The following is a 115,343-nucleotide window of genomic DNA, read 5'->3' as shown; positions in this document are numbered from 1 at the left end:
ATTAATGCATATGATTTTGGCGAGACCGGACGTCTCTTGTACAATTTCATTTGGGACGATCTCTGCGACTGGTATATCGAGTTCGCGAAGCTGTCGCTGTATGGCTCGGACGAGGCTGCCAAACGCAGTACGCAATCCGTACTGGCTTATGTGCTTGACCGCACGATGCGCCTGATTCATCCGTTCATGCCGTATATATCGGAGGAGATCTGGCAGCATCTGCCGCACCAAGGCGAGACGATTACGCTGGCTGCATGGCCGGAATACGACGCCGCGCTTGAGAATCCGGATGCGGTGGCGGAAATGAATCTCTTGATGGACATGATCCGCGCTGTTCGGAATATCCGGGCCGAAGTGAATGTGCCAATGAGCAAAAAAGTCGAGCTGATCGTCAAGGCGGGCAGCCAGGAGACGCTGGCCATCATTGAGCGGAACAATGCTTACATCAGCCGTTTTGCCAATACCTCCTCTTTCGAGGCGGGCCTGAATCCGGTGGCTCCAGAGAAGGTGATGTCCGCCGTGGTTACGGGCGCCGAATTGCTGCTTCCGTTGTCTGGCTTGATTGATATTGAGCAGGAAATCGCCCGTCTTGAAAAAGAGGTGCAGATCCTGAACAGCGAAGTGGAGCGCGTGGATAAAAAACTCGGCAACCCCGGTTTCGTGAACAAGGCGCCGGCTAAAGTCATCGAAGAGGAACGGGCCAAGCAGGCCGACTACTCGGCCAAACGCGAGAAGGTGCTGGCCCGTATTGCGGAGCTGAGAGGATAACAGATATGGAAGAAATAAATGGGGCCGGCGCAGCCGCCCCTTTACACACATATAACGAAGCGGTTGAGTGGATCAACAGCCTCATTCCATTCGGCATCCGTCCGGGACTTGAGCGGATCGAGCGGATGATGGAGATACTGGGGCAACCCCACCGCCGGCTGAAATTTATTCATGTCGCGGGAACGAACGGCAAGGGCTCAACCTGTGCCTTTCTAACATCAGTGCTAAGACAAAGCGGATATTCCGTCGGTACGTTTACTTCGCCTTATATCACGAAGTTCACGAACCGGTTTCAGTACAATGGCGAGGACATTCCCGAAGAAACGCTGACGGCGCTTGCGAATCGGCTGCATCCGCTGGTGGAGGAAATTGCGGCAACGCCTCTCGGTTCCCCCACCATGTTCGAAGTGGCGACGGCGCTTGCCATTCTGTACTATGCGGAAGTCTGTTATCCCGATGTGGTCGTATGGGAGACAGGCCTCGGGGGAAGGATGGATGTAACGAACATCGTTACTCCGATCGTCTCGGTCATTACGAATGTAGGTTATGACCATACCGATGTTCTAGGCGACACACTGGAGAAGATAACTTTCGAGAAAGCGGGCATCATCAAGCCCGGCGTTCCCGTCATCAGCTGCGTCTCCCAGCCGGAAGCCGTCTCCGTGCTTAAAGATAAGGCCTCGTCCTGCAGGGCGACGCTCTATCTGGCTGGAGAGCAATTTGCGTATGTGAGCAAAGGAATCGAAGAAGGCGTGCAGACCTTTACTTTTAAAGGCCCTTTCCGTTCACTGGAAATCGCTATTGCGATGAAAGGAGAGCATCAGCTCGCCAATGCGGCCGGGGCCATGATGGCTCTGGAAGTGCTGCGTCAATACATGGCGTTCATTCTTAGCGACGAGGATGTGCTCGCCGGATTTCGCCGTACATTCTGGGCCGGAAGGCTGGAAGAAATCCCGGGAAGCCCACGGATTGTACTTGACGGCGCGCATAACCCCGAGGGAGCAGAAAGTCTGGCGGCGAGCCTTCCGAAGTTCTATCAATACCGGAAATTAAATTTACTAATGGGTATGCTGTCGAACAAGCATCATAAATCCTACTTTAAGCATATACTTCCTATAGTGGATACGCTTATCCTAACCGAACCGGATTTCCGGAAGAAAATGGACGCGGAACACCTTCAGCTCATAGCAGAGAGTCTGCGGAAGAATTATGCCAGGGAGCATTTGCAAATCATTGTTGAGCATGATTGGGGCAAAGCGCTGCAGCTTCTGAAGTCGATTACGGGCGGCGACGATTTGGCGGTTGTGTCCGGTACGCTGTATTTGATCGCAGATGTGCGGAGCGCACTTTTGAGGCAACCCGATTCTGAAAAAGGCTGGTGACAAACTGTTGGATACTACAGAACGAGTTCATTTTATAGGAATCGGCGGTTACGGGATGAGCGCTATTGCCCGTGTCATGTTGGAGATGGGGTATACGGTAACGGGCTCTGATGTGGCCGCTCAGGAACTGACGGAGAAATTGATTGCCAAAGGCGCGAAAGTATATATCGGCCATACGGCGGAGCAGGTGAAGGGCGCCGATCTGGTCGTCTACTCCACGGCTTTGTCGAAGGATAATGTAGAGCGGGTGGAAGCGGAGCGGCTGAATATTCCGATTCTGCACCGGTCGCAGATGCTGGCCCGGCTGCTTAACCAGCGCAAGGGCGTCGCCGTTGCCGGAGCGCACGGCAAGACGACGACCTCTTCAATGATCGCCCTCGTTATGGAAGAATGCGGGGTTGACCCTACTTATATTATCGGCGGGGAAATTATGAATGTCGGTACGAACGCCAAGGCGGGACAAGGGGAGTTCGTTGTGGCTGAAGCGGACGAGAGCGACGGCTCCTTCCTTCAGTATCATCCGTGGCTTGCAATCGTTACGAATATCGAAGCCGATCATCTGGAGAATTACGGCGGCGATTTCGAGCGTCTGAAGAGCGCCTACATGCAGTTCATGAATCAGCTGCGTGAGGATGGTACGGCCATTGTATGCGCGGATGACGAGACGGTTGTCTCGCTGCTGCCCCGGGTCAAGGCTGATGTGACGACCTACGGCATCCGCTCGGAGTCGGCAGACTATACCGCGACGGACATTTCGCTGGGCGACCGGCAGGTATCGTTTACAATGAAGCATCAGGGAGAGGTTCTGGGAAGAATCGAGCTGTCGGTTCCCGGCCAGCATAATCTCTACAACGCAATGGCTACGGTTATAGCTTGTCTTAAAGCGGGTATACCGTTCGCGGCCATTGCATCGGCTATCGTGAAATTCCACGGGGCCAAACGGCGTTTCCAGGTGCTCGGGGAAGCGGACGACATTCTGATTATCGATGATTATGCCCACCATCCGACAGAGATTCAGGCGACGATCAGCGCGGCCAAAACGACCGGTAAACGGATTATCGCCGTCTTCCAGCCGCAGCGCTATACACGGACCTTTTTTCTGCTTGACGCCTTCAGCCGCGCTTTCGGCGAGGCCGATGAGGTGATCATCACCGACATCTACTCTCCAGCGGGCGAGAAGCAGATTGAGGGCGTGACTTCGGCCAAGCTGGTGGAACTGATCACACAGAACAGTAATTCAGGAGCACGCTATCTCCCGGCCAAGGAAGATGTGCTGGAAGATCTTCGGGACCGGCTTACGCCCGGCGATCTCGTAATCACCATGGGCGCGGGCGATATTTACAAGGTCGGCTATGCGCTTGCGGATAACCTGCGAAAGCGCGGGGCCTCGAAATAAAAATCGAGCTGTGCTGCGGACCATGCCGCCGCATTCGAAACGGTTATGCCATGGTAATGCAGAGTAATAGACGCATTCTCACCACGATTTCTGGAAGAGATGCGTCTTTTTTTCACAAAATATTCGGTTATCTCCCATAATTCGACAGAACTCGGTCATTATGGTGTGCTACTATTTTACTAGTATTAATTTTGAAATAATTGCAGCTATCCTGTGCTAAACACCATCAGTAACCGGAATGGACGAAACGGTCTTGGGCACATATTGGTGGTGAACGTGTGGATTATCAGTTAGACATACAAACGTTGTTAATAATGCTTATACTCGGAAATGTGTTTATGGTGCTGCTCATTACCGCATATCGTTACCGTTCTCCCCGCGATACAGCAAGCTCTTTGTTTATTATTTCAAAGTGGCTGCAGGCCGCCTGCTGGTTGTTAGTGATGATACGATTCAGCCTTTCCGGGCCGCAGGTTGTTCTGCTGAGCAATGTGCTAATGCTTGGAGGCGGAGGGCTTGAGATTGTCGCCCTGCTGTTGATGGCGGGAGCATTCAACGACAAGGTGAAACGTTACTATGCCGTCGTCACACTACTAAGCGTATTGAGCTATGGGCTCATTTATTTTTTTTACAATTCGGACAATCTCCGCATCGCTTCAGCTTCCCTGGGGGCAGTGCTGTTTATTGCTTTCCCGGCTTACCGCTTTATAGCGAATAAGGGAGATTCGCTGCTTCAGACGGTTATGGGATTGTTTTACGCTGCGGTGGCATCCATCATGCTCGTCCGGGCTTTCGCAGCGCTTTTCTCGGAACGCGAAATGAATATATTCTCACCGGGGCTTGTCCAGCAGCTCTACTATATCGGCATTTTTTTGTCTATGATTCTGGGGATGGCGGGTTTTGTTCTGCTCTCAAGGGAACGGTCGTATGAAGCGCTCCAAAAGATGGCGAATATTGATGAGCTGACCGGAATTCTAAACCGCAGGGCATTTATTGATAAGGCTCAGCTTGCCGCTACAGCCGCAGCCGAGCGGGGAGAGCCGATCTCCTTTCTCTTACTCGACATTGATCATTTCAAGCAGGTTAATGATAATTACGGGCATGTCACCGGAGACTGGGCTCTGCAGAATTTCGCCTCCACCGTGGAGTTTTACTTAGGTCCGGAGGACTTGTTCGGCAGGTACGGAGGCGAAGAATTCGCCGTCCTGCTTCCGGGTGCGGGTGAGGAGGAGAGCGACCGGAAAGCGGAGCAGTTCAGATTAGCGATTATGAGCTCGCGGATTGAAGGCCATCCCCTTAAATATACGGTCAGCATCGGAGTTATTACTGTCATCCCGGACAAGAGCACGCAGCTGGATCAGCTGTATAAGCTCAGTGACGCGGCGCTCTATAAGGCGAAGCAGGGTGGAAGAAACCGGGTAGTACGAAGCCATTGACCGGATTAAAGCGGAGCTGGGCTGCTACGATATTAATCCATAGGTTCCCCGTTTGCCTTAGGCAGGCGAGGGAGCTTTTTTTGCGTCGGCTATTGAAATCTGTTAATTTTGTTAAAATTATTTGAAATATCTTTGAGGTTTTTCTGAAAACATGTCCGTTTTCCTGGCTTTTTATGGAAATAGTGCTATAGTGAATAATGGCAAAATTACTAATCGTTTGCCGTGCTATCTGAATCTTATAAATTATACGTACAAAGGAGATGCACGAAAATGGGTAGAGTTGACGGGAAAGTAGCACTGGTGACAGGCGGAGGACAAGGTATTGGCCGCGCTATTGCGCTTCGGCTCAGTCAAGACGGGTTTGCTGTTGCGGTTGTAGATTTGAATGAGGATAACGCGAAGAAAGTTGCAGGGGAAATTGAATCGGCCGGCGGGCGCTCCCTGGCGCTGAAAGCCGATGTCTCGAATCGGGATCAGGTATTCGCCGCAGTCGATGAAACGGCCGCGAAGCTGGGAGGCTTCGACGTTATTGTCAATAATGCAGGTATTGCGCCTGTAAAAATGCTTGAAGAAGTGACGGTTGAGGATTTGGACAAAGTATTCCACATTAATGTAGCCAGCGTCATCTGGGGAATTCAGGCTGCGACTGCCAAACTGAAGGAACTGGGACATGGCGGCAAAATCGTAAATGCCTCCTCTCAGGCCGGCCATGTCGGCAATGCCAGCCTCAGCGTCTACTCCGCTTCGAAATTTGCGGTTCGTTCGCTGACGCAGACCGCCGCTCAAGAACTTGCGAAATACGGAATCACCGTAAACGCTTATTGCCCCGGCATCGTCCAAACTCCGATGTGGGGTTCCATCGATAAACAAATTACAAGCTCCAAGGGAGAAGCCGAAGGCGAAGCAACCAAGGAGTTCGGCAGCAAAATCACGCTTGGACGCCTGTCGACTCCGGAAGATGTTGCCGCCTTTGTTTCTTTCCTGGCGGGTCCTGATTCCGACTATATGACCGGTCAATCGCCGCTGATTGACGGCGGTATGGTCTTCCTGTAAGAGAGCCATTATACAAATCGAATGAAATTCAATCTTTAGATATTGAGGCTGTCCCGGAAATTCCATTTACGGGGCGGCTTTTCTTTTGGGCGGCTCTTTCAAACTGACGAATACTTTCCTACTGTCTATCATATCTTGTCTTATAGACTTGACAAGGTGAGGTGGACGGATTGAGTAACGGGAGAATGACGTTCCGGTTCGATGCCGGAAAGGACAAGCCGAAGGAGCTTCAGCCGGAACCCGGGCCCGAAGAGACGAAGCAGGAGCAGCGCGCGGAAATATACAGCTTGGACGAGGCTCGGCGAACGGCGGGTGGAGGCCGGCAGGGCAGCGCCGTTGGCCCTACTCCTGCTCAGGCATGGGGCAGAGTGCAGGACCGGGAATATCGGCTGGAGGAGCTGGAACAGGCTTACAATCATAAAAAGAAAATTTCCGGTTCCAGCGCTAATCCGGATAGAAGGATTGACGAAGTCAATTGGGGTGAACAGGGAAGCAGCGTTTCTGGCGATAGATCGAACATTACTGCCATCCGGGACAGAGAGGACATCGAGGGCGTTCCGTACGGGCCGGATGCCGACCCGCTTCCAGAATGGACACCCGGATTGTTAGCCGGGAAAGAACGGGAGACTGACACGGAGCTTTTGCGGGATGCGTTTCTCCGTTCCCAGCCAAGAGAAGACTTGCGGACAGAGCAGACGGAAGAAGAAGAGAGCTATGCCGGCTTCGATTACGGCTCTCCTGCATACACCACAGGCGGCGGCCCGGCTTCTGGCGGCCCCCGCCGGGAATGGCTGGAAGAGCCGGAAGACGCGGGCGGCGGTTACTACACAACACGGCGTACTTCGTCCTGGTGGAAATTCCCGGCTTCAATTGCCGGAGCCATCGGCATCGGTCTGCTGCTGGGCTATGCCGCACTGACTTTTTTCGGCGGGTTAAATGACGGCGGTTCTACGGGCACGGCTTCGCCAGGCGCTGCCTCGCAGCAGAACGCCGCGGGCAATTCGGTGAGCGCTCCGGCGGTTTCGGTACAGGTAGCGCCGCAGAGCTATTACCTGCTCCAATACGGAGTGTTCAGCACGCCGGAAGGAGCGGCTCAGGCGCAGCAGGAGCTGGAGAGCGCCGGGCTTGCCGCAGGGCTGGACTCTGAGGATGGGAACCGGGTGTACGCCGGACTGTCATCCGACCGGGAGCAGGCAAAGCTTCTCGGCAACAGACTGAAGGAGCAGGGCATCGATTTATATGTGAAGGAAGTCTCTCTTCCTTCCGAGAGCCAGCTTGTATTTGGCGGGAATGGCGAGACGGTTACCCGTTATTTTAATACGAGCGGAGAATTGCTGAGCGAGCTCAGCTCCCTCTCCGCCTCGCTGCTCGGCGGCGATACGGCTGCGGATACCGCGAAGGTAAGCGACCTGCATCTGCAGTGGACGGAAGCGGTAAAGGCGCTGGAGGCGGGACTGCCGTCTGAGCCGCAAGCCGCCGCCAAGGAACTGGAGAAATCCGTAAGCCGGGGGGTATCGGCTATGAACGAGTATAGCAAGAGCAAGGCGGACGGCTTGCTGTGGCAAGTACAGGCGGCGATGCTCGATATGCTCAGCGGCCAGAAACGGCTGCTTGCGTCAATGGAACAAGGGTAGCAAGGGTCTGTTGCTATATGAGCGTTGACTCAGGTCCGGCGCGGGGGCGACTCCTCCCGCGCCGGATTTTGCATTGTACTCACCTTATTTTCACCGTATAATGATGGGGATGTCATAGGCGGCGGAGGGAAGATAGTTGATGAAGAAGAGAAATATTGGCATGCTTTTGCTTTACTTGATTCTGGGCTGGCTGGTCGGCGCCTGGGCAGCGAAGCTTCTACAGCCGGTTAAAGCACTGTCCTTCCTGACAAAGTCGACCTTGATCAAATGGTCGCCGCAAGCCGATCTGGACATCATTTCTTATGACGTTACGATTCAACTGAAATTGTGCATGCTAAGCCTGATCGGTATTATTATCGCCGTGTGGCTGTACCGCAGGAATTAAGCATTTAACCATATGGAAAGGAACATTTACAACATGAATGATAACCGCATAACTCCGATTATTCTTGCTTCCGGTTCGCCTCGCCGCCGGGAGCTTTTATCTTTACTGGGACTGCCCTTTGACGTTATCCCAAGCGAGGCCGATGAGAGCTTTCCGGCGGAGTGGGAGCCCGAACAAATTGTAAGCGCGCTTGCCCTGCGCAAAGCGGAAGCCGTTCTTCCGCTTGCTGGTGAACGAAGCAGCGTCATCCTCGGAAGCGATACGATTGTTGTCCTGGAGGGGCGTATTCTCGGCAAACCGGCGGATGAGGAAGAGAGCAGGGAGATGCTAACCGCCCTTCAGGGGCGAAGCCATAAAGTGTATACGGGCGTTGCCTGCATCAAGCTCGGGGATGGCGTGAACGGCGGCATGCTCCGGGAGGGGGAATCGGCAGAAGCGGCTTTGTTGAAAATGGCGGCTTCTGCCTTTAGCGGTACGTGTAAGCCGAGAAGCAGTGAAAATACCAACAGCGATTCGGTGCGGCTCGGCGGCATTGGACGATACATTGTGCTTTCGGAATCGCCAAACGGAGAACCTGCGGTTATGGCCGGCTATACGGAGAGCCGTGTAACCTTCCGGCCGATGTCGGCCCAAGAAATCGACGGCTATATCAAGACAGGTGAACCCATGGATAAAGCTGGAAGCTACGGGATTCAGGGAATAGGTTCGCTTTTTATTGAAAAGATTGAGGGTGACTTTTACAGTATTATGGGACTTCCCTTAAATCTTCTTTACCGGATGTTGTTGGAATTTGGCATCAATCCGTTAAAGGCATAATTGAGAGGGACGTGTAAGCCTTTACAACAACCCGGTTTTTCACAGCATCATAGAAATTTCAAACATCTTTATTCCCCAAAAAAACATTCAACAAAATAGGTTGAAAGATGTGACTGATATACTTTAAGGTTTGGCAGTAAGCTGATTTCATTAATGCCCGTCGCCTTTTATGCTGTGACCAGCACGCCAACCTCCAAAAAGAAACGGAGTTTTTGTGCTGGAGCTTGCGGCGAAAGTGCATCACAGCGGTTCCTTCCACGGTCCGATTTATATTTGTATTGAGCTGGCTTTACCCGTATAATGATTTAGGGTGTAAAATAACTGCGGCGCCTGAAAGGATTTTCGGACGCGTACGCACAACTAATCGATAACTATAACTGTTATACAGCCATATCGCTTATGCGGAGGCTGAAAGGAAGAGATCAGGGATGGAATCGTCAACGTTTATGCTGCGAGACCTTCCCCATGAAGAACGACCAAGAGAGCGCATGATGCAATATGGGGCGGAATCACTCAGCCAGGCTGAACTGCTGGCTATACTGCTGCGAACGGGAACCCGCCAGGAATCGGCGATTCATGTGGCGCAGCGCATATTGGGACAGGTTGGCGGTCTTCGCCGTCTGGCCGACCTTAGCATTGAAGAAATGATGGATATCAAGGGGATCGGTCCCGCCAAAGCGGTGCAGTTAAAGGCCGGGATTGAGCTGGGACGCAGGATGTCGAACTCGCGGCTGGACCAGCCGGTTACGATTCGCAGCCCGCATGATGCGGCGGATATCCTGACCGAGCAGCTTCGCTATTTGCAGAAGGAGCATTTTGTCTGCCTGTTTCTTAATACGAAAAATCACGTGATTGCGCAGGAAACGCTTTCGATGGGCAGCCTTAATGCATCCATCGTTCATCCAAGAGAGGTGTTTCGGGCGGCCATTAAGTGCAGCAGCGCTTCCATTATATGTGCACATAACCATCCCAGCGGGGACCCGACACCGAGTCCGGAGGATATTACCCTGACCCGAAGACTGCTTGAGGCAGGCGAGATTGTCGGAATTGATGTGCTGGACCATTTGATTATCGGCGATGACGGATTTGTAAGCATGAAGGAACAAGGACTTATGTAACATTAAACGACGCACATTGACAGGGAAAGGGAGTTTACAGAATGTTAGGTGGCTTTACAAAAGATTTGGGAATTGACTTAGGAACGGCAAATACACTGGTTTACGTCCGCGGAAAAGGCATTGTGGTAAGAGAGCCTTCCGTCGTCGCGATCCGTACCGATACAAAGACGATTGAAGCTGTAGGCGAATCCGCTAAAAAAATGATCGGCCGTACGCCGGGAAATATCCGGGCTATCCGTCCCATGAAGGATGGGGTTATCGCCGACTTCGATACAACCGCTACAATGATTAAATACTTTATCCGCCAGGCTCAGAAGCAGCGCTCCATGTTCCAGCGCCATCCGAACGTAATGGTATGCGTGCCTTCGGGAATTACCGCCGTGGAGCAGCGGGCCGTCGAGGATGCGACGAAGCAAGCCGGAGCCCGCGAGGCATATATTATCGAGGAACCGTTCGCGGCTGCGATCGGCGCCGACCTGCCGGTATGGGAACCGACGGGCAGCATGGTCGTTGATATCGGCGGCGGCACAACGGAGGTTGCCGTCATTTCGCTGGGCGGCATTGTGACAAGCCGGTCCGTGCGCGTGGCAGGAGACGAAATGGACGAGTCGATTATCCAATACATTAAGCGTCAGTACAACCTCATGATCGGGGAACGCACTGCTGAACAATTGAAGATGGATATTGGCTCCGCACTGCCGCTGGAGAAGGCGGAGACGATGGAAATCCGAGGACGGGATCTTGTAACCGGACTTCCAAAGACACTCAGCATCACATCGGGCGAGATTTCCGAGGCGCTGGCCGATACGGTCAATGCGATTACCGAAGCGGTAAAAGTAACGCTGGAGAAATGTCCGCCTGAGCTTGCTGCCGACATCATGGACCGCGGGATTGTTCTGACCGGCGGTGGGGCGCTGCTTCGTAATTTGGATAAGCTGCTGGCGCGCGAGACCGGAATGCCTGTTATCGTAGCGGAGAATCCGCTCGACTGCGTGGCGATCGGAACCGGTAAAGCGCTGGAAAATATCCATCTGTTCAAGACCCGCAGCAACGCATCCTTTCGGACGAAACGGTAAGTTAATGGGGAGAGACAAGGACTATCGGGAGCTTCTGGAGCGGGAGAGAAAACGGTTGTTAGAGGGTGTTGAAACTGTTTAAGCTGTTAAGCAATAAGCGGCTGTTCATACTGTTGATTACGCTGGTGCTTTTTATTGTGGTCATGGGCTTCTCTCTCGGAACAAGAAAGTCGCTGTCGTGGCCCGAAAATTTCGTTAGAGATACGACCGGTTTTGTGCAGAACGTGTTCTACAAGCCCGCTGGATTCATAGCGGGCTTCTTTGAAGATATCGGCAACCTGAAGGGTTTGGCCGAGGAGAACGAGCGGCTGAAGATCACCGTCGCTCAGTATACCCGGGAAAAAGCGGAGTATAATGCTATCGCGGCCGACAATGAGAAGTATAAGAGGTTGTGGCATTTAACGCAGGCGCAGAGAAATAAATACAATTACGAGTATCATTACGCCCAGGTCGTCAGCCTGACAACGGAGCCGAGTAACAATTCGCTGGTTATTGATTTAGGGGCGCGTGACGGCGTCAAGCCGAATATGTCCGTTATTTCCGAGAAAGGTATGGTCGGCATCATCAGCAAGGTGAGCAACTTTACGTCCACTGTGAAGCTGCTGACTATGATGGACAGCAGCGATCCGAATTCACAGCCGCCCATCGCCGCCACGGCCATCGGCAAAATCGACCAGACGTTTGGCATGGTCGAACGTTACGACCAGCAGACCGGCAGGCTCATTATGACCCGGATTGACGAGAAAGACCCGATCGCCAAATATGACACCGTTATAACGTCCGGACTCGGCGGTCTCTATCCTCGAGGGCTTACAATCGGCACCGTCGAAAGCGTCGCGGATGGGGAGTTCGGGTTAACCAAAACCGCTGTCATTAAGCCTGCGGCCGAATTCGAGGACTGGAAGAACCTGCTAGTCGTTTTCACTCCCCAGGAGGAGCAGTAGTGAACGCGCGCAGGTCGACTCTTATTCTGTTGCTGTTTCTGCTGTTTATTCTTCAGGGGACCGTACTGCCCTGGGTTATACCGGATTCGTGGGAAATGCGGATCGTTCCTAATCTTGTCTTTATTGTTATTTTAATTGTGACCGTTTATCGTCACCGGCATACGGGGCTGGTATTGGGCCTAAGCTTCGGCATGCTGCAAGATATCATATTTTACGGAAGAATTATCGGAGCCCATTCCTTTGCTATGGGGGTGTCAGCCTATTTGATCGGCTTGATCTTCCAGACACCGCGGGCTCCGCTGCCGCTTATGATGACGATTGTGCTTCTGGGAAGCTGGCTCGAAGACAGCATCTTGTTCGGCATTTACAGCATATTCAAGCTGAACCGCGATCCATACAATTGGGCGCTGCTTAACTATATGCTGCCCACCATGCTTATTCATTTTGTCCTTGGACTTCTGCTGTACATTCCCGTTCGGCGTCAGCTTGAGAAGCTGGAGAACGTGACGCGCAAGGAAGAGAAGGAGTAGGGCTTGGCTCAATTTCTATCGAATCAAGCAGGAACTTCAGGGCCTTGGCACGAATGAATGAGAATGGGGGGAGGGGCAAATGACAGTAATATCCAAGCATGTACGGATAAAAGGCATCAAGGACGGCCTGGTCTTCCTGCTAGATGACAAATGTCCCTTTGAAGAGCTGCTTGACGAGCTTCGCTACAAGCTGGAGCACAGCCATCAAAATATTTTGACCGGACCGATCGTGCATGTGGATGTCAAGCTTGGCAGCCGTTCGGTAACAGAGGAAGAAAAGGAAGCGGTGCTGGAGATATTGCGCAAACCGGGCAATCTGCTGATCCGTTCGATCGAGGCGCAGAATGCCCCGAAACCGGAGAGCGGAAGTTCGATGTTCGTGATGAGCGGCATCCTTAGGTCCGGCCAGGTGCTGCATCATAAGGGAGATCTGCTCTTTCTCGGAGACGTGAATCCCGGCGGCACGATTACCTGCACCGGAGATATTTTTATTCTCGGGGCGCTGAGAGGCATGGCTCACGCGGGAGTGGAGGGCAATGAAGAAGCGGTTATCGCGGCTTCCGTAATGGCTCCAACCCAGCTTCGCATAGCCGAGATCATCAGCCGGCCCCCGGACGAATGGGAAACCCGGGAGAGCAGCATGGAATTTGCTTTTTTGTCGGAAGGTGCTATGAAAATCGACAAAATCCACAACCTCGTCAAGCTGCGTCGGGATTTAAATGTGTTTAAAGGGGTGTAGCCTCATGGGAGAAGCGATTGTTGTTACCTCCGGCAAAGGCGGCGTGGGCAAGACGACCACAACGGCCAATATTGGAACCGCGCTTGCGCTGCAGGGGAAAAAAGTATGTCTCGTTGATACCGATATCGGGCTGCGAAATCTGGACGTGGTTATGGGTCTTGAGAACCGAATCATATATGATTTGGTGGATGTCGCCGAAGGACGCTGCAGGCTTGGCCAGGCATTGGTCAAAGACAAGCGGTTTGAAGAGCTGTATATGCTCCCGGCCGCGCAGACAAAGGACAAAACTTCAGTTACCCCCGAGCAGGTCAGAGATATCGTATTGGAACTGAAGAAGGAATATGAATATATTCTGATCGATTGTCCGGCAGGAATTGAGCACGGCTTCCGCAACGCGGTAGCCGGCGCGGATAAGGCGATTGTCGTAACAACGCCTGAACATGCAGCCGTGCGCGACGCCGACCGGGTGATCGGGCTGCTCGAGCAGTCCGATGTGGAATCGCCCAAGCTGGTCATTAACCGCATCCGGCCTGGACTCATCAAATCCGGCGATATGCTGGATGTCGAGGATATTCTGCAGGTGCTCAATATCGACCTGATCGGGATTGTACCGGATGACGAACTCGTGATTAAGGCAGCTAATATGGGAGAGCCAACGGTCATGAATCCGGATTCGGATGCCGCCATCGCCTACCGCAATATTGCCCGCCGCATCTTGGGCGACGCTGTGCCTCTGATGCAGCTTGACCGCAAGCCGGGCGCATTCAAAAAGTTGAAGAAATTTTTCGGTATCGGTTAAAGGCATACACCTGAGGCTGCCGAAAAAACAAGCCCCGGACACCACGTTCATTAGTGGTTGTCCGGGGCTGTTTGTTCTGCCCAGGCGTGGAAGAAGCACTTCGCGCATGCTGGAGTGGAACCGCCAACAGTATGATTCCCCCGGGCCCCCGAGCCCCCGAGCCCCCGAGCAGAAGGGCTGCCATCCGCACCGCGCCGAAGGCAGCAGCGAGGCGCTGCCTGGAGCCTAGCGTCGGTAGTCACCGCCCTGAACGAATTGTCTGGTCTGTTGCGTCGTTTCCCATAAGATAGCCGCTCCGTTCCTCCTCGGAAGGCTTGTTCTAAAATCGCTGTATTCCTTCATAGGATGATACTAAACAAGCCCGCCGGAGGGATCGATATGGGTCACAAAACAATCGCAGGGAATCACCGCAAGCAGCCTATCCGCAATCTGCTGGAAGAAAAACCGGATTTCGCCAAACCGCCGCGATTCAGCAAGCCGGGTGACGGCAGTGCGGAAGATTGGCATAAATACCTGAATGGGAACGACGCCGAGCCCGACCCGGAAAAACTGTGGAAAGAGCGGCACCGCAACTGGGACGGGGAAGGAGAACGGGAACGGCAGAAGCCGCGATTCCTGTCAGGCTTTATTCGGCGCACAATGATCAGCGGGCTTCTGTTCGGAGCGGTATGGGGAATCTTTACGGTGCAGCAGCCATGGGCTTATCGCGCGCAAAATTTCATAACCGGCGTATTAAGCAAAGATATGGACTTTACTGCTGCCCGTGTGTGGTATGAACGGTATTTTGACGGAGCTCCTGCATTTATCCCGATTTTCGGGGATGGTGAGGAGACAACGCGGAAAGTCTCGGCGCTTCATAAGCTGTCTTCCCCTATAGCAGGAAGCATTGTAAGGCCATTTGCCTCTACGCTAAAAGGCGTAGAAATTATGCCTGCGGTTGATGAAGCCGGAAGTGCGGTGGTAAAAAGCATAGATATGGGAAGGGTGCTCTCCGTTTCACGTGAAGCGGAAGGAGGCATCCGTGTAACCGTTCAGCATAGCGGAGGAATTACCGCCGAATACGGACATTTATACGGCACGAAGCTGAAAGCGGACGACTGGGTGCAGAGCGGCGATACCGTCGGATGGATGGAGGAAACGAACGCATCTTCTCCGAAGCTGCTCTATTTTGCGGTGATGCGTGACAAGGCTTATATCGATCCGGCGGAAGAGATCGGTTTTGATTAGGGTCTGGGGCATTTCCTTTTTCATGCACCCGCTGTTTGTCATCATTATGCTGCTTTCCGTGCTTACCGGACAATTTCTCGAATTGCTGACGCTCTTTGCCATTGTCCTCGTTCACGAGCTGGGACATGTCTGGGCGGCACTCCTGGCCGGGGCCACCGTCAAATCGGTGCAGCTGCTCCCGTTCGGAGGAGTCGCAGTCATTGAGGACAATGGAAAGCTGACCGCATACCGCGAAATCGGAATTGCGCTAGCGGGACCGCTGCAGAACGTTCTGATGATTGCGTTCGCGGCCGCTTTTAAAGAAGCAGGCTGGGGTGGCGAAGCCTATATGACTTATCTCATCCAAGCCAATCTCATTATCGCCCTATTTAATATGCTGCCTATTTTACCGCTTGATGGAGGGAGAATCGTACAAGCTGCCCTAAGCCTTCAGGCGCCGTATTACTCGACTCTGCTGTGGTGCGGAAGAATCAGCATTGCGGCAAGCGCCTTGACCGCTGTGTATGCTCTGTTGCCGCTGGGAAGCGGCGGCGGACTTCGGCTTAATTTGCTGATGATCGCCGCATTTCTGCTGTATTCCAATATAACGGATCATCGAAATCTTCCTTACCGGTTTTTGGCTTTTCTTATGAACCGGGGGGCTATATATGAACAACATATGGACAAAGGCACACCTGCACTCCCAATTGTTGCGCCTCTTGCGAAACCTTTGGATGACATTCTGCGTCTATTTAAACGGCACCAGTATCATTTGATCTATGTGCTTGACGCCGAAGGAGGCGTGATGGCGGTCGTACCGGAGCAGCGCTTGCTCTCGTCCTATTTTGGGATTTGAAGCAAGTGTTTTCGGCGCTCTCCGCCAATCCGCCCTAGGGAAATCGGGATATTTTTGAAATATGGAATAGAGAAAGCTTCGCGCTTATCCATAGTTTCACATTTTTACGAGAAACGGTTGCAGTCCTTAAATGGACAGCGGAGCCGTTCTTCTTATGTAACTAGAGGTGACGCCATGAAACAAATGATCGTTCACTGCTCGCAGCATATGACCAGGATGGCCCTTCTGGAGAAGGGAAGGCTGGTGGAATATGCGGCTGAGCGGGAGGAGCAGCAGGGACTGGTCGGCAGCTATTACAAGGGACGGGTAATGAATGTGCTGCCTGGAATGCAGGCCGCTTTTGTCGATATCGGGCAGAAAAAAAATGCCTTTCTATATGTAGATGATGTACTGCATCCGCATCTGGAGAAACAGCCTAAAGTAAAGCCATCGATTGATACGCTGCTAAAGCCCGGACAGGAAATTATTGTTCAGGTTAGAAGAGAACCTAGAGGAAACAAGGGAGCGCGGGTTACGACACACTACACGCTCCCCGGACGCTGGATGGTATATATGCCGTTTGCGGAATACGTCGGGGTTTCCAAAAAGATCGGGCGCGAATCCGAGCGGAACCGGCTGAAGGCGCTGGCCGAACGCCTGCGGAAGAATGAAGAAGGTCTGATTATGCGCACCGTGTCCGAGGACGAGCTCTCCGTAGCGGTGGAAGGAGATTTGGCTCTTCTGCGGGCACAGTGGGAGAGGATCATGCGCCGCGCCCAAAAGGCGGAGGCGCCGGCGCTGCTGCACCGCGATCTCAGCATCGTACAAAGATTCATCCGTGACACGTTCGATCCCCGGCTGGACGAGCTTCGGATAGATTCTCCGCAGGCCGTCAAAGAGGCCGAGGCATTCTTAAGTGAGATGGCTCCGGAAGGATACAAGCCGGTGGAGCTGTATACCGGAATCGAGCCGATTTTTGCCGCATACGGGGTGGTAGAGCAGCTCGTGCGCGGATTCAGCCGCAAAATCACGCTCGAAGGTGGAGGAACGCTTATCTGGGATGAGGCGGAAGCGCTCACCGTAATTGATGTCAACACGGCTCAATATACGGGCGGCGCGTCGCTGGAGGAGACGGTTACGCGCACTAATCTTCTCGCTGCGGAAGAGATCGGGCGTCTGATCCGGCTTCGGGATACCGGCGGCATTATCATCATCGATTTCATTGACATGGAACGGGAAGAGCATCGCAAAATGGTGGTGGCCCGGCTTGAAAGCATCGTCAGCGGCGACCGGACGAAGACTTATATTTTGGGCTGGACCCGGCTGGGACTGCTTGAGATGACGCGAAAAAAAGTGAGGCATGACGTCATGGAATTCTCCACACGTTCATGTGAATGCTGCGGAGGCACCGGTCGAACGCCGATTTGGAATCAGGAATGGGAATAACCGGTATCGCATTCTTGGAAAATATTTATATGCAGCATTAGCGTTGACTATTACAAGTCTCCATGCTATCATCTATAAGTATGTGTCTGGTTTATTCAATTGCCTGCACATGCTGTAACCGCTCCGATCGGGTAATCAAGCGCGATTCCATAAGGGAGAGCCACCTGGACCAGGCGAGTCTGAGACATGAGGAGGTGCAAAACCAATGTATGCAATTATCGAAACTGGCGGCAAGCAATACAAAGTTCAAGAGGGCGACGTATTGTTCATCGAGAAGCTGAACGCGGAAGACGGAGCAAGCGTAACGTTTGACCGTGTCCTGGCTGTATCGAACGAAGGCGGTCTGACGGCGGGAACTCCGCTCGTAAGCGGCGCTTCCGTAACGGCGAAGGTTGAGAAGCATGGTAAAGGTCAGAAGGTTGTCGTTTACAAATACAAACCGAAGAAGAACTACCATAAGAAGCAAGGCCATCGTCAACCTTACACGAAAGTAACGATCGAGAAGATTCAAGCGTAAGAAGGTGCGTTAATGATTAACGTGCGGATTACGAGGTCTTCCTCTCAGGGCGTCATCGTCGGTTTTGCCGTAAAAGGCCATGCCGAGTATGACAAAAGGGGCAGAGATATCGTATGTGCCGGTGTTTCGACTGTAACGGTCGGTACTGTCAACGCGATTGAAGCCTTAACCGGAGTCGTGCTGGATTCGTCCATGAAGGACGGGTTTCTCAGCGGGACGCTGTTGCCGATTGAAGACCCCGAAACTGCTGCCAAAGTGCAGCTGCTTCTGGAATCCATGGTCGTTATGCTCAATACGATTGCAGAGTCGTACGGTAAGTATATTCAGATACAGGAAGTCATTATTTGAAGAAGGAGGTAGACAGCATGTTGAAATTGGATCTTCAATTGTTCGCATCGAAAAAAGGTGTAGGTTCCACAAAGAACGGACGCGATAGCCACGCGAAACGTCTTGGTGTGAAACGCGCCGATGGCCAAGCCGTAACAGGCGGAAGCATTCTGGTGCGTCAACGCGGAACGAAAATCCACCCGGGCACGAACGTAGGCATCGGCAAAGACGATACTTTGTTCGCCAAAGTGGACGGCGTTGTGAAGTTCGAACGTCTGGGCCGCGATCGCAAGAAAGTGAGCGTCTACCCGGTAGACGTCGCTCCGGTAGCGGCGGCTCTGGAAGCGTAAGCTTACGGACTATAATTGCTAGTAAAGCCTCCGGCATGAACGCCGGGGGTTTTTTTGCTGGAGAGGAAAATTCTTGCCGCGTCTTAATGAATCCGGGGGAATTCCTATGGTATACTTGGTAAACAAGAACGGGTCTGATTGCGGTAGAGCGCTAAGAATTCGCGAACGTAAGGGACGGGGAAGATCGTATGAAATCCTGGAAAAGCGCAGTAGGAGTGTCGGTCTTATCGATAGCGTTTCCCTTGGGGGCCGCATGCGTATGGCCGACGCTTTGGACATGCCTTCTGCTTGGCTTGTGGGCCGCAGCGGCAGCTTTATTCAGCGTCCTGGCGGTCCGCCGCCATTATGAACGGGAACTGCGGAAGCAAGAACGGATCCTGCAGCAGACGGCGATCCGGACGCTTAATCATCACCGCCATGACTGGATGAATGATCTCCAGGTATTGTACGGCTATATTCAACTGGGCAAGCCTGATAAATCGGTACAGTGTGTGGAAAGAATAAAAGGGCGCATCGAGCTGGACAGCCGGATATCCAAGCTTGGTATACCTTCGCTGGTCTTCTATCTTCAATCCTTCCGCACCGTGGGCGGCAGCCTGCAATTGGATATTGAAGTGGAAGAAGGATTGCATCTCGGAGATAGGCTGACACCCGAGGCTGGAGATGAGCTGACCTCGGTGATTATGCAGACGGTCAGAGCCTGCCAATTTGGAGGGTTCGCTGCCCAGGGCGAGACCCGTTCGCTGATCCTTTCCTTTAAGAAGGATAAGGGGGACGTTGTCATTGCATTCGGCGGCAACAGCGATGGCTTGCGCGGAGGAACGGAGTTGTTCCGGGAACAGATATTCAATATCGTGCAGGGCAAAATTGTAACAGCGGAGCAGCTGACGCCCCATAAGGCGGATTTCCAGCTGCGCCTGCCGATGGGAATGTGAAGGAAGGTGAGACATCCATGTTTGTAGATAAAGCGAAAATATTTGTAAAAGGCGGCGACGGCGGTGACGGTCTGGTGGCGTTCCGCCGCGAGAAATATGTGCCGGAGGGCGGTCCGGCCGGCGGCGACGGCGGCAAGGGCGGCGACGTCATTTTCCGCGTGGACGAAGGGCTGCGTACCCTGATGGATTTCCGGTATCAGCGGCATTTCAAGGCCCAGCGCGGGGAAAAGGGACGCAATAAGAGCCAGCACGGCGCGGGAGCCGACGATATGATCGTTCGTATTCCGCCGGGAACGGTGCTCATTGACGATGACAGCGGCGAGATCATCGCCGACATGACGCGTCACGGCCAGGAAGTAATTGTGGCCCGGGGCGGCCGGGGTGGCCGGGGCAACATTCGCTTCGCAACGCCGAATAACCCTGCTCCCGAGCTTGCCGAGAATGGGGAGGAAGGTCAGGAACGCTACGTTGTGCTTGAGCTTAAAGTAATGGCGGATGTAGGGCTTGTCGGCTTTCCGAGCGTTGGCAAATCCACTTTGCTGTCCGTCGTTTCGGCTGCCAAGCCTAAGATCGGAGCGTACCATTTTACTACCATTACACCGAATCTCGGCGTCGTGGACGTAGGTGACGGCCGCAGCTTTGTTATGGCCGACCTTCCCGGACTGATCGAGGGCGCTCATGAGGGCATTGGGCTAGGGCATGAATTTCTGCGCCACATCGAACGCACGCGCATCATCATTCACGTTGTCGATATGGCCGGCTCCGAAGGCCGTGACCCGTTCGAGGACTGGGTGAAGATCAACGAAGAGCTGAAGCAATACAACACAGACCTTGCCGGTCGTCCGCAGATTGTGGCTGCCAATAAGATGGACATGGAGGAAGCGGAGGCGAACCTGGCTTCTTTCCGGGAGCGCGCCGGCAGTCTTCAGCCCGATCTGGAGATCCTGCCCATCTCGTCGCTGACCCGCAAAGGCGTTCAAGAGCTGCTTTACCGCGCCGCAGATTTGCTCGATTCCATTCCGCAGGCTCCGGCCGTGGAGGAAGTGGCAGAGAGCGGTGAGCATAAAGTATATAAGCTTGAGGCAAAGGATGATGACTCGTTTACGATTACCCGTGATAACGAAGCTTTTGTCGTCAGCAGTCCGAAGATTGAGCGGATGCTCAAACGGATGCAGCTTAATTCGCATGATGCGATTCTGAAGCTGGCGCGGACGCTGCGGCATATGGGTGTAGATGAGGAACTCCGCAAGCGCGGCGCGGTGGAAGGTACTATCGTTCGAATCGCTGATTTCGAATTCGAGTTTGTCGAGAGCAGCAGCTACTATTGAACAAGTGAATAACGGGCCGAAAGCAGGCGCAGGCATGGTTTCTTCGTACAAGGAGAACCGTGACGGCGCCTTTTTTCTTGCACTTTTTTCAATAGGTGAGTCGTATATGGAAGTTGTTCCTATGCTGCTGCTGAATCGGAAGTTGAATTTCAGAGTACAACGGTTTTGTGAAAAGTATTGCAATTCTTTCTGAATAACTTTATAATGTCCACTATGTAAAAACAAAAGTCTTTGAGGAGAGGACGTTTGTGAAAGAACGTTATTATTTGGTTCGTGAAGATATTTTGCCCGAGGCGGTACTGAAGACGATGCAGGTCAAGCAGTTGCTGGAAGCCGGCGATGCCAAGACGGTTCATGAGGGCGTGGAGCAGGTGGGGCTGAGCCGGAGCGCTTTTTACAAATACAAGGACGGCATCCATCTGATCCATCAGCTGGAAAGGGAGCGCATCGTAACGATATCGATGGATCTTGAACACGAGTCGGGCATGCTGTCCAAAGTGCTCGGAGCCGTAGCGGGGCATGGAGCCAATGTGCTGACCATTCATCAGAGCATTCCGCTTCAAGGGTGGGCGAACGTTGTCCTTTCCATTGAGATCACCCACATAAACGATGAACTGGGAGATATGCTGGATAGCCTGAAAGGGATGCCCGGCGTCAAGCGCGCTTTAATTGTGGGGCAAGGTTAGAAAAGGAATATAAGTTAAGGGGGATTCAGATTCAGATGAAACCGGTGAAAGTAGGATTGCTCGGGCTGGGAACTGTCGGTACGGGCGTAGTGCGCATCGTCCAGGGGAACCAGGAGGATTTGAGCAGTCAGGTCGGTTCGCAGATACATATTGAACGTATTGCTGTCAAGAACTGTGATAAGCCCCGTTCGATCGAGATCGATCCGGCGAAGCTGACCACCGATCCTTGGGAAGTCATCCGGGACCCGGAAATCGATGTTATCGTTGAGGTTATGGGCGGGGTGGACGCCACCAGAGAGTATATTTTGGAGGCTCTTGAGCGGGGCAAGCATATCGTTACCGCGAACAAAGATCTTATGGCTCTGTACGGGACCGAAATATTGGAAAAAGCGCAGGAAAAACAATGCGATGTTTTTTATGAAGCCAGCGTGGCGGGAGGCATCCCGATTATCCGGACATTGATCGAAGGCTTTTCTTCCGACCGGATCGTTAAAATCATGGGTATTGTCAACGGAACAACCAATTATATACTGACCAAAATGAGCCAGGAAGGCGCTTCGTACGACGATGTGCTGAAGGAGGCGCAGGAGCTCGGTTACGCCGAGTCCGATCCGACCTCGGATGTGGAAGGACTTGACGCGGCCCGCAAAATGGCGATTCTCGGCACGCTGGGCTTCCGCACCAACGTTGAACTGCGGGACGTGAGCGTAAGCGGAATTTCCGGCGTCAGCAAAGAGGATATTTTGTTTGCGAAGCGTCTTGGATATGAGATGAAGCTTCTCGGCATTGCCGAGAGCGATAATGATGAATTCAGCATCAGCGTTCAGCCTACCATGATCCGTGCGAGCCATCCGATCGCTTCCGTTAACGGAGTTTTCAATGCGGTTTATGTCTACGGCGAAGCAGTCGGGGAAACGATGTTCTACGGAGCGGGAGCGGGCGAGATGCCGACGGCAACCTCTGTAGTGGCTGACCTGGTAGCGGTGATCAAGAACCTGAAGCTGGGCGTTAACGGACTGAAACAAATCGTTCCTTATAAGAATAAGAAGCTGAAGAGCGATGACGATATTTATTTTAAAAACTTCCTGCTGCTCCACGTTGACGATAAAGCGGGGGTGCTTGCCAAAATTACCCAAGTGTTCGCCGAATGCGACGTCAGCCTCGATTCCGTCGTACAGCAGGCCAATCCGAATAATCCGGCCGCCGAGATCATTATCGTTACGCATGATGCCAGCAAGTCCAGTATGAACAAGGTTCTCCGCCGTTTCGAGGAACTTGAGGTCATCCGCCGCGTCAAGAGCCATTACCGTGTCGAGGGCTGATGCAAACCGCAGGGAAGGCAATTATTTTTAAAGGAGACCATGGGTTGTGAAATATTCTATACTGCATGATAATAGAGAGCAATATTCCATTATGTTGAATAAAGGTCTTGCCGCAGACAAAGGGCGGTGCGCTCATGGCTAACAATAGAAAGGTTAGGGTAAAAATACCCGCCAGCACTGCTAATCTGGGTCCGGGATTCGATACGCTCGGCATGGCGCTCTCGCTGTACGCCTGGATCGAAATGGGCGAAGCGGAGCAGACCGTCTTTCACCTGTACGGTGATGAGATGAAGGATGTGGCCCTTGATAAGAGCAACTTGATTTACAAGGTTGCGCAGATGGTATTCGACGAGGCCGGCGTATCCGTCCCTGAGCTGGAAATCTCGATGCATTCCGAAATTCCGCTGACACGCGGGCTTGGCAGCAGCGCTTCGGCCATTATCGGCGGCATGGTTGCGGCCAATGCGCTGATCGGGTCTCCTCTGAGCAATGACAGGCTCTTTGATATGGCAACCGCGCTGGAGAAGCATCCCGACAACGTCGGCGCTTCTCTGTTTGGAGGAATCATCGCCGCCGCCTGGGACGGCAGCCATGCGGATGTTATCCGCATCGAGCCGCCGAAGGATCTGGAAGTGCTTGTCGTTATTCCAGAATTTGAACTGGCGACGTCCAAGGCTAGGGAGGCTCTTCCGTCCAGTGTAACTGTGGCCGATGCCGTGTACAATGTCAGCCGCTCTTCGCTGCTGACGGGAGCGCTCGCCTGCGGGCGGCTTGATTTGATCGGCGCAGCGATGCGGGACCGCCTGCATCAGCCGTACCGGGCTCCGCTGGTTCCCGGCATGGAGACAGTACTGGCGGAAGCGACGCAGCACGGAGCGCTTGGAATCGCTCTAAGCGGTGCCGGTCCGACGCTGATTGCGTTTGTAGATCGGAGAGAACCCCGGAAAAGCGAACTGGAAGCCTTTCTGATGGAAACGATGCGAAAGCATGGCATTGAAGCGCGTACCCGCTGGCTTCTGCCGTGCCGAACAGGGGCGCTTGCGGAGTCTGTAGATGAAAATGGGATGCAAAATCAATCATTTTTGGATATGATAAAAGGAGAAGTACGGTCATGAAATCAATAGCGGTGCTGCCGCAGGGAACGACCTCTCATGAAGCTTTGCTGTATCTGATGAAAGGGGAACCCTGCCGGCCGGTGTTCTATAAGCTTATTTCCGACGTGTTTCTGGCAACGGCCAAAGGAGAGACCGATTACAGTGTCATTCCGGTCGAGAATACGATTGAAGGCTCGGTTAGCATGCACATGGACTGGCTTATTCATGAAGTGGACCTGCCGATGCAGGCCGAATGGATTTATCCTTCTGTGCAGAACCTGATTGCTAACCCCGGTGAGTTTGCGGACGGAAAAGGCGGTGTCGATTACTCGCGCATCGTAAAAATCCTCTCCCATCCGGTTGCAATGGCCCAGTGCGGCCATTTTATCCGCAGGCATGCCCCGACTGCCGAACTTGAAACCGTGGGAAGCACCTCGGAAGCTGTGGAAATCGTTAAGAACAACCCCGGCAAAGGCTGGGCGGCAATCGGCATTGAGCTTGGCGCGAAGACTTTTGGACTAGAGATTGTCGCAAGCAAAATTACCGATCATCACAATAATTTTACACGTTTTGTGCTGGCGGGACCCGGGAAACTTGAGATTCCCCGCGTAAGCACCGGCAGCAAGACCAGCGTACTGATCACCCTGCCTGAAGATTTTCCGGGTGCGCTCCACCAGGTTCTTTCAGCCTTTGCTTGGCGCAAGCTGAATTTGTCGCGGATTGAATCACGGCCTACGAAGAAGAAGCTGGGTACCTACTATTTTTATATTGATGTGCTCGAACCGTTGGAATCGGTCCTCCTGCCTGCCGCTATTGAGGAAATCAAAGCTTTGGGTTGCCAGGTCCGAATTCTGGGCTCGTATCCCACATACACCTATGAGGAAGAGAAAGCGGAGGTGCAGTAAGTTCATGTCTGAGCAGTTGATTTATCTAGATGGACAATATGTAACGAAAGAAAAGGCGATGGTATCCGTTTTTGACCACGGCTTTCTGTATGGCGACGGGATTTTTGAAGGGATTCGGATTTATAACGGCAACATTTTTAAATGCAAAGAGCATTTGGACAGGCTGTATGATTCGGCCAAATCCATCATGCTTGACATCCCGCTGACTTATGACGAGATGCTGGAAGCAATGGCGGAGACGATCCGCCGTAATGATATGCGTAACGGTTATATCCGCCTCATCGTTTCCCGCGGCCCCGGCAACCTCGGACTTGATCCCCGCCGGTGCCCCAAAGCCAGCGTCATTATTATTGTAGAACAGCTGGCCATCTATCCTGAAGAGGCTTATCTGAACGGCCTTCGTGCCGTTTCCGTGTCCCAGCGCCGCAACATTCCGGATGCGCTGAATCCGAAGATCAAATCGCTTAACTATTTGAACAACATTCTGGTCAAAATCCAGTCCAATCTTGCAGAAGCCGACGAGGCGATCATGCTGAACGCACAGGGATATGTGACGGAAGGCTCGGGCGACAATATTTTTATCATCAAAAAAGGCGTTGTCTACACCCCGCCGTGCTACCTTGGCGCTCTTGAGGGAATTACGCGTTTTGCCATTATCGAGCTGTGTGAGAAGCTCGGCATCAAGCTTAAAGAAGAGCCTTTCACGATGCATGATATTTATATTGCGGATGAGGTCTTCTTCACCGGTACGGCGGCTGAGGTTATCGCGGCCCGCGAAATCGACGGACGGATCATCGGCGAAGGCCATGCCGGTCCGATTACGCTGAAGCTGCTGGAGGAATTCCGGAGCATTGTGGACAAAGATGGCTATAAGGTGTGGCAGTCCTAAGTTTTTGAATAGCAACGAACAATCCTTTGATGCGCGTGCAATCATGCCGCATGAAAGGATTTTTTTTGCTTCTGGGATGTCAATCGCCCATGGGCTGCATAAGATGTAGTAACGAAGGAGGCGGCTCTACCGCAAATCACTGCGACAAAAAGCATTGCTCCATAAAAAGTTAGGAGGTTAAATCTGCGTGAAAATACACATTGTCAAGCAAGGCGATACACTCTATGAATTGTCCAAAAAGTACGGGGTGCCGCTGGATAAAGTGATCGAAGCCAATCCGCAAATTGCAAACCCCGATGTTTTGGCTGTCGGAGACAAGGTGAAAATCCCTTCTGTCGCCGTTCCTGCCCCGGACGGCAGTGAGCTGTACCACAAGCATACGGTCAAGCAGGGAGACACCCTATGGAAATTGTCAAAAGCATGGGGAATTCAGCTCAAGGATATGATTGGTGCTAATCCTCAATTAAAAAATCCCGATGTGCTTAAAATAGGGGATATCGTGAATATTCCCAAAAAAGCGACAGTTTCTCCAGTGCTTCCGGTAAACCCGGCAAACCCAGTAAATCCGAACTTAGCCCAACCGGAATATGCGCCCACTGCTGTATCAGAGAAAATCACCCCCGGCGGAAAGGCCTTTACGGGTCCGATCGAAAAAGCGGCAGAAACAGCTCCTGTTGCTCCAACACCTGTACCTGTTCCAGAACCGGTAAAAAAGGCAGAAACAGCTCCTGTTGCTCCAACACCTGTACCTGTTCCAGAACCGGCAAAAAAGGCAGAAACGGCTCCTATTGTCCCAGCACCTATACCTGTTCAACAACCGGCAAACATTCCTGCGCCTGTTGCTCCAGTTAAAAAGACGATCCATACCGAGACGCAGAACCTGTTCGTCCAAATTTCGGTTCCTCCTCAAGAAACTGCTGCCCCTTTGCCGCCGATGCCTGAGCCTGTCAAGGAGTACCATATTCCCGCGCCTCCCAAGAGTTATTACGCCTGCGAGCCTATAGCTCCCTGCGACAAATCATACGGTTATCCGGGAATAACGGAAAATCCCAACTATTACGACTGCCCGTCCAATTACCCGATGTATGAGAATGTTCAGCCGATTTCTTATGCGCCTTATGAGGCTCAACCGATGGCGTATATGCCGGAAATGCCTGCGCCATATTGCTATCCGGATACAGGTTATCCTGTCGCGAATGTCCCGGCACCATACTATCCGGGTGTTATGCCCGGCTACACCGCAGAGATGCCTGCTAACGACTTCCAACCTTATTCTGAGAATCCGGCCTACATCTCTCCGCAGTATGGGATTCAGCCGACAACGCTTCCTTGGCCTTCCTGCGGATGCGGGGGGGCTCCTGGAATCGAGCCGTACCCATTCGGTAATGAAGCACCGGTGTATGGAAATATGCCTGTCTATACGAGCGAAACCCAATCTTTCCCTTATGGAATGGGCATTCCTCAACCTTATATGGCGCCTTCGTACCCGCCCGTACCCGCACCCGGACCCACACCATATGGCTCTCCAGTTAACATCCCACCGGTTCCGAAATTTCCGGGTACCGAGGATTGGGTTTATTCGAACCGGCTTCCTGTGGATACGGAGGTTAGCTCCGTATCAGGAGCTTCGTCCGAGCAGAATGCTGCTGCTGCCAACCTGACCGCAGAGCAGAATACTGCCAATCAAGGGGAAGTTAAATCGGCTTCTACGGCCAAGGCCAAGACATCAAGCAGGCAGGGAAAAGACGTTAAAACTAGCAGTACAACGAAGCAGCAGCGTTCGGGGAAAGTCAAAGAGACAGTGAAAAAACGTCGTAACCCTTGGATTTCCGATTGATATTTAAGCGGTCATAGACTTTCAAGGTGCAGATTCGTATCTTCGGGTACGGTCTGCACTTTTATTATTTTACTCGTCTCATTCCGAGACTTTTAAGTAGGTAGAATAAGGAAATAGTATCATATAGGAAAATTGGGAAATATTATAGGTTGCAACATATATCGCAGACATGTTATATTATAAATCTAGTTGCTGATGACAAATTGACAATAGCTGCGAACGACCATGTTTTAGTGGTGCTAAAGCTATTAAAAAAAGTCTTGCAATCGGTCGATAAAAATGATATATTAAAGATCCGGTTGACAAACAGTCATCCGCACTGAAGATTTAAAGCAATGAAGAGTTGATCTTTGAAAACTGAACAACGAGTGAGTGGGAATTCGCTTCAGCGAGTTCCAAAATTGAGATGGATTTCACAGCGTATTTCACGCTTTTGAAATGCCATCCTTGAGAATGCAAATTCTCGTCAGATGTTTCAAATTGAGCTAATCGCTCTATCGATATCTGAATGCGAAATCATCCGCTCAACCGAGTTGGACCGATTTCATATTCGGCCGATGTTGCTCTGCAACATCTTTATTGGAGAGTTTGATCCTGGCTCAGGACGAACGCTGGCGGCGTGCCTAATACATGCAAGTCGAGCGGAGTTGTGAGAGAGCTTGCTCTCGATCAACTTAGCGGCGGACGGGTGAGTAACACGTAGGCAACCTGCCCCTTGGACTGGGATAACTACCGGAAACGGTAGCTAATACCGGATAATTCCTCTTAGCTCCTGCTAGGAGGCTGAAAGGCGGAGCAATCTGTCACCAAGGGATGGGCCTGCGGCGCATTAGCTAGTTGGTGGGGTAACGGCTCACCAAGGCGACGATGCGTAGCCGACCTGAGAGGGTGAACGGCCACACTGGGACTGAGACACGGCCCAGACTCCTACGGGAGGCAGCAGTAGGGAATCTTCCGCAATGGGCGAAAGCCTGACGGAGCAACGCCGCGTGAGTGATGAAGGTTTTCGGATCGTAAAGCTCTGTTGCCAGGGAAGAACGTTCTTAAGAGTAACTGCTTAAGGAGTGACGGTACCTGAGAAGAAAGCCCCGGCTAACTACGTGCCAGCAGCCGCGGTAATACGTAGGGGGCAAGCGTTGTCCGGAATTATTGGGCGTAAAGCGCGCGCAGGCGGCTGTTTAAGTCTGGTGTTTAAACCATGGGCTCAACCTGTGGTCGCACTGGAAACTGGACAGCTTGAGTGCAGAAGAGGAAAGTGGAATTCCACGTGTAGCGGTGAAATGCGTAGAGATGTGGAGGAACACCAGTGGCGAAGGCGACTTTCTGGGCTGTAACTGACGCTGAGGCGCGAAAGCGTGGGGAGCAAACAGGATTAGATACCCTGGTAGTCCACGCCGTAAACGATGAGTGCTAGGTGTTAGGGGTTTCGATACCCTTGGTGCCGAAGTTAACACAGTAAGCACTCCGCCTGGGGAGTACGGTCGCAAGACTGAAACTCAAAGGAATTGACGGGGACCCGCACAAGCAGTGGAGTATGTGGTTTAATTCGAAGCAACGCGAAGAACCTTACCAGGTCTTGACATCCCTCTGAATCGTCTAGAGATAGGCGCGGCCTTCGGGACAGAGGAGACAGGTGGTGCATGGTTGTCGTCAGCTCGTGTCGTGAGATGTTGGGTTAAGTCCCGCAACGAGCGCAACCCTTGACTTTAGTTGCCAGCAGGTGAAGCTGGGCACTCTAGAGTGACTGCCGGTGACAAACCGGAGGAAGGTGGGGATGACGTCAAATCATCATGCCCCTTATGACCTGGGCTACACACGTACTACAATGGCCGGTACAACGGGAAGCGAAGCCGCGAGGCGGAGCCAATCTTAGAAAGCCGGTCTCAGTTCGGATTGCAGGCTGCAACTCGCCTGCATGAAGTCGGAATTGCTAGTAATCGCGGATCAGCATGCCGCGGTGAATACGTTCCCGGGTCTTGTACACACCGCCCGTCACACCACGAGAGTTTACAACACCCGAAGTCGGTGGGGTAACCGCAAGGAGCCAGCCGCCGAAGGTGGGGTAGATGATTGGGGTGAAGTCGTAACAAGGTAGCCGTATCGGAAGGTGCGGCTGGATCACCTCCTTTCTATGGAGAATCGTTTCCCGTAGCGGAAACATTCAAATACACACTCACTCGTTGCTCAGTTTTGAGAGTTCAAGCTCTCAAATCTTGATCCTTGAAAACTGGATACCGAAACGAAAATTGCGTTTTAGAACATCTTTTAGCTGAACTTGTGTCCAAACAAGTTGAAATAGTTATTAGCTGAGAGCGAAGATTTTCGAATGAGAGCGACTTTTGGCTTGAAAGGCGAAAGCGAACGGAGACATCCGGAAGCAGCCTTTCAAACAAGACGGAGCGATCAGGCGGAAATTGGAGCGTTGGTTAAGCTAGTAAGAGCACACGGAGGATGCCTAGGCGCCAGGAGCCGATGAAGGACGTGGCGAACAACGAAAAGGCCTCGGGGAGCTGTAAGCAAGCTTTGATCCGGGGGTGTCCGAATGGGGAAACCCGGCTGTGGTAATGCACAGTCACTTCTCTCTGAATTCATAGGAGAGCTAGAGGCAGACCAGGGGAACTGAAACATCTAAGTACCCTGAGGAAGAGAAAACAAGAGTGATTCCGTCAGTAGCGGCGAGCGAACGCGGAACAGCCTAAACCGAAGAGCTTGCTCTTCGGGGTTGTGGGACGTCTCACATGGAGTTACAAAGGAATAGGGTAAATGAAGAGGTCTGGAAAGGCCCGCTGGAAAAGGTAAAAGCCCTGTAATTGAAATTCTGTTCCCTCCGAGACGGATCCCGAGTAGTGCGGGGCACGTGAAACCCCGTATGAATCCGGCAGGACCATCTGCCAAGGCTAAATACTCCCTGGCGACCGATAGTGAAACAGTACCGTGAGGGAAAGGTGAAAAGCACCCCGGAAGGGGAGTGAAAGAGTACCTGAAACCGTGTGCTTACAAGAAGTCAGAGCCCATTTTAGGGGTGATGGCGTGCCTTTTGTAGAATGAACCGGCGAGTTACGTTTAACGTGCAAGGTTAAGGCGAGGAGCCGGAGCCGCAGCGAAAGCGAGTCTGAATAGGGCGACTTGAGTACGTGGGCGTAGACCCGAAACCGTGTGATCTACCCCTGTCCAGGGTGAAGGTGCGGTAACACGCACTGGAGGCCCGAACCCACGAACGTTGAAAAGTTCGGGGATGAGGTGGGGGTAGCGGAGAAATTCCAATCGAACTCGGAGATAGCTGGTTCTCCCCGAAATAGCTTTAGGGCTAGCCTCGGTGATTAAGAGTAATGGAGGTAGAGCACTGATTGGGTGCGGGGCCCGCAAGGGTTACCAAGCTCAGTCAAACTCCGAATGCCATCTACTTGTCGCCGGGAGTCAGACAGTGAGTGCTAAGATCCATTGTCAAAAGGGAAACAGCCCAGACCATCAGCTAAGGTCCCCAAGTGTGTGTTAAGTGGGAAAGGATGTGGAGTTGCACAGACAACCAGGATGTTGGCTTAGAAGCAGCCACCATTGAAAGAGTGCGTAATAGCTCACTGGTCGAGTGACTCTGCGCCGAAAATGTAACGGGGCTAAACACACCACCGAAGCTATGGCTTGATGCTTGCATCAGGGGTAGGGGAGCGTTGTGTATACATTGAAGGTTGACTGTAAGGACAGCTGGAGCGTACACAAGTGAGAATGCCGGTATGAGTAACGAAAAGATCAGTGAGAATCTGATCCGCCGAAAGCCCAAGGTTTCCTGAGGAAGGCTCGTCCGCTCAGGGTAAGTCGGGACCTAAGGCGAGGCCGACAGGCGTAGTCGAAGGACAACAGGTTGATATTCCTGTACCACCATAATCCGTTATGAGCAATGGGGGGACGCAGGAGGGTAGTGACGCGGACTGATGGATGTCCGTCCAAGCAGCGAGGCTGGTGTATAGGCAAATCCGTACACCGTAAGGCTGGGCTGTGATGGGGAGCGAAAATTGTAGTAGCGAAGGTCATGATCTCACACTGCCAAGAAAAGCCTCTAGCCAGGAGAAGGTGCCCGTACCGCAAACCGACACAGGTAGGCGAGAAGAGAATTCTAAGGCGCGCGGAAGAACTCTCGTTAAGGAACTCGGCAAAATGACCCCGTAACTTCGGGAGAAGGGGTGCCTCGGTAGGGTGAATAGCCCGAGGGGGCCGCAGTGAAAAGGCCCAAGCGACTGTTTAGCAAAAACACAGGTCTGTGCGAAGCCGCAAGGCGAAGTATACGGGCTGACGCCTGCCCGGTGCTGGAAGGTTAAGGGGAGCGGTTAGGAGTAATCCGAAGCTGTGAACCGAAGCCCCAGTAAACGGCGGCCGTAACTATAACGGTCCTAAGGTAGCGAAATTCCTTGTCAGGTAAATTCTGACCCGCACGAATGGCGTAACGACTTGGGCGCTGTCTCAACGAGAGATCCGGTGAAATTTTAATACCTGTGAAGATGCAGGTTACCCGCGACAAGACGGAAAGACCCCATGGAGCTTTACTGCAGCTTGATATTGAACTTGGGTACGATCTGTACAGGATAGGTGGGAGCCTTAGAAGCCGGAGCGCCAGCTTCGGTGGAGGCGACGTTGGGATACCACCCTGATCGTATCTAGGTTCTAACCTGGTACCCTCATCGGGTACGGGGACCGTGTCAGGCGGGCAGTTTGACTGGGGCGGTCGCCTCCTAAAGTGTAACGGAGGCGTCCCAAGGTTCCCTCAGAATGGTTGGAAATCATTCGAAGAGTGCAAAGGCAGAAGGGAGCTTGACTGCGAGACCTACAAGTCGAGCAGGGACGAAAGTCGGGCTTAGTGATCCGGTGGTACCGCATGGAAGGGCCATCGCTCAACGGATAAAAGCTACCCTGGGGATAACAGGCTTATCTCCCCCAAGAGTCCACATCGACGGGGAGGTTTGGCACCTCGATGTCGGCTCATCGCATCCTGGGGCTGAAGTAGGTCCCAAGGGTTGGGCTGTTCGCCCATTAAAGCGGTACGCGAGCTGGGTTCAGAACGTCGTGAGACAGTTCGGTCCCTATCTGTCGTGGGCGCAGGAAATTTGAGAGGAGCTGTCCTTAGTACGAGAGGACCGGGATGGACGTACCGCTGGTGCACCAGTTGTTCCGCCAGGAGCATGGCTGGGTAGCTACGTACGGACGGGATAAGCGCTGAAAGCATCTAAGCGTGAAGCCCCCCTCAAGATGAGATTTCCCAATTAGTAAGACCCCTTGAAGACGACGAGGTAGATAGGTTGGAGGTGGAAGCACGGCAACGTGTGGAGCTGACCAATACTAATCGGTCGAGGGCTTATCCAAATTCACCCCACAAAGTGAAGATGAGGCTGACGAAGCTGAATCCGAGTACTTTGCGGGGACCCCGGAATGGGGAAGACGCAATGTTTCGTTTCTATCCAGTTTTCAGGCGATCAAGCCTGCCGTTTGGTGGCGATGGCGGAGGGGTTCCACGCGTACCCATCCCGAACACGACCGTTAAGCCCTCCAGCGCCGATGGTACTTGGACCGAAGGGTCCTGGGAGAGTAGGACGCTGCCAAGCACATGAACCACTGCTGATACTAAGTAGTGGTTTTTTGTTTCTATCGAAGTATTTTAAGTAGCCGTAATGGAAATAATATTTAGCTATTGCTTTATATAAATTAATTTGATATAATAATGTTCGTTGTCACGCTTGAGAAGTGATCAATATGGCCCGTTGGTCAAGGGGTTAAGACACCTCCCTTTCACGGAGGTAACAGGGGTTCGAATCCCCTACGGGTCACCATTAATTGATAACACTTGAATTATTATTTAATTGACGCGGGGTGGAGCAGTTCGGTAGCTCGTCGGGCTCATAACCCGAAGGTCGCAGGTTCAAATCCTGCCCCCGCAACCAATTCTTCTTTAAGAAGAGCCTCTTGGAACCGTGGTGTAGAGGCCTAACATGCCTGCCTGTCACGCAGGAGATCGCGGGTTCGAATCCCGTCGGTTCCGCCATTTAAATGTACTCATCTAAATTTAATATATGCGGACGTGGCTCAGCGGTAGAGCATCGCCTTGCCAAGGCGAGGGTCGCGGGTTCGATTCCCGTCGTCCGCTCCATATTTTGCGCCCTTAGCTCAGCTGGATAGAGCGTTTGACTACGAATCAAAAGGTCGGGAGTTCGAATCTCTCAGGGCGCGCCATTATGATTTTTTCCAAACTGAATCGATGTATAGTAAGGTGGGTTAAGCTGATTACAGCTTGAGCCACTTTTTTGTTTTATTTTATAAGTATTGCCTCTTCTTTGAGCTGCTCTTATCCCCCTTTCTGTAGCAACAATGAGCCGACTGAAGATCACAGGTAACTGGAATATCATAACGAAGAAACCACCGCTGCATAAATTCCGGCGTCCGAGGACAGATTAAGGAAAAAAGCAGAATGAAGGGATTAACATGAGTGCTTTTCGATTGAAAAAGCAGCTGTGGCGCCGGTGGAGACGGTGGAAAAAAGCGCTGTGGGTCGGGACGGCTTGTGCAGTGCTTACAATCTGTGCCTGGTCCGGGATGCGGATGTCTGAGGATATATCGAGACTGTTGACAGGATCAATGTCGGCAGCGGAACAAACCTTTGCCGAGCTGAATGACCGCGCCTCGGGCGGTGATGCTCTACTGCCTGGGCAGGTTTCCGCTGTGTTCGAGCAGGAAGATCAAGATGAGCAGACTTCGAATCAAGGCAATGCGATTTCGCTTATCAGGGTTATTGCCGATAGCGGTCTTAACCGGAAGGTACATTATAAGACAACCTATGTATGCGGTGAGGAGATCCGTAATGTGCCTCAAGTGATGAGCCCTAAGGAATTGCAGTTCCTAATTGCGGAACATTCGGATTGGCAGGGGAAGATTGGCCCAGAAGGAGACGTCTGGCTGGAACGGAATGTGAACGATCTATCGCCTTCCTGTAAGAAGGATGCGTATATTGGCATAGATAACGAAGGAAATCTTACCCTGTTCAAAGGCCCTCCTAAACGGGAAGAGGCGCTCAAAACTTTTTTTCAAATCGACATAGGCACTATGAAATCTGCTTTGCCGGAGAAGGTGTGGAGGCAGCTTCAAGGCGGAATCCGTGTGCAGGATATCGATGAATACAACAGTGTTCTGTCGACCTTCAGCGATTATGCAAGGGACAATGCCGAGGCGATGTAGGGTAATTGATGTTAAGCATATGATAATGGAAAAAAGATTTTAGGACCGCTGGTGAAAGCCTGCGGTCTTTTTGCTGCTTTCTGCTTTCCTATATGTGGATTATGACAGGACATGCCTCAAAAGGTGGGCCTATTTATTCGGGGCTATTAATATCTCGAGTATGGCAAATTTTATGCCCCTCGTGCAGTCTATTTTTGCTATAATGGGTAGAAGGAATACATATGTTCGCTTTAAGGGCGAAGAAATGGACCGTGCGGGAAGGCTCCCGTTTTCAATAGAGGAGAGATGGTTGTGCGAATTTTGGGGATCGACCCGGGGATTGCGATTGTCGGCTTCGGCTTTATTGACAAGAATGGCAGCAAGCTTACGCCGGTGCAATATGGGTGCATCCAGACGGAAGCCCACACACCGGAGGAGGAGCGGCTGCTTCATGTGTATGAAGGGATGCTGCAGCTGATTGACCGTTACAAGCCGGATGCCGTGGCCCTTGAGAAGCTGTTTTTCAACCGGAACGTGACGACGGCAATGTCGGTCGGGCAGGCTCGCGGCGTTTTGGTGTTGACGGCGGTGCAGCGCGGGCTTCATGTGGCGGAATATACACCGATGCAGGTGAAGCAGGCCATAGTCGGCTACGGCAAGGCGGAGAAACGCCAAGTTCAGGAAATGGTGCGGATGTATCTGAAGTTGTCTGCTATTCCGAAACCGGATGATGTAGCCGACGCGTTGGCGGTTGCGGTATGTCATGCCCACTCTTACACGCTGAATTCGAAGATAAATGAGGTATTGCGAAAATGATCGATTTTTTGAGAGGACCGGTCGTTCATCTGGAACAGGAATACGTAGTGCTGGATGTTCAGGGCGTGGGATACCGGGTGTTTTGCCCAAATCCCTATGCTTTTGCGAAACAAGAGGGGCCGGTAACGGTATATATTCATCATCATGTTCGCGAGGATGCGATACTGCTGTTCGGCTTTCCCACCCGGGAAGAGCAGAAATTGTTCCGGAAGCTGATTGAGGTGTCGGGCATCGGGCCCCGCGTGGCGCTTGGGATTTTGACAGGAGGGACGCCGGATCATGTCATTTCGGCGATTTATCAGGAGAATATTACATTCCTGACGAAGCTGCCGGGAATCGGCAAGAAGACCGCGCAGCGTATGATTCTTGATCTGAAGGACAAGCTGGATGGCCTGGGAACGGTCACTTTCCAAACCGGGCTGTTTGCGCTGGAGGAGAATACGGAGAGCGGTTCCGGTGAGGTATCCTGGCAGGAAGCCAGAGACGGGCTTAAGGCGCTTGGGTACACAGAGAGTGAGCTGGATCGTGTCTGGCTGGCGCTGAAGAAGGAGGGCGCGGAGACCGCTTCGGTCGATGTGCTGATGAAAAAAGCGCTTAAGCTGCTGTATGTAGCGAAGTAGACCGGATCTAGCGAAGTAAAGAGCAAATAAGCAGCAGGTGACGAAGGTCCGCTAAGTACATGATGAAGTGGAGCGATGGAAAGATGGAGGACCGGATCATATCCGCAAATTTAATGATGGAAGACCAGGCGGTGGAACTTAGTTTGCGTCCCCGCTTTCTGGCTGAATATATTGGGCAGAACCAGGTTAAAGAGAATCTGAAAATCTATATCGAAGCGGCAAAAATGCGGGGCGAGGCGCTGGATCATGTGCTGCTGTACGGACCGCCGGGTCTGGGGAAGACGACGCTGGCCAATATCATCGCCAACGAACTGGGAGTGAACCTGCGGACGACGTCCGGTCCTGCAATCGAGCGGCCGGGCGATCTGGCGGCGCTGCTGACGAATCTGCAGGAAGGCGATGTGCTGTTCATCGATGAGATTCACCGGCTGCACCGGACGGTGGAGGAAGTATTGTATCCGGCGATGGAGGATTTCGCGCTTGATATTATGATCGGCAAAGGCCCGAGCGCCCGCTCGGTACGGCTGGACCTGCCGCCGTTCACGCTAGTGGGGGCCACCACGCGGGCTGGGCTGCTGTCCGCGCCGCTGCGCGACCGGTTCGGCGTTGTCAGCCGGCTGGAGTTCTATACGGTGGACGAACTGAGCTATATCGTCTCACGCGGCGCCGATATTTTCAGTATCGAAATTGTCGGCGACGCGGCTGAAGAGATTGCACTGCGTTCACGGGGGACCCCACGTATCGCGAACCGACTGCTGAAACGGGTTCGCGATTATGCCCAGGTCAAAGGAGACGGGATCATTACGCCGGAGATCGCCGGCGAGGCGCTCAAGATGCTGCAGGTCGACCCGAGGGGACTTGACAGCATTGACCACAGAATGCTGCATTCGATGATCACGGGATTTCGCGGCGGGCCTGTCGGGCTGGACACGATTGCCGCAACGATCGGCGAGGAGAGTCAGACGATCGAAGACGTCTACGAGCCGTACTTACTGCAAATCGGATTTCTGCAGCGAACGCCCCGAGGAAGAATGGTTACCCCAGCAGCTTACCAGCATTTAGGAATTCCGCTCCCTCCGGAGCAATCCTGATCTTTTCGAATTTGGCGATTGGAGGAGAACGTGAAGATGAGGCATTTGTGGAAGAAAGGGAAACCAGCACTGGCAAAAGGTCTGCTGGCGGCGGCGCTGGCGGCGGGATGCCTGCTCATTCCCTCTGGAGCAGGTTACGCCGACTCGCCCCGAACGATACGCGTCGCGCTATTTGCGGATATTGGCAGCAAATATAAATTGACGGTTCCGGCGGTCACGCTGCTCTCGAATCAGGCTTGGAGTCTGGCCGCCGAAGATGGCGGGAACGTTCTCGTTACGGTCCCTTCAGGGACGAAGGCGCGGGCTAGCTTGGACGGTTACCGTGTCAAAGTGCTGGAGACGTCTTCCTGGCAGACGGCAGCCGACGCGGCGAAGAAGCTTCAATCTACATCGGACAAGCCCCTGCTGTTCCTGAACTCAAAGGGCGGCAGTAATGTATATCAACTCTATACAGGAACATATGCCAGCGAAAGCGCCGCAAAGAATGCGGCTGACAGAGTGGCTAATGCCGGCTTGAGCCTTCCTGCGGATCAACCTCCCGTCATTAAGGGCGGCAAGCATCTGAGTGCGGGAGGCTATGCCACGCAGCTGGAAGCAGATACCGCCAGGGCAAGCATCGCCCTTGCCGGCGTTGACGCCTGGACAGCCGTCGTGCCTTCCGAAGGCGGGGGATCGCGGTACGAGGTATGGGTGTCCGAAGCTGCCAGCGACAGCGATCTGGACGCGGCGCGGATTGTGCTTCACCAGGTGCTTCCACAGCTGTCTTTAACGACGGCTTCTGCGGGCCTCATGATCCGGACGGAAGCCGGTCTTGACCTGAACAGCGAGACGCAGGCGCAGCATTATGCGGTATCCGGCGGAGCGAAGTTCATGGCTGCCGGAAGCAGCGCGGGCATTCAGCTTGCCGAGAGATCCAAGCGGACTTACCGCGGCAGTCTTGAGCTTGGCGGATCGAACGGGGCCTTATCGGTGATCAATGAATTGCCGCTGGAGCAATATCTATACTCGGTTGTTGGCGGAGAGGTCTCATCGAGCTGGCCGGCAGAAGCGCTTAAAGCGCAGGCGGTGGCGGCCCGCAGTTATGCGCTTGCGCAGGGGATGCGGTTCGATATCGCAAATGTCGTCGATACTACGCTCAGTCAAGTATACAACGGGATCGGAACCGAAGCGGCTTCAGTTACCTCGGCGGTGGATGCCACCGCCGGAGAAGTCCTGAAGAGCGGAGGGAACATCATTGAAGCCGTCTTCTCATCCAACAGCGGCGGTGTGACAGCCGACCCGTCTGAGGTATGGAATAACGGCGGGAATATATTTGCCAGCGTCGACAGCTCCGGCGACAGTTCTGCAGTGGCCGCCGCGAAGAAATGGTATTATGTGCAGCTGCCCGGTGGCGCTGACGGGTACGTCCGGGAAGACAACGTAAAGCTGACGGGAGAGAAGACCGCAGCCGGCCTCGACCTGCTGACGGCAACGACCAAGGATGTCAATGTACGGGCTCTTCCTGTTCTTGACAGCAGCGTAAGTCCCGTCGGCAAGCTGAATCCGGGAGAGAATGCGGTTGTACTGGACAAAGTGCTGGAGTCGGGCAGCTACAGTTGGATTAAGGGACCTTACACATCGGCCGAGCTTCTGAAGAGTCTGCAAGGGAAGACGAGCGCTGCTCTTCCATCATCCATCATCAGCCTTCAGGTGACGGAACGCGGCCCGTCAGGACGAGCGGTTCAGGTCAAGGCTAACGGTAATGCCCTAAGTGTGAAGTATCCCGATTTGTACCGTTCCGCTCTGGGCGGGCTGCCCAGCACTTTGTTTGATATTGTGCCATCCGGCAGTTATACTGTACTAGGCGCCGACGGCAGGACCGCATCGGTGAGTGGTTCACAGCAGGCCGGCGTGCTGTCCGCCTCGGGGATGGTAACAGATGGCGGCAGCGGAACTGTAGTTATGAACGGGGAGAACAAGGCGAGGGTGATTGACGCCAGCCCGGGCTTCCTGTTCATTGGCTGGGGTTACGGCCATGGACTTGGCATGTCCCAGTGGGGCGTAAAGGGAATGGCAGAACAAGGGTATGACTACCAGAAGATTTTGCAACACTATTTTCAGAACGTCACTATAGTTAAGGAATGACAAGCAATGAATGTGGATTTGTATAATTTCCATCTGCCGGAGGAACTGATTGCCCAGACTCCGCTTCCCGACCGCAGCGCATCCAGGCTGCTCACGTTGGACAAGCGGAGCGGCAGGACGGTACATCGGCATTTTACCGATATTATCGACGAATTGCAGCCTGGAGACACGCTTGTGCTGAATGATACGAGAGTCATTCCTGCCAGGCTGTTCGGCATTAAAGAAGATACCGGGGCTAAGGCCGAGGTGCTGCTGCTCAAGAGCCTTGGCGAAGACCGGTGGGATGCGCTGGTAAAGCCGGGGAAAAAGCTTAAGACTGGCGCCGTCATATCGTTCGGCGAGGAGCTCCGGGCCGTTATCGAGGAAGAAAGCGATATGGGCGGGCGAACGCTGAGGTTCATGTACCAAGGGATATTTCAGGAGATTCTGGACAGACTTGGTACGATGCCGTTACCGCCATATATTAAGGAGAAGCTGGATGACCGGGAACGGTATCAGACCGTGTACGCCCGTCATGAAGGCTCGGCGGCAGCGCCTACGGCCGGTCTGCATTTTACAGAGGATTTGCTGAAGCAGATTCAGGACAAAGGGGTTCACATAGCCTATATTACCCTTCATGTGGGACTGGGCACATTTCGCCCCATGTCTGTGGACACGGTGGAAGAGCATGTCATGCATTCGGAGTATTTCATGCTGCCCCAGGAGACGGCGGATATGTTGAATGAAGCCCGGGTCAAGGGAAGCCGGATTGTAGCGGTAGGGACGACCTCCTGCCGTACATTGGAGACGGTCGGCGGCATGTTCGGCGATGGACCGCTTGAAGCATGCAGCGGCTGGACGGATATTTTTATCTATCCCGGCTATGAGTTCAAACTGGTGAACGCCCTGATTACGAATTTTCATCTGCCGAAATCGACGCTGGTTATGCTGGTCAGCGCCTTGGCGGGCAGAGAGCATATTCTTGCCGCCTATCAAGAGGCGATTCAGCAGAAGTACCGCTTCTTCAGTTTCGGCGACGCAATGTTCATTTACTAAGTATGAGGATGGTTACGCATATGGCAGCAATTACTTACGAGCATATTAAGACATGCAAGCAGTCGGGAGCCCGGCTTGGAAGAGTTCACACCCCTCATGGGGTTATTGAAACGCCAACTTTTATGCCGGTTGGCACTCAGGCAACGGTCAAGACGATGAGTCCCGAAGAACTGAAGGATATGGACGCCCAGATCATTCTGAGCAACACATATCATCTGTTTCTCCGCCCGGGACATGATATCGTCCGCGAAGCCGGCGGTTTGCACAAATTTATGAATTGGGACCGTCCGATCCTTACGGACAGCGGCGGTTTTCAGGTGTTCTCGCTAAGCGAGATGCGCAAAATCACGGAGGAAGGAGTGCACTTCCGTTCCCATTTGAACGGAGATAAGAAGTTTCTGTCGCCGGAGGTGGCGATGGAGGTGCAGAATGCGCTTGGTTCCGACATCATGATGGCTTTTGACGAATGCCCGCCTTATCCAGCGGAATACGATTACGTGAAAAAATCGCTGGAACGGACAACCCGCTGGGCGGAGCGGTGTCTGAAAGCCCATGCCCGTCCTCATGATCAAGGCTTGTTCGCTATCGTTCAGGGCGGGATGTTCGAAGATCTTCGGAAGCAGAGCGCTGCTGAGTTGACTTCCATGGATTTCCCGGGGTATGCTATTGGAGGACTCAGTGTCGGAGAGTCCAAGCAGCTTATGTATGAAGTACTGGATTATACGGTTCCGCTGCTGCCGCAGGACAAGCCGCGCTATTTGATGGGCGTAGGTTCTCCTGACGCGCTGCTGGAAGGCGCAATCCGGGGTGTAGACATGTTCGATTGTGTGCTGCCGACCCGCATTGCCCGTAATGGAACGACAATGACCAGTCAGGGAAGACTCGTTGTCCGAAATGCGCAGTATGCCCGCGATTTTGGGCCGCTTGATCCGGAATGCGGTTGTTATACCTGCCGCAATTATTCGCGTGCGTATTTGCGTCATTTAATTAAGAGCGACGAGACCTTCGGACTTCGTTTGACGACCTACCATAATTTGTACTTCCTGTTGGAACTGATGCGTAAGGTGCGAAAGGCCATCATGGAAGACCGGCTGCTGGATTTTCGCGATGAGTTTTTCGCGCAATACGGTTTAAATGATAATTCAAAAGGTTTCTAAAGTGCTGGATTGTGCTTTATGAAGATTTGAAAGGGGGGTGAAATATGTTTCAGTATGCTGCAGCATCCCAGTCCTCAAGCATTTTAGGGCTTGTCGGTCCGTTTGTTCTGATGTTTGTCGTGTTCTATTTCCTGCTGATCCGTCCTCAGCAGAAGAAGACCAAGACGCGGAACACCATGTTGAGGGCTTTGAAAAAGGGTGATAAGGTGGTTACAATCGGCGGCTTGCACGGTACGATCTTGGAGATTTCCGACGATATTGTCGTTCTCCGGGTGAATGACGTGACGAAGCTGACCTTTGACCGGGGTTCGATCAGCCATTCCGTTACAACGGAAGCGGATTCAAACTAATACAAGAGCCCAATATTATTGATAAAGCGGCATGCATTCCGTAAACGGGAAGCATGCCGCTTTGTTAGGATTAAAGTATCTTTACGTTCTCAGTGGAGCTGAACGATTCTTTCGTTTGCATATTCTTAAAGCCACTGTGCCAGAAAAGGCCATTCAGAATAAATAAAGCTGCGGCATAGACGTATATTCCAGAGGGAACAAGACTAGCGGCATAGTGTATACCGGCAAAAACGGCCATGATGAAAATGGCGGGCAGAGTCTTGTTTATCCCCGCCTTCTGGGAGTTCCCGAACGATTCGGAAAAAGGAAGCCCGCGGCCGTTCAAGCGGTAAATGATCGCCGTATACAAGATTACGACCAGCAGAACATCAACCAAATCAGGCAGGATTCGGATGCCGAAAATAAGGAGGAACACAATGCCGTCAAGCAGGAACAGCGGCAGGAACAGCCTGGTAATCGCGGCTTTTATTGTACCTTTATGTATAGCGTTGATGTCCTTCAAGGGAAGAGTGCGGTAAATATAAGAGCCTTTATAGTTGCCCGAATAGCGCAGCAATGCTACAACGGAGGGCATAAACAGAGCGGTCAAATAAATGAACAGATACAGTGAGCTTCGGGAGAGGGCGGCCCAGGACGAATCTGAAAGATTATTCAGAATAAAAATAAAGGGAAAAATCACTGCGAGTCCAAGTATCGGGTATACTTTGAGCTTAAATTCCCTTTCCCTGGACATCATTCTTGCCGCAAAACTATAAAAGATCGCTTCATCGCGGCTGCGGCATATTAAACGGGCGAGGGACAGATGAAGCCCCAAGGCTTTCCGTTTTTCATATTTACCGCTGTCGGCCATTTTTTGCAAGTAGCGCTCAAAGGAGTTTCCGAACCTGATATATACGACTGCGCACAATAATGGGATAACCACGGACAGAGCCGATAGGATGAGAACCGCAAGCCTGGAATTCCCATGAAGCAGCCACTCGAAAGGGGCGGCGAACCAGAACGGAGGCAGCAGATAATGCCACCAATTCACACTAAAGCTTGAACTAAAATTGATGATATCCAATACGCGAAACATAATTTGATAACCAATCGTGAGCGTCACGGACAACCCGATTTGTACATAGTTGATGATATCCTTAAGCTTCTCTCCGTCAAAGAATTTCAGAACCAGCAAATACATCAGCGAGGTCGCGACAACGACAAAGATATCGGCTGCAAATAATTCAAGCAGGAACAGCAAAAAGAACGGCAGTCCATGTCTGAACAGGGACACAAGCAGAGGTACAATGGTAAGTGACGCGGTCAATAAGACCAGGTAACTGAGAATATGCACCGTTTTGGCGGCAGCGAGCGTCCGGGCATTCACAGGTTTGGTATGCAGGATATGCCTGTCTTTTAGATCGAGCAGCACGGAGGAGAAATCGGATATCATCGTGGTAGTCAGAAAGAATAGGATAATGCTGAATATCAGCCCCGCCTGAAGCATATAGTTGTCCCCCAGCAGCAAAAAAGGCGTTATGCCGATTGCGCCAAGGAGCCCGTATACCCATAGGGATTTGATGGATGACAATGGAGACGCTCCGGAGTTCGTCTGTTTTAATACGTTGCCTTTGCGCGTATACTCCGGTTTGCTTGCGCGGGAAGAGTTGTCGAACACAGCAGGTTTTCTCCTTTGGTCCATAGTGAGCTTAACCTGCAGAATCCGCCGGAGCATATCGTAATCGACGCCCGCTTTTAAGAATAACGGCTTTACTCTGTCTAACAATCTCAGTGTTAAAAATTCCTTCACTTGTTACCCCTCTTTCACTATGGACACGAACGATTCCGCAATCTCTTCATGGTCGCTGAAGCCTGTAAGCTGATTGAAAATCTGTTCGAGTGTTCCTTCTTGACTCTTCGTGCGCAGGTCTTCAAAGCTCCCGTCCGCCACGATTTGCCCGCCGTTAATCAAGACGATACGGCTGCTTATTTTTTCGACGACATCCATAATATGCGAAGAATAAAAAATGGTCTTGCCCTGCGCGGCAAGCCGGGCCATAATCTCTTTCACAATCATGACGCTATTTGCGTCAAGTCCGCTGAGCGGTTCATCCAAGAACAAAAGATCGGGATTATGCAGCAGGCTGGATATGAGCAGGGTCTTTTGTTTCATGCCTTTTGAATAAGATGAGATTCTCGAATCGAAAGCCTTGTCTAGACCGAACAGTCCGGCTAGCCGCATCGCTTTATTTTCCGCAGTCCTCGCTTCCATGCCGTATAATTCGCCCACGAACGTTAAATACTCCCTTGCGGTCAAAACGTCATATAAATCGGCGGTCTCAGGCACATAGCCGATCCGTTTCTTGTAATTCGTCCCTTCTTCCGCTATGTTAGCGCCAAACAGCTCTACGGTTCCCCGATACCCCTGAACAAGGCCGAGCATAATCTTGACTGTTGTGCTTTTTCCCGCGCCGTTGGGACCGATATAACCGATTATTTGTCCGGGTCCTGCTTTCAGGTCGATTCCTCGCAATACGTCGCTGCCGCCAAAATCCATCCATAGGTCCGAAATAGACAATACACATTCCATAGAGTTCATTGGTCTGATCATCCTTTTTTTTAAATTCACTTTATTGTACTCCGTTCCATCTTATCCCACAATATGGAAATGTATCGGGGGATCGGGTGATCATAAGCACGGCGCAAATAAATTCTGACAAAAAAAGAAGCCTCATAATGAGACTTCTTCAATAAATGTATCGTACACGTTTAGACGCCAGTAGGGTCCATACTGAATCGCGGCCATGCCATGACTATTCCTGTCTACCGCATTGGAGTGGCTTCGTTTCCGACCCGCAGCGTAACCTCGTTCTCGCGAAGTGTAAGCTTGGCAAGTTGAACGCTGAGCGAAGAAGAGAGAATAGCCAGTAAAGTACCGCCTATCATATCGGTGAGCCAGTGAATGCCCAGGTAGAAGATGCCGAAAATAATGACGGAGGCCGAAATAGCCGTAACCATCATCCAGCGCCGGTTGCCCGATCTTAGAGCGAGCAGCGCCGTTGTCAAGGAAATGGCAGTGTGCAGGCTGGGGAAGCAGTTGTTAAGTCCGGACAATGCCCGGTACTCCTGTTCAAATCTTGGGAAAACATCCAGCATGACGAACCGGACGCCCGCCGGAGCATAGGACCACACCTCGTTGACTGGAAAGTATAAGTAAAAAGGAATGGCAATTGCATAATTCAGGATGACAGCGTAACAGGTTGCATAGACCATGAGACGGTTCTTGTCCATCAAATACACTCCAAGCGATGCAGCCAGCACCGATTGCAGCATAAATACGTAGAAGAACACGATAATCGGGGTCAGCCATGGAGCGTAGAACAGATGCTGAATTCCCTGGACAAAATGTCCTTCTAGACCGTATACAAAACCGGTAAAATCGGAAGTGAGATGCAGCCTCTTCTCGATTTGCAGTTCATACTTGTTAAGAGCGAGCACGCCGGACATTGCGGCGATGAGCAGCACTAATTTGTAGGACCGCAGCAGCTCTTTGACAAGATAAACAACTGGCGTAAACGGATTTCGCCTTGTTACAAGGCCGATCAGCAGAAAGACGATCATTACGGTGAACCAGGTAACGGTATTCATTGATTGGTAAAGCAAAGCGTTCGAAGCCTCCTTGAATGTGGGAAAACAACAATTGGATGAAGACAGTGTATCACATTTTGGGAAGCGGCGTTTTAATTTTTTGAAATGGAATTATTAAGCTTTCTGGAAATTAACTCCAAACATGCCGCCAAGCGCGCCAATGACCGCAGCAGCCGCTATCCACAGCAGGTCGACCGCTTTCAGCTGGCTGTCCAAGGCCAGGAAACCGATAATCAGTACAATGATTCCGTAAAAAGCTCCGGTAAGACAGCCTTGATACCACCCCTTGCGGATCGCACGCTTTCCCGCTGTCCAACCTCCGAAGGCGATGGCCAGTCCATGTACAACGTAGGTGTACAAAGAAAGATCTTGTTCACTTAGACCGCTTCCCCAGAGCAGCAACGAAAGAATGAAAGCTCCCATCAGCATCCACAGAAAAGCGCGGCACAGGCCCGACAGGACGGGGCTCCCGATTTTCAGCGAGAACAGTTTCCGTAGCAAATGCATGGATTAACCTCCTCTTTTTACAGGTTGCATAATCAGTTACTTCATACTATGAGACGGCTTGCCCCAATAGTACATGAAAGCCCCGGCGGGCATTACCAGTAATTGAGCGGGGACTTCCCGAATGTTACATGGGCTGCGCGGTCAGAATAGGGTTACATTGTTCCGTCCGGCGCTGATGGGTGTTCGGAGGATCCGATAAAGGAGAGCGAAGCAATATGTTATGGCATATCAGCGTACATATCTTTTTGACTTTGCTAATGTATTTCTTCATCTTCCTGAGCATGCGAATTATGGGTAAGAGGGAGATTGGGAAGCTGTCGCTGTTTGACCTTACGATTTCCATTCTGATCGCCGAAATTGCTGTATTCGCCATTGAAGATATAAAGCGCCCGCTGTATGACAGTATTGTGCCGATGGTGACGCTGGTTCTGATCCAGGTGGTGCTGGCCCAGTTCAGCCTAAAGAGCCGTAAGCTCAGACTGCTCATAGACGGCAAACCGAGCATTTTGATTGCGGACGGCAAAATTCAGCGAAAGGAAATGCGTAAACTGAGATATAATATAGATGACCTGCTTTTGCAGCTAAGAGGGCAAAATATTACAAGTCCGGCGGATGTCGAATTTGCGATATTGGAGCCAACCGGTCAGTTGACCGTGATCGAGAAAAATAATGACGTCTCCTCTTCCAATCGTTCCGGTAACAGCAAATATGATAACAGCAGTATCCGTAACAGCAACATCCGTAACAGCAGTAGCGACAGCAGCAGCGGATCAGAAGCCAGAGGGATCGGCCAGGATTTTCCCAAAGACAAAATCCGGTATGAAGGGCTGCCGGTGCCGCTGATTATGGACGGCAAGGTACAAGACGATAATCTGGAAATGATCGGAAAAACGCGGTTTTGGCTAAGAAATCAGATCCGGCAAAAAGGCGTCTCGGATTTTCGCGATGTGTTTCTCTGTTCAATCGACCACAAGGGTAAGCTTTATGTGGATCATATCCGCTCCAAGTAGCTACAGCCAGCGGCGGATAAGCGGAATTTTTTCGAGATCACGCCGTGTAAACAGTCCTGTCAGCAGCGAGATACCGAGGTAAAATGCCATACCAAGTGCAGAAGCGAACAGAAACTGCACCCACTGTGCCTCGGCTATCGAAATGTGGGTATGCACATACTTTACGCCAGCGCCCATAATCAACATTGCCGCGCCTGTCTTCAGAAGATCGCTCAGCTTCACGCGTAGGGAGATCAACCTGACGACGCTGAATCCGTGCTGCAGGGTGACCAGTATACTGTTGACGATGATGGCGATCAAAGCACCATTGATTCCGTATTCGGGTCTTGAAGCGAGCAACAGGATGAGCAGAATTTTGACAATTGCGCCGACCAGCGTATTGAATAATGCCGTACCCGGCCGTTCCATTGCTTGAAGCACCGCCTGAAGCGGAGCCTGCACGTACAGAAACAGGGCGAACGGCGCCATCATTCGCAGCATCGGAGCCGTGTCTGCGCTGCCGTACAGCAGACTGCACAGCGGGGAGGCGAGCACGTACATAATTACAGTGAATGGCGCACCGGTTACCATGGCCAAGCGCAGCGCCTGATGAATCCGTTTATGGATCGCTTTGAGATCTTGGCGCGCCGAGGCCTCGGACAGCGATGGCACAAGCGAGACGGCGAGTGCGCTGGTGAGCGCCCCCGGCAATAGAAGCAGCGGGATAACCATCCCCTGGAGCGAGCCGTACTGGGCGGTTGCGAGCGAAGTGGCAATCCCCGCCATGGCCAGGCTTCGGGCGGTAATAATCGACTCCAGCAAATAAGAGAACGAGCCGACAAGTCTTCCGGCAGTTACCGGAACGGAAATGCCAAGCAGCCGCCTTAATAATCCGCCGCTGTGGGCAGCGTTACCTTCTTCCGGGCGTTTTTCCCCAGTCTCAACCGAAGCGCTTTTTTGCTGGTCAAGCTGCGGGTTGTCCTTTTTTTCACCGAAATGGTACTTGATCAGCAGCACGAGCATCCCTGTAATTTCACCTACGGTAACCCCCAGCATAGCGCCTGCCGCGGCAAAGGAAATGCCCTTGGGCAGCAGCAGCCATGAGAACCACAGCATGAAGATAATGCGCGTAACCGTCTCCACAACGGAAGACAGCGCAGAGGGAATCATGTTCTGCAGTCCCTGAAAATAACCCCGGTATACAGCGGAAACGGCGACAATAGACAGCATCGGGGTCATGGCGATGAAAGTGTAATATACGCGGCTGTCCGTCAGAATTGAAGTGGATACCCAGGAAGCTCCCGCTAGCGCGATTCCCGTAAACAGAATGCCAAGAAATACGCTGAGCGCAAGGGCCGTACGCAGAATGCGCCGCGACTGCTCCGGCTGATTTCTGCCCTCGGCTTCCGCCACCATTTTGGCAACAGCGAGCGGAATTCCTCCGGCTATGACAGTTACAAGCACTAAAAAGAAAGGATATCCAAGCTGGTACAAGCCGACGCCTTCGGCTCCGATTACACGCGGCAGAATGATGCGCGGAATGAAGCCCAGCATCCGGTTGACAATACCCGCTGTAAGCAGGATCAAGGTTCCATAGATAAAGCTCTGCCTCTTCGGTTTCCTCAAATGGCATTCCTTCTTCCCGGGGTAAAATATATCGCCGAACGATTGTCCTACTAAATGGATATGCCGTATCTGATCGGACATGACTCGCATCCTCGCATAACATTTTGGCCGTAAAGAAGGAAAGCCGGGAAGAAGGTCGAATACTAAACTTGAGAAAAGTTCATGGACAAGGTTTATAAGACTGCGGGAGGTGTGAACACGTGGAATCGGAGCACAATGATCAAGAGATGCTGGACAAGGATATCGAGGACATGTGCCGCAGCAAGGCGGAGGAATTCCGGCTCCTTGGTTATGAATATGTAACCGCCAAGGATGTCTGGGAGTGTGTCAGCCGAAATTATGCCAAGGAAGGAACGCCGCAGATCCATAGAATTGTGAATGATATCTATTCCTTGAAAGTGACAACTTACATGAATTACTTGACCATTTCCGCCTACAAAGGACTGAAATAAATGGAATTCATGAGGGATTTTTGCAAACGGATTCACAAAGGCGTATGGTAAATGAGCAAAGACTTCATAGCTTCCCCGGAAACGGATGGCTTGCCGCATTGTAACAAAAGCGGCTGAAGCCGCCGTTTCTTTTTGGTAATATGGAGGATGTCGTTCATCTTTGCATGAATTGACGCTCATTTGGCGCGTCGCTATAATAGGAATATTGAGTTTAAGAAAGGGGAACTAGCAAGAGCATGAAAAGACTTTTGAGCTTTATCATTACCGTGCTAGTCTTGGTGGCCGTTATGGCGGTATCGACTCCGGGGCTGCTTGACAGAGTGCGGTTGGGTCTTGATTTGAAAGGCGGCTTCGAAATATTGTATCAAGCCCAGCCTTCCGAGCAAGGCAAAGAAGTGACCCGGGCTTCTCTGCTGCAGACCGCTGCAAGCCTGGAGAAACGGGCCAACGTACTAGGAACAAGCGAACCTGAGGTTACCACGGAAGGAACGGACCGCATCCGTCTGAAAATCGCCGGTGTTACCAATGAGGCTGAGGTTCGTGAGAAGATGAAGGAACCCGCAGTGCTTACTTTCCGCAGCGCCGCCTCAGGCGACCCCGAAGGAACGTACAGCAAAGTCGAACTGGTGGGCAGCGACTTCGTAGAGAACGCCGCAACCATCGGCCGCGACAACCTGAATCAGATCGAAATCAGCATCAAGGTTAAAGATAAACAGAAATTTGCGGAAATTACGAAGCGTCTGCTCGGACAGCATCTGGCCATCTATCTGGATGACACGAAGCTCTCCGATCCGCAAGTAAGAGCGGAGCTTACGGACGGAACGGCATCGATTTCGGGCAATTATACAATCGAGGAAGCCCGGAATCTGGCAGATACGATTAATCTCGGGGCTCTGCCGCTGAAGCTGACGGAGAAATACTCCCAAAGCGTAGGCGCAACTCTTGGCAAGCAGTCCCTGAATCAGACGGTCCAAGCCGGCCTGATTGGTTCGGTCTTTATTCTGATCTTTATGATCGGCATGTACCGTACTCCAGGTCTAATTGCCAGCTTTGCCTTGATTCTGCATACATGGCTGCTGATTCTGGTCTTCGTGTTTGCCGACTTTACCCTGACGCTTCCGGGCATAGCGGCATTCATACTCGGGATCGGGATGGCAGTTGACGCCAACATTATTACAAATGAACGAATTCGGGAAGAAATGCGGAGCGGCAAGAGCATCATGTCCTCCGTCAAGGCAGGCAGCAAGTCTTCCTTCCGTACCGTAATGGACTCGAACGTCACCACGATTATCGTCGCGGCCGTCATGTTCGCATTTGGTACAGGCTCGGTAAAAGGCTTTGCCCTGGTGCTGATTGTAGAAATTCTGCTCAGCATATTTACGAACCTTTATTTCGCCCGTTGGCTGCTTAACATGCTGGTTAAAGCCGGCAAGCTGAGTAAGCCGAAGCAATTCGGGGTAAAGGAGAGTGAAATCAGTGCGCTTTAAGAAAGAGCTCGATTACGTTCACTTGAGCAAATATTTCTACATTTTCTCCATCACGCTTACGATTCTGGGGATTATATTTCTGGCGGTATTCAATCTGAACTACAGCGTCGATTTCAAAGCAGGCTCCAACGTTGACGTTTCCCTCTCCAAGAATTTGACGGTGGACCAGATCCGTACAGCTGTCGCTAACATTGGAACGGATCACGAGCCGAATATTACACCCGGAACGCAGCGCGTGACCATCCGCTATGACGAAGAGCTGACGAATAAGCAGGATGCCGCGCTGAAGAGCGCCATATCCAAGCTTGACGACAAGGCATCGTTTGAAGTCAACACCGTCGATACCGAAATGGCCAGGGAGCTTGCCCGCAACGCGATTTATGCGGTTCTCATTTCTTGCCTGGGGATTATTGTATATGTAAGCATTCGCTTCGAGTGGCGCTTTGCAATAGCGGCGATCGTCGCTCTGGTCCATGACGCGTTCATGGTCGTTGCCGTATTCTCCATTTTTCGGCTGGAAGTGGACTTGACATTCATTGTCGCGGTGCTGACGATTATCGGTTATTCAATCAATGATACGATTGTTATTTTTGACCGGATTCGGGAGAACCTGCGTTTCGGCAAGCAGAAGACTTACGACGATCTGAAAGATCTGGTAAACAAGAGCGTATCCCAGACTATTATGCGTTCGCTCTATACCGCCTTTACCGTATTCATCGCCGCGTTCTTCCTGCTGGTGCTTGGCGGCGAGTCGATTAAGATGTTCTCTCTGGCCATGGTTATCGGCCTGCTGTTCGGAGCTTATTCCTCCATCTTTATCGCGAGCCCACTCTGGCTGCTGCTGAAGAAGAACCAAAAGGCTAAGCCCAAGGGCAAGCCTGCCAAAGCATAATGAGCTATCAGATGAAGCCGCGTTCATGACGACGCGGCTTTTGAAACCCTGGAGAGATGTCAGGTCATTATACTCAACACACGTGTATTTGGAAGCGGCAAGGAGGAACCCAGATGAATGAAAAGTACTCGTCTCAAAAAGAGCGTGCGGCCTGGATCGGAATTGCCGGTGATTTTGCGCTGGCTTTGGTTAAAGGAGGCGCGGGCTATTTTTCAGGGAGTAAGGCTTTGATCGCCGACGCTTTATACTCGGGCGCGGATGCCGCAGCGAAGCTGGCTGAAGTTCTCCCGTGGCGCATCGAAGGTAAGGGGAGCCATAAGAAAAGGCCGATTGCCCGGGATGGGAAAAGTAAGCGGGAGCCCTTTTTATCCGTAGTGTTTGCAGTGCTCATTTTGATGGGCGGCCTGCAAATCGCTTTTTCCGCAATTCGCGATCTGACGAGCGGCAACTTGAATCCTTCGGGCGAGCTTGCCCTGTTGACGATCTGTCTGTCTCTGCTGGTGAAGGAAGTTATTTTTCAATATCAATACCGGTCTTCTCAAAAAGTCGGAAACGGCAGCCATGCCGCTTATGCCGATAACCACCGTTACAGCTTGTACACTTCACTGACCGTGTTGATTGGCGCCGCATTGTCCACCATACTCGGAGGTTACCTGAACTGGCATCCTCTCCTGTATCTGGACCCAATCGCGGCCCTTCTGGCGGCTTGCCTCATTCTTCGTAAAGGGTATTTGCTCATTCTAAGTACGATTCACGGCAAGGAGAGCCTAGAGCTTCCGCATGAGGACTCGGTCAGCTTTATCGATACCGTTCAGAAGGTGCATGGGGTCATTCGAGTGGAACATTTAAAGGCTCTTGAAGATGGGCGCTGCGTGAACCTCCATGTGACCATAAGCGTCAATCCGCGAATCACCGTATTGGAAGCCAGGGAAATTGCGGACTGCGCTAAAAAGCTGCTGCAGCACCGTTTCGTCCACGTTAGCGAGGTTCATATGGATACCGTGCCTTACGAGCCCGGTTATCCTTATAAATCCAATTATGAACTGGCGGATAGCGAAACGCCGACACTGCTTCAGTAGCCGGCTTAGCATGAGAGAAAGGTGAACCGCATTGCTGTATTCAAAAACCAAATGGCACTCTCCGGTTGCCGATCCCGTTCAATCCAGGGAATTGGCCCGGAGACTTTCTGTTTCTCCACTGGTTGCTTCCCTGCTTGCCGCGAGGGGACTGACAGAGCCGGAGGAAGCTCTTGCATTTATTAACTCTGGAACGGAAGAAGAGCATGACCCGTTCTTGTTGAAAGGGATGAAAGAGGCTGTTCCCCGGATTAAAAAAGCGCTGCAGGATGAGGAACATATCCTTGTATATGGAGATTACGACGCCGACGGAGTATCCAGTACATCTCTGATGATTTATCTCCTGCGCCATCTGGGGGCTTCTTTCGATATTTATATCCCGCACCGGTCGGGCGAGGGCTATGGACTACATAACCATGCGCTCGATTGGGCGCTGCAGCAGGGCGTCTCGCTGGTTATCACAGTGGATACGGGGATCAGCGCATGCAGCCAAATCGCGTATGCGAACGAGCTGGGAATGGATGTTATCGTAACGGATCACCATGAACCGCCGGAGGTTCTCCCTGCCGCTTACGCTCTCATTAATCCGAAGCTGCCCGGCTGCCCATATCCGTTCAAGGGATTGGCCGGAGTGGGAGTTGCCTACAAGCTGGCTCAGGCTCTCCTGGACGGTGAAGTTCCGGAGGAATGGTCGGAGATCGCAGCCATCGGAACGATCGCCGACCTGATGCCGCTGCTGAACGAGAACCGCGCCATTGTGCGCCGGGGCCTTAACAGTATGCGCAGATCGAAATATCCCGGCATTCGGGCGCTGCTTGAAGTGAGCGCCGTAAGCGTGAAGAACGTGGACGCGGTTAATGTTGCTTTTGCGCTTGCACCGCGTATTAACGCCAGCGGGCGCCTCGATCATGCCGGACGGGCCGTGTCGCTGTTGACCTCGGATGACCCCGTGGAAGCGGAACGCCTTGCCGGAGAACTGGACCTGTTAAATAAAGAGCGGCAGATGGTCGTAGAGCGGATTGCAGCGGAGGCGATCAGCCGTTTGGAAGAGAGAATCAAGGATGGAAAGCTTCCGGGCATTATCGTTCTGGCCGGGGAAGGGTGGAATGTCGGGGTTGTCGGCATTGTAGCTTCCAAGCTGCTCGAGCGGTACTATAGACCGGTAATCATATTGGACATTCATCCCGAGACGGGCTGCTGCAAAGGCTCAGCGCGCTCCATTCCGGGCCTGGATATTTACGAGGCGCTTGCCTCCTGCTCGGAGCTCTTGGATCACTTTGGCGGGCATCCGGCGGCGGCAGGCATGAGTCTTCACCTGGATAATCTGGAGGCATTTACCGCCGCGCTGGATGAATTCGCTACAGGCGTCCTAACGGACGAGCATCTGGTGCCTGTTACCGAGGCGGACGGAGAGTATGCGCTGGCCGATTTGTCGCTGCAGGCCGCCGAGGAGCTTGAACTGCTGGCTCCTTTCGGCATGAGCAATCCGCTGCCAAAGTTCATTGTGCGGGAAGCGGTAGTGAAGGAGACGCGTACTATGGGGCAGGGCAACCGGCATCTGAAGCTGGTTCTGCAGCAGGGAGGCGCGACAGTCGAAGCCGTCGCTTTCGGCAAGGGAGAGCTGGCTGAACTGCTTCCGCCCGGCACCGGTATCGATGTACTGGCGGAATTGTCGATCAACGAATGGAATGGTTCCCGCAAGGTCCAGCTTATGCTTAAAGATTTGAGCGTTCCTCAGCAGCAGCTGTTTGATTTTCGCGGGGTTCGGGATGCCGCCGGCAGGACCCAGCGCCTGCGGAATTTGCTGCTGCCGCAGACCGGCGGCAGACAAGGTCTGGCCGCGGCTGTGGTTCGCAGGGATTCGCTGAAAGAGCAAGAGCTGCCGGAATGTCAAGGGATGACCTTTTGGGTATATGATCAATATAACGGAATATCTCCGGCAGACAATCTGCTCGGGGAAGTTGACGGAAGCCGTGTTTCCCTTCTGTGTCTCCTGGATATGCCTGAGTCGACAGAGCAGCTTGATGCATTGCTGCGTACTTTCCCTGAAGTAGAGAACATTGCACTGCTGCATTCGCTCCGCCAGGAGCGGGAGCGGCTGCTTGTTCCGACGAGAGAGCATTTTAAGATGCTCTATAAATGGCTGGCCGCCATTGCCGCCAGGTCGGTTCCGGAACAGGAAGTGCTGCTGCGGCTCAGCCGCAAATCGCTGATGAGTCTGCGTATGCTGAAGATGATGCTTGACGTATTCGAAGAACTTGATTTTATAAGAAGAGAGCAGGGGCAGTTGTCCTTTGTTACCCGGCCTGCCGCCCGGGAACTTACTTCTTCAAGCCATTTTATGCGCCTTAGCGAATTAGCGGAAATGGAGCAGTATTTTACGGAAGGAAGTCCCTCAGAGCTGCAAGAATGGATGGAGTCACGCCGTCTCGGCGCATCCTAAAGCAAAACGGGCGAGAGACCGTGCGGCACTCGGCTGTATGCTAACAAACTTTAAGCGAATGCTTCCGAAGTAAGTTTTGCGAAGAAAATTCAGGACGTGTTTGCTATCAAAACTAAGCGAATACTTCCGAAGCGAATTTTGCGAAGTTGACTCGGGAAGTATATGCTATCAAAATTTTTAGGAGGAGTTATTTTGGATTTCAAAGAAATTATCCGCGTCATTCCGGATTTCCCGCAGCCGGGCATCAGCTTCAAAGATATTACGACACTGCTGAAGGACGGCGAAATGTACCGCGGGGCTATCGATGCGCTGAAAGAACGTGTGGCCCATTTGAAGATTGATGTCATCGCAGGTCCCGAAGCGCGGGGCTTTGTCATAGGGGCTCCTCTTGCCTATGCGCTGGGCGTAGGGTTTGTGCCGATCCGCAAGAGCGGCAAACTGCCGTACGAGACGATTGAAGCCGGCTATGATCTCGAATATGGAAAAGACTCTCTTGCAGTACATACCGATTCGGTTCTGCCTGGTCAAAATGTGCTGATTGCCGATGACCTGCTGGCAACCGGAGGCACGATTTCCACCGCGGTGAACCTAGTCCGCCAGTTGGGTGGCAATGTGGTTGGAGCGGCATTTCTGATTGAACTGGAACTGCTGGAAGGACGTAAGAAGCTTAATGATGTGGAAGTCGTGTCCCTTCTTAGCTACGAGGTTTAATTTTTCGCTGCTTAGTGAGAGAGGAGCTAACTGAGGGAATAGCCTTCGGGAAGCAAGATTTCGCTCTATTTTCCGGGAAATAAACAGCCGGCAGCCCATCATCGTACTTAAGTACGAAGGGCTGCCGGCTTTTTGCAAAATATAAGATTAATAAGCTGAGCGCTTATCCATTTGTCTTATATTTCTACGAGAAACGGTACCTAAAAGCGATACTCGTATCGCCACTTCGGAAGCTTAAGCTTCTAAAAGGACGGCGAAGCCGTTTCTTCTTGTGCAATTATATAATCTGCTTAAACATCCGCCGCATCGGCCAGTTTGATCTCTTCCTTATCATTGGACAGCCGGAGAACCTCGAAGAGCTTGAACAGCAGCGAGAGGACGATACCGACAATCGTGGCAAGCGCCATGCCCTTGAGCTGAATGCCGCTAATGGTAAGGGTGGTTCCGCTGATACCCACTACGAGCACGAGCGTCGCCAGAATCATATTGGTCGGCTTCGAGAAATCGACCTTCTGTTCCACAAAGATGCGCAGCCCGGAAGCGGCGATCACGCCGAACAGCAGCAGAGACACGCCCCCCATAACCGGCAGCGGGATGTTGGCGATGATGGAAGAAAACGTGCCGGAGAACGATAGTAAAACAGCGATAACCGCCGCTCCACCGATGACATAGACGGAATAAACCTTTGTAAGAGCCATCACGCCGATATTTTCACCGTAAGTCGTATTCGGTGTGGAACCGACGAATCCGGAGATAATGGTCGAAATCCCGTTGCCCATAAGCGAGCGGTCGAGACCGGGATCTTTGGCGAGGTCTTTGCCCACAATATTGCTCGTTACGAGCAGATGTCCGATATGTTCGACGATGACGACAAGGGAGACCGGAATGATGGTTAGAATAACCTGCCAGTCAAAGGAAGGCGTCGTAACGGTCGGATGGGCCAAAAAATGCGAGTTCGCGATTGCCGCAGTATCGACCCTGTGCATAAGATAAGCCAGTACGTAGCCTGTAACAATTCCGATCAGAATATGGATGATTTTCGGGAAGCCGCGGAACAGAACCGCACCGATTACCGTCACACTCAGTGTGACCAAGGACAATGTAATCGCGCCCGGATCAGGCTTCCAGTTCACAGCGCCGGATGGGGCGATCAGACCGGCCATTCCAGCGGCAACCGGCACCAGCTCCAGTCCGATGGTGGCAACGATGGCGCCCATTACCGCAGGCGGGAACACGATGTCAACCCATCCCGTTCCGGCATAGCGTATAATCAGGGCGACAATCACAAAGATTACTCCCGTTACGATAAAAGCGCCAAGAGCAAGCGAGTAGCCGTGACGATGGTCGCCCTGATGCGCGGCCAGTACAGCCGTAACCGGCGAGATAAAAGCGAAGCTGGAGCCAAGATAAGCAGGGATTTTGCCCCGGCAGATCAATATGTACAGCAGTGTGCCAATCCCGTTCATCAGCAGAATCATGCCGGGATCAACCCCGAACAGGTTGGGCACAAGCACAGTGCTGCCGAACATGGCGAACAAATGCTGGAGGCTCAGGAGAAATCCGGGGCCCAGGGGGAGTCTTTCGTTAACTTGAATTTCACGTTGCAAACCATTCACTCCTCTTTCTGTGTTAAATCATGACGTAGCTTGTAAGGAAAACCGCCTTAACTAGATTAAATAGATCACGCTTTTTTTTCAACAACATTTTCACAAAGTTCGTTATTTTTTTCACAAAATCCAAATAAATCGTTCAGAAATGCCATAGAGTGGCAAGTGTTGACGTAATCCGCCGCAAGCGTCATAATAATAGAAAACTTTCAGTATAAGAGAAGTTGTCGGCTTTTTTAAAATGAAAAGAACCGAACCCTGCCTGCGGATGCGCAAAATACGCGGGTTCATTTTATTATAGAAAGGACACGGATACGACGAGTATGGGCATTGAGCGATTACTTGAAAAGGCCGGAGCTTATATAAAAGAAAAGGATCTTCCACGCATACAAGAGGCTTATGAATTTGCCGATCAGGCCCATCAAGGCCAGGTGCGCAAATCAGGGGAGCCGTATATCCTGCATCCGCTTGCGGTGGCCGATATCGTCGTGAGCATGCAGATGGATGTCATCTCCATAATTGCGGCTCTGTTGCATGATGTTGTGGAGGATACGACGGTGTCGCTCGAACAGATCCGTGAGAAATTCGGCGATACCTGCGCCATGCTCGTGGACGGCCTGACCAAGCTGGAGCGCATTCGTTTCCGGTCAAAGGAAGAACAGCAGAACGAGAATTACCGCAAAATGTTCATCGCCATGGCACAGGATATCCGCGTCATTGTCATCAAACTGGCGGATCGGCTGCATAATATGCGGACGCTGAAGTATCAATCGGAAGAAAGCCAGCGCCGCATCTCTTATGAAACGCTGGAGATTTTTTGTCCCATCGCGGACCGCCTCGGTATTTCGGCCATTAAATGGGAGATGGAGGATATTGCCCTCCGCTACCTGAATCCCCAGCAGTACTACCGGATTGCCAATCTGATGCATAAAAAGCGCGCCGAGCGCGAGCAATTTATCGACAGCGTCATCAGCCGTATCCGCGTCAAGCTGGATGAAATGGGCATCGGAGGCGATCTCTCGGGACGGCCCAAGCATATTTACAGCGTGTACAACAAAATGACGACAAAGAACAAGCAGTTCAACGAAATTTACGATCTGCTGGCGATACGCATTATCGTTGACAACATCAAGGATTGTTATGCCACGCTCGGTATTATCCATACTCTATGGAAGCCAATGCCAGGCCGTTTCAAGGATTATATCGCCATGCCAAAAGCCAACATGTATCAGTCGCTGCATACGACAGTTGTTGGTCCTAGCGGCGAGCCGACGGAAGTGCAGATCCGAACGTTCGAAATGCACCGGACAGCTGAATACGGGATAGCAGCACACTGGGCATACAAGGAAGGAAGCGGCACGTCCGTCAATCCTGAGAACCGGATGCCTTTTTTTCGCGAAATTTTGGAGCTGCAGCATGAAGCCAAGGATGCTTCGGAATTTGTTGAATCGCTGAAAATGGACTTTTTCTCCGATCTAGTCTTCGTCTTTACGCCCAAAGGGGAAGTCATTGAACTGCCTGCAGGTTCCGTGCCGCTGGATTTTGCCTTCCGGATTCATACGGAGGTCGGCAACCGCACGATTGGAGCCAAGGTGAACGGACGGATTGTACCGCTTGACCATAAGGTGAAGACCGGCGATATCGTGGAAATCCTAACCTCGAAGCATTCCTACGGGCCGAGCCGGGACTGGCTGAAGATCGCTCAGTCTTCGCATGCGCGAAGCAAGATCAAGCAATGGTTCAAAAAGGAGAAGCGCGAGGAAAACGTAGAAAAAGGGCGCGAAGCAATCGAACGCGAGCTGAAACGGATCGGAACCGAGCCTTCGGATTGGATGTCGGACGACAAGCTGCTGGAAGCGGCGAAAAAGTTCGCTTTTAACGACATCGAAGATATGCTCTCCGCAGTGGGCTTCGGCGGTATTACAGCGGCGCAGATTGCTACTCGCCTAACGGAGAAGCTGCGCAAGGAGCAGGAAGAAGCGGCAGCCGCGCATCTGGAGCTGACGACCGAGAAGAAGGAAATCAAGGTTGCCGAGAAGCGCAACCAGCCGACGAACGGTGTACGCGTCAAGGGAATTGACAATCTGCTGGTCCGCTTCGCCAGATGCTGCAATCCTGTGCCGGGAGACGATATTGTCGGCTACGTCACGCGCGGCCGCGGCGTATCCGTGCACCGGGCGGACTGTCCGAACATCAAGGCGGAGGAGAGCGAGGAAGCGGCGCGCGTCATCGAGGTCGAGTGGGAGGGGAGCATGGAAGCGAATTACAGCGTCGATATCGAGATTACCGGGCACGACCGGAACGGCCTGCTCAATGAAGTGCTGCAGGCGGTGTCCGAGAGCAAGACAAATATTTCAGCCGTTACCGGCCGTTCCGACAAGAACAAGATGGCCATGATTCATATGACGATTCTGATCCGCAATACGGATCATTTATATTCGGTAGTGGAAAAGGTGAAGCGGGTAAAGGATGTCTACACGGTTCACCGGATAATGCAGTAAGTTTAGGAGTTGTCGCATCAATGAAAGTAGTTGTGCAGCGCTGCAAGGAAGCGCGGGTCGAGGTTGACGGAAAGACCGCAGGGGAGATCGGCGAGGGCCTGATGCTCCTGGTCGGAGTGACCCATGAGGACACGGAGAATGACGCCAAGTACCTTGCGGGCAAGATCGCAGGGCTGCGGATCTTCGAGGATGAAGCGGGAAAAATGAATCATAGCGTCAGTGAGACGGGCGGAGCAATTCTATCGGTGTCGCAGTTTACATTGTACGGCGACTGCCGCAAAGGGCGGAGGCCGAACTTTATGGCTGCGGCTGCTCCTGCGGAAGCGGAGCGGCTCTATGACTATTTTAACCGGGAGCTTGAGGCGCTCGGATTGAAGGTCGAAACAGGCGTTTTTGGCGCGATGATGGATGTATCCCTGATCAATTGGGGACCGGTTACGCTGATTCTGGACAGCAAGGGATAGCCAAGGCTGATATTTGACAGTCAGTAGACGGCTTGCAATTCTAATAACGGATGGCTCAGGAGCTTTTGTAAAGTCCCTGGGCCATCCGTTTTTGGTTGGATAGGACGGGTTCCGCCGGGGCAAACTTCACATGACGAAATATGATTCAAGAGGCCAAGGAGTGCTAAGAATGAGGCAGTCGCCGAAAGCCTGGGCCTGGAGAAGTCTGGTGGCTTTTCCGGCCGGAAGCCTTAAAGAAGCTTCCGTCAACGCTAAGGAATCCGAATGGCTCAGCAAGCATGTGCTGAAGGGAAGAAGCCGCAATTTGCTGCCGCGTTCATGACGGAAGGGGCCGCAAGAAGCGGCTTTTTTCGACAAATCGGGTTAGAAGGACGCCGATTCCGGGTAATAAAACAACGAGACTACAGTTGATAAGGCCAATTTCTAAAGCAAGCTCTGGCGATTAAGCGCCGTAGTTATTCCGGGAGGCTTCTCTCCGGAAGGGTGACTGGGTAACATTATGATTTTAAATTAGATTGAGGGAGGCGATAATTATGACTAGACGGATTCAGGCTTATTTCAGAACCGAAGACGAAGCGGAAGGAGCCAAGACGGCGCTGCTTTCGTTTGATGCGGACGGGCTGGACGTATGGGCGTTAACCGATCCGCTCAAGACAGACAATCGGCTGCTGCTTCCGCTGGTACCGACGAATAACTTGGCGGGGGGCGGTTCTACCTTTGGCGCCTTCGGTGCGGCTCCAGCGGCAGTGTCGGTGATTGCGGGTGACGTTGACGAAGGAAGAGCGCCGCTGAGTGGTGATGATTCCCTTGGTACGGATGATCTCCGTGCGGACCGGATGTACGCTGACGGGGATTTGGAGGGTCTGCATTATGTTATGGAAATTAAAGTGACGGACGAAGATTTCAACGGGGTGGTGCATACTCTCCGGAGTAAAAATGCCTTTGTCGAAATTTTTGATTAAAATTTAAGGAATAATGTCGGTATAAATGCTTCCTTTAATAGCCTTTTCCGCCTTCACAGGGAGGAGAGGGCTTAATAACACAAGAAAAATAAAACGCTTTCTTTTCTGTAATATAGAAGTAACATTGCATTCATGTTTGCTTAACATAGTGTGTTTATAATAAAGCCATGACCCCCTTTTTTATAATATATATCGTTGGACCTGCAGCAATCGGCTGCAGGTCATTTTTTTGCAGCGTGATGGGCAGTACAGCCAGCGGGCCGATGCAAATAAAAATTGCTGAATAAAGTCGATTCCTTTCCTTGACTTTAACGCAGTGGTTCAGTAGAATCTAACAATATACGGCTTAATATTGTTTTGATGACGGGACCCAGTAATTCGGCACCCACAACCCCAGAGAGGAATCCCACGTTTGATATTTACAGTGACTTTTGGAAGTCGGGCGTAAATATTTAACTTGGCTGCAAGGATTCTGTTGATGAGCGAATGAATGACCTCCCCGAGAACGCACGGTGAACAGCGGCGTATGCCGAATCAGTAGCCGCCCTTGCGCGTAGGCGGGCGTTAACCGCTTGGAGCGGACCGAAACTTTAAACTTTATGTTTCGGCCGGAATGTGGGTGGTACCACGGGTGATAATCGTTAGCGATAATCCCTCGTCCCTGTTGATGAACAGGGCGGGGGATTTTTTAATGGAAATTTCAAAATGGTCAAGGGCATTTTCAGGAGGGATCAGCTGTGGCTAAAGAGAGATTTGAGAAGCCGACCGGCACACAGGATTTGCTGCCCGGTGCGGTGGAAAGATGGCAGTTCGTTGAAGAGAAAGCCAGAGATTTATGCCGGCGCTTCAACTATCGTGAAATCCGGACCCCGATGTTCGAACATACGGAGCTGTTCGAAAGAGGCGTCGGCGAGACGACCGATATCGTGGAGGGCGAAATGTACACCTTTAAGGATAAGGGTGACCGGGATCTGGCGCTGCGTCCGGAAGGGACGGCCGGTGTCGTCCGCGCTTACGTACAGAACAAGCTGTACGGAGAGCCGGATGTCAGCAAGCTGTATTATATCGGCCCGATGTTCCGCTACGAGCGTCCGCAGGCGGGGAGATACCGCCAGTTTCACCAGTTCGGCGTGGAAGCATTCGGCGCGGTCGATCCGGCGATCGATGCGGAGGTTATTTCGCTCGGCTACCAATTCTGCAAGGACCTGGGTCTCAGCGGTGTTCGTGTCGAAATTAATTCCGTCGGCAACATTCCCAGCCGGGCAGCCTATCGCGAGAAGCTGCTAGGCTTCCTGCGCCCAATGAAGGACAGCCTGTGCAGCGACTGCCAGCGGCGTATGGAGCGGAATCCGCTGCGTGTGCTGGACTGTAAGGTTGATCAGGAGAAATTCGTAGATGCCCCGTCCATTTTGGATAGTCTTGATGAAGAGTGTACGGTACACTTCGCCAAGGTAAGGGCGCATCTGGAAGCTATGGGCGTCGAGTATGCCGTCAATACGCGCCTTGTACGCGGGCTCGATTATTATACGCATACGGCGTTCGAGTACAAGGCGGCCGGCATCGGCTCCATCGACACGGTCGGCGGCGGCGGGCGCTATAACGGCCTGGTTGCCGAAATTGGCGGACCGGACCAGCCGGGCATCGGCCTTGGCATTGGCCTTGAGCGTATTCACCTCATTCTGGAGAATCAGAAGGTGGAGCTTGGATCGTCCAAGCCGCTGGACGTATACCTCGTAGCGCTCGGTGAAGAGGCGGAAGCCGAGGTTACCAAGCAGCTGTTCATTCTGCGCAGCTTGGGCTTCTCTGCGGAGCGCGATTATCTGGGACGCAAAATGAAGGCCCAGATGAAATCCGCCGACCGCATGTCGGCGCGTTACACCGCGATTCTCGGCGAAGAGGAGCTGCAGCGCGGCGAGATTGCTCTGAAGTCGATGGCGACCGGAGAGCAGCGCACCGTTAAGCTGGAAGAGCTGGGACAATCTCTTATATAGAGCGGCAGTATTTACATTAGTCTGTAATCACAAACAGAGATTTTTAAATTGAAAGGGTATGATAAAGCATGCAAAGAAGCCATAATTGCGGCCAGTTAACAACAGAACAAATCGGAGAGAAGGTTACGCTTAACGGCTGGGTGCAGACCCGCCGCGACCTTGGAGGCGTACTGTTCATCGACCTTCGCGACCGCAGCGGAGTTGTGCAGATCGTCTTCAATCCCGATTATTCCGGCGAAGCGCTGCAAATTGCCGACAAGACTCGAAGCGAGTATGTTATCGCCGTTACCGGTCAAGTAGTCAAGCGCGATCCGGAAACCGTAAACCCTAACCTTCCAACAGGCGAAATTGAAGTGCGCATTACCGAAATCGAAGTGCTGAATGCCGCCAAGACCCCTCCGTTCTTCATTGAAGACGGCGTGGAGGTAGATGAGTCGCTGCGCCTGAAGTACCGCTATCTTGATCTGCGCCGTCCGGAAATGCAGAAGACGCTGCTGCTCCGCTCGAAAGCGGCCAAGATTTTCCGCGATTTCCTTGACGGAGAAGGCTTCATCGACGTAGAAACGCCGATTCTGACCAAGAGCTCGCCGGAAGGCGCACGCGACTATCTCGTGCCCAGCCGGGTGCATGAAGGTGAATTCTTCGCCCTGCCGCAGTCGCCGCAGATTTACAAGCAGCTCCTGATGGTTGGCGGCGTGGAGCGCTACTACCAAATCGCCCGTTGTTTCCGCGACGAGGACCTGCGCGCCGACCGGCAGCCGGAGTTTACGCAGGTGGACATCGAGACCTCGTTCCTGGCCCAGGACGACCTGCTGGCCATGATGGAGCGCCTGATGCAGCGCCTGTTCAAAGAGACGGTCGGCGTAGATCTCGCCCTGCCGTTCCAGCGTCTGACTTACGCCGAGGCCATGGGCAAATACGGTTCCGACAAGCCGGATCTGCGCTTCGGTCTGGAACTGATTGAAATGAACGATATCGTCGCAGGCAGCGGCGTTAAGGTATTCGCCTCCGTTATCGAAAAGGGCGGAGAAGTGAAATGCTTGAATGCCAAGGGATGCGGTACTTGGACCCGTAAGGAAATCGACGATCTCGGCCCTTATGCGGCCCGCTACGGTGCGAAAGGCCTCGCCTGGATTCAAGTGAAGGAAGGCGAATTCCGCGGTCCGATCGTGAAGTTCTTTACCGAAGAAGAGATTGCAGCCGTTAAAGAACGCACCGGAGCCGAGGAAGGCGACCTGCTGCTCTTCTCTGCTGATAACAAGAAGGTCGTTGCCGACGTCCTGGGCGCACTCCGTCTCAGAATTGGACGCCAGCTCGGGCTGATCGATGACAGTGTGTATAAGTTCGCCTGGGTGACCGACTTCCCGCTGCTTGGCTATGACGAGGAACAGAAGCGTTATGTGGCAGAGCATCATCCGTTCACCCGTCCGCGCGAAGAAGACGTGGCCCTGTTCGATACCGATCCCGGCGCGATCCGCGCACAGGCTTATGATATCGTGCTGAACGGCTACGAAGTCGGCGGCGGCTCGATGCGGATTTATAAGCGTGATGTGCAGGAGAAGATGTTCGACGCGCTCTCACTTTCCAAAGAAGAAGTGCAGGACAAATTCGGCTATCTGCTCGACGCGTTCGAGTATGGCACGCCTCCTCACGGCGGCATCGCCTTCGGCTTCGACCGGCTTGTTATGCTGCTGGCCGGACGCAACAACCTGCGCGAAACGATCGCCTTCCCGAAAACGGCCAGTGCGACCGATCTGCTGATGGACGCTCCGTCCCCGGTTAAAGACTCGCAGCTGGACGAGCTGCATATCAGAGTGGCTATCAAGGAAAAAGCCAAGAAATAGGAGGCTGACATCATGCTGCATCAGTTCTCGCGTACCGAACTTGCTATCGGACCCGAGGGTCTGGAAGTTATGAAAAACAGCACGGTAGCCGTGCTCGGCATCGGCGGCGTCGGCTCCATCGCGGTGGAGGCTCTGGCCCGCACGGGCGTCGGGCGCATCATTCTGATTGATAAGGACGCTGTCGATATCACCAACATCAACCGCCAGATTCATGCGCTCACCACGACGGTTGGGCAGAAAAAGGCGGATCTGATGGTGGAGCGGGTCAAGCTGATCAATCCGGAATGCGAAGCGATAGCGCTCAACATGTTTTATACCGAAGAAACATACGAGGAACTGTTCAAATATAAGCCGGACTACGTTCTCGATGCATCGGACACGATTCATTATAAAATTCATCTGATCAAGGAATGTCTCGCCCGCAAAATCCCGATGATTTCGAGCATGGGCGCGGCCAATAAGATGGACCCGACCAAATTCCAGGTCGCCGACATCTCCAAGACAACGATGGACCCGATTGCCCGTGTCATTCGTCAGAGACTGCGCAAGGACGGCATTAAGAAAGGCGTTAAGGTCGTGTTCTCAACCGAGGAGCCGATGAAGCCCCGTCAGGATGTGACGGATAAGATTGTCCCCGAGAACGCGCCCGAGATCCGGAAAGCGAAGCAGCCGCCGGCGAGCAACGCGTTCGTGCCGCCGGTGGCGGGGCTGATCATGGTCAGCGTCGCCGTTCGCGAGCTGCTGGAGGCCGGTGGGGTCAAAATTTAAGAGTTAAAATAAAACCAAGCAAGGGCGAGTGCCGAAATACGGCAGCTCGCTCTTTTTGCTGAAGATAGATAAGGTATAGCGTTTGCTCCACACCTGTGCTACAATAAGAATCCTTTTTGTGCGAACATGGCGGCGGGGCTGTAGGCTCCTTCCAGCCGGTTTTGCCTTACATGGATGGGGACAAGGCTTTTCCCCAATACTACTTTTAGGAGGTAACTGAAATTGGAGGACAACTTTCAAAGTGCCTATCAAGAGGAACAAGAGAGGCTGAACACGGCGCTCGCGGAGATTGACCGGCAGCTGGAAACGCTAAAGAACACACCGGTGTACACAGGCAATGATTACACAGAGCAGATTCTGGAGGATTCGAGGGAACAAAGACGCGGAAATCTGGCCAAACTGCGGCAGGAGCCCTATTTCGGACGGCTGGACTTTGAGGAAAGCAGCGATGGGGAGCGCAAGGCGCTATATATCGGCAAAATCGGCGTAGACCGCGAGCAGGTCAGCGACCGTCCGCTTGTCATTGATTGGCGAGCGCCGGTGGCGAGCCTGTTCTATTCGTTTACCGGGGGCACGGAGTCTGCTTCCTACGAATCACCGGAAGGCGTTATTGAAGGGCTTGTCTATCTCAAGCGCAACGTCGTGATCCGAAAACGGATTCTGGAACGGGTGGCGGACACTTATGATCGCGAGAGCGACGGCCCGGCGGTATCGGATGAATTTCTGGTCTACCGCTTGGGAGAGACCAAGGATAACCGGCTGAGGGACATCGTATCGACCATCCAGGAGGAGCAGGACCGCATTATCCGGGCGGCAAAAAACACGGCGCTCATCATCCAGGGCGTGGCAGGCAGCGGTAAGACGACAGTCGCGCTGCACCGGCTCGCTTTTTTGCTGTACCAATACAAAGAGCAGGTGTCGGCGGAGCGGATGATTATTTTTGCCCCGAACCGGATGTTTCTGGACTATATATCCGATGTATTGCCAGAGCTTGGAGTCGGTAACATTCAGCAGAGCACTTTTGCCGATTGGGCGGGAGACTTGCTCGGTTTGGAGCTTACGCAGGGTGACGCCATGGAGACGCTGAACCGCTGGTTCGAGGCGCCGGGCGGCATGCCGGAAATCACGGATGAGACTCCGGGACGCTTCAAGGGCGCGACGAAGCTGATGGCTATTATCGAAGACGCGGTGCGGCGGCTGGAATCGGGCTCGGTTCCCGAGGGAGATTTCTCCCCGTGGGAGGGAGCCGTTCTGCCGCGCAGAACGATTCTCCGGTGGCATAATGAAGAATACGCTCCGTATCCGCCCGCCAAGCGAAAGGAACGGGTAATGGCCCGGATTCACCGCTGGATTGAGATGGAGTTGAAAAAAAGCCCTTCCGCTGCAGCGCTCAAAGACCGGAAGAAAAAAGGAGCGCAGCGTGAGAAGGCATACGGGGCGAAATGGCCCAAATACGATCCGCTGACGATTTACAAGCAAATCTTCCGCGCCGTGAAGACGCCTGCGGATTGGCCGGCTGAAGCGCCCGAAGCCATTCCGGCGGCTGTGCTGAAGGAGACGCGCGCTCAGCTTAAGAAGGGTGTAGTGCTGGAGGAGGATTTGCCGCCGCTGCTCTACATTCATTATCTGCTGAACGGGGACGAGGGCGTGCAGAAATTCGATCATATCGTCATTGACGAGGCGCAGGATTTCTCGCCGTTCCAGATTGCAGTGCTTGATCTGTATGTGCGCGGCCACTCTTTTACCATACTGGGTGATTTGTCGCAGGGAATTCATGCCTATAAAGGGGTACATGACTGGAAAGAAATGCAGTCTCTGTTCGCGCCGGAGCACACGTCCTACCATGCGCTGACGCGCAGCTACCGGTCCACTATGGAAATTATTGATTTCGCTAATGGAATTCTGTCGGCAGGTGTACATAGCGAACTGCTTGCCGTTCCGGTATTCCGCAGCGGCAGCCCTGTCCGGCTGATTCAGTACGGCGAGGAGCGGGAGGCCGACATCCAGACTGCGCTCGCGGATCTGTCGGGGAGGGATTACCGGACGGTAGCGGTCTTGACCCGGACATTGGCGGATGCGGCGCATCTGTATGAGGTCCTGTCGGAGCATTTTGACGATATCCATCTGATCGACGGAGGGATCACGGAATACCAAGGCGGGCTCTCAGTGCTGCCGCTTTATTTGTCCAAGGGACTGGAGTTCGACGCCGTTATCGTTGCGGATGCCGACCTGGACTCCTACGGGGAGACGGCCTGGGACGCGAAGCTGCTGTATGTGGGCTCTACCCGGGCGCTGCATGAGCTGTGGCTTATGCATAACGGCAGGCTGCCAGGCTACTTGCGCCAAGCGGCGGAGGCTGTGGAGACGGCTCCCGGATGGCCGGATGTCCCGGCTTAAAGCCCATTAAAGCTGCCTGTTGATTATGGTGCAATCCTGACAGTAGGCACTCATCGGCGTCCTCGGAAAGTTCGGCGCAGATCCTGAACCCACTTGTCCGGAATTTCCCAAGGGATGAAGTGTCCTCCCTGCTCGTGAGCGGAAATGTTGACGTGGTTGTACCAAGGAGCGCGATCGCTGTCGAGAAAGTTTTGAACGCGATTGTCGGTCGTAATCCCCGGTGGATTTTCATAGCCCACGAAGGTAATACCGGTTGGCGCTTCAATGACAGGCCAGCGATCATGAGCGGGCGTCCATGGATAGCGGTTGTTGTTCGCATAGACGCGCATGGAGGTTTCGATGGCGTTATTGACCCAGAAGATTGTTGCATGTGTAAGGATGTCGTCTTTCGAAAAGACATTCTCGACGTTGCCGTTATTGTCACTCCATCTTGCCCATCGTTCCAAAATCCATGCGAGCATTCCTACCGGCGAGTCGCTCAAACCGTAGGCAAGTGTGCTTGGATCAAGAACATGCACGGCGAGATGCGATGCAAAACGATGATCAAACTTTAAAATCTGCGCCCGGATTTCCTCAGGGATGTTGTCAGGAATCGGACGACCTCCAGAGAAATCCCAAGCGCGATCACCGTTAAAAAAGCTTAGCTTTAGGGCAGATCCGATATGAATAGCGTAGAGCTCATCGCTATATTTGTGCCCTAGTTGACCGGTCACAAGAGCGCCTACATCGCATCCCGCTGCCGCGTATTTTTCATAGCCGAGAATATCAGTCATGAGTGTATGCCAGAGATCGGCGATTTTCCAAAAGTTCATATCCGGGTGGTTTGGCAGCGGCGCCGAAAATCCGAAGCCGGGAAGTGAGGGCACGATTACGTCGAAGGCTTCAGCCGGATCGCCTCCGAATGCTCCAGGGTCCGCTAGCGGATCAATGACTTTGGACCAATGCCAGAATGTCCAGGGCCAGCCATGGGACAGAATCAATGGTATAGGACTCGGGCCGATACCCGGTTTACGCATAAAATGCACGGAAACTCCGTCTACATTGACTTTATAGTGTTCGTAGGCGTTGATCGCATGCTCAGATTTGCGCCAGTCAAACTTGTTTATCCAGTAGTCGACCAGTCCCTCAAGATAGTTCCGATTAACGCCGTAATACCAGTCCTCATTACCGGCATCAAGAGGCCATCTAGTGGACTTCAGACGAATTTGAAGATCAGCAAGCAACTCATCCGATACGTGGATCGGAGTCGGTTCAAGCGGGAAAGGAGCTGTTGTCATAAATATTCCTCCTTGAACGAATGGAATGTACTAACTGGTTGATGATGCCAAGTTTTTTCTCTGTTCACTTCCTTGTGTCGTTCGTTTCGTTCATTACCCGGGTATGAGCAACGGAACTGCAGTGCGACTGAGACTACGAATCGTTTCCCAGTTCGACCAGACGCCTCAATGCGGGTATTGCGGATGAAATTGTCCGTTTTTCCTCCAGAGTGAGCCCTTCAATGAATTTCGAGAGCTGCGCCATGCGATCCAAACGACGCGAATCAATAACATTTGCGCCAAGTACGGTAATATGCACTTGAACCACTCGGCCATCATTCGGATCTGGCCGGCGCTCGACGAGTCCGTCCCGTTCAAGCCGGGTCACCAACTGTGTGATTGCCGACTGCGTAACCTGCTCAGTGGCTGTCAACTCAGTCAGCCGCATGGGGCTCTTGCGAGACAATGTGTGCAGGACAGATAGCGTAGTAAAGCTTAGTTTTTCAATTGATGGCAACCGAATGAGTATCCTCGTCAAGTCTTCGATCACCATGGTGAAATCAGCGACATTGAGGTCAGTAGTAGGAGTTTTAGGCTTCATGACAAAATTATATCATTAATTTATATAAGTTACTAATGTAAATTGGTATCATTTAGATTCTCCAATATTCATACTTGTTTATGCTAAAGGGTAATTAAAAGAGTGGCACCAATAATCTGTTAATCTGAGGAGTGATTTAAAATGGCAGGCAGCCAGAACAACAACATGAGCCGCGATACAGCGGGGCGTAGGAGTGACGTGGCCCGTTCCCAAAATCATGACAAGGATTTCTATCAGGAAATTGGCAGAAGAGGCAGCAGGGCCGCTACCGACAGGTATGACAGCGAGCTTTTCCCGGAGATGGACTTTGAAGACGAAGAATCCCGCAGAGGCGATTAACACGGGATTTGGCAGGCAGGAATGAAGCTCTATGTTAGCATTAACGGCAAATCAGCTCACCGTCGGCCGCCGAAAGCGGCTGGCGGTTTTTTGCTGTAAAGGCGTTTTTTCGTTCGTGAAGCATACCTTGGCCGCTATGAAGAGATATAGTATCGTGCAGTTATGCTCTCTAACATATGAAGTGGTATGATAGAGTTATACAGCTTACAGCAAGGAGTGTAAATATGGATTTGTTCTCTTTCGGGGAGGAGACCGGAGACGGCCGTCTGCTGGCGGACCGCATGCGTCCGGAGACTCTTGATGAATATATAGGTCAGGAGCATATTGTGGGAAAAGGAAAGCTGCTGCGCCGGGCGATTGAAGCCGATCAGGTCTCATCCATTCTGCTGTACGGGCCTCCGGGCTGCGGAAAAACGACGCTCGCCCACATTATCTCCCATCAAACGAAGGGAGAGTTCGTGCGGCTGAACGCCGTGGAGGCGACGGTCAAGGATGTGAGGGAAGTCATCGAACGGGCGCAGAACGCCAAAGCGCTGTACGGCACGAAGACGATCCTGTTTCTGGACGAGGTGCACCGATTCAACAGCTCCCGCCAGGATGCGCTCCTTCCGGCGGTTGAGAAGGGCACGATTATTTTTATCGGTGCGACTACAGAGAATCCGTTCCATTATGTGAACGGCGCCTTGATGAGCCGGTCCACGCTGTTCCAACTGGAGCCGCTGAACAAGGCGCACAGCCTGGCCGCGATGCGCCGGGCGCTGGAGGACCAGGAGAAAGGTCTCGGCTTTATCGACCTTCAGGTGGACGAGGCTGCGCTGGAGCATATCGCGGCGATGGCGAACGGCGACATCCGCCGGGCACTGAACGCGCTGGAGCTGGCCGCGCTGACGACGCCGCCAGGCAGCAGCGGCAGCGTACATATTACCCTGGAGGTGGCGGAGGACTCTATCCGCCGTCCAACAGTCAAAGCGGACGAATCCACGCAGTACGACGTGCTGTCCGCCTTTCACAAAAGCATCCGCGGCTCCAGCGACGCTGCGCTGTTCTGGTTCCTCTACGCTGTAGAGAAGCTCGGGATGGACCCGATTGTGTTCATCCGCCGCCTGATCGCCGCAGCAAGCGAGGATATCGGGCTGGCGAACCCGCAGGCGATGGTGCAGGCGGTCAGCGCGCTGGAAGCCTACCGCAACAACGGCTGGCCGGAGGCGAAGCTCAATATCGCCCAGGCGATTCTGTTCGCTGTCGAGAGCCCGAAGTCCAACGCCGTGTACATGGCGATTTCCAGAGCGATGTCAGCGATCGGCGAGCTGAAGTCTGCCGAAGTCCCGCTGCACTTGCGGGATACGCATTATAAGGGCTCAGCACAGCTGGGGCATGGCGGATACAAATATCCGCATGATTTTCCCGGCCATTACGTAAAGCAGGAGTACCTGCCGGGGGCGATCTCGCGCCGGGTCTTTTACCAGGCGACCGAGCAGGGCAACGAAGTGAAGATCCTCCATAACCAGGCGCTGCGGCGGGAACAGTGAGAAGCGTCCGATAGCCAGATTATAAGGCGGAAAAAAGAGCCCTTGCCGGCGCGCTGCTAAGCACGCTCAGACAAAGGCTCTTGATTTATAAAGGCTTCCCCCGGCGAAGCTCATTGCTTCTCCGTTCAAATCAGTGGGTTACTGCGGCTGCGGCACAACCTTTTCGGCGTATTCGATGATTCCGCCGCCAAGGCAGACCTCGCCGTCATAAAATACGACGGCCTGTCCGGGCGTAATCGCCTTCTGCGGCGTATCGAAGGCGACATGCAGAGTTCCGTCTTCGCGTTTCGTCAGCGTAACGCCCTGATCCGGCTGGCGGTACCGGAACTTGGCCGTGCAGCGTAGCGGTTCACTACCAAGGCCGCGCCCATCGATCCAGTTCACGCCGGAAGCGACAAGGCCTGTTGAGTACAAGCTGTGGTGCTTGTCCCCCTGGACGACATACAGAATGTTGCGGCTGAGGTCTTTATCTGCGACGAACCACGGCTCGCCTGTACCCGAGCCGCCGATGCCGAGACCTTGACGCTGGCCGAGTGTATAATACATCAGCCCATCGTGGCGCCCTTTGATCTCGCCGGTGGCGATATCCACCATATCGCCGGACTTAGCCGGCAGGTACTGGCTCAAGAATTCGCGGAAATTGCGTTCGCCGATGAAGCAGACTCCGGTGCTGTCTTTTTTCTTCGCCGTATACAGTCCGGCCTCTTCGGCGATCCGGCGAACTTCCGGCTTCTGCAAATGCCCGATCGGGAACATGGCTCTGGACAGCTGCTGCTGATTCAATGCGTTCAGGAAATACGTTTGATCCTTGTTGCCGTCCACCCCGCGGAGCAGCTTGAACTCGCCGTCTTCTTCCACGACGCGCGCATAGTGTCCGGTAGCCACATAATCGGCGCCGAGCTGAAGCGCCTTGTTCAGGAATTCGCCGAACTTGATCTCCCGGTTGCACATAACGTCCGGGTTAGGCGTGCGTCCGGCCTTATATTCATCGAGAAAATATTTGAACACCTTATCAAAGTATTCTTTCTCAAAGTTTACGGTATAGTAAGGAATGTCGATCTGCTCGCATACGCGGCGCACATCTTCCGCATCGGCTTCGGCCGTGCAGACGCCCGACTCGTCAGTGTCATCCCAGTTCTTCATGAAGATGCCGATGACGTCATAGCCCTGCTGCTTCAGCAGCAGCGCCGTGACGGAGGAGTCCACTCCCCCCGACATGCCGACAACGACGCGGGTATTTTCAATTGCTTTTGCCACGCTAGATCACCATCTTTTTTGTTAGAATAATAAAGCTTTTACGGTCGAACCGGAAATAGTCAGCGGGTCAAACAGGCCGCTAATATGTCTTTATGTCATCACTGTCCGCCATGGAAGAACACATCTGTAAAAAAAAATTACGTTTTGTGTTTCAAATACGTCTGCGGATATGATAACATAAACTCAAGAGCAGTCATCGGAATACGCTGATTTATCTTATTGTTTTGACCAACTATTAATTATACTATACACAGCTATTATATTGAAAGAGGTGCCCCTTTGAAAATATCGACAAAAGGCCGATACGGATTAACCATCATGATGGAGCTCGCCGTCAGGTTTGGTGAAGGTCCTACATCTTTGAAGAGCATTGCTGAAAAAAATGGATTATCCGAGCATTATCTGGAGCAGCTGATCGCTCCCCTGCGCAACGCGGGCCTCGTCAAGAGCATACGCGGCGCCTATGGCGGCTATATTTTATCCCGTGAAGCCTCTGATATTACTGCCGGGGATATTATCCGCGTGCTGGAAGGTCCGATCTCACCTGTGGACTTCACGGAAGAAGACGATCCGGCCAAGCGCGATCTGTGGCTGCGTATCCGCGACAGCATCGCCGATGTGCTGGACTCCACCACTCTGGCGGATCTGATTTCCTTCAAGGAAGAGACGCATACAGATAATTACATGTTCTACATTTAGTTGTTATTTTTACTGTTGATTTGAAAAACATGGGTATATCAACGATTAAGGCCTCCTTTTGGGGGCTTTAATTATGAGGAAAATAACATGAAAAATCACAAATAAATTAGCTAGCCAGAGGATTTGGGGATTGGAACGGACGATATGGCGGAGTGAATTCCCAAGCGTTAGTGAATATGAGTATCGCCCCGCTGGTGTGCGCCGGCGGGGCGATATTCAACATCTTATTGAGATTATGATTTAGTCAGATCGGTTATTGCTTTATCAAAAGCGTGCATATACTGGTTGAAAATCCCTGTGTCGAAGCTCGAATTCTTATCGTTAGCTTTTGGAGGGTTCTCTTGGATTTGTTTGTACATACGGTCGATTTCTCCTGACAGCTTCACCCATATCTTCTTTATTGAATCATATTCGGGACCAAGTCCCTCCACATAATTGTCATACTCTTTCTTTTTACTTATTGCCTTCCCTAATTGTTCGACCGTGAAATCAATGTCTAAATTCTCCCCCGTGCTGCTTGTGCCGCTGCTGATGTACCAGCTAATATCTACAAACCCTTCGTTCCAAATGTCAGAAGTGATGAAGTTGCTAATCTCGTTCAACATACTCTCAGGAGAGGGTTCGTTCGTGATCAAAGAAGCATCGGAAATCGGCTCCTCAAAAACTTTCCTTATATTGTTAAATGTCTCCTTGTCTGAGGGGTCCGTAGCCCATCCAACTTTATTATCTGTGATCAAGACAATAAGCTCACTTCTGGGAATGGATGACTTTTCCCCCTGAATCAGAACAACCTTGTCCGTCTTGCCTTTCGCGTCTGTATAATCTTTCGATTCGATGACTTGAGGATTTTTAAGTTTTTTGTCGTCCGTAGTTTCGTCAGACTGCACCAATTGGAAAATAGGCTGGACGTCCGGGTGAATGTTATCCGTAACAAATTTCTTTTTCGCTTCAAGATCAGATCCATTTAGAAAAACATTGACGTACTCAAGTGCCAACTTTTCTGAATCAGAGAGCTTTTTTTCTGGCGTCGAGGCTGTAGTCTGGTCCGAAGGTTCGCCTGATGCCTTGGATTCCGTTGTAGCCGGTGAAACGGCGCTTGTGTCCTCCGAGCTATTATCGGTACTGCTGCAACCCGAGAGAACAGAGATGGAGATGATGAGGCAGAGAATAATCCATTTTTTCAATTTATTTACCCCCGAAAATGTAGTTGAATGGAACTACAATACTATAATAGGGATATTGTGGGTATGTCTATTAAAAATATCAAGGAACAATCTATAAAAAGATCAACTGCGCATGGCCAACTCGTAGTGGTTCCCTCAGCACCTGTCCAACATGGAGCGCCTTGTCAACCAAGTGAAGACCGGAACGCCGCTGGATTTGGGTACGGCTCTTGCCGGTCTTTATGTTTTGAGGTATGCTCTCATAGCATGGTCACAAGGTTGTATATATTTTGTTAATTTATGGTAACCTATGAGCGTGCTGAATGATATACAATTTAGCGGACAGACTGAGAGATAAGAATAGGGAGTTCTATATATGAAGCCAATTTATTTGGACCATGCCGCCTCGACGCCGGTTCATCCGGAGGTGGCGGAGGTCATGATGAAGATAATGACGGAGCAATTTGGCAATGCCTCCAGCGTGCACGCGTTCGGGCGCTCTGTGAAGAAGATAATCAACGGAGCGCGCGATGCGATCAGCTCCAATTTAGGCTGTTCCCCGGATGAATGGGTATTTACCGGCGGGGGCACGGAGAGCGATAATCTGGCGCTGTTCGGCGCAGCCTATTCCCGCAAAGGCGGTCATATTATCACAACGGCCATCGAGCATCACGCCGTGCTGCATGCCTGCGAGGAGCTGGAGAAGGAAGGGTATTCCATAACTTACCTCCCTGTGGATCAGACAGGCCGGGTTGCACTGAAAGATCTCGAAGCGGCGCTTCGGGACGATACGTTCCTAATCAGCGTTATGCTTGCCAACAATGAAGTGGGTACGGTTCAGCCGATTGAAGAGATTGGCAGACTGGCCAGGGAGAAGGGAATTTTATTCCACGTCGATGCCGTTCAGGCACTGGGATCTATTCCGATTTCACTGTCAGACCTGCCTGTGGACTATATGAGCTTCACCGCACACAAAATCAACGGGCCACAGGGCATTGGCGGCCTTTATGTCCGGCGCGGCGCGCCGCTTCATCCCCGGCTGTACGGAGGATTGCAGGAACGGGGGCGCCGGGCGGGGACGGAGAATTTGGCCGGTGCGGCCGGATTTGCCAAAGCGGTCGAACTAGCCGTAAAGGGCCAAGCGGCCAGGAATGAAGAATCGTTGGCGCTGCGGAATCGCCTGCTTGAGGGACTGGACCAGGGAATCGGACGGGACTCTTATAAGATTAACGGGAATGCCGAGCACGGTTTGGCGCATATTACGAATATAAGCTTCCCTGGCGTCCGTTCGGACGTCATGCTGATGAATCTCGATATGGAGGGCATCGCCGCTTCCAGCGGATCAGCATGTACCTCGGGTTCCCTCGAAATTTCACATGTGTTGAAGGCAATGAACCTTGCGGACGATCGATTAAGCTCGGCGATTCGATTCAGCACCGGCTTGGGTAATACTTCTGAAGAAATGGAACATGTTGCCCGGAAAATTGAAACCATTTTAAACCGGCTGCGTATTAAAGGGTAGAGCCTTTTGCCGCCGGATGTGGTTATCCCTTCAGTGCAGGAGTTTTTGGCGGCTATTACAGCCTGCGGAATTCTCCTGGACTCCATTAGAACAAGGAGATTGCGGCCATGAGACTTCAGGATTTTATTGGTCTGAATGTGTTTGGAGTCGAGGAAGGCAAGGAAGTCGGCAAAATTGTCGACTGTGTTTTAGATTCAAACTGGAACATTACGGGTATTGAACTGGAAAGCAAATCTTTTTTCGGCAGTCATGTGAAAGTTGTGGCATGGGAAGACATTGTCGCCTACGGCGAGGATGCCGTGATGATACAGAATGAGGAGTCTATTCGGAAGATGGACGCAGGCAGCATACCCCATTCCTTTCTGGAGGGCAAGAACAAATTGAAAGACATGCAGGTCGTGACGGAGACCGGAACGATTCTTGGCAAAGTGTCCGATGTTTATTTTGACCAAAAGTTGGGAAACACAATAGTAGCCCTGGAAATTAGCGACGGGCTTGTGACTGATTTGATGGAAGGTCGTAAGTGGCTGCCTTGCATACCGGGAATGTCCATTGGAGAGAATGCAGTGGTGGTTCCGGCACTCAGTGAAGAAAGATTAGAAAAAAATATTAACATTGTTAACGGATAGGTGGAATGATGTATGAAGTGTCCAAACTGCGGGTCCAAGGATATCGGCAAGATTGGTTCCCATCAATTTTATTGCTGGGGATGTTTCATTGAACTGACGGTCAACGGCGAGAAAATGTCGGTTTATCAGGTTGAAGAAGACGGCACGCTCAGTTCGCTGGACGATCTGTTCTGCGGAGAAGAGATAGCGCAGGAGTTTCCTCACATTCACGCCACTTCCTGAGGCAAGCATAAAACGCTTGTCTCAAGAGGCGGTTACATAAGATTTACAGGCGTCCAATTTCCTTGTTGCGGGTAATGCGGCAGGGATGTTGGGCGTTTTTATTTTTGAAAAAAATACGGGGCAATCGCTTTATGAGGCAGGTTTCAGAAACGGCGGTTATTTTGCGGCGGACAAACATATACTTACTTTACAAGCTAGTCCAGTTTGCCGCAGGAGGTAACGCCATGGAGCAATGGTCAGGGAGTAAATGGTTCCGCTGGATGGTCGGGGTGCTTCTGGCTCTGATCATTTTGTATTTCGTCTGGCTGCTTCATCCGATGCTGCAGCATGTATTCGATTTTTTGAAAGCGGTGCTGGCCCCCTTCTTGGCCGCCATGATCATATCCTATGTGCTTAATCCCATTGTCAGTATGCTGGCTGGCCGAAAAGTGCCGCGAGGAGCAGCCGTTCTGCTGATTTATGCCGTATTCTTGACCACGATTGCCGTCATTGCCGTCAACCTCATTCCGATGTTCATTAAGCAACTCGAAGAGCTTAACGAGCATTTGCCGGAGATGACGCTAAGAGCGCAGGGGCTGATGCACAGCATGAATACCCGTCTCATCCCGCCCGGAGTGGAAATGGGACTCAACAACTGGTTTTTCCAGCTGGAGAACCGGCTTGCTGCGGGAATTTCGCATTTCCTGGACCATATCGGCACCACCATCGGCGTGCTGTTCGACGCTTTCATCGTTCCTTTTTTGGTGTTCTATATTTTGAAAGATTTCGATGTGTTCGAACGGATGCTTGTGTCCTGTCTCCCGCGCTCCCGCCGCAAATCCATTGTGACGATGTTAAAAGATATCGACGAGGCGCTCGGCAATTACATCCGCGGCCAGTTCCTGGTCAGTCTGATTATCGGCATACTCGCTTATATCGGCTACGCGTTGATCGGAATGCCGTATGCGCTGCTGTTCGCGAGCCTGGTGGCCATATTCGAACTCGTCCCGTATTTAGGCCCTTTTCTCGGGGCGGCTCCCGCGATTGTGATGGCGTCGACCATATCATTTAGGTTGGTGATGCTTGTCGTCGTGGTGAATACGATATGCCAAATGTTGGAGAGCAATATAATTTCGCCGCAGGTCGTCGGACGGACGCTGCATTTGCATCCGCTGCTCATTATTTTTGCGCTGCTGGTGGGCGGCGAGCTTGCCGGTATAGTCGGGCTGATTCTGGCGGTACCCTGCTTCGCGGCGGGAAAGGTCGTCCTTCAGCATGTCATCACCTATTATATGAAGCGGAAACCGGTATGACAGAATGCGCATTGACTGAGGCGGCCGGTATTGTATATAATGTTGTGGAAAATGAACTTCAAATGATTCAAGGATGAGGAGCATTAATTTCGGATGAGTCATGCAGAGAGCCGGTGTTATTGGTGAAAGCCGGTTGACGACAGCGAAATGAACTCGCCTCGGAGAAACGGCGCAAGCCGCTTGGCGTCTTTCGGACTGAAAGAGCAGTTCTCTTAACCGGAGAAGTGTCCAAGCGTTAACCGCCGTCGGCCCGCCCCCGTTACAGGGTGTAGAGTGAGCAAGCGCCGGGCAAAGAATGTCCGCCTGCTAACTAGGGTGGTACCACGGGAATTCAGCCTCTCGTCCCTAGCGTTTTTACGCTATGGATGGGAGGCTTTTTTAGAGGTTCGCAGCAATTCAAGGAGGAGTAGTAATGAGCGACAGCAAGGGAAATACAGCCGCACAAGGTTACCGGGCGCAGGTACTGGAACCGAAATGGCAGAAGTATTGGGAAGAACATCATACCTTTAAGACCGGTGAGGAAGCGGGCAAGCCGAAATTCTACGCGCTCGACATGTTTCCTTACCCTTCGGGCGCCGGTCTGCATGTAGGGCATCCGGAAGGTTATACGGCGACGGATATCGTCTCCCGCTACAAGCGGATGCGCGGTTACAATGTGCTTCACCCGATGGGCTGGGATGCCTTCGGTCTGCCTGCCGAGCAGCATGCGCTGGATACGGGGCAGCATCCGCGTGATATCACGATCAAGAACGTCAATAATTTCCGCCGCCAGATCAAATCGCTGGGCTTCTCCTATGATTGGGACCGCGAGATCAGCACGACGGACCCTAGCTACTATAAATGGACGCAGTGGATCTTCATTCAGCTGTACAAGCGCGGCTTGGCTTACGTCGCTGAAGTGCCGGTGAATTGGTGTGAGGCGCTTGGCACCGTACTAGCTAACGAAGAAGTCATCGATGGCAAAAGCGAGCGCGGCGGGCATCCCGTCATCCGCAGACCGATGCGCCAGTGGATTCTGCGGATTACCGAATACGCCGAGCGTCTGCTGGAGGATCTGGAAGAGCTGGACTGGTCCGAGAGCATCAAGGACATGCAGCGCAACTGGATCGGCAAATCGAAGGGCGCCGAAGTCGCCTTTGGCATCGACGGTCATGATGCTAATCTGACCGTATTTACAACCCGGCCCGATACCCTGTTCGGGGCAAGCTACTGTGTGCTCGCGCCCGAGCACGAGCTGGTGGCGTCTATTACGACTGACGCCCAGCGTTCGGCCGTGGAGGAATACCAGACACTGGCTTCGCGCAAGAGCGATTTGGAACGGACCGATCTTGCGAAGGAGAAGACAGGCGTGTTTACCGGCGCCTATGCGGTCAATCCGGTAAACGGAGCCAAACTGCCGATCTGGATCGCGGACTACGTCCTGGCCGGATACGGTACGGGAGCGATCATGGCCGTACCAGGGCATGACACCCGCGACTGGGAGTTCGCCAAGCAGTTCGGACTCGAGATCATCGAGGTTGTCCAAGGGGGCAATGTGGAAGAGGAAGCCTACGCCGGCGACGGTCCGCATGTCAATTCCGATTTCCTGAACGGACTGGACAATACGGCGGCCATCGCCGCCATGATCGCCTGGCTGGAGGAGAAAGGCTTCGGCAAGGGCAAAGTAACTTACCGCCTGCGCGATTGGCTGTTCAGCCGCCAGCGCTATTGGGGCGAGCCGATCCCGATTCTTCACCTGGAAGACGGCACGATGAAGACGGTCCCGGAAGACCAGCTTCCGCTCTTGCTGCCGGATGTTGAGGCGATCAAGCCTTCGGGTACGGGCGAATCGCCGCTGGCGAATGTGACGGATTGGGTTGAGACGGTCGATCCGGAGACCGGCATGAAAGCCCGCCGCGAGACGAACACGATGCCGCAGTGGGCCGGCAGCTGCTGGTACTACCTGCGTTACATCGATCCGCATAACGACAAGGAGCTGTGTTCTCCCGAGAAGCAGAAGGAATGGCTGCCGGTCGATCTGTACATCGGCGGCGCTGAGCATGCGGTGCTTCATCTGCTGTATGCCCGCTTCTGGCATAAGGTGCTGTATGATCTCGGCGTTGTAAATACGAAAGAGCCGTTCTACAAGCTGGTCAACCAGGGCATGATTCTCGGCACCAACAACGAGAAGATGAGCAAGTCGCGCGGCAATGTCATTAATCCGGACGAGATTGTAGGCGAATTCGGCGCGGACACGCTGCGCGTGTACGAAATGTTCATGGGCCCGCTGGAAGCGACCAAACCGTGGAACGCGAACGGCGTGGAAGGCATTCACCGCTTCCTCTCCCGCGTATGGCGCTTGTTCGTAAGCGAAGAGGGCAGCCTGAGCGCCAAAATCACGGAGGACGGCGGCAACGAAGAATTCAAGCGCACCTGGCATAAGACGATCAAGAAAGTGACCGATGATCTTGAGAATCTGCGCTTTAATACGGCGATCAGCCAGCTGATGATCTTCATCAACGACGCCTATAAGCAGGAGACGCTGCCGCGCCAGGCGATGGAGAATTTTGCGCAGATGCTGTCCCCTCTTGCTCCCCATCTTGCCGAAGAACTGTGGCAGTTGCTTGGACACGAGGGCACCATCACTTATGTGGAGTGGCCGTCTTACGACGAGGCGCTGACTGTGGACGCCGAGGTGGAAATTGTGGTTCAGGTGAACGGCAAAATCGTTCAGCGCAGCCTGATCCCGCAAGGTATGGGACAAGAGGAGATGCAGGCGCATGCGATGGGTCTCTCGAATGTGAGCGCAGCAATAGAAGGCAAGACCGTCCGCAAAGTCATTGCGGTTCCGGGCAAGCTGGTCAATATCGTAGTGGGTTAGCGAAGAACGCCAAACCCCGCAGCGGGAGTTTATCCTGTCGCGGGGTTTTTGCGTGTTTGCGGGTGTTACGGCGAGATATCCAGGTCAAGTCTCTACCGCAAGAGGCGGGCATTTTCGCTGGGTGGCCTCTCATTTGTTTTGATGAATCCCGTCCCGTCCGAACAGCGAATCGAGTTTGGCCACATCCTCGTCGTATTTCTTGTGCGTCGTGGAGATCAGCCGCTCGAATACCCCGTCCAGGCTGCAGCGCAGATGATTCAGAGCTTCAGCGGTAATGCCGCCGGGGACGGCGACACGGTCCTGCAGCTGCTGCGGCGTAAATTCGCCTTCGGTCAGCAGCTTTCCCGTTCCAAGAAGCATCTCGCCCGCAAGCTTTCCTGCCAGTGCCTGGTCGATCCCGGTCGCTTCAGCGGCAGCTTCAATCCACCGTTCGATAAAATAGCTCAGGAAAGCCGGGCCGCAGCTGGAAAAATCGGAAGAGATCCGGGTATGGTGCTCGTATATTTCCACCGGAGTGCCTATATGGGACATCAGCTTGAGCAGCTGCTCCTTATCATCGGCCTCCAGCCGGCTGCCAAGCACGCAGAGCGAGGTTCCGCTGTATACGCTGTGTGTAATGCTGGGAATGATCTTAGCGATTTTGGACGGCAGGGCTCTCTCCAGGTGGTAAATTTGGACCGGACTTGTAATGGACACGACAATCTGTTCGCTGCGGAGACAATGGGCGATTTCATCGGTTAGCGTTTTAAATTCCATCGGCTTGACGCATAGAAATAAAATATCGCTCCGGGACGCGGTTTCTCCATTGCTTCCCGCGAGCGTGATTCCGGGGTGAAGCTGCGCGAGACGGGCCAGCTTCTGCGGACTGCGGTTGCTCGCAATCACGTCGCCGGCCAAAAGCCCCCCGGAAGAAAGAAAGGCGTCGATCAACAGGCTGCCCATGCTGCCCGTTCCGATAAAACCCACTTTCATCCTGTGGTTCCTCCTTTCGCGCTTGCTCTTACAGTAATGTTCTTCGTTATATGTATGCATTACAGGCATGGCCACATGCCTGAGTTTAGGTGATGTATGGAAAAAAGGTTCGGATAAATTAGAAAATTAAAGATAAAGGAGAAGCCGGTATGAACAAGATAAGTATAATCGGCGCGATTGCCGCAGCGTTAATCGGAGGCGGGTTAATCTGGACCACCGGAAACGGGGGTGAGCAAGGAATCGCCGGGTGGGAAACGTTGAACGTTCAGGTGGCAGAGGCGATTGAAAGCGGCCAGACGGCGACAGCGGGCGGCAGTCCTGCGCAAGATAGCCGAAGCGAGGCTTCTCGTGAGCCGGGTAAACTAAAAGAAGCAGCGGAAGCGGAGGGCAGCTCTATGCGAAAAAGCGGAGGCGCCGAAGCTGCCGCCTCGCAGGAGACCGCTAAAGCGGTGGCCGGCTCGGATGGAGCTGGAGCGGGATACGCGGCTCGGGCTAAGGAAGGGACCAGCACAGTAACAGATGATAGCGCCAAAGATCAAGCTGCTGCTTCCCGGGCTCCGGGGGCTGATGCTCCGGCAACTGCGGAGGGGAAGGTTAATGTTAATACGGCAGGAATCTCCGAATTGACCAGCCTGCCTGGCATCGGCGAAAAGAAAGCGCAGGCGATTCTGGACTACCGCAATCAGCATGGGGCATTTCGTAACGCTTCCGATTTGGGAAAAGTAAAAGGAATCGGTCCGAAGATGCTGGAGAAGCTGAGGCCCTACGTTTTATTTTGATAAAACAGGCATTATACTTGGCGGTATCAGCGAGCTGCTGCAGGGAGCCGATTGATGGTTGTTATATTGCCAGGCTGCTGGGATATGCTACAATAGTTAACAACGATTTTGGAGAGAATGGGGAACGACAATGACCATTGCCTATCGCAAAGATTGGGATACGTATTTTATGGACATCGCCTTTATGGTCTCGACCCGTTCGCGCTGTCCGCGCCGTCACGTCGGCGCTGTGCTTGTTCAGGGCAAGAAGCTGCTCGGCACGGCCTATAACGGCGCTCCAATGGGGGTGCCGGACTGCTCCGAAGCGGGCTGCATGATCTCTGAGCAGTATGAGTTGGAGGTTGTGGACGGGGTGGAGACGATGGTCAAGAAGCAGCGCTGCATCCGGACGATTCATGCGGAGCAGAATCTGCTGCTCTTTACGGACCGGATCGACAGGGAAGGCAGCACGGTGTACGTAACCGACGAGCCCTGCTGGACCTGCGCGAATATGCTGGCCAACAGCGGAGTCGTCGAAATCGTCTACCACCGGAGCTATCCGAAGGACACGGAAAAGGTCCGGTCAATGATGGCCTCCAAAGGCATCCAGTTTCGCCGGTTGGAAGGATATGAACCTCCTCGTGAGACGGTTCTGGATGTGCAGGGTTAAAGCAGATACGTTATTTCAGCGTATCATGGATCAAATTAGGAGGAAGAACCTCTGTCTACGCACCTATGCGTGAACAGGGGTTCTTTTTTATTTAAATATGAGACTTTATAAGCTTCGCGCCTATCGTTTGGTCTTATATTTCTACGAGAATCGGTACCGTCCTTAAAAGGACGGCGCAGCCGTTTCTTCTTGAAGATGGCGGTTTCGCCCTTACAGGGCGGCATTTTTCCAGGAGAAGAAGGGATGTCAATGAGAAGAAGGCCGCTGCTCTACCTGGTCATCTGCTGGGTGATCGGAAATGGAGCCGCAAGTATACTGCCGACAGAAAGGCTGTTCACAGCTTGGGCTGGAGCGTCGCTGCTGCTTGCGGCCGCCATGCTGCCCGGCAGGTGGAGCCGAAAGCATATAATCCTGCTGTGGATTACACTTACCGTGGGTGGGGCGTACTGGGAATGGAATGACCTTCGTAATGAAAGCGTGCTTCCAGAGGCGCTCGGACTGCCTTCCGCACGGCTGGAAGAACTGGTGGTTCATGCAGAAGGAACGATCGTGTCAACCGTGGAGAGGGATGGGGATCGGGTCGATTTTACGGTTAAACTGGAGAAAATCCGTTCATCCGGCGGACAGGACGGTTCTTTACCGGTTGGTGGAGAGAATAAATCCGCTTCGCTTTATAGAGATGAAACAAAGGGCGCTTCCGGGACTGCCGCCCAATCGGCGGATGGGGAGAAAATCGCCGTGCAGTTGAAGCTTCATACCGAGCAGGAGATCGCTACCGCGGCCGCTTGGAGAAGAGGAGACCGCGTATCGCTGGATGGCAGCCTTGCGTCTCCCTCCGGCGCCCGCAATTTCGGCGGGTTCGATTACCGTGAATATTTGCGGAACCGGCATATTCACTGGATGCTGAAAGTTGCCGGGACCGGACAAGTCGAGGCGGCGCCGCCCGAAACCTGGGGCCTACTGAAGCTTCTGCGTTGGAACGACGCGGTCAGGGCGGAGCTCGGAGCAGAACTGGAATCTCTGTTCCGGGAGAAGGACGCCGGATATTTAAAAGGGCTCATTATCGGAATGCAGGACGAGCTCGATCCAGAGACGTACCGGCAGTTCTCCAGGCTCGGACTTACGCATATTCTTGCCATTTCCGGGATGCATGTCGCCGTGTATGCGGGGTTTCTGCTGTTCGTCCTGTCACGGCTGAGGCTCACCAAGGAGACGGCGCTAACTGTGACGCTGCTGCTCATTCCAGCGTATGTGCTCCTCTCCGGCGCAGGCCCTTCCGTCGTCCGGGCAGGACTTATGAGCATGATCGCCTTATATGCGGCGCGTATGGGTGTACTGAAGGACGGCATGCATATTTTAAGCGTGTCCGCACTGCTGATGCTGATATGGGAGCCGTACTTTTTGCTTAATGTCAGCTTTCAGCTGTCATTTCTCGTCACGGCCGGACTTATGGTCTATGTCCCGCTGGCGGCGCCGCTGGTTTCCTTTCTGCCCCGCAGACTCGGAAGCGCGGCTACGGTTACGCTGGTAGCGCAGCTTGTTTCGTTTCCGCTGACGATCTACTACTTCAACCAGTTCGCGGCGCTGTCGTTTGCGGCCAACCTGGTGCTCGTTCCCTTTATCACCTTTGCCGTACTGCCTGCGGGGACGGCCGCGCTTCTGCTCGGCAAGGTGTGGCCTGCTTGTGCGGGGGCTTTGGCCCATGTCGTTGAAATCATGAATGACGCGACATTTGGCGCGGTCGAGTGGACCGGCCGTTACGCGGGGATGACGATTTGGAGCTCTCCGTCTCTTTTATGGATCGGATTGTATTATGTGCTGCTATACAGCCTGCTGCGAGTCTTGAAGCATCACGCCGATACGCGGCATGCACCGCAGTATGCGGATGATGAGACAAGGCCGCTTGAAGGGCTGCGGCCGCATTCCAAGCCGCCGCGACATTCCTCCGCTGCTCATCCTGGCGATCATCAGCGTACTAGAACGCTGACTCGCTGCCGGATTGCCGCTGCGGCGCTGACCGGGGGTCTCGGATTGCTGCTGTATCTGGGATACCGCCCGGAGCGGCTGTCGCCCGAAGGCTCCGTCAGCTTTCTTGATGTAGGGCAGGGCGACAGCATATTGATTACCACTCCGGGAGGCGCTCATATTCTGGTCGATGGCGGAGGGACAGTCAGCTTTGGAAAAAGGGAAGAGTGGCGCATCCGCCGCAGTCCCTATGAAGTCGGAGCCAAGACACTTGTCCCTCTGCTGAAAAAGCGCGGCATTCACCGGCTGGATGCGGTTATTTTATCACACGGGGATCAAGACCACGCAGGCGGTCTTCAGGCTGTGCTGGAGGAAATCCCGGTCTCGGCGCTGCTGTTCAATGGAACGCTTGCGCAGCGCGAAGAATATGTCAAGCTGATGAAGACGGCGGTGGAGCGCGGCGTCAGGCTGTACGGTGTTCATCAGGGGATGGCACTATCCCCGGACGATTCTTCGAAGCTCTCCTTTTTGTGGCCCGAACCGGTGATGCGAGACGGAGAAGAAATTCCGGTTCCGGTTCTGGAAGAACAGAATCCGGCATCCGTCGTATTTCGTCTGGATATGAGCGGGAGGAGCTTTTTGTTTACAGGGGATATAGACAGCAAGACCGAGGAGAGCATAGCGGCGGCTAACGAAACGGAGGGAATCCGCGGCGCATCCGCCGTCGACGTGCTGAAAGCCGCCCACCACGGCAGCAAAACCTCGAACGGAGCAGCTTGGCTGCAGTACTGGAAGCCCTCCGTCGCAGTAGTCTCTGTAGGTGCTAACAATCTGTATGGTCATCCAAGCGGCGAGGTCTTGGCCCGCTTTATTGACAGAGGCATGCTTGTGTATCGTACCGATCAGCAAGGAGAGATCCAAATGCGGATACGGCATGGGGGAATTCAGGTTAGGCACAAACTTTAAGCTGGTAGCGAGCCGGGTCATTCGTGAATCCTTGGATCGTCTCGGAATTGCCTAGAACCATGAACAGCTCGTTGAAATGTGGGGAGGAACTGCAACTATTTACTTCCGGTGGCGTCTAATTGAATATTGCAATTCCAAAAAAATCCATACGTAAGGAGATTATTTTTTATGTGTGCCTACCGAAACCTGTTCACTGGTAAAAAGAATATGATAACTACGGTGGCCATCGGCCTGCTTACCCTATCCGCGCTGCTTGGATTCGGAAACCGGGAGGCCTATGCCAATAATTGGGAGCTGTTCGATCAGGGCGAGCACCTGCTGCTCCCCGAAGGCCCAATCGTGCAGGACGGTGCGATAATGGTGCCGATCCGTCCTATTGCGGAAAGGTTCGGGTATGGGTTCACTTCGGTGACCGCCTCAGAGGTTAACCTGAAGAACGGCAAGGGATCCAGCCTGTCCGTTAAACCGGGAGATGATAAGGCCGTTTTCAACGGAAACGTTAAGACTCTGGAACAAAAGCCGAGTTATATTAACGGAAATCTATTCATCCCCCTGTCCCTGGCCGGAGAATTAAGTGGCAGCGGCTATTCAATAGTGTCCGATACGAACCTCATCCAGCTCCGCCCTGTAGAGGGAGATGCCGGGGAGAAGCTGAACAGCCAGTATTGGTACAGTTTCAGTACAACTGAAGGTACGGTTGCTGTGAATAGTCTGGGCCAAGAAATGCTCAGCACTTCCTATACGGAAAACCCGGATTTTGGCTATGAGGAGCTGATTCCGGTAAAAAAGAACGGGATCAGCGCCGGTTACATGAACCGGGCCGGAGAGCTGGCCTTCGCCGCTTCTCACTATCAACTGGGACAGTTTAATGAAGGGCTGGCCACTTTTAAGGATCTGGTGACGATGAAAGGCGGCGGCACCCAAGTACGGATAGGCTATCTGAACCGTACCGGGCGGATCGTAATTCCGGCGGCATATGATCATGCCTACAATTTCTCGGATGGGTTGGCCAAGGTCGTTAAAGGCGGGAAAACCTATTACATTGACCATAATGGAAAAACAGCCATTCCCGTAATTTCAGGCATCCAGAGCTCCGATTCCTTTTCCGAAGGAAAAGCAGCGGTCAGCGTACTGGTCAAGACTGGTGGCAAGACTACAGCCAAAACCGGGTTTATCGACACCAAAGGGCAGTGGGTGCTGAAACCTGTTTTTGATTGGGCGGGCCCCTTCTCGGACGGTATTGCAGTAGCCAGCATGAACGGAAAAAGCGGGCTAATCGACAAAAACGGCAAATGGATTGTGAAGCCCCAGTACAGTAAAGATGCCGGCTTTAGCGGGAGCTTCGAGAACGGGTATATCCTCTTTGTCCGGAGGAGCGGAAACAGTTATAAACAGTGGCTGATGGATACAAAGGGCAAGCTAACGGCTGTCCCCGGCGCTGATCATATTGGCACCTATAGCGAAGGATTGGTACCTTATGAGGCCAATAATCTTTACGGATACAAAAATCTGGCCGGGGACGTTATCATCAAACCTCAGTTCGCTTGGGTAGAGGGTTTTCGCGGAGGGGCAGCCAGGGCCCATATCTTTAATCAAGACGATACGTATACCTCTTTGCTGATCGATAAGACAGGGAAGATTCTGTGGCCGGGGGCCAATCATTAGGCCGTTTCTTATACAGTGGCTTCGTTACGTTAAAGGGCAGTATAGCGTGGTAGTGATTATCGGGAGGATGATTATTTATGGATAATCGACTAACATTTAATGAGGATGTAGAGAACTACGACAAATGGAGACCGACATATTGTGAAGAATTATTCAAAGATATTATGGCGTATTCTCAAATTGAGCAAGGTAAAAAAGCAATTGAAATTGGTATTGGAACAGGTCAGGCAACAAGACCTTTTTTGAAAATGGGCTGTGAATTAACGGCAATTGAATTAGGAAAAGACCTCGCAGAATATTCAAAATTAAAGTTTCGAGAATATAAATATTTCAAGGTATGCAATACTACATTTGAAGAATTTGAATGCCCAGATGACAGTATAGATATAATTTATTCAGCTACTGCATTTCATTGGATTCCAGAAGAAATAGGTTATCCTAAAGTCTCCAAATTATTGAAAACCCATGGAACACTAGCATTATTTTGGAACCGACCATTTGTATCACGGGAAAATGACGAATTACATCAGAATATTCAAGGCATATATCAAAAATATAGACCTTCCAATACCAAGATAATAGAAAATGACACTGAAAGATATAATAACATATCAAAGACTATTCAAGCTTATGGATTTAGTGATGTTGTGTTTAAGTTATATCATTTAACTAGAAGATTTTCTTCAACTGACTATATCGCATTATTAAATACATATTCAGACCATAGAAGTATGCCATCCTCTACAAAAGAATTGTTTGAAGATGAGATTAAAGAAGCAATTATAAAATCTGGTGATGTATTAAATGTTTATGATACTATCGACTTGTATTTAGCAAGAAAATGATTTGTTCTCGTTGCACTAACGGGACACGAAAGCTCAAACATCAAGAGGCTGTTTCTTAAAATAGTGGCTTCGTTACGTTGGTCTATTTTGGTCAAAATTATGGCGATCATATTGCTAGGTATTTGCAGATATTTGTTAAATATGATTTGAGTGAGATAGTACTATCGGAAGCAGGATACTTTGATGAAAAAACTCAAGTTATCTATCCACAAATAGTAAAGAGCTAACCCCAAAATCTGTAGCAGCTTTCATACTCGGACTATATGAAGAACAGGGCCTTGACGATCAATCATCAGGGCCCTGTTTTTTGTCGATGCCAAACTTTCTTTTGCTGCCATTGATGGAATTCAGCCAAGCGCATTGGAGCTCGCGATCGAACCGCGAAGCTCCTGAACATCCAGCATCGGTGGCCGACCGTACATACGGGCATATTCCCGGCTGAACTGGGACGGGCTTTCGTAGCCTACGCGGAAGGCCGCATCGGAGGCTTGCACGGTTTCCGTCAACATTAAGCGCCGGGCTTCTTGCAAACGCACCATTTTCTGGTATTGCAACGGGCTCATCGCCGTGACGCGCTTGAAATGTTTATGAAACGCCGACGTGCTCATGTTTACGGACCTTGCAAGCTGCTCGATCACGAGCGGACGGTCGTATTGCCGGTTAATCAACTGGATCGCTTGAGCGATGTTGTACGCATGGCTGCCAATGATTGCGAATTGATGGATACGCGCGCCTTGTTCGCCTTGAAGCACTCGATACAGAATTTCACGGATGACGAGAGGCGCCAGAATCGGAGTGTCCTCAGGCGCGTCCAGCAGCTGCATGAGCCGTACGATGGCTTCGAGTAATGCGGGAGACGTTCGGTTCACGGTTATGCCTCGACAGGCTTCCACGGGATCGATAACGGGACGATTCGTCTCTTTCACGATGTCCAGGATGACGTCGGGGTCAAAGCTCAGTTTCAAACTTAAATATGGGATCTCGGGCGAAGCCTCGATGATTCTGCCGATGATCGGCAATTCGACGGAAGTGACCAGGTAAGTCGAAGGATCGTATCGGTAGGTTTCGTCGGCCAGTGTGGCCGTTTTCGCACCTTGGGCCACGACGCAAATGGATGGCTTATATACAGATTCCAGCGGTTCTGACACCTGTGTGGTATGCATCAGCGCCAAAGAAGGTACGGACGTCTGATGCGTACCGTTCGACGGAGCATGGCGACGTATCAAGAGCGCCAATTGTTGCAAGGCTTGCTCCATTCGCAGTGATTCGTCCATGTTTGCGAGTTCCTTTCCAGAAAGGGTGTATATAAGCTGAACTTAAGATTTTCCCATCAGATACCAGTGGCAACTACGAGGAACGTTTGGACTTCCGGCCGCTGTTGTCTCCAGATTTCTTGATTTAAACCAATCTTCGCGGTTGAAATCCGGAGACAAAGGCGATCGCTATCGCTCCTACAGTTCCAAACTTCCCCTTCGTTACTCCTTACACTGATTACATTTTCAAGTTCATCTTATATAGTTTACTTTTATAATAACGAGACAGAAGAGAATTAGGCAAGGATTGAACAGGTATGTTCTAACGGGTTAAAGCAAACATTCAATATAATAAATTTGCAAGGTCGGGCACGGCGGAAAACCGATCGGCCAAAATCAAAATAAAGGGAGAGAACGAAAATGAGTTTGAATGGAAAAGTCGCGATCGTCACCGGGGCGTCGCGGGGCATCGGACGGCAAGTAGCCATCCAATTGGCGCAATCCGGCGCGAAGGTAGTTGTCAATTATTCCTCGAATCAGGGGAAAGCGGGCGAGGTCGTACAGACGATTGAGCAATCCGGTGGCGAAGCGACTGCAATCCGCGCCGATGTGAGCAAGGTGAGCGAAGTCGAGGCATTGTTCTCGGAGACGCTCGAGCGATTTGGACGCTTGGACATTCTGGTCAATAATGCCGGCGTCATGGAATGTACGGCTATCGCGGACGTGACGGAGGAGATGTTTGATCGGAATTTCGCGATCAACGTGAAGGGGACTTATTTCGCTTGTCAACAAGCAATGAAGCATATGGCAAAAGGCGGGACGATCATTAACTTCTCGACCTCCATTTCGGGCGCGATGCTACCAACGTACAGCGTCTACGCTGCCACGAAAGGTGCGGTCGAGCAGTTGACCCGCCAGTTGGCTAAGGAATTCGGTCCTAAAGACATCGTCATCAATTGCATAGCACCCGGCCAAGTGTCGACCGAGTTATTCTTGAACGGCAAATCAGAGGAGTTGATTGATTCATACCGCCGAATGAACGCGTTTGGACGGCTTGGCGAACCGGAGGACATCGCGAATGTGATCGAGTTGCTCGTCAGCGACAAAGCTCGTTGGATCACAGGGCAGACGATTCGCGTAAACGGCGGGTTCAATTGAGTATTGTAGAAAAGCGCCGAATAGCCTTTAACTAGGGGCATGAGTAGGCTTCGGATATGCTGCCGTCTTGTGAAAGTGAGGTATTAGACTCGCGCGGCGGCGCTGAATTAACGGGTAACGATAGCTGAATAACCATCAAGAGGCTTCCGCAATTGAACGGGAGCCTTTTTCAACGAACGGGCAGTTTAGCGTAGAATCTTTGCATTTAAATTGTGGTACTCTAACACTTAAGATAGCGGAAAGCATGAGTAAGGTTTCCTGACCAAGTATCGAGACATTTTGCGGTTCAATAGTATAGGTTAGAGCCAGCGCAGATCTTGTGGATTCGATACCGTTTCAAAAACAAATTAAAACACTTGAACGTGACGTAACGTCATCTTTTATAATAAGTTTACCGATAGTCAGCTAGCGCAAACGAAAGGGGATGATCATGAAACGGAATTGGAAAGTCGGAGAGCTTGCCAAGTTAACGGGATTAACGATTCGAACGCTGCGATACTACGATCAGATCGGTTTGTTTTCGCCATCGTACCACTCCCATTCAGGACATCGGCTCTACACCGAATCGGACATTGCACGGCTGCAACAAATTTTGTCCTTGAAGGAGCTCGGTTTGTCGCTTGATGAGATCAAAGCCGTTCTAGCTGACGATCGCATCAACTTGTTCGAGATTATATCCCTTCAGATCGGGCGAATTAAACAAACCATGCTCGCTCAGCAGAAGCTGCTGCAGGAATTGGAGCACGTCTCCAACCTAATGCAGAGAAATGAGTCTTTGACGATTGACGATTTTACAAAGCTGTTGGCGATGATGCGCCTGAGTCACGAAAAATATTTCACCGAGCAGCGGGTGAATTGGAATGCGCATCTCGATCGGCTGGGCGATTTTCTTGACAAAAATTTGGAGTCATACTCAGAAATGGAGGACGATTAGCTATGAGGGAATATTCCATCAAACACGACACGTTCAGCCTGGAACGAACCTATAACGCTTCACCCGCCCGGGTGTATGCCGCATGGGCGGACCCAGCCTCCAAAGCCAATTGGTTCGCGAAAGCGGACGAGCTCGACTTCTGCGTTGGCGGGCGGGAAATCATCCGAGGCGGGGAGCCTGGTGGTCCGATCTATGCGTCCATCTTCACCTTTCAGGAAATTGTGCCTGACAACCGCATCGTCTACACGGCAACGATCGATATGGGAGAGAAGCGGATTTCGGTATCCGTGATGACGGTGGAATTGGAAGCCGATGGGACCGGGACGAAGCTCGTTTATACCGAACTGTGCGCCTTCCTCGACGATCTGGATTCGAAGGAAGCGCATATCGAAGGGGCCAATGATTTTCTGGACAAGCTAGAAATCGAGCTTAGGCTTGGCAATTAAACGAGGAAATGGGGGTTGGAGAAATGAGAAAAGTGATCGTATCCGAATTCGTGACGCTGGATGGCGTCATGGAAGATCCGGTTTGGACGGTTCCTTTCAATACGGAAGAACAAAACCAACACAAGTTCGAGGAACTTCAGACGTGCGACGCTCTTCTGCTCGGCCGGGTCACTTACGAAGGCTTCGCCGCGGCGTGGCCCAAAATGAGTGAAACGAATACGGTCGTTAATCAAATTCGCGATTTTACGATTCCCGAAGGCTTCGCCGACCGAATGAACAGCTATCCCAAATATGTCGCCTCCCGGACGAAAACGCCGGAGCAGATGGAATGGAACGCATCCCTCATCCAGGGGGATCTCAAAGAAGAAGTTCTGAAGCTTAAAGAGCAACCCGGACGAAACATTTTGGTGCTTGGCAGCGGCGAGCTGGTTAGGACGCTGATGCAGCTCGACCTCGTCGACGAGTTTCGGATCATGGTCTTTCCGGTTGTACGGGGGAAAGGGAAGCGTCTGTTTAAAGATGACATCGAAACGATGTCACTTAAGCATGTCTATACCAAGACTATACATTCAGGCGCCGTAGAATTGACGTACCATCCAGCGAAAAAAGATTAACGCTTCTCCCTTCAATTCAAGAAAGTGTATTGGGCTGCCGCATAAAGCGGCAGCTTTGTTGTTTATGGCCTATCACTACCGTCTTCCGAGCCAATCTGATGGACATCGTTACAGGTGGCTCTATTTCGTTAACACCGTGGCTCTGACTTATTAACCAAGCGGCTCTGCCGCACCCAAATATTCATTTCCCGTTAATAATCCTCGATGGAGGGTAATATGACTATACGTATTGATACCTCTTGTAGAATGAGTGGGGGTAACTTCTCACCAGAATTGCTACAACAAAAACTGGCTGGAGATTATCTAGGAAGTCAGAACCTGGAGATATCGCTAAGGTAGGAAACTTGAATGGTAAATCATGTCCCATTCACAATTAAATTCAGGTTATGCTGGGTTAAGATGGATTATAGACACTATTTTATCCTCAAAGCTTTGCATCAAAGATTCTGGTATTGAGGAGATATATCTAGATGTTGAGGTTTATTACGTTAAACAATGCAATTTTACGTTAGAGCCTGATTTACTTAAGAAAATTGCTGATCTCGATATGCATTCTGGATTTGGATACAGTATTGTTTGATTTCATATACCTCCGCAACCTCCTAGGGATAGGATAACTTCCCTGTGACTTGGTTGTGGAGATTTTTTTGTACATAATGAACTTTAATGACCTCTGCGATCTCTTATCTATGAAAGGGGTGAGAACATGAATGTAAGCCGTCTTGTCAAACAAGCCCAAAAAGGCAACAAGGAAGCTTTATTACAGCTAATCATAGCCGAACAGGATGCTTATTATCGTCTTGCCTACAGCTACATGAGAAATGAGCATGACGCGATGGATGCAATGGAAGACATGATTGTTACGCTTTATGAAAAGCTGGATCAATTGCAAAAAGGCGAAGCCTTCTACAGCTGGAGCAAAACCATTCTCGTCAATCGTTGCAAAACAATACTCCGCAAAAAGGAACGATTTCTTCCACTGGGAGACGAGCGAGAATCATCACTTGCTGCATTAACTGACGATAATCCATATCGCTATACGGAGTCTGAGATGGACATACAGGTGCTGCTCTCTCACCTGAATCCACGGCAGCGGGAAGCGATTGAACTTCGTTACGTACATGATCTTCCGTATCAGACGATTGCGGATATGACCGATGCACCGGTTGGCACAATCAAATCAAGAATTTCGCAAGGCATACAAAAACTGAAAGCCATGATCGGAGGTGATCGTTATGAAAACGATCGAGGAGAGATTACAGGAGCACAAACAGACCTTGAATATCGTACAGGCTCCGTCAGAACTTGAGGGCAGACTTCGAAATGCACTTGAGCATGTCCCCACTAAGAAAAGAAACATGAATAGAGCGATGACATGGGTTGCATCATCAGCTGCAGCACTCCTTCTGATTGTCGGAACTTATCAATATCCTGCATTTGCTTATTACGGAGGTAAGTTGTTTAATAAAATCGAGCTGATGTCTCTAAGCTTTTCAAAAGTGGCGGAGCAAGGATACGGTCAAACGGTCAACAAAAGCAAAACGCTTGATGACGGCACTGTCATTACCATTAACGGGGTTATTGCGGACGATAACGCATTGCTAATGTATTACACCATTGATCGACCCGCAGGTTCCGTATTTACTGACAATGGATTATTTCTTTACGGTGTGGGTAAAATGCAAGGATTCTTGACTGATTCAGATCCGAAAGAAGGAAGTGGTGGCAATAGCAAAGACGAGACCCAGTACGAGGGAGTATATAAATTCGAGCCGGTTAGTCCATTCTCCAGAACATTAACCGTTACATTCAGTGAGCGTCTAGATAATGGGGAACAGGCATCATATCCGATCTCCTTCAAGTTTGAAGCGAATAAAGCGATGAAGAGTATGCTTGAAGAGGACATTTCAAAATCCGTTCCTGTCGATCAGGGGACTGTCCGCTATGACTCCATTACGGCTTCACCAACTTCAACCATCGTGAAGGGACATTATGAAATGGATGATGAGGGATACCCGAGATTTCCAGGTAAAACAAAGCTTTATGTGAATGGAGCAGAAGTAAAATCATTGGGAATGCGGTCGTATCGTTTCGGTGAATTTGAACTTGAATTTGATGTGCTTCCGACAGACAAGATGGAGACCATTGAAATTGTACTCGAAAATTTCGCCGGATATCAGAAAGTAGAAGAACCCATCTCCCTAGCCTCACCATCAGATCAATCCATCAAAATTGGCAATGAAAAGATATGGATTCGAAGCGTCACAAAAACCGATACAGGCTATGATATCGTTATCGCCGGGAAACAATTTACAATATTGGAAACGGAGGATTTATCCGTTCAAGCTGGTGGTATCGTAATTCCCGTATCATCAATTTCCTCGTCACGTCCGTGGGATCTGAAAAACGGTAACATCCTGTGGGAGCAGACGTATTCTTTTAACACAATGGAGGAACCGGAACGCCTGCTGCTGGACGGATTTCACTATATTAAAACCTACGACAAGACAATATCTATTCCTATAGATATCAAAAAATAAAATCATACACTTGTTACAACCGCTCAATATATTCAAAGCAGATTTTTGTGTAAATCGAGCAAGCGACTACACTATAGACAATATGAGGATATGAAAAAAGGTTGTATTATCATAGTGTAACAAGAACACAAAAAAAGAACAGTTCTCAAGTTCAGGATGAACTGTAACCCGGAAGATAGACACTTTTGTAAAAGGTTGGCTGTTCTAGGTTGGGGGACTGAACTAACGGGAAACTATATTTCAATAAAGCAGCGGCAGTCTAGGATTTATTTTTTCGTCCATGGCTGCTGTTGTTTCATAACTGATGGCGCCGCGTTAGCGGTATGAGCGTCTATACTTTATTTTCAAGACATCTGGAAGCCTAAGTTTGCCAGGGTATACCTCGAACGGAGCAGGTTGGCTGCAGTACTGGAAGTCTTCCGTCGTAGTAGTCTCAGTAGGTGCTAACAATCTGTATGGTCATCCAAGCGGCGAGGTTTTGGCCCGCCTCATTGACAGAGGCATGCTTGTGTATCGTACGATCAGCAAGGGGAGATCCAAATGCGGATACGGCATAGGGGAATTCAGGTTAGGCGCAAGCTTGAGGCTGGACCCGGACCCGGGCATTCGTGACCCTTGAATCGTCCCGGCCAAGCCCGGTTGCATAGGAGAATGGCATTATAGTAAATTTACTAAAAAACAGCTATACTTTTTAACAAAGTATGATTTATTTAGTAGAAGCATGGAGCGAAAAAGATGAAAAAACAGACAATCGAAGATGTGGCGCAAAAGGCGGGCGTGTCTAAAAGCACGGTATCGCAGTTTTTGAACAAGCGCTATAAGTATATGAGCGAGGCGACGAGGAAGCGGATCGCTGAAGTGATCGACGAACTGAATTACCAGCCGAACGGCCTGGCCCGAAGCCTGAAGCGGAACCGGACGAACACGGTCGGCGTCATCGTGGGGGATATTAATTATACTTTGTCCATTCAATGTATCCGGGCGATTGAGAATGAGCTTCAGCTCAGCGGCAATCAGGTGATTATCTGCAACGCGGACGAGAATCCGGAGAAGGAAGTAAAATATATCGAAACGCTGATGGCCCGGCAGGTCGACGGTTTGATTATTTTTCCCACAGGTGACGATCCATCCCTCTACCATCGTTTGCTCGAAAATAAATATCCGCTGGTATTCCTGGACCGGCTCGTGGAAGGCATCGCGACTCAGAGTCTGCTGCTTGACAATGAAATGGCGGTCAAGACCGCCTTCAAAGAATTTATCAGGCATGGGCATGAACGGATCGCGCTGCTGACGCTGCCGGTCGGCCGTTATGCGATTACACCGCGCAAGGAACGGATCAGCGGCTACAGAAAGGCGGTCGAGGAAGCGGGACAGGCGTGGAGGGAGGATTATGTGTGCAGCGCATCCAGGGAAGACATGGCAGGGGCGCTTGAGCAACTGCTGTCTCTGCCGCAGCCTCCGACCGCCCTGCTTGCAGCCAACGATATTGCACTCGCCGAAATACTGAAATTTGCGAATACACATTCCTTATCTATCCCGCGTGATTTATCGGTTATCGGCATCGACGATGCGGAGTTCGCGACGATCTATAATCCTGCGATTACGACGATCCGTCAACCCGCGTATGAAATGGGGATGGAGGCTTCCAAAATCATCCTCTCCGGCATAGAAGACACGGGCTCCAGCGTGCCGATTACTTACCGGTTTACTCCGTCCCTTCAACTGGGGAACTCGGTCCAACAAGCGCCAATTTCTAGATAAAACGGTTTGCTATCAGGACATCACCCGGCTATTTCTGCTAGGAGATGTCCTCTGGACCTTCTGTTCTGTACTTTTGTCAGTTCGTGCCTTGGCTGATAAACCGCTCAAGCTGCTCGCGGGTCGGCAGTCCGTCCCTATCGCCGGGCGACATGACTGCCAAAGCGCCGATAGCGTTGCCGCGCCGCACCGCTTCCTTTAGCGGAAGCTCCTCCAGCAGCGCGCTGATCACTCCAACGGCAAAGCCATCGCCTGCGCCTACCGTATCCACTACCTGATCGACCTTGAATCCCTGTACATAGCCTTCCGAATCGGATGATTTGTAATATGCGCCTTCCGGCCCCAGCTTGATAACGACCAGGGATACGCCCAAATTCAAATAGTAGGACGCGATTTCCTCCGGCGTCTCCAGCCCCGTCAGAATCCGGCCTTCGCCAAGGCCGGGGATGAACCAATCGCAGCGGATGGCGAGGTTATTAATCGTATCTGCCATCGTCTTGGCGCCCGGCCAAAGGACCGGGCGGAGGTTGGGATCGAATGATACGGTCTTGCCGCTTTGCTTCATGAATTCCATAGCGTGAACGGAGAACTCGTGGCATTCAGGAGAGATCGCCGAGGAGATGCCGGTGACGTGAAGATGTCCCGCCGAGGCGAAGTAGGATGCATCAAAGTCGGCAAGTCCCAGTTTGGAGGCAGCCGAACGTTTGCGATAATATTCCACCTTGGGATCGCCGGTAACAACCTTCGATTTGATTAACATTCCGGTTGGAAATTCGCGGGAGAAGGAGATGCTTGAGGTATCGATGCCTTCTTTATTCAGCGCTTTGAAAATGAAAGATCCGAAGCTGTCCTCGCCAAGCTTGGTTACATAGCCGACCGTATGCTCCAGACGCGACAAGCCAGTGGCCACATTGCTCTCCGCTCCGGCCAAAGCTTTGGAGAAAGACATCACTTCATCCAGCGGTCCTTCCTCATTGGCGTAAAACATGGCCATCGGCTCTCCGAAAGTGACTACGTCCAGATGTTTGCTCATGGCGATTCCTCCTAAGAAAAAGGGAATGACCCTTGTATTGATAAGCTATGTTTTGAAGGTAGCACATAAACCGGTTTTGTACAACAACATCAAGTCTGAAATTAACGGACCTTTTGTGGAAAAACAAAAGTGATTCTTATGAAATCCTTATATTTCAACGAAAATCACACGAAATTGAACAATGGAGTATGAAGCTTTTTTAAAAAGCATTGACTCAAAAATAATTGTTATTATTATTTTCGTTGTATTTTTAGTTCATTTATTACTAAATATTAATAAAATAATTTACCCAAAGAATTTACCCATAAAAAAATTAAAAGCACTGCTGTATCGCGGTAGGGATCGGCGGTAATTTTGACCACTCCGGCCAAAGAAAGCTGCTTTGATCTTATTACCGAGCTGGCCGTCAAGTATGTGGCGAAGTTTCAGGAGATCCAAGTAAACGCTGTTAAATAATACACGAAATCTTTCAATTAGGGGCTGATTGCTCATAGTTTATCAATGATAGCGCTTAAAAAAATTAAATTCAGGTAATGATAACCGGTTGATATATGTTAATCGGTTATCATATAATCCGAAATGTAAGCGGTTTATAAATTGGAATTAGGGGGCTTTTTTCCATGAAACATGTAAAGAAGATGAAGTGGTTTATTCTCTCGCTGACGCTAATTTTGATTCTCTCGGCTTGCAGCAGCTCGGGAGGCGATACGGAGTCCGCAAACGGCGGGCAGAACGGCAGTTCAGACGGCGGCATCAAAATAACCCTGCTTAACTCCAAGAGCGAGATTCAGCCACAGCTTGAGGAGGCCGCAAAGGCTTTCCATGAAGCGAACCCGACGATCTCTTTGGAAATTCAGCCTGTTCCTAATGGCGGCTCTCCTTTTGAACGCGCTTCCACTCTGTATGCTTCCGGCAATCCTCCAACCATGATCATGCTGGATACAGGGGATGTAGCCAAATTCAAAGACCGCATTCTTGACCTGAGTGGTGAGAAATGGAATGCCGACACTGTGGATCATGCCCTTGATCTGACTACAATCGACGGCAAAAATTATGCATTCCCTCTGGCTGTTGAAGGCTACGGCTTTATTTATAACAAAGCGGTCGTGGACAAGGCGGTAGGCGGAAGCTTTGATCCGTCCACAATCAACACCACCGCGTCGCTGGAAAATCTGTTTAAGCAAATCGAAGCAAGCGGAAAGAAAGCGCTGGTCGTATCTCCGATGGACTGGTCGCTAGGCGCCCACTATTTTTCCTTGGCTTACGCCGGTCAGGATAAAGATATGACCAAGGTCAACGCTTTTATCGATGATCTGCGGGCCAGCAAAGTCGATCTTGCAAGCAACAAGGTATTCAACGGTCTTATGGACACATTTGATGTCATGACGAAGTACAATATCGATCAGGCTTCGCCGCTGGCGGGGACCTATGAACGCGGCCCTGAACTTCTTGGCAAAGGCGAAGTAGGCATTTGGTTCATGGGCAACTGGGCTTGGCCGCAAATCAGCAGTTTTGATACCGCTAACAAAGAGTACGGCTTCCTGCCGGTGCCAATCAGCAATACCGCCGGCGACTATGGCAACCAGGAAATTTCCTCTGCCGTCTCCAAACGGATTGTAATCGACAAAGAGAAATCCACATCGGAGCAGCAGGATGCAGCGAAGAAATTCCTCAACTGGATCGTGTATGAGCAGCAAGGCCAGGATTTCCTGGTGAACAAGGCCAATATTATTCCGGCATTTAAAAATATTACGCTTCCGGCCGCCGACCCACTCGGCAAGTCGATTCAGGATTACATCGCAAGAGGCAAATCCGAGCAGTCGATGAGCGATCTTCCGGCTGACCACTGGGCGAATGTGGGCGCTTCCATGCAAAAGTATCTCGCCAAGCAAAGCGACCGTGCGGCACTCGCCAAAGAAGTCGAGCAGTACTGGACTAACGTAAAAGAATAACGGGCTTGTTCAGAGCGGTGGGTAAGGGATTATCCCTTATCCGCCGTTACTAAGCCAATCTTATAGGAATAGGAAGAGGGATATGCATGGTTACGGATAAAGGGGTGTGGAGCCGCCTGCGGCTCAGACTGCTGTTCACGGGTCCGACGTTGTTCGCGTTTGTCGCCGTAATGATTGTTCCGTTCTTGTACGGCATCTACTTGACGTTTACGAATTGGGACGGAATATCCACGACACAATCCTTGGTAGGTTTTCAAAACTATGGGTCGGTCTTTAAAGACGCGGAGTTCTGGAAGTCGTTCGGCCTGACGCTCAAGTACGTGCTGTTCACGGTCGTGTTCATCAATGTGCTTGCATTTTTGTTAGCCTATCTGCTGACGAAGGGCCTGAAGGGGCAAAGCTTTTTCCGGGCCGGCTTCTTCCTTCCCAACCTTCTGGGCGGTATCGTCCTCGGCTTTATCTGGCAGTTCATTTTTAACAATGTGCTTGTATTCTTGGGTCAAAAAATGGGCATCGGCCTGTTCAGCACCTCCTGGCTTTCCGATCCGAACCGTGCCTTCTGGACACTCGTCATTGTTGCGGTATGGCAGTATGCAGGCTATATGATGGTTATCTACGTAGCCGGACTGACAGGAGTACCCGGGGATATCCTCGAGGCGGCAAGCATCGACGGGGCGAACGGATGGCTGAAAATGACGCGTATGACCATTCCGCTTATGGTTCCTTCGTTTATCGTGTGCATTTTTCTTTCCTTGCAGCGCGGATTTATGGTCTATGATGTCAACCTTGCGTTGACGAAAGGCGGGCCGTTCAAGAGCACGGAACTCGTCTCAATGCATGTATATCAGAAGGCGTTTCTGTCCCGGGATTACGGCGTCGGCCAAGCTGAAGCGCTCGTGCTGTTCCTGATTGTGGCGGTTATTACATTGCTCCAAGTATATTTCAGCAAGAAGATGGAGGTGGAGGCTTAATGCATCGCTTCAAAAAGCAAACCTCCTGGCTGACGGTAATCGGTCTCTCGGTCATCTTGTTCGTCTTTATCATTCCGTTCGTGCTGCTGCTGTTCAATTCGGTGAAAGCGAACAAGGACATTACCTCAAGCCCGCTTACCCTGCCGAAAGGCTTCGTGTTCTCGAATTACACCATTGCGCTGGACAAGATGAATTACTTCCACGCATTTGCCAACTCGGTCATAATCACGCTGTTTAGTGTACTGTTTATCTCTTTGTTTGCGGCAATGACCGCGCATTATTTTGTCCGGCACGATACGAAATTTAATCAATATACCTTTTTGCTGATGGTGGCTTCCATGATTATTCCTTTCCAGGCGATCATGATTCCGCTCGTCAAAATTTACGGATCACTCAACATGCTCAACAACAAATGGGCGCTGATTTTTATGTATATCGGATTCGGCTGCTCGCTTGCGATCTTCATTTACCACGGCTTCGTGAAGAGTATACCGAGGGAACTGGAAGAGGCGGCGATGATTGACGGCTGCACGCCCACCCAGACCTTTTTCCGCATCGTATTCCGGTGCTGATGCCGACGACGGCGACCATAACCATCTTGAATGTGGAATGACTTTCTGCTGCCGTCACTCGTTCTCGTCGATCCGCTGCAGCGTACGCTTCCACTGTCCACTTTCAATTTCTATGGCACCTACACCGTGGATTACGACCCGCTGATGGCCAGCTTGGTGCTCAGCATCTTCCCGGTAGTCATCATCTACTTGTTCGCGCAAAAATATATCATTCAGGGCGTTATGCAGGGCTCCGTAAAATAACAACCGCAAAAAACGAACTTCTTCCGACCATGTCAAATGGCCGGGAGCAGCTGTTCATAGATGAAGTCAACCAGAAATTGGGGTTGGCTTTTTTTCTTGCCCCAATTTACCAATGTGTCAAATTTGTAATAAAATTAGGCTGGCGGAACGTTTGATTGCCGCAAACATTCCCTGTATGCTTAGAAAAGTGTGTGCCGAGAGAAGAAGCTTCATTAGAGACAACAAAAATAATGTTACAGATTGCAACAATTCCGCGATCTTGCGCGTCAGTAAGATTGCATAGAGAGGGGGAACCTTCGTGGTGGAGCAGGGACTCGTCAGAGCCGCTCAATCGGGCGATCGCGACGCTCTAATCACCCTATTGCGAGAAATTGAAGGCCAGGTGTATAAGACGGCCTTTTACATTTTGCATAATGAACAGGATGCGCTGGACGCCTCGCAGGAGGCTTTGATCCGGATTTATACCAAAATCGGCTCCTATGAAGAGAAGGCCCAGTTCAAGACATGGGTTCAGCGGATCGTGACCAATATATGTATAGATAAATTCAGAAGGACGAAGCCGACCGTTTCGATCGACGAGCATGAGATGGTATTCAAGGATAAGCAAAATGTGGAACGCGAAGTTCTCTCGGGTTATTTGGCGGAGGACATCCGCGAAGCTATTGAACAACTGCCGGAGCATCATCGAACGGTTATTGTACTACGTTATTTGCAGGATTTTTCTTACAACGAGATTGCAGAAAGTCTGGACCTTCCGCTTAATACGGTGAAATCTTACCTGTTCAGGGCAAGGCAGCAGCTGCAAAACAGACTACAGGAGTACCAGAAAGGTGGTGTATCGGGATGAACTGCGCGGAGGTGATGGAATGGATGCATCGTTATCTGGATCATGACTTGAGCCGGGACGAAAGTCTGGAAATGTTCCGCCATATCGATGGTTGCCCTTCCTGCGCGGAATTGTTCGAACGGTTGAACGCGCTCTCCAGTGAATTGGAGCAGCTCCCCGACGTCAGCCCCCCTTTCAGTCTGGTGGATTCGATTCTGCCGCAGCTTGAGGCCATCGACCGGGAGAAGGCCGCGGCGGCGGCTCCATCCACGGCAGAGACGGACTCTCCGCGGATGAGCCGCAAGGCGTCACGAGCCAAGGCCCGCCAGAACTCCTCTCTGGCCGGCCGCTTCGGAATTGGGGCTGCCGCGGCCGCAGTAATATTTGGCATTGCAATATTCAATATGCCGGAGAAGCTGCCGGGCGCGCAGGTAGACGATATGATGAAGAGCACCTCTGGGTATAACGGCTTTAAGGAGAATACAAGTTCGGCGGCGAACGATGCCGGAGCGGATTCGGGCTCGGAGGAATCTTCTGGCGGGGCGGGCGAACCCTTTGCGGGAAGCGAAGAGAACAGCCCTCCAGCCGATGCCGGAACGTCAACATTGGCTGCACCGGAGAGCCCTTCACCGAAGAATGGCGGGCAAGCTGCAAAGGGTGGCGGCGTGAAGCAAGATGCAGCCGAGCCTACGGAGAAAGCGCGCAGTGACCGTGCGGAAGCGCCGACCGCAAGCACCGACCCGGGCAAGGATAGACGAGTCGCTAACAAGCAGACGGCAACTCCCATGCCATCCGCCAATGCGTCTGCGGCGCCGGAAACGGGTACGGACGATCAGGCCGGTGAACGGAGTGATTCCATAATGTCGGATAAAACGCTGCAGGCGCCGCAATCGAGTGGCGGAGATATGGGAATTATGGATATGGCTCCTGCGGAGTTGTCGCCGGATTCCCCGTCCTGGACATCGCCCGACCGTCGGTATACGGCGGTAGTGGAAGGCAATCAGCTCGTAATCTACCGCGATGCAGCAGAGGCTTCAGAGGGAAGACAGGCTGTCGATACGGTTGCAATTGAAGGAACCTGGGTTTCAGGAAAATGGTCGGAGGACAGCCGGCAGTTTACGTATGTGATGAAGACGGACGGGAATGAGGTTAGCGGCGCGTATACCGTACCGCAGGAGACTGCGGACCCTGGCGCTGCCCCATCGGCTTCGGCAGCGCCGGCGTCCTCGCCGCCGTCACCGGGAACTTCAACAAAATAGTGAAAAGTCGGCACGTTTTGCGGAGCTGCCGAATACAATATAGCATGAGGACAGGAATTGCATTGGAACGGCATTCCCCCGCAAAAACATCGGTATGACCGACGGCTGAGGAAGTTTCTAGAGCTTCCCGAACCGTCGTTTATATAGATGAGCCGCGTAAGGGCGGAGAGGTTTTGGCTGCTTATGCCGAAGCTTCTCCGCTTTGCTGCTTTCGGTGACCATTTACGCGCAGGAATGTTTTTTGCTAAACTATTGAAACGTACAACTTCATGATCGAGCAGATTTGAAAAAGGATGTGGCGCAAAGGTGGATGCCAAGACAGCGGCCAAGGAAATCAAGCAGGGGAATTTCTCTCCGGTGTATTGTCTATATGGAAGTGAAAAATTCCGGATGAACGAATTTGCGGCTTTTTTGGAGAGCGAGCTGATTGCGAAGGAGGACCGTGATTTTGCGGTGATTCCTTTCGACCTGTCCGAAACGCCGATCCAGGCGGTGGTGGAGGAAGCGGAGACTGTACCGTTCATGGTGCCCCGCAAGCTGCTGGTTGTAAGGGATGCCTCGCTGTTCACGGCAGGCAAGGATAACGCCAAGCTGGAGCACCGCGCTGATCTCCTGCAAGAATATTTGACGCGTCCCGCTGAATTCAGCGTAATCGTCTTTCTGGTCAACAGCGATAAACTGGATGAGCGCAAAAAAATCGTTAAAGCGCTGAAATCGGCCGGCACCGTGCTGCCGTTTAATCCGCTGGGTGCGGAGGAACTGCTCCGCTGGGTGGAAAAAGGCATCCTGGATCGCGGCTGCACCGCCGCGCCGGGGGCGGCAGAGGCGCTTATCGCCTGCGCCGGTACGGGGCTTCAAGGGCTGACGGCAGAGATGGACAAGCTGTGTCTGTTCGCTGGAAACGGTGGAACGGTGGATACCGCTGCTGTGGAGAGTCTGGTGCCGCGCGGAACGGAGCAGAACGTCTTCACCTTGGTGGAGGAACTCGCGAATCTGCGTCTGGATAAGGCGGTGGGAATGCTGCATGAGTTGCTCAAGCAGCGGGAGGAGCCAATCAAGATTGCCGCGCTGATCACGCGGCAGTTCCGGATTATTTTGCAGGTCAAGGATTTGTCGGCCCAGAGCTATTCCCAAGGTCAGATTGCCTCCCAGCTCGGCCTTCATCCCTATGCCGTCAAGCTGGCAGGAGAGCAGGCACGCAAGTTCGGTGGAGTACAGCTGAGAGAGATTTTGAGCAGCCTGGCCGATTTGGATTACCAGATGAAGACAGGAAGAATTGACAAGGTGCTGGGGCTGGAGCTGTTCATGCTGCGGCTTGGCGCCGGAAGACCGGTATAGGTATTCTATGTATACTATCTTCCATGATTCTCGTAATAGGCTTTATCGGCATGCCGGTGGTCGGTTCCCTTCAGGTAAGCGAGAATCATCCCCGGATGCTTGATAAGATACCAGTCTCCTTCTTTATCGAACTTTCGGCAGGAGGTAATCATGTACGCTTTGGTCAGTGTGCCGTATTTTTTCCCGGAGCGCTTTCCGTGAGCTTTGAGCCGCCAGGCAAAATCGGCATCCTCGGACATCAGCATCTCTTCATTAAAACCGCCGATGGCGTCGAAGTCGCTCTTGCGGCACCAGAAAATACCGACCGAGATCGCTCCGTATTTGATCGCCATCGGCACGATGAGCGCCAGTGCGGATACGACGATACCCAGGCTCATCCGCTCGAATCTACCTGTTGTGCCGCCGCCGATGTATTTTCCCCCGGACAGATGCCACTCGATTTCGGAGAGCATGTTAGCCGTCATCCGGCTATCGGCGTCGATCGTCACAATGATTTCTCCTCTGGCTGCTGCTGCGCCGCTGTTTCGAATTTGCGATAAATTTTTGCGGTCGTCGTGGACAATGACGCAGTTATACGAGCGGGCGATTTCCTCCGTCATGTCGGTGCAGCGGTTCAGAATGACGATAACTTCAACCTGGCCGGGGCAGTTCTGCGAGGCGGCAGCAATGGAGTCCAAGCATTTTGTAATATACTTTTCTTCGTTATGCGCGGGAATCAGGACGGAGAAGAGAATCTCTCCTGCTTCATCCGGCCCTGTGAACATTTGGTTTTCCATTATGAATCATCTCCTATTTTCGAATGCCGTCAAGCAGCATTTCCGTCATTTTACGGTACATCCGTCTCACATTTTCCTTATCCAGAAAGCGCGTATTGTTCGCCAATCCCGAATAAGAGCTCAGCAGGGCAAAAGCCATTTCTCCGGAATCCTGCTGCTTGAATTCTCCGTGCTCGATTCCTTCCCGGATCATTTCTTCGAAACGCTGCACATAGCCCGTAATCATTGCTCCAAATTTCTGGACTGCTTCTGAATCCGCCCCGGTGGTTGCGATAAAATCCTCGCCGGCTTTGGTAAGCGAAAGATCCACGTTGTCGGCAAAAAGCTCGCTGTAAGCATACAGCTTGTCAACCGCCGAAGAGAACCGGGCGGAGCGGGCATCCCAGTCTTTCCAGGAATCGACGAAGGCAGCTTCGGCCAGATGGATAAAAAGATCCTCTTTATTCTTGAAGTGATGGTAGATGCTTCCTTTGCTAAGACCCGTTGCCGCGCAAATATCGCTGATGGAAACCCCTTTGTATCCTTTTTGCGAAAAAAGAGCTTTGGCGTGAGAGAGTATTCTTTCTTTGGTTTGAGCTGGATCATAGGCGCGTTGTTTAGAAGTCAAACCCGGAATGCCTCCTTTTATCGAGATACCAAACGTTCGGTATGTTTAGAGGATATATTTTCCATGCGCTTGTGTCCAGTGAAGGATTTGTGAACCGGGGAGTAGGAGGAAAAACAAAAAAACCTGAACCGCGTCATCGGGAGCGGTCAGGTTCTTCAATTGCTCGATATAGAAGCTCTTAGCCCTGAGCGGAAAGAGCGTTCAGTTTCTTCGCCAAGCGGGATTTCTTGCGGGCAGCCGCATTTTTATGAACCAGACCTTTAGTTACGGCCTTGTCCAGCTTCTTGGAAGCAGCTTGGATTGTAGCTTTGGCAGTTTCTACTTCCGTACCTTCCAGCGCGAGGTCGGCAGCTTTAACAGCTGTACGAAGGGCGGACTTTTGGGAAACGTTCAGCGCACGGCGTTTTTCCGTTGTCTTAACGCGTTTTACCGCGGATTTAATGTTTGGCATTGCATTCACCTCCTGTAAGGCATTCGGAAATCATCAAAATGATTCACAACTTAAAATAGTTTAGCATGTGTGATAGCAAAATGCAACAACCAAACCGGGTGATTTCTCCATTCATTATTGTATAATCGTGCCCCTCCTCCCGCACACTATTATTAAAAAGGATAGGAGGCTCATAACATATGGAACTGGATCTGCAGCTTTATTCAGTGCGTACCGACTTGGCGCTGGAAGCCAAGGAAATGGCCCAGGGCATGAATAACATGCCGATTCCTGGGGTGAATGAGGAAGTGGAGGAGCTAGGCGGCATCAAAATTACGCGGCTTGCCGTCAGCAGCGATGAAGCTTCCCAGAGAATCGGGCGGGTTATGGGTAATTATGTCACCCTGGAAGTCCCTGGACTGCGGGGCGGAGACACAGGACTTCAGCAGAAAGTGTCCGACGCATTTGCCCGTGAGTTCGCAGGCTTTATGAGACGGATCGGAATTGGCCAGAATGCCTCCGTACTTATTGTCGGGCTTGGCAACTGGAATGTGACTCCGGATTCGCTCGGACCGCTTGTGGTGGAGAATGCTTTGGTTACCCGGCAATTTTACGAACTGACGCCGGATCAGGTATCTCCGGGATACCGCAATGTCAGCGCTGTCGCTCCCGGTGTACTGGGGCTGACCGGAATCGAATCCAGCGAGATTGTTCAGGGGATTGTCGATCGCACGAAGCCGGATGCCATTATCGCTATAGATGCCCTCGCTTCCCGCTCGCTGGAACGGGTCAATACGACGATTCAGATTGCCGACATCGGCATTCACCCGGGCTCAGGCATCGGCAACAAGCGGCGCGGACTTACGCGGGAGGTGCTGGGTGTTCCCTGTATCGCCATCGGCGTCCCAACGGTATGTTATGCCTCCACAATTGTCGGTAATGTGCTGGAAATGATGAGAAGCCACTTCGGCGGTGAAGGCGGGCGCAGCAAGGAGATTATGGGGCTGCTGGACAGCATCACCGAACAGGAGCGGCTGACTCTGGTCAAAGAGGTGCTTGAGCCGCTCGGTCATGACCTCATTGTAACACCAAAGGAAATTGACGAATTCATCGAAGATATCGCCAACATCGTGGCCGGCGGCCTGAATGCGGCGCTCCATGACGCCGTCGATCCAGGCAACGTTGGCGCTTATACGCACTGACACGTACCGCGCTTGAAGCGCGCAGACGATGAACTAACCAGGCGCAAGCCGGGAGGAGGTCCCGATTGTCCTCTTGCCGGTTTGCATTAATATAGAAGTCTCGTTTCTCCGCAATGAATCTAAGGATGCTTCTAAAGCTTAGACTCTATATCTTTGCGGGTTTTTTTTGTTCTTCCTTTCGTTCTATCGTCTTTCTCTCACTCATAGATTTGAAGTATGAGAGATTACAGCGAGCTTGAGGAGGACATAACAATAATGAATAGAAAATGGTTTCATCTGTGGAACATCGGCCGTTTACGGTCTAAAGTGCTCGACGCGTTGGCGCTCGGAAGAACGATGCTGCTGCTCGCCTGCGGTTCCCTGGTCTTCTTCATTCTGCTGGGAGCCGGAGGAATGGCCGGAGAGAAGCTGGATAATTCGCCGCTGCCTTCGATGAAGGGGCTCGCGGCTTCCCTCTCCGGCGGAATATTCAAGGAACTGCTCGGAATGGAAGTTCCGCATCTGCCGGATACCAAGGAGCCGTCCGCGCTGTCAGGCGGGAAAGTAACAAGCTTCGTCTTTCAGCTTCTGACAAGCGTGAACCCTGGCGATCCGAAAAGCCTGCTATCCCGCGAAGTGCCGGGCATGGCCGCAGACGATGCCGTGCTGCTGCGCAAAGGCTCCGGCGGCGCGGAGGGTGCTCCGGCCGATTATCATCCGGGAACGGACGGGCCGGCGGCAGATACGCCGGCACCCGGAGCGACGCCGGCGCCGACTCCCGGAGAAAGCGGCGGCACACAAGGGACGCAACCGCCGGAGAATAGCGATGCTCCCGCGCCTTCTCCCGCAGATGGTCCGGAAGCTTCGGACACGGGCGTCAAGCGGATTTTGATCTATCATTCCCATCCGCGCGAAGCGTATAACCCGCTGCTCTCTACGAAGAGCGATAGCCCGAACTCCGCCAATCCTGCCAAAAATGTAATGCTGGTGGGGTCCTTTATCACTAAAAGGCTGGAGAAACGGGGCATTGGCACTTTCCATTCGGAAGTGGATTATGCGACCAAGGTTGCCGACTACAACTGGAATTTTTCCTATAAATATTCCCGGGTGACGGTTAAAGCCGCGATGGCGGAAAATGCGGGGATGACCGAGCTGATCGATATCCACCGCGACTCGCAGCGGCATGATAAGACAACTACGGTCATTGACGGAAAGAGCTACGCGCAGGTGTATTTTATTCTGGGCCGTTCGAACAAGAACTGGAAGAAGAATGAGGAGTTCGCCAATAAAATTCACCAGCGGCTGGAGAATAAGTACCCCGGTCTTTCCCGCGGCATCTGGGGCAAGTCGTCGGGCAGAGGCAATAACGGGGAGTATAACCAGTCGATGTCGCCGAACAGCGTCCTGATTGAGGTAGGCGGTATAGACAGCACCGAGGCTGAACTTAAGGCAACCTCCGAAGTGCTGGCGGACGCCATCGCCGATCTGTATTGGAGCAGCCATCAAGCGGAAAAAGCGAACGCGGAAGGGCAGCCGGCGGTACCAGCCAAGAGCGGAACGGGCAGCGAACCGGCCGCGCAATGAATAGCGGAGCCGTATAAGGATGAACGGAAAGGGTGAAAAGCGATGTCTCGCTTCGGCAAAAAGATGGTGGTAATCGGTATTTGGGCCGGTATCGGTGTGCTTGTGGGCATACAGTTAGACGGCAGCGGAGGGACTTCCTCCTCCCCCGTTCCCGGCTGGAGCGTAATCTCCGGCGGCGTTCAGAACACAGCACCTGTACCCCAGCCCCAGCCCCAGGCCGGGCCGGTAACCGGGCTCCAGGTACAGAGCGACGGGAAAGGGGGGTACATCTATGTCCCCGTAACCCTTGCCCCCACGACTATCCCGCAAGTCCAGACCCCGGCTGCGGGACAGCCTGCTGCTGGAACCACATCGTCTCCGCCAAGCCTTCCGCAGCTGCCGGCTGGAAAATATAGTACGCTCACGCCGGGGCAGATTCTCGTTCCCGGGGAGCATAAATCCACGGTGGACACACTTGCCGACAAGACGGCGGGTATGCTGCAGAACGCGTCCCAGAAAGGAATCCGCTGGGTAGTCTCTTTGTTTGATTCCACCGAATAAGCGCGATATCTTGTTCCCGCCCCTTGAAGGAATGGCTATCTAATCCTTCAAAGGGCGGCATCTGTTTCCCGTAATCCATATATTTCTATTTTAAAATATACTGCTATCTTTATAGGACCCTGATTGCTGGTGGGAACTTGTACTGCTATAATAAGATGATTAACAACAGGCTGTCTGTGGGGGTAAGGAATGACTGACGTTAAGAAAAGACAAGAACAAATCCGCAATTTCTCGATAATTGCACATATAGACCACGGCAAGTCGACGCTGGCCGACCGGATTCTGGAATACACCGGAGCGCTTACTTCGCGCGAAATGCAGGAACAGGTGCTTGACCAGATGGATCTTGAGCGTGAGCGCGGCATTACGATCAAGCTGCAGGCCGTTCGCCTCACGTACCGGGCCGATGACGGTGAAGAATATTTGCTTAATCTGATCGACACCCCGGGGCATGTCGATTTCACTTATGAAGTCTCGCGCAGTCTCGCGGCGTGCGAAGGCGCGCTGCTCGTCGTGGACGCTGCTCAGGGAATCGAAGCTCAGACGCTGGCGAATGTCTATCTGGCGCTGGACAACAACCTGGAGATTCTGCCGGTCGTCAACAAGATCGACCTGCCGAGCGCCGACCCGGAGCGGGTCAAGCAGGAGATCGAGGATGTCATCGGCCTGGACGCCAGCGAGGCGGTGCTTGCTTCCGCCAAGGCGGGGATCGGCATCAAGGAGATTCTGGAGCAGGTGGTCAAGCAGGTTCCGCCGCCTGCGGGAGATCCCGATCAGCCGCTCAAGGCGCTCATTTTCGACTCCCATTACGACCCTTATAAGGGCGTCATTGTATATGTGCGGGTCGTTGACGGCAGCATCCGCGCCGGTTCGAAGATTAAGATGATGGCGACCGATAAGACTTTTGAGGTCATTGAAGTCGGCGCATTTATGCCGCGCATGAGCATTGTAAGCGAGCTGAATGTAGGCGATGTTGGCTTTATCGTGGCCGGCATCAAGCATGTGGGCGATACCCGTGTCGGCGATACCGTGACGGACGCCAAGCGGCCGACGCCCGAGCCGCTGCCCGGCTACCGGAAGATCAATCCGATGGTATACTGCGGCCTGTATCCAATCGAGACGTCGGATTACAACGATCTGCGCGAAGCGCTGGAGAAGCTGCAGCTTAACGACGCCTCGCTGAGCTTCGAGCCCGAGACGTCCAGCGCGCTGGGCTTCGGCTTCCGCTGCGGATTCCTCGGCCTGCTGCATATGGAAATTATCCAGGAGCGGATCGAGCGGGAGTTCAATCTTCCGCTCATTACGACCGCGCCGAGCGTTATTTACCGGATCAAGCTGACGAACGGCGAAATGATCGAGATCGACAATCCGTCGAACTATCCGGAAATCGGCAAGATCGATTATGTAGAGGAGCCTTACGTCAAGGCGGCCGTTATTGTGCCCAACGATTTCGTCGGCACGGTCATGGAGCTGTGCCAGAACAAGCGCGGCGAATTCGTGAACATGGAATACCTGGATGCGAACCGGGTAACCATTACCTATCAAATTCCGCTGTCGGAAATCGTCTATGATTTCTTCGATCAGCTGAAATCCGGAACGAAGGGCTACGCGTCCTTCGATTATGAATTGTCCGGTTACCGCCAATCGAACCTGGTGAAGATGGACATTCTGCTTAACGGCGAACAGGTGGACGCCCTGTCGTTCATCGTACACCGCGACCGGGCCTATAACCGGGGCCGCATTATATGCGAGAAGCTGCGCGGCATCATTCCGCGCCAGATGTTCGAGGTGCCGATTCAGGCTTCTGTCGGAACCAAGGTCGTCGCGCGCGAGACGGTCAAGGCGATGCGCAAGAACGTTCTTGCCAAATGTTACGGCGGCGACATTTCGCGGAAGCGGAAGCTGCTGGAGAAGCAGAAGGAAGGCAAGAAGCGCATGAAGCAGGTCGGCAGCGTCGAAGTGCCGCAGGAAGCGTTCATGGCGGTGCTGAAGATCGACGAGTAATATTTGAGGCAAATATCGCCGCTTAATTTAGGGGAGCCGTCCGGCTTCCCTTTTCATTCTAAGGAGGACAGCTTATGACTAACTATTCCGGCATACCTAGCAGCCGTCCGCCCGAGGCGGTATATATTCATATTCCTTTTTGCACGAACAAGTGCTTTTACTGCGATTTCAACTCTTATGTGCTGAAGGATCAGCCTGTAATGGACTATCTGCGGGCGCTGGAGCGGGAAATGGAGCTGACCGTTCAAGAAAGACCGCCGGGAGTCATCAAGAGCATATTTGTAGGTGGTGGTACCCCCACCGTGCTGAAGCCGGATGAAATGGAGTATTTTCTGAAGACGGTGCGCGGCTGCTTCCCGGACTGGGCCGAGGATATCGAATTCTCGATGGAGGCGAATCCCGGCACCACCGATCCTGACAAGCTGGCGGTCATGAAGGCGGGCGGAGTTAACCGCGTAAGCTTTGGCGTACAGGCATTTCAGAACGACCTGCTGAGCGGAATCGGGCGCATCCACAATGTGGGCGACGTCTACCGCAGCCTTGACAATGCCCGCGCCGCCGGGCTGACGAACCTGTCGATCGACCTGATGTTCGGCCTTCCCAACCAGACGGTCGATATGCTGGGCGAAAGCATCAAGCGGGCGCTGGACCTCGGCCTGCCCCACTATTCGATTTACAGCCTTAAGGTGGAGGAGAACACGCTGTTCCATTCGCTTTTTAACAAGAATCAGCTGCCGCTTCCAAGCGAAGAGGACGAACTGTCCATGTATCTGCTGCTGATGTCGTCCATGGAAGAGGCGGGATACAGGCAGTATGAGATCAGCAATTTCGCCAAGCCCGGAATGGAGAGCCGCCACAATATCACGTACTGGCGCAATCAGGATTATTACGGACTCGGCGCCGGAGCGCATGGTTACGTGCAGCGTATGCGGCATATGAATGTGAAGGGCGTAGGTCCGTACATTGAAGCGGCGAAGAACGGCCTGCCCCGGCTGAACTCCCATTTGGTATCGCGTGAAGAGGCCATGGAGGATTTCATGATGGTGGGTCTGAGGATGCGCGATGGAATAAGCGACGCCGCTTTCCGCGAGCAGTTTGACCGGCCGCTGGATGAGGTGTTCGGGGGACCGCTGCGTAAAATGCTGACTGCCGGCCTGCTTGAGCAGGAAGGCGGAAGCTACCGGTTAAGCCGCCAGGGCCTTCTGTTCGGAAACGATGTGTTCGGAGAATTTGTCGGAGTGTTGACAGATATATAATTTTTAAAATAAGTGTTGAATCCTCATTCACCGTGTTGTATATTTATTCATAGTTATTTGATGGAGGAGTGAAGCATAGTGCTAGCCAAGCCGAAACCTGAACCCGCAGCGCCGGAACCAATATCTGCAGCCATTTGCAGAAGCGCTACTTTGGAAGACGTTGAGCCGTTGTATTTAATGATAGAAGAGTATGCGCAGCGCGGAATCATGCTGCCTCGTTCCCGGAAGGTATTGGAACGGCAGATCGATCAGTTCGTTGTGGCTGAAATAGACGGTAGGGTTGTAGGCTGCGGTTCACTATGCAGGCTTGGAAACGATCTTGTAGAGGTACGCTCGCTCGGCCTCCGTGACGAGTGCAAGGGCCAAGGCATCGG

Annotated in this window: 99 protein-coding genes, 5 tRNA genes, 3 rRNA genes, 1 pseudogene and 2 other annotated features (2 of these 110 cut by a window edge); of the genes and pseudogenes, 92 read left to right on the top strand and 16 right to left on the bottom strand. The window is 52.2% G+C overall.

The genetic code is table 11. From position 1 onward, the window contains the following. The 44 genes from PDUR_RS20030 to yajC form a co-directional block, all read left to right on the top strand. A protein-coding gene (locus PDUR_RS20030; RefSeq protein ID WP_042209543.1) for a valine--tRNA ligase crosses the window boundary here: on the top strand, positions 1-768 show its end. The gene continues 1,866 nt to the left of window position 1, outside the view; the window shows 768 of its 2,634 coding nt (coding positions 1,867-2,634); its start codon lies off the left edge, out of view; the stop codon is at positions 766-768. A gap of 5 nt (positions 769-773) precedes the next feature. Further along, on the top strand, positions 774-2,150 hold the full coding sequence (locus PDUR_RS20025) for a bifunctional folylpolyglutamate synthase/dihydrofolate synthase (protein WP_042207890.1): 1,377 nt from the start codon (positions 774-776) through the stop codon (positions 2,148-2,150). A 7-nt stretch (positions 2,151-2,157) separates the two neighbouring features. Further along, a complete protein-coding gene (gene murC, locus PDUR_RS20020) occupies positions 2,158-3,546 on the top strand; it encodes a UDP-N-acetylmuramate--L-alanine ligase (protein ID WP_042207889.1) in 1,389 nt (462 codons plus the stop codon). A gap of 278 nt (positions 3,547-3,824) precedes the next feature. Continuing rightward, a complete protein-coding gene (locus PDUR_RS20015; RefSeq protein ID WP_042207888.1) occupies positions 3,825-4,982 on the top strand; it encodes a GGDEF domain-containing protein in 1,158 nt (385 codons plus the stop codon). A gap of 270 nt (positions 4,983-5,252) precedes the next feature. Next, entirely contained in the window at positions 5,253-6,035 is a 783-nt protein-coding gene (locus PDUR_RS20010) for a (S)-acetoin forming diacetyl reductase (protein ID WP_042207887.1), read from the top strand. Between the two features lie 170 nt (positions 6,036-6,205). Further along, positions 6,206-7,669: an SPOR domain-containing protein gene (locus PDUR_RS27460; RefSeq protein WP_156130530.1), complete on the top strand. Its 1,464-nt coding sequence runs from the start codon at positions 6,206-6,208 to the stop codon at positions 7,667-7,669. 139 nt (positions 7,670-7,808) lie between these two features. Then, positions 7,809-8,054: a DUF4321 domain-containing protein gene (locus PDUR_RS20000; RefSeq protein WP_042207886.1), complete on the top strand. Its 246-nt coding sequence runs from the start codon at positions 7,809-7,811 to the stop codon at positions 8,052-8,054. A 33-nt stretch (positions 8,055-8,087) separates the two neighbouring features. Further along, positions 8,088-8,870, top strand: a complete 783-nt coding sequence (locus PDUR_RS19995; RefSeq protein WP_042207885.1) for a Maf family protein — start codon at positions 8,088-8,090, stop codon at positions 8,868-8,870. 428 nt (positions 8,871-9,298) lie between these two features. Continuing rightward, the gene (gene radC / locus PDUR_RS19990; RefSeq protein ID WP_042207884.1) at positions 9,299-9,988 is read left to right on the top strand and encodes a RadC family protein; all 690 of its coding nucleotides are present in this window, start codon (positions 9,299-9,301) and stop codon (positions 9,986-9,988) included. Positions 9,989-10,029: 41 nt separating this feature from the next. Continuing rightward, positions 10,030-11,064, top strand: a complete 1,035-nt coding sequence (locus PDUR_RS19985; RefSeq protein WP_042207883.1) for a rod shape-determining protein — start codon at positions 10,030-10,032, stop codon at positions 11,062-11,064. A 65-nt stretch (positions 11,065-11,129) separates the two neighbouring features. Then, positions 11,130-12,008, top strand: coding sequence for a rod shape-determining protein MreC (gene mreC, locus PDUR_RS19980; protein ID WP_042207882.1), 879 nt, complete (start codon positions 11,130-11,132; stop codon positions 12,006-12,008). Further along, positions 12,008-12,538, top strand: a complete 531-nt coding sequence (gene mreD, locus PDUR_RS19975; protein WP_042207881.1) for a rod shape-determining protein MreD — start codon at positions 12,008-12,010, stop codon at positions 12,536-12,538. The genes mreC and mreD overlap by 1 nt, the downstream gene beginning before the upstream one ends. A gap of 79 nt (positions 12,539-12,617) precedes the next feature. Next, entirely contained in the window at positions 12,618-13,277 is a 660-nt protein-coding gene (minC, locus tag PDUR_RS19970) for a septum site-determining protein MinC (RefSeq protein ID WP_042207880.1), read from the top strand. 4 nt (positions 13,278-13,281) lie between these two features. After that, positions 13,282-14,076, top strand: coding sequence for a septum site-determining protein MinD (gene minD, locus PDUR_RS19965; RefSeq protein ID WP_042207878.1), 795 nt, complete (start codon positions 13,282-13,284; stop codon positions 14,074-14,076). Positions 14,077-14,454: 378 nt separating this feature from the next. Then, on the top strand, positions 14,455-15,303 hold the full coding sequence (locus tag PDUR_RS19960; RefSeq protein WP_042207877.1) for a M23 family metallopeptidase: 849 nt from the start codon (positions 14,455-14,457) through the stop codon (positions 15,301-15,303). Next, positions 15,296-16,138: a M50 family metallopeptidase gene (locus PDUR_RS19955; RefSeq protein WP_042207876.1), complete on the top strand. Its 843-nt coding sequence runs from the start codon at positions 15,296-15,298 to the stop codon at positions 16,136-16,138. Before PDUR_RS19960 ends, PDUR_RS19955 begins: the two co-directional genes overlap by 8 nt. A 174-nt stretch (positions 16,139-16,312) precedes the next feature. Further along, complete coding sequence (locus PDUR_RS19950) at positions 16,313-17,563, top strand: Rne/Rng family ribonuclease (RefSeq protein ID WP_042207875.1); 1,251 nt, start codon at positions 16,313-16,315, stop codon at positions 17,561-17,563. A gap of 106 nt (positions 17,564-17,669) precedes the next feature. Next, positions 17,670-17,754 (top strand) — a sequence feature (ribosomal protein L21 leader region). 14 nt (positions 17,755-17,768) lie between these two features. Beyond that, positions 17,769-18,080 (top strand): 50S ribosomal protein L21, encoded by a 312-nt coding sequence (rplU, locus tag PDUR_RS19945; RefSeq protein WP_036603262.1) that lies wholly within the window; start codon positions 17,769-17,771, stop codon positions 18,078-18,080. A 12-nt stretch (positions 18,081-18,092) separates the two neighbouring features. After that, positions 18,093-18,428, top strand: coding sequence for a ribosomal-processing cysteine protease Prp (locus tag PDUR_RS19940; protein WP_042207874.1), 336 nt, complete (start codon positions 18,093-18,095; stop codon positions 18,426-18,428). A 17-nt stretch (positions 18,429-18,445) separates the two neighbouring features. Continuing rightward, positions 18,446-18,757 (top strand): 50S ribosomal protein L27, encoded by a 312-nt coding sequence (gene rpmA, locus PDUR_RS19935; RefSeq protein ID WP_025688063.1) that lies wholly within the window; start codon positions 18,446-18,448, stop codon positions 18,755-18,757. 188 nt (positions 18,758-18,945) lie between these two features. Then, complete coding sequence (locus tag PDUR_RS28240; RefSeq protein WP_042207873.1) at positions 18,946-19,692, top strand: Spo0B domain-containing protein; 747 nt, start codon at positions 18,946-18,948, stop codon at positions 19,690-19,692. A 17-nt stretch (positions 19,693-19,709) separates the two neighbouring features. Continuing rightward, positions 19,710-21,020 carry a GTPase ObgE gene (gene obgE, locus PDUR_RS19925; RefSeq protein ID WP_042207872.1) on the top strand — a complete coding sequence of 437 codons (1,311 nt, stop codon included), beginning with the start codon at positions 19,710-19,712 and terminating at the stop codon, positions 21,018-21,020. Between the two features lie 248 nt (positions 21,021-21,268). Continuing rightward, positions 21,269-21,706 (top strand): ACT domain-containing protein, encoded by a 438-nt coding sequence (locus tag PDUR_RS19920; protein ID WP_036600762.1) that lies wholly within the window; start codon positions 21,269-21,271, stop codon positions 21,704-21,706. 35 nt (positions 21,707-21,741) lie between these two features. After that, the gene (locus PDUR_RS19915) at positions 21,742-23,028 is read left to right on the top strand and encodes a homoserine dehydrogenase (RefSeq protein ID WP_042207871.1); all 1,287 of its coding nucleotides are present in this window, start codon (positions 21,742-21,744) and stop codon (positions 23,026-23,028) included. A gap of 134 nt (positions 23,029-23,162) precedes the next feature. Beyond that, positions 23,163-24,143, top strand: coding sequence for a homoserine kinase (gene thrB / locus PDUR_RS19910; protein ID WP_042207870.1), 981 nt, complete (start codon positions 23,163-23,165; stop codon positions 24,141-24,143). Continuing rightward, positions 24,140-25,027, top strand: coding sequence for a prephenate dehydratase (pheA, locus tag PDUR_RS19905; RefSeq protein ID WP_042207869.1), 888 nt, complete (start codon positions 24,140-24,142; stop codon positions 25,025-25,027). The genes thrB and pheA overlap by 4 nt, the downstream gene beginning before the upstream one ends. 4 nt (positions 25,028-25,031) lie before the next feature. Then, positions 25,032-25,916 carry a branched-chain-amino-acid transaminase gene (ilvE, locus tag PDUR_RS19900; protein WP_042207868.1) on the top strand — a complete coding sequence of 295 codons (885 nt, stop codon included), beginning with the start codon at positions 25,032-25,034 and terminating at the stop codon, positions 25,914-25,916. Positions 25,917-26,145: 229 nt separating this feature from the next. After that, positions 26,146-27,753: a LysM peptidoglycan-binding domain-containing protein gene (locus tag PDUR_RS29905; protein WP_233277403.1), complete on the top strand. Its 1,608-nt coding sequence runs from the start codon at positions 26,146-26,148 to the stop codon at positions 27,751-27,753. A 576-nt stretch (positions 27,754-28,329) separates the two neighbouring features. Next, positions 28,330-29,882: ribosomal RNA gene (locus tag PDUR_RS19890) — 16S ribosomal RNA — on the top strand. A gap of 295 nt (positions 29,883-30,177) precedes the next feature. Next, positions 30,178-33,105: ribosomal RNA gene (locus PDUR_RS19885) — 23S ribosomal RNA — on the top strand. 122 nt (positions 33,106-33,227) lie between these two features. Continuing rightward, positions 33,228-33,344 (top strand): 5S ribosomal RNA (gene rrf, locus PDUR_RS19880). The 16S, 23S and 5S rRNA genes sit together here with 5 tRNA genes alongside, the layout of an rRNA operon. A gap of 150 nt (positions 33,345-33,494) precedes the next feature. Continuing rightward, positions 33,495-33,569 (top strand) — tRNA-Glu (locus tag PDUR_RS19875). Positions 33,570-33,603: 34 nt separating this feature from the next. Then, positions 33,604-33,680, top strand: a tRNA-Met gene (locus tag PDUR_RS19870). 24 nt (positions 33,681-33,704) lie between these two features. Next, positions 33,705-33,781 (top strand) — tRNA-Asp (locus tag PDUR_RS19865). 30 nt (positions 33,782-33,811) lie between these two features. Next, positions 33,812-33,886: transfer RNA gene (locus tag PDUR_RS19860), tRNA-Gly, on the top strand. 6 nt (positions 33,887-33,892) lie between these two features. Further along, a tRNA-Arg gene (locus PDUR_RS19855) sits at positions 33,893-33,969 on the top strand. 249 nt (positions 33,970-34,218) lie between these two features. Continuing rightward, positions 34,219-34,968 (top strand): BofC C-terminal domain-containing protein, encoded by a 750-nt coding sequence (locus PDUR_RS19850; protein ID WP_042207866.1) that lies wholly within the window; start codon positions 34,219-34,221, stop codon positions 34,966-34,968. Between the two features lie 291 nt (positions 34,969-35,259). Beyond that, positions 35,260-35,763 (top strand): crossover junction endodeoxyribonuclease RuvC, encoded by a 504-nt coding sequence (gene ruvC, locus PDUR_RS19845; RefSeq protein WP_042207865.1) that lies wholly within the window; start codon positions 35,260-35,262, stop codon positions 35,761-35,763. Continuing rightward, the gene (gene ruvA, locus PDUR_RS19840; RefSeq protein WP_042207863.1) at positions 35,760-36,383 is read left to right on the top strand and encodes a Holliday junction branch migration protein RuvA; all 624 of its coding nucleotides are present in this window, start codon (positions 35,760-35,762) and stop codon (positions 36,381-36,383) included. The genes ruvC and ruvA overlap by 4 nt, the downstream gene beginning before the upstream one ends. An 83-nt stretch (positions 36,384-36,466) precedes the next feature. Next, entirely contained in the window at positions 36,467-37,474 is a 1,008-nt protein-coding gene (ruvB, locus tag PDUR_RS19835) for a Holliday junction branch migration DNA helicase RuvB (RefSeq protein ID WP_042207861.1), read from the top strand. 36 nt (positions 37,475-37,510) lie between these two features. Continuing rightward, the gene (locus PDUR_RS19830) at positions 37,511-39,598 is read left to right on the top strand and encodes a SpoIID/LytB domain-containing protein (RefSeq protein WP_042207860.1); all 2,088 of its coding nucleotides are present in this window, start codon (positions 37,511-37,513) and stop codon (positions 39,596-39,598) included. A 6-nt stretch (positions 39,599-39,604) separates the two neighbouring features. After that, complete coding sequence (gene queA, locus PDUR_RS19825; RefSeq protein WP_042207859.1) at positions 39,605-40,633, top strand: tRNA preQ1(34) S-adenosylmethionine ribosyltransferase-isomerase QueA; 1,029 nt, start codon at positions 39,605-39,607, stop codon at positions 40,631-40,633. Positions 40,634-40,653: 20 nt separating this feature from the next. Next, a complete protein-coding gene (gene tgt, locus PDUR_RS19820; protein WP_025692355.1) occupies positions 40,654-41,790 on the top strand; it encodes a tRNA guanosine(34) transglycosylase Tgt in 1,137 nt (378 codons plus the stop codon). Between the two features lie 44 nt (positions 41,791-41,834). Beyond that, the gene (gene yajC, locus PDUR_RS19815) at positions 41,835-42,140 is read left to right on the top strand and encodes a preprotein translocase subunit YajC (protein WP_042207856.1); all 306 of its coding nucleotides are present in this window, start codon (positions 41,835-41,837) and stop codon (positions 42,138-42,140) included. 70 nt (positions 42,141-42,210) lie between these two features. On the opposite strand, the gene PDUR_RS19810 is transcribed toward yajC, so the two are convergent. The 4 genes from PDUR_RS19810 to PDUR_RS19795 form a co-directional block, all read right to left on the bottom strand. Further along, positions 42,211-43,929: a hypothetical protein gene (locus PDUR_RS19810; protein ID WP_042207855.1), complete on the bottom strand. Its 1,719-nt coding sequence runs from the start codon at positions 43,927-43,929 to the stop codon at positions 42,211-42,213. A 3-nt stretch (positions 43,930-43,932) separates the two neighbouring features. After that, positions 43,933-44,718, bottom strand: a complete 786-nt coding sequence (locus PDUR_RS19805) for an ABC transporter ATP-binding protein (RefSeq protein WP_042207854.1) — start codon at positions 44,716-44,718, stop codon at positions 43,933-43,935. Positions 44,719-44,942: 224 nt separating this feature from the next. After that, positions 44,943-45,782: a phosphatase PAP2 family protein gene (locus tag PDUR_RS19800; protein ID WP_233277402.1), complete on the bottom strand. Its 840-nt coding sequence runs from the start codon at positions 45,780-45,782 to the stop codon at positions 44,943-44,945. A gap of 99 nt (positions 45,783-45,881) precedes the next feature. Continuing rightward, on the bottom strand, positions 45,882-46,274 hold the full coding sequence (locus PDUR_RS19795) for a TIGR04086 family membrane protein (RefSeq protein ID WP_042207853.1): 393 nt from the start codon (positions 46,272-46,274) through the stop codon (positions 45,882-45,884). Between the two features lie 215 nt (positions 46,275-46,489). On the opposite strand from PDUR_RS19795, the gene PDUR_RS19790 reads away from it, so the two are divergent. Further along, positions 46,490-47,284 (top strand): DUF421 domain-containing protein, encoded by a 795-nt coding sequence (locus PDUR_RS19790; RefSeq protein ID WP_042207852.1) that lies wholly within the window; start codon positions 46,490-46,492, stop codon positions 47,282-47,284. Here the strand turns inward: PDUR_RS19790 and spoVB are convergent, their stop codons facing one another. Then, positions 47,285-48,970, bottom strand: a complete 1,686-nt coding sequence (gene spoVB / locus PDUR_RS19785; RefSeq protein WP_081949595.1) for a stage V sporulation protein B — start codon at positions 48,968-48,970, stop codon at positions 47,285-47,287. It abuts the gene before it with no gap. Between the two features lie 119 nt (positions 48,971-49,089). Between spoVB and PDUR_RS19780 the strand changes: the two genes are divergently transcribed. From PDUR_RS19780 to PDUR_RS19755, 6 genes are all read left to right on the top strand, one after another. Beyond that, on the top strand, positions 49,090-49,341 hold the full coding sequence (locus PDUR_RS19780) for a post-transcriptional regulator (protein ID WP_036594250.1): 252 nt from the start codon (positions 49,090-49,092) through the stop codon (positions 49,339-49,341). Positions 49,342-49,577: 236 nt separating this feature from the next. Continuing rightward, positions 49,578-50,828, top strand: coding sequence for a protein translocase subunit SecD (secD, locus tag PDUR_RS19775; protein WP_042207850.1), 1,251 nt, complete (start codon positions 49,578-49,580; stop codon positions 50,826-50,828). Next, a complete protein-coding gene (gene secF / locus PDUR_RS19770) occupies positions 50,818-51,720 on the top strand; it encodes a protein translocase subunit SecF (protein WP_042207849.1) in 903 nt (300 codons plus the stop codon). Before secD ends, secF begins: the two co-directional genes overlap by 11 nt. Before the next feature lie 113 nt (positions 51,721-51,833). Further along, entirely contained in the window at positions 51,834-52,799 is a 966-nt protein-coding gene (locus tag PDUR_RS19765; RefSeq protein ID WP_042207848.1) for a cation diffusion facilitator family transporter, read from the top strand. 31 nt (positions 52,800-52,830) lie between these two features. Continuing rightward, positions 52,831-55,239, top strand: a complete 2,409-nt coding sequence (gene recJ / locus PDUR_RS19760) for a single-stranded-DNA-specific exonuclease RecJ (protein ID WP_042207847.1) — start codon at positions 52,831-52,833, stop codon at positions 55,237-55,239. A 192-nt stretch (positions 55,240-55,431) separates the two neighbouring features. Then, the gene (locus tag PDUR_RS19755) at positions 55,432-55,950 is read left to right on the top strand and encodes an adenine phosphoribosyltransferase (RefSeq protein WP_042207845.1); all 519 of its coding nucleotides are present in this window, start codon (positions 55,432-55,434) and stop codon (positions 55,948-55,950) included. A gap of 290 nt (positions 55,951-56,240) precedes the next feature. On the opposite strand, the gene uraA is transcribed toward PDUR_RS19755, so the two are convergent. Then, positions 56,241-57,557 carry a uracil permease gene (uraA, locus tag PDUR_RS19750; protein ID WP_042207843.1) on the bottom strand — a complete coding sequence of 439 codons (1,317 nt, stop codon included), beginning with the start codon at positions 57,555-57,557 and terminating at the stop codon, positions 56,241-56,243. Between the two features lie 323 nt (positions 57,558-57,880). On the opposite strand from uraA, the gene PDUR_RS19745 reads away from it, so the two are divergent. The 8 genes from PDUR_RS19745 (at position 57,881) to PDUR_RS19715 (ending at position 68,484) form a co-directional block, all read left to right on the top strand. Continuing rightward, on the top strand, positions 57,881-60,058 hold the full coding sequence (locus tag PDUR_RS19745) for a RelA/SpoT family protein (RefSeq protein WP_042207842.1): 2,178 nt from the start codon (positions 57,881-57,883) through the stop codon (positions 60,056-60,058). Between the two features lie 20 nt (positions 60,059-60,078). After that, positions 60,079-60,522, top strand: a complete 444-nt coding sequence (gene dtd, locus PDUR_RS19740; protein ID WP_042207840.1) for a D-aminoacyl-tRNA deacylase — start codon at positions 60,079-60,081, stop codon at positions 60,520-60,522. Positions 60,523-60,691: 169 nt separating this feature from the next. Then, the gene (locus PDUR_RS28895; RefSeq protein WP_156130528.1) at positions 60,692-60,844 is read left to right on the top strand and encodes a hypothetical protein; all 153 of its coding nucleotides are present in this window, start codon (positions 60,692-60,694) and stop codon (positions 60,842-60,844) included. 211 nt (positions 60,845-61,055) lie between these two features. Continuing rightward, positions 61,056-61,484: a hypothetical protein gene (locus PDUR_RS19735; RefSeq protein ID WP_042207839.1), complete on the top strand. Its 429-nt coding sequence runs from the start codon at positions 61,056-61,058 to the stop codon at positions 61,482-61,484. Positions 61,485-62,221: 737 nt separating this feature from the next. Continuing rightward, entirely contained in the window at positions 62,222-63,475 is a 1,254-nt protein-coding gene (hisS, locus tag PDUR_RS19730) for a histidine--tRNA ligase (RefSeq protein WP_042207838.1), read from the top strand. A 68-nt stretch (positions 63,476-63,543) separates the two neighbouring features. After that, on the top strand, positions 63,544-65,319 hold the full coding sequence (gene aspS / locus PDUR_RS19725; protein ID WP_042207837.1) for an aspartate--tRNA ligase: 1,776 nt from the start codon (positions 63,544-63,546) through the stop codon (positions 65,317-65,319). A 12-nt stretch (positions 65,320-65,331) separates the two neighbouring features. Next, positions 65,332-66,087, top strand: coding sequence for a tRNA threonylcarbamoyladenosine dehydratase (locus PDUR_RS19720; protein ID WP_042207836.1), 756 nt, complete (start codon positions 65,332-65,334; stop codon positions 66,085-66,087). Between the two features lie 222 nt (positions 66,088-66,309). Then, positions 66,310-68,484: a HelD family protein gene (locus tag PDUR_RS19715; RefSeq protein ID WP_042207834.1), complete on the top strand. Its 2,175-nt coding sequence runs from the start codon at positions 66,310-66,312 to the stop codon at positions 68,482-68,484. A gap of 50 nt (positions 68,485-68,534) precedes the next feature. Here PDUR_RS19715 and PDUR_RS19710 read toward each other — a convergent pair whose 3' ends face one another. Together PDUR_RS19710 and PDUR_RS19705 are read right to left on the bottom strand one after the other, a co-directional pair. Next, a complete protein-coding gene (locus tag PDUR_RS19710) occupies positions 68,535-69,761 on the bottom strand; it encodes an epoxide hydrolase family protein (protein ID WP_042207833.1) in 1,227 nt (408 codons plus the stop codon). 133 nt (positions 69,762-69,894) lie between these two features. After that, a complete protein-coding gene (locus PDUR_RS19705; RefSeq protein ID WP_156130746.1) occupies positions 69,895-70,293 on the bottom strand; it encodes a MarR family winged helix-turn-helix transcriptional regulator in 399 nt (132 codons plus the stop codon). A 189-nt stretch (positions 70,294-70,482) separates the two neighbouring features. Between PDUR_RS19705 and PDUR_RS19700 the strand changes: the two genes are divergently transcribed. After that, a complete protein-coding gene (locus PDUR_RS19700) occupies positions 70,483-70,680 on the top strand; it encodes a hypothetical protein (protein WP_042207831.1) in 198 nt (65 codons plus the stop codon). Between the two features lie 224 nt (positions 70,681-70,904). Further along, a complete protein-coding gene (locus PDUR_RS19695) occupies positions 70,905-72,209 on the top strand; it encodes a replication-associated recombination protein A (RefSeq protein ID WP_042207830.1) in 1,305 nt (434 codons plus the stop codon). A gap of 138 nt (positions 72,210-72,347) precedes the next feature. Here the strand turns inward: PDUR_RS19695 and mnmA are convergent, their stop codons facing one another. Continuing rightward, a complete protein-coding gene (gene mnmA, locus PDUR_RS19690; protein ID WP_156130526.1) occupies positions 72,348-73,466 on the bottom strand; it encodes a tRNA 2-thiouridine(34) synthase MnmA in 1,119 nt (372 codons plus the stop codon). A 279-nt stretch (positions 73,467-73,745) separates the two neighbouring features. On the opposite strand from mnmA, the gene cymR reads away from it, so the two are divergent. Then, positions 73,746-74,165 carry a cysteine metabolism transcriptional regulator CymR gene (cymR, locus tag PDUR_RS19685; RefSeq protein ID WP_025696081.1) on the top strand — a complete coding sequence of 140 codons (420 nt, stop codon included), beginning with the start codon at positions 73,746-73,748 and terminating at the stop codon, positions 74,163-74,165. Positions 74,166-74,398: 233 nt separating this feature from the next. Here cymR and PDUR_RS27450 read toward each other — a convergent pair whose 3' ends face one another. Continuing rightward, entirely contained in the window at positions 74,399-75,349 is a 951-nt protein-coding gene (locus tag PDUR_RS27450) for a hypothetical protein (RefSeq protein WP_052410310.1), read from the bottom strand. A gap of 355 nt (positions 75,350-75,704) precedes the next feature. On the opposite strand from PDUR_RS27450, the gene PDUR_RS19675 reads away from it, so the two are divergent. From PDUR_RS19675 to leuS, 5 genes are all read left to right on the top strand, one after another. Further along, the gene (locus PDUR_RS19675) at positions 75,705-76,850 is read left to right on the top strand and encodes a cysteine desulfurase family protein (RefSeq protein ID WP_042207828.1); all 1,146 of its coding nucleotides are present in this window, start codon (positions 75,705-75,707) and stop codon (positions 76,848-76,850) included. Between the two features lie 107 nt (positions 76,851-76,957). After that, on the top strand, positions 76,958-77,479 hold the full coding sequence (locus PDUR_RS19670; protein WP_042207827.1) for a PRC-barrel domain-containing protein: 522 nt from the start codon (positions 76,958-76,960) through the stop codon (positions 77,477-77,479). Positions 77,480-77,491: 12 nt separating this feature from the next. Continuing rightward, positions 77,492-77,701 carry a hypothetical protein gene (locus PDUR_RS19665; RefSeq protein ID WP_025696239.1) on the top strand — a complete coding sequence of 70 codons (210 nt, stop codon included), beginning with the start codon at positions 77,492-77,494 and terminating at the stop codon, positions 77,699-77,701. A 224-nt stretch (positions 77,702-77,925) separates the two neighbouring features. Beyond that, on the top strand, positions 77,926-78,993 hold the full coding sequence (locus PDUR_RS19660; protein WP_042207826.1) for an AI-2E family transporter: 1,068 nt from the start codon (positions 77,926-77,928) through the stop codon (positions 78,991-78,993). A gap of 61 nt (positions 78,994-79,054) precedes the next feature. Then, positions 79,055-79,343 (top strand) — a binding site (T-box leader). Positions 79,344-79,405: 62 nt separating this feature from the next. After that, positions 79,406-81,853 (top strand): leucine--tRNA ligase, encoded by a 2,448-nt coding sequence (gene leuS / locus PDUR_RS19655; protein ID WP_042207824.1) that lies wholly within the window; start codon positions 79,406-79,408, stop codon positions 81,851-81,853. A gap of 129 nt (positions 81,854-81,982) precedes the next feature. Here leuS and comER read toward each other — a convergent pair whose 3' ends face one another. Beyond that, on the bottom strand, positions 81,983-82,825 hold the full coding sequence (gene comER / locus PDUR_RS19650; protein ID WP_042207822.1) for a late competence protein ComER: 843 nt from the start codon (positions 82,823-82,825) through the stop codon (positions 81,983-81,985). Between the two features lie 149 nt (positions 82,826-82,974). Here comER and PDUR_RS27445 point away from each other — a divergent pair, with 149 nt between their 5' ends. The 5 genes from PDUR_RS27445 to PDUR_RS19625 all read left to right on the top strand — a co-directional run bounded on the left by PDUR_RS27445 (position 82,975) and on the right by PDUR_RS19625 (position 89,694). Next, positions 82,975-83,604: a ComEA family DNA-binding protein gene (locus PDUR_RS27445; protein WP_052410309.1), complete on the top strand. Its 630-nt coding sequence runs from the start codon at positions 82,975-82,977 to the stop codon at positions 83,602-83,604. A 130-nt stretch (positions 83,605-83,734) separates the two neighbouring features. After that, complete coding sequence (locus PDUR_RS19640; protein ID WP_042207821.1) at positions 83,735-84,253, top strand: deoxycytidylate deaminase; 519 nt, start codon at positions 83,735-83,737, stop codon at positions 84,251-84,253. A 243-nt stretch (positions 84,254-84,496) separates the two neighbouring features. Beyond that, on the top strand, positions 84,497-87,184 hold the full coding sequence (locus PDUR_RS19635) for a ComEC/Rec2 family competence protein (RefSeq protein WP_233277401.1): 2,688 nt from the start codon (positions 84,497-84,499) through the stop codon (positions 87,182-87,184). A 168-nt stretch (positions 87,185-87,352) separates the two neighbouring features. Continuing rightward, positions 87,353-88,849, top strand: coding sequence for a WG repeat-containing protein (locus PDUR_RS19630; RefSeq protein WP_042207820.1), 1,497 nt, complete (start codon positions 87,353-87,355; stop codon positions 88,847-88,849). A 77-nt stretch (positions 88,850-88,926) separates the two neighbouring features. Beyond that, positions 88,927-89,694: a class I SAM-dependent methyltransferase gene (locus PDUR_RS19625; protein WP_042207818.1), complete on the top strand. Its 768-nt coding sequence runs from the start codon at positions 88,927-88,929 to the stop codon at positions 89,692-89,694. 347 nt (positions 89,695-90,041) lie between these two features. Here the strand turns inward: PDUR_RS19625 and PDUR_RS19620 are convergent, their stop codons facing one another. Then, positions 90,042-90,968 carry an AraC family transcriptional regulator gene (locus PDUR_RS19620; protein ID WP_042207817.1) on the bottom strand — a complete coding sequence of 309 codons (927 nt, stop codon included), beginning with the start codon at positions 90,966-90,968 and terminating at the stop codon, positions 90,042-90,044. A gap of 399 nt (positions 90,969-91,367) precedes the next feature. Here PDUR_RS19620 and PDUR_RS19615 point away from each other — a divergent pair, with 399 nt between their 5' ends. From PDUR_RS19615 to PDUR_RS19585, 8 genes are all read left to right on the top strand, one after another. Then, entirely contained in the window at positions 91,368-92,105 is a 738-nt protein-coding gene (locus tag PDUR_RS19615) for an SDR family oxidoreductase (RefSeq protein WP_042207816.1), read from the top strand. 430 nt (positions 92,106-92,535) lie between these two features. Continuing rightward, positions 92,536-93,039, top strand: coding sequence for a MerR family transcriptional regulator (locus PDUR_RS19610; protein ID WP_042207815.1), 504 nt, complete (start codon positions 92,536-92,538; stop codon positions 93,037-93,039). 2 nt (positions 93,040-93,041) lie between these two features. Next, positions 93,042-93,485, top strand: a complete 444-nt coding sequence (locus tag PDUR_RS19605; RefSeq protein WP_042207814.1) for an SRPBCC domain-containing protein — start codon at positions 93,042-93,044, stop codon at positions 93,483-93,485. A 23-nt stretch (positions 93,486-93,508) separates the two neighbouring features. After that, positions 93,509-94,099 (top strand): dihydrofolate reductase family protein, encoded by a 591-nt coding sequence (locus PDUR_RS19600; protein WP_042207813.1) that lies wholly within the window; start codon positions 93,509-93,511, stop codon positions 94,097-94,099. 706 nt (positions 94,100-94,805) lie between these two features. Then, the gene (locus tag PDUR_RS19595; protein ID WP_042207812.1) at positions 94,806-95,408 is read left to right on the top strand and encodes an RNA polymerase sigma factor; all 603 of its coding nucleotides are present in this window, start codon (positions 94,806-94,808) and stop codon (positions 95,406-95,408) included. Next, the gene (locus tag PDUR_RS19590; protein ID WP_042207810.1) at positions 95,335-96,639 is read left to right on the top strand and encodes a DUF4179 domain-containing protein; all 1,305 of its coding nucleotides are present in this window, start codon (positions 95,335-95,337) and stop codon (positions 96,637-96,639) included. The genes PDUR_RS19595 and PDUR_RS19590 overlap by 74 nt, the downstream gene beginning before the upstream one ends. A 367-nt stretch (positions 96,640-97,006) precedes the next feature. After that, positions 97,007-97,258, top strand: coding sequence for a hypothetical protein (locus PDUR_RS28890; protein ID WP_156130524.1), 252 nt, complete (start codon positions 97,007-97,009; stop codon positions 97,256-97,258). A gap of 116 nt (positions 97,259-97,374) precedes the next feature. After that, positions 97,375-98,400: a LacI family DNA-binding transcriptional regulator gene (locus tag PDUR_RS19585; RefSeq protein WP_042207808.1), complete on the top strand. Its 1,026-nt coding sequence runs from the start codon at positions 97,375-97,377 to the stop codon at positions 98,398-98,400. A gap of 76 nt (positions 98,401-98,476) precedes the next feature. Here the strand turns inward: PDUR_RS19585 and PDUR_RS19580 are convergent, their stop codons facing one another. Further along, a complete protein-coding gene (locus tag PDUR_RS19580; protein WP_042207807.1) occupies positions 98,477-99,430 on the bottom strand; it encodes a sugar kinase in 954 nt (317 codons plus the stop codon). A 620-nt stretch (positions 99,431-100,050) separates the two neighbouring features. On the opposite strand from PDUR_RS19580, the gene PDUR_RS19575 reads away from it, so the two are divergent. The 6 genes and pseudogenes from PDUR_RS19575 (at position 100,051) to holA (ending at position 106,591) form a co-directional block, all read left to right on the top strand. After that, entirely contained in the window at positions 100,051-101,382 is a 1,332-nt protein-coding gene (locus tag PDUR_RS19575; protein WP_081949593.1) for an ABC transporter substrate-binding protein, read from the top strand. Positions 101,383-101,468: 86 nt separating this feature from the next. Further along, the gene (locus tag PDUR_RS19570; protein ID WP_036596228.1) at positions 101,469-102,353 is read left to right on the top strand and encodes a carbohydrate ABC transporter permease; all 885 of its coding nucleotides are present in this window, start codon (positions 101,469-101,471) and stop codon (positions 102,351-102,353) included. Continuing rightward, positions 102,353-103,168: pseudogene (locus tag PDUR_RS19565) on the top strand (carbohydrate ABC transporter permease). Before PDUR_RS19570 ends, PDUR_RS19565 begins: the two are co-directional and overlap by 1 nt. 298 nt (positions 103,169-103,466) lie before the next feature. Continuing rightward, on the top strand, positions 103,467-104,015 hold the full coding sequence (locus PDUR_RS19560) for an RNA polymerase sigma factor (protein WP_042207805.1): 549 nt from the start codon (positions 103,467-103,469) through the stop codon (positions 104,013-104,015). Beyond that, positions 104,012-105,253, top strand: coding sequence for an anti-sigma factor (locus PDUR_RS19555; protein WP_042207803.1), 1,242 nt, complete (start codon positions 104,012-104,014; stop codon positions 105,251-105,253). Before PDUR_RS19560 ends, PDUR_RS19555 begins: the two co-directional genes overlap by 4 nt. Positions 105,254-105,559: 306 nt before the next feature. Beyond that, on the top strand, positions 105,560-106,591 hold the full coding sequence (gene holA / locus PDUR_RS19550; protein WP_042207802.1) for a DNA polymerase III subunit delta: 1,032 nt from the start codon (positions 105,560-105,562) through the stop codon (positions 106,589-106,591). 14 nt (positions 106,592-106,605) lie between these two features. Here the strand turns inward: holA and PDUR_RS19545 are convergent, their stop codons facing one another. The 3 genes from PDUR_RS19545 to rpsT form a co-directional block, all read right to left on the bottom strand. Continuing rightward, positions 106,606-107,370: a glycosyltransferase family 2 protein gene (locus tag PDUR_RS19545; RefSeq protein WP_407944319.1), complete on the bottom strand. Its 765-nt coding sequence runs from the start codon at positions 107,368-107,370 to the stop codon at positions 106,606-106,608. A gap of 10 nt (positions 107,371-107,380) precedes the next feature. Next, on the bottom strand, positions 107,381-107,974 hold the full coding sequence (locus tag PDUR_RS19540; protein WP_042207800.1) for a TetR/AcrR family transcriptional regulator: 594 nt from the start codon (positions 107,972-107,974) through the stop codon (positions 107,381-107,383). Between the two features lie 178 nt (positions 107,975-108,152). After that, the gene (rpsT, locus tag PDUR_RS19535) at positions 108,153-108,425 is read right to left on the bottom strand and encodes a 30S ribosomal protein S20 (RefSeq protein ID WP_042207799.1); all 273 of its coding nucleotides are present in this window, start codon (positions 108,423-108,425) and stop codon (positions 108,153-108,155) included. A gap of 179 nt (positions 108,426-108,604) precedes the next feature. On the opposite strand from rpsT, the gene gpr reads away from it, so the two are divergent. The 6 genes from gpr to PDUR_RS19505 all read left to right on the top strand — a co-directional run. Next, a complete protein-coding gene (gpr, locus tag PDUR_RS19530; RefSeq protein WP_042207798.1) occupies positions 108,605-109,606 on the top strand; it encodes a GPR endopeptidase in 1,002 nt (333 codons plus the stop codon). 255 nt (positions 109,607-109,861) lie between these two features. Then, positions 109,862-111,169: a stage II sporulation protein P gene (locus PDUR_RS19525; RefSeq protein ID WP_042207797.1), complete on the top strand. Its 1,308-nt coding sequence runs from the start codon at positions 109,862-109,864 to the stop codon at positions 111,167-111,169. Positions 111,170-111,211: 42 nt separating this feature from the next. Beyond that, a complete protein-coding gene (locus PDUR_RS19520; RefSeq protein WP_042207796.1) occupies positions 111,212-111,709 on the top strand; it encodes a hypothetical protein in 498 nt (165 codons plus the stop codon). A 189-nt stretch (positions 111,710-111,898) separates the two neighbouring features. Then, positions 111,899-113,713, top strand: a complete 1,815-nt coding sequence (gene lepA, locus PDUR_RS19515; protein WP_042207795.1) for a translation elongation factor 4 — start codon at positions 111,899-111,901, stop codon at positions 113,711-113,713. A gap of 74 nt (positions 113,714-113,787) precedes the next feature. Then, complete coding sequence (gene hemW, locus PDUR_RS19510) at positions 113,788-114,969, top strand: radical SAM family heme chaperone HemW (RefSeq protein WP_042207794.1); 1,182 nt, start codon at positions 113,788-113,790, stop codon at positions 114,967-114,969. Positions 114,970-115,047: 78 nt separating this feature from the next. Further along, positions 115,048-115,343 carry the 5' portion of an N-acetyltransferase gene (locus PDUR_RS19505; protein WP_269079192.1) on the top strand. The gene runs 211 nt beyond the window's last position, so the window shows 296 of its 507 coding nt (coding positions 1-296); the start codon lies at positions 115,048-115,050; the stop codon falls past the right edge of the window.

The organism is Paenibacillus durus (genome assembly GCF_000756615.1).
GTDB classification, from domain to species: Bacteria; Bacillota; Bacilli; order Paenibacillales; family Paenibacillaceae; genus Paenibacillus_AQ; species Paenibacillus_AQ durus.
This window is presented reverse-complemented; position numbering and strand designations above follow the sequence as displayed.

What these genes read in the sequence shown, in the direction of transcription:
- PDUR_RS19620 (WP_042207817.1), bottom strand. Translation starts at nt 90,968, where the DNA reads ATGGACGAATCACTGCGAATGGAGCAAGCCTTGCAACAATTGGCGCTC.
- leuS (WP_042207824.1), top strand. Translation starts at nt 79,406, where the DNA reads ATGAGCGACAGCAAGGGAAATACAGCCGCACAAGGTTACCGGGCGCAG.
- PDUR_RS20000 (WP_042207886.1), top strand. Translation starts at nt 7,809, where the DNA reads ATGAAGAAGAGAAATATTGGCATGCTTTTGCTTTACTTGATTCTGGGC.
- secD (WP_042207850.1), top strand. Translation starts at nt 49,578, where the DNA reads ATGAAAAGACTTTTGAGCTTTATCATTACCGTGCTAGTCTTGGTGGCC.
- yajC (WP_042207856.1), top strand. Translation starts at nt 41,835, where the DNA reads ATGTTTCAGTATGCTGCAGCATCCCAGTCCTCAAGCATTTTAGGGCTT.
- PDUR_RS19735 (WP_042207839.1), top strand. Translation starts at nt 61,056, where the DNA reads ATGACTAGACGGATTCAGGCTTATTTCAGAACCGAAGACGAAGCGGAA.
- ruvA (WP_042207863.1), top strand. Translation starts at nt 35,760, where the DNA reads ATGATCGATTTTTTGAGAGGACCGGTCGTTCATCTGGAACAGGAATAC.
- aspS (WP_042207837.1), top strand. Translation starts at nt 63,544, where the DNA reads ATGCAAAGAAGCCATAATTGCGGCCAGTTAACAACAGAACAAATCGGA.
- PDUR_RS19830 (WP_042207860.1), top strand. Translation starts at nt 37,511, where the DNA reads ATGAGGCATTTGTGGAAGAAAGGGAAACCAGCACTGGCAAAAGGTCTG.
- PDUR_RS19670 (WP_042207827.1), top strand. Translation starts at nt 76,958, where the DNA reads ATGAGACTTCAGGATTTTATTGGTCTGAATGTGTTTGGAGTCGAGGAA.
- PDUR_RS27445 (WP_052410309.1), top strand. Translation starts at nt 82,975, where the DNA reads ATGAACAAGATAAGTATAATCGGCGCGATTGCCGCAGCGTTAATCGGA.
- PDUR_RS19525 (WP_042207797.1), top strand. Translation starts at nt 109,862, where the DNA reads ATGAATAGAAAATGGTTTCATCTGTGGAACATCGGCCGTTTACGGTCT.
- spoVB (WP_081949595.1), bottom strand. Translation starts at nt 48,970, where the DNA reads ATGTCCGATCAGATACGGCATATCCATTTAGTAGGACAATCGTTCGGC.
- rpsT (WP_042207799.1), bottom strand. Translation starts at nt 108,425, where the DNA reads ATGCCAAACATTAAATCCGCGGTAAAACGCGTTAAGACAACGGAAAAA.
- PDUR_RS19625 (WP_042207818.1), top strand. Translation starts at nt 88,927, where the DNA reads ATGGATAATCGACTAACATTTAATGAGGATGTAGAGAACTACGACAAA.
- PDUR_RS19580 (WP_042207807.1), bottom strand. Translation starts at nt 99,430, where the DNA reads ATGAGCAAACATCTGGACGTAGTCACTTTCGGAGAGCCGATGGCCATG.
- PDUR_RS19675 (WP_042207828.1), top strand. Translation starts at nt 75,705, where the DNA reads ATGAAGCCAATTTATTTGGACCATGCCGCCTCGACGCCGGTTCATCCG.
- rpmA (WP_025688063.1), top strand. Translation starts at nt 18,446, where the DNA reads ATGTTGAAATTGGATCTTCAATTGTTCGCATCGAAAAAAGGTGTAGGT.
- PDUR_RS20010 (WP_042207887.1), top strand. Translation starts at nt 5,253, where the DNA reads ATGGGTAGAGTTGACGGGAAAGTAGCACTGGTGACAGGCGGAGGACAA.
- thrB (WP_042207870.1), top strand. Translation starts at nt 23,163, where the DNA reads ATGGCTAACAATAGAAAGGTTAGGGTAAAAATACCCGCCAGCACTGCT.
- PDUR_RS19640 (WP_042207821.1), top strand. Translation starts at nt 83,735, where the DNA reads ATGACCATTGCCTATCGCAAAGATTGGGATACGTATTTTATGGACATC.
- minC (WP_042207880.1), top strand. Translation starts at nt 12,618, where the DNA reads ATGACAGTAATATCCAAGCATGTACGGATAAAAGGCATCAAGGACGGC.
- PDUR_RS19630 (WP_042207820.1), top strand. Translation starts at nt 87,353, where the DNA reads ATGTGTGCCTACCGAAACCTGTTCACTGGTAAAAAGAATATGATAACT.
- rplU (WP_036603262.1), top strand. Translation starts at nt 17,769, where the DNA reads ATGTATGCAATTATCGAAACTGGCGGCAAGCAATACAAAGTTCAAGAG.
- PDUR_RS19850 (WP_042207866.1), top strand. Translation starts at nt 34,219, where the DNA reads ATGAGTGCTTTTCGATTGAAAAAGCAGCTGTGGCGCCGGTGGAGACGG.
- PDUR_RS19610 (WP_042207815.1), top strand. Translation starts at nt 92,536, where the DNA reads ATGAAACGGAATTGGAAAGTCGGAGAGCTTGCCAAGTTAACGGGATTA.
- gpr (WP_042207798.1), top strand. Translation starts at nt 108,605, where the DNA reads ATGGAACTGGATCTGCAGCTTTATTCAGTGCGTACCGACTTGGCGCTG.
- PDUR_RS19720 (WP_042207836.1), top strand. Translation starts at nt 65,332, where the DNA reads ATGCTGCATCAGTTCTCGCGTACCGAACTTGCTATCGGACCCGAGGGT.
- PDUR_RS19665 (WP_025696239.1), top strand. Translation starts at nt 77,492, where the DNA reads ATGAAGTGTCCAAACTGCGGGTCCAAGGATATCGGCAAGATTGGTTCC.
- queA (WP_042207859.1), top strand. Translation starts at nt 39,605, where the DNA reads ATGAATGTGGATTTGTATAATTTCCATCTGCCGGAGGAACTGATTGCC.
- PDUR_RS19960 (WP_042207877.1), top strand. Translation starts at nt 14,455, where the DNA reads ATGGGTCACAAAACAATCGCAGGGAATCACCGCAAGCAGCCTATCCGC.
- PDUR_RS19705 (WP_156130746.1), bottom strand. Translation starts at nt 70,293, where the DNA reads ATGGTGATCGAAGACTTGACGAGGATACTCATTCGGTTGCCATCAATT.
- PDUR_RS19985 (WP_042207883.1), top strand. Translation starts at nt 10,030, where the DNA reads ATGTTAGGTGGCTTTACAAAAGATTTGGGAATTGACTTAGGAACGGCA.
- PDUR_RS19615 (WP_042207816.1), top strand. Translation starts at nt 91,368, where the DNA reads ATGAGTTTGAATGGAAAAGTCGCGATCGTCACCGGGGCGTCGCGGGGC.
- PDUR_RS19660 (WP_042207826.1), top strand. Translation starts at nt 77,926, where the DNA reads ATGGAGCAATGGTCAGGGAGTAAATGGTTCCGCTGGATGGTCGGGGTG.
- PDUR_RS19555 (WP_042207803.1), top strand. Translation starts at nt 104,012, where the DNA reads ATGAACTGCGCGGAGGTGATGGAATGGATGCATCGTTATCTGGATCAT.
- PDUR_RS19575 (WP_081949593.1), top strand. Translation starts at nt 100,051, where the DNA reads ATGAAACATGTAAAGAAGATGAAGTGGTTTATTCTCTCGCTGACGCTA.
- PDUR_RS19805 (WP_042207854.1), bottom strand. Translation starts at nt 44,718, where the DNA reads ATGAACTCTATGGAATGTGTATTGTCTATTTCGGACCTATGGATGGAT.
- hemW (WP_042207794.1), top strand. Translation starts at nt 113,788, where the DNA reads ATGACTAACTATTCCGGCATACCTAGCAGCCGTCCGCCCGAGGCGGTA.
- PDUR_RS19695 (WP_042207830.1), top strand. Translation starts at nt 70,905, where the DNA reads ATGGATTTGTTCTCTTTCGGGGAGGAGACCGGAGACGGCCGTCTGCTG.
- PDUR_RS19790 (WP_042207852.1), top strand. Translation starts at nt 46,490, where the DNA reads ATGTTATGGCATATCAGCGTACATATCTTTTTGACTTTGCTAATGTAT.
- PDUR_RS19995 (WP_042207885.1), top strand. Translation starts at nt 8,088, where the DNA reads ATGAATGATAACCGCATAACTCCGATTATTCTTGCTTCCGGTTCGCCT.
- PDUR_RS19520 (WP_042207796.1), top strand. Translation starts at nt 111,212, where the DNA reads ATGTCTCGCTTCGGCAAAAAGATGGTGGTAATCGGTATTTGGGCCGGT.
- PDUR_RS19795 (WP_042207853.1), bottom strand. Translation starts at nt 46,274, where the DNA reads ATGCATTTGCTACGGAAACTGTTCTCGCTGAAAATCGGGAGCCCCGTC.
- lepA (WP_042207795.1), top strand. Translation starts at nt 111,899, where the DNA reads ATGACTGACGTTAAGAAAAGACAAGAACAAATCCGCAATTTCTCGATA.
- obgE (WP_042207872.1), top strand. Translation starts at nt 19,710, where the DNA reads ATGTTTGTAGATAAAGCGAAAATATTTGTAAAAGGCGGCGACGGCGGT.
- PDUR_RS19585 (WP_042207808.1), top strand. Translation starts at nt 97,375, where the DNA reads ATGAAAAAACAGACAATCGAAGATGTGGCGCAAAAGGCGGGCGTGTCT.
- PDUR_RS19940 (WP_042207874.1), top strand. Translation starts at nt 18,093, where the DNA reads ATGATTAACGTGCGGATTACGAGGTCTTCCTCTCAGGGCGTCATCGTC.
- PDUR_RS19600 (WP_042207813.1), top strand. Translation starts at nt 93,509, where the DNA reads ATGAGAAAAGTGATCGTATCCGAATTCGTGACGCTGGATGGCGTCATG.
- tgt (WP_025692355.1), top strand. Translation starts at nt 40,654, where the DNA reads ATGGCAGCAATTACTTACGAGCATATTAAGACATGCAAGCAGTCGGGA.
- PDUR_RS28895 (WP_156130528.1), top strand. Translation starts at nt 60,692, where the DNA reads ATGAGGCAGTCGCCGAAAGCCTGGGCCTGGAGAAGTCTGGTGGCTTTT.
- dtd (WP_042207840.1), top strand. Translation starts at nt 60,079, where the DNA reads ATGAAAGTAGTTGTGCAGCGCTGCAAGGAAGCGCGGGTCGAGGTTGAC.
- PDUR_RS19570 (WP_036596228.1), top strand. Translation starts at nt 101,469, where the DNA reads ATGGTTACGGATAAAGGGGTGTGGAGCCGCCTGCGGCTCAGACTGCTG.
- PDUR_RS19700 (WP_042207831.1), top strand. Translation starts at nt 70,483, where the DNA reads ATGGCAGGCAGCCAGAACAACAACATGAGCCGCGATACAGCGGGGCGT.
- radC (WP_042207884.1), top strand. Translation starts at nt 9,299, where the DNA reads ATGGAATCGTCAACGTTTATGCTGCGAGACCTTCCCCATGAAGAACGA.
- PDUR_RS19710 (WP_042207833.1), bottom strand. Translation starts at nt 69,761, where the DNA reads ATGACAACAGCTCCTTTCCCGCTTGAACCGACTCCGATCCACGTATCG.
- PDUR_RS19765 (WP_042207848.1), top strand. Translation starts at nt 51,834, where the DNA reads ATGAATGAAAAGTACTCGTCTCAAAAAGAGCGTGCGGCCTGGATCGGA.
- PDUR_RS19915 (WP_042207871.1), top strand. Translation starts at nt 21,742, where the DNA reads ATGAAACCGGTGAAAGTAGGATTGCTCGGGCTGGGAACTGTCGGTACG.
- PDUR_RS19590 (WP_042207810.1), top strand. Translation starts at nt 95,335, where the DNA reads ATGAAAACGATCGAGGAGAGATTACAGGAGCACAAACAGACCTTGAAT.
- ilvE (WP_042207868.1), top strand. Translation starts at nt 25,032, where the DNA reads ATGTCTGAGCAGTTGATTTATCTAGATGGACAATATGTAACGAAAGAA.
- ruvB (WP_042207861.1), top strand. Translation starts at nt 36,467, where the DNA reads ATGGAGGACCGGATCATATCCGCAAATTTAATGATGGAAGACCAGGCG.
- PDUR_RS20025 (WP_042207890.1), top strand. Translation starts at nt 774, where the DNA reads ATGGAAGAAATAAATGGGGCCGGCGCAGCCGCCCCTTTACACACATAT.
- PDUR_RS19745 (WP_042207842.1), top strand. Translation starts at nt 57,881, where the DNA reads ATGGGCATTGAGCGATTACTTGAAAAGGCCGGAGCTTATATAAAAGAA.
- PDUR_RS19605 (WP_042207814.1), top strand. Translation starts at nt 93,042, where the DNA reads ATGAGGGAATATTCCATCAAACACGACACGTTCAGCCTGGAACGAACC.
- PDUR_RS28240 (WP_042207873.1), top strand. Translation starts at nt 18,946, where the DNA reads ATGAAATCCTGGAAAAGCGCAGTAGGAGTGTCGGTCTTATCGATAGCG.
- pheA (WP_042207869.1), top strand. Translation starts at nt 24,140, where the DNA reads ATGAAATCAATAGCGGTGCTGCCGCAGGGAACGACCTCTCATGAAGCT.
- comER (WP_042207822.1), bottom strand. Translation starts at nt 82,825, where the DNA reads ATGAAAGTGGGTTTTATCGGAACGGGCAGCATGGGCAGCCTGTTGATC.
- PDUR_RS19950 (WP_042207875.1), top strand. Translation starts at nt 16,313, where the DNA reads ATGAAACAAATGATCGTTCACTGCTCGCAGCATATGACCAGGATGGCC.
- PDUR_RS19595 (WP_042207812.1), top strand. Translation starts at nt 94,806, where the DNA reads ATGAATGTAAGCCGTCTTGTCAAACAAGCCCAAAAAGGCAACAAGGAA.
- PDUR_RS19635 (WP_233277401.1), top strand. Translation starts at nt 84,497, where the DNA reads ATGTCAATGAGAAGAAGGCCGCTGCTCTACCTGGTCATCTGCTGGGTG.
- minD (WP_042207878.1), top strand. Translation starts at nt 13,282, where the DNA reads ATGGGAGAAGCGATTGTTGTTACCTCCGGCAAAGGCGGCGTGGGCAAG.